The organism is Pseudomonas sp. RW409 (genome assembly GCF_003184125.1).
Taxonomy (GTDB): Bacteria; Pseudomonadota; Gammaproteobacteria; order Pseudomonadales; family Pseudomonadaceae; genus Aquipseudomonas; species Aquipseudomonas chlororaphis_I.
The window spans coordinates 877,849-988,037 of record NZ_QHHP01000004.1; the positions used below are offsets into that span (position 1 = coordinate 877,849).

The following is a 110,189-nucleotide window of genomic DNA, read 5'->3' on the forward strand; positions in this document are numbered from 1 at the left end:
TTGAGAAGGCTATCGCGGGCAAGCCTCGCTCCTGCACAGGAGCAACACGCTCGCTTCTGTAGGAGCGAGGCTTGCCCGCGATGAGGCCCTTACAGGCGCTTCATTACTTCCCCGGATACTCCCGATGCATCTGCTCCAGCAGCGCATCCTTGTTCTGCCACAGCTGGTTGATCCAGCCCTGGAACTCTAGGCGGTACACGCCATCCTGGTCGTAGTTCTTGCCGATGAACTGCGGTGGAATCGGCAGCTCCTCGAAATGCACCACCACTTCATTGACCTTGCCGCACAACAGGTCCCAGTAACCCGGCTGGCCCGCCGGGTAGTGGATGGTGACGTTGACGATGGACTCCAGTTGCTCGCCCATGGCGTCCAGCACGAAGGCAATGCCGCCGGCCTTGGGCTTGAGCAGGTGGCGGAACGGCGAGGCCTGTTGCGCATGCTTGGCCTTGGTGAAGCGTGTGCCTTCGACGAAGTTGAAGATGCCCACCGGGTTGTCGCGGAACTTCGCGCAGGTCTTGCGGGTGGTCTCCAGGTCCTTGCCCTTTTTCTCCGGGTGTTTTTCCAGGTAGGCCTTGGAGTAGCGCTTCATGAACGGGAAGCCCAGGGCCCACCAGGCCAGGCCAATCACCGGGACCCAGATCAGTTCCTGCTTGAGGAAGAACTTCAGCGGGCGGATACGCCGGTTGAGCACGTACTGCAGGACCATGATGTCGACCCAGCTCTGGTGGTTGCTGGTGATCAGGTACGAGTGCCGGTAGTCCAGGCCGTCGAGCCCGCTGAGGTGCCAGCGGGTGTGCCCGAACAGGTTCATCCAGGCCTTGTTGTTGCTGATCCAGGCTTCATGGATGTGGCTCATCAGCCAGTCGGTGAAGCGCTGGGCCGCTGGGAAAGGCAGCAGCAACTTGAAGATCGCCACCACGAACAACGGTGTACAGCAGACGATGGTGTTGAGTGCCAACAACAGCGAGGCGATCACGCCTCGCAGCGGTGCAGGTAGAAAATCCAGCATTTACACATCCAGAGGTCGGTTGGCGGCTTGAATCGCAGTCAGGGCAATGGTGTAGACGATGTCGTCGACCTGGGCGCCACGGGGCAGGTCGTTCACCGGCTTGCGCAGGCCTTGCAGCATCGGCCCGAGGCTGACGCAGTCGGCGCTGCGTTGCACGGCCTTGTGGGTGGTGTTGCCGGTGTTCAGGTCGGGGAACACGAACACCGTGGCCTTGCCGGCGACCTGGCTGTTGGGTGCCAGTTGCTGGGCCACGGCTTCGTTGGCCGCGGCGTCGTATTGCAACGGGCCGTCGATCAGCAGCGAGTTCTGGGCTTCATGGGCCAGCAGGGTGGCTTCGCGGACTTTCTCCACTTCTTCACCGCTGGCCGACTCGCCGCTGGAGTAACTGATCATCGCCACCCGCGGGGTGATGCCGAACGCGGCCGCCGAGTCGGCGCTTTGCAGGGCGATCTCGGCCAGTTCGCTGGCGCTCGGGTGCGGGTTCATCACGCAGTCGCCGTAGACCAGCACCTGCTCGGGGAACAGCATGAAAAACACCGACGACACCAGGGTGCAGCCCGGCGCGGTCTTGATCAGTTGCAGGGCCGGGCGGATGGTATTGGCGGTGGAGTGGATCAGGCCGGAGACCAGGCCATCGACTTCGTCCAGGGCCAGCATCATGGTGCCGATCACCACCGGGTCTTCCAGTTGCTGTTCGGCCATCGGCGCGTTGAGGCTCTTGCTCTTGCGCAGCGCCACCATCGGCTCGACGTAGCGTTCGCGGATCTGGTCCGGGTCGATGACTTCCAGGCCAGGCGGCAACTCGATGCCCTGGGCCCGGGCGACCGCCTCGACATCCGCCGGCTTGGCCAGCAGCACGCAACGGGCGATGCCGCGCGCCTGGCAGATCGCCGCGGCCTGCACGGTCAGCGGCTCGCTGCCTTCGGGCAGGACAATGCGCTTGTTGGCTTCCTGGGCGCGCTGGATCAACTGGTAGCGGAACACCGCCGGCGACAGGCGCATTTCCCGCGGCGTGCCGCAACGCTGGTGCAGCCACTTGGCGTCCAGGTGGCTGGCGACGAAGTCGGTAATGATCTCCGCGCGCTCGCGGTCATCGATGGGGATTTCCTTGTTCAGGCTGTTCAGCTGGTTGGCGGTGTCGTAGGAGCCGGTGCTCACCGACAGCACCGGCAGGCCGGCATTCAGGGCGCCGCGACACAGGTCCATGATCCGCGGGTCGGGCAGGGTGTCGCTGGTCAGCAGTAACCCGGCCAGGGGCACGCCGTTGATCGCCGCCAGGCTCACGGCGAGGATGATGTCGTCGCGATCGCCGGGCGTCACCACCAGCACGCCGGGCTTGAGCAGCTCCACGGTGTTACGCATGGTGCGCGCGCAGATGATGATCTTGGTCATGCGCCGGCTTTCGTAGTCGCCGGCGTTGAGCACCTGGGCGCCCATCAGGTCGGCGACGTCGCGGGTGCGCGGCGCGTTCAGTTCCGGCTGGAAGGGGATGCAGCCGAGCAGGCGGAAGTCGCCGCTGCGCAGCAGGGGCGAATGCTCTTTCAGACGGGCGGAAAAGGCCTCCATGCTTTCGTCGGTATGCACCTTGTTGAGGATCACCCCCAGCACTTTCGGGTCGCGCGGGCCGCCGAACAGTTGCGCTTGCAACTCCACGCGACCGGACAGCTCGGTGAGCACTTCGTTTTCCGGGGCGGACACCAGGATCACCTCGGCATCCAGGCTTTTCGCCAGGTGCAGGTTGACCCGTGCGGCATAGCTGGCGCTACGGGTCGGCACCATGCCTTCGACCACCAGCACGTCCTTGCCGACGGCCGCCTGCTGGTAGAGGGTGATGATTTCTTCCAGCAACTCGTCCAGCTGGCCGTCGCCGAGCATCCGTTCGACATGGGCCAGGCCCAGCGGCTGCGGCGGTTTCAGGCCATGGGTGCGGGCCACCAGCTCGGTCGAGCGCTCAGGGCCGGTATCGCCTGGGTGAGGCTGGGCAATGGGTTTGAAGAAGCCGACCTTGAGGCCGGCCCGTTCCAGGGTACGCACCAGCCCGAGGCTGATGGAGGTCAGACCCACGCCAAAATCGGTGGGTGCGATAAAAAAAGTTTGCATGCGGATTCTCGAAGGGTGCATGGCAACGGTGAGTCGCTTATGTGTACTGCTCTACCGGAAATTCAGGCGCCAAGGTTAGCGCTAACCGAGCCTTGTGCGCACCAACCGCAGGCAAAGGGCTGGCCTATTTTTTCCAGGCGTTTGTGCGGATCCAGGATCCAGGCCCGCGATTGCCAGGGCGGCTGGTGGCGCAGGTGCTGGGTATGGCCACAGGACAGCTCGACGACCCAGTGGCCGTCTTCATCCTGATGAAAGCCGACGATCGTCGAGCCTGGCGCCGCGTTCCGTTTGTCCGGGTTCCGTTCGCTTTCGGACGATTGCTTCGCTAAACTTGGACGTTCTTCATTCTTATGCAAAAGGTCTCGCCCCATGCTGATCGCCGCCAATAAGGCTGTCTCCATCGACTATACCCTCACCAACGACGCTGGTGAGGTCATCGACAGCTCTGCCGGCGGCGCCCCGCTGGTCTACCTGCATGGCGCAGGGAACATCATTCCAGGCCTGGAAAAGGCCCTGGAAGGCAAGAACGTCGGCGACGAGCTGAGCGTTGCCGTTGAGCCGGAAGATGCCTACGGCGAATACGCCGCCGAACTGGTCAGCACCCTGAGCCGCAGCATGTTCGAAGGCGTCGACGAACTGGAAGTGGGCATGCAGTTCCACGCTTCCGCTCCGGACGGCCAGATGCAGATCGTCACCATCCGCGACCTGGACGGCGACGACGTGACCGTCGACGGCAACCATCCGCTGGCCGGCCAGCGCCTGAACTTCAAGGTCAAGGTTGTCGACATCCGTGACGCCAGCCAGGAAGAAATCGCCCATGGTCACGTCCATGGCGAAGGTGGCCATCACCACTGATTTCTGCGCTAAGCTCAAATCTGACTGGAGAGGCGCCCGAGGGCGCCTTTTTAGTCGGCGGCTTTTATCGCCGGGCAACAGGCGGTACTGTCGAGTGGCTGTTTTCTGCAAGAACACGGGAATCTGGAGTTCGTCATGAGTGCTTTTCACGACCTTAAATTGAAAGCCCTGGATGGTCAGGAGCTACCGCTCGCGCCTTTCAAGGGGCACGTCGTGCTGGTGGTCAACGTCGCCTCCAAGTGTGGTCTGACACCACAATACGCGGCGCTGGAGAACCTCTACCAGCAATACAAAGGCCAGGGGTTCAGCGTGCTGGGCCTGCCGTGCAATCAGTTCGCCGGGCAGGAGCCGGGCTCCGAACAGGAGATCCAGGAGTTCTGCAGCCTCAACTACGGGGTGACCTTTCCGTTGAGCAGCAAGCTGGAGGTCAACGGTCCGGAGCGCCATCAGTTGTACCGTCTGCTGGCGGGCGAAGGGGCGGAATTCCCGGGCGACATCACCTGGAACTTCGAGAAGTTCCTGCTGGGCAAGGACGGCCGCGTCCTGGCGCGTTTCTCCCCACGCACCGCACCCGATGATCCGACCGTGGTCCAGGCCATCGAAAAAGCCTTGAGCTGAATCTGCACGCCGGGCCCCGCTGCCCGGCCGGTTTTACCGCGCGTTCGCGCATCCCTCGCTTCTCTGCGCTTTGGCACCTTAATCACCCCGGTCAATAGTGCTGGGCGTTGCTTGGGACACGGAATATTATCGCCATCATAAGGCCGTCGGCGCACTCGCCCGACCTGCCGCTTCCCGCGATTCAGACCCTCAGCCCTGGAGTACAGCATGCCCGTTCAAGCCTTGTTCAAACCCTTTCAGCTGGGTGCCCTGGAGCTGTCGAGCCGTGTGGTGATGGCGCCGATGACTCGTTCGTTTTCCCCGGGTGGCGTGCCGAACTCGAAAGTCATCGAGTACTACCGTCGTCGCGCCGCGGCCGGGGTCGGCCTGATCATCACCGAAGGCACCACGGTCGGGCACAAGGCCTCCAACGGTTATCCGAACGTGCCGCGCTTTTATGGCGAAGCGGCCCTGGCCGGCTGGAAGAAGGTGGTGGACGCGGTGCATGCCGAAGGCGGCAAGATCGTTCCGCAGCTGTGGCATGTGGGCAACGTGCGCCGCCTGGGCACCGAGCCGGATGCCAGCGTGCCGGGTTACGGCCCGTCGGAAAAGCTCAAGGACGGCCAGGTGGTGGTCCATGGCATGACCCAGGACGATATCCGTGAAGTGATCGCCGCCTTCGCCCAGGCCGCCAAGGATGCCCAGAGCATCGGCATGGACGGCGTGGAGATCCATGGCGCCCACGGCTACCTGATCGACCAGTTCTTCTGGGACGGCAGCAACCAGCGTACCGACGAGTACGGTGGCGACCTGGCCCAGCGTTCGCGGTTTGCCATCGAGCTGATCCAGGCCGTGCGCGCCGCGGTGGGCCCTGGCTTCCCGATCATCTTCCGCTTCTCGCAGTGGAAGCAGCAGGACTACAGCGCTCGCCTGGTACAAACCCCCGAGGCCCTGGGTGAGTTTCTCAAGCCGCTGGCGGAGGCCGGTGTGGATATCTTCCACTGCTCCACCCGGCGTTTCTGGGAGCCGGAGTTCGAAGGCTCCGAGCTGAACCTGGCCGGTTGGACCCGCCAGCTCACCGGCAAGCCGACCATCACCGTGGGCAGCGTCGGCCTCGACGGCGAGTTCCTGCAGTTCATGGTCAATACCGACAAGGTGGCGCAGCCGGCGAGCCTGGAAAAACTCCTGGAGCGCTTGAACAATGATGAGTTCGACCTGGTGGCAGTAGGGCGCGCATTGCTGGTGGACCCGGACTGGGCGCAGAAGGTGCGTGACGGTCGCGAGCAGGACATCCTGCCGTTCAGCCGTGAGGCGTTGATGACGCTGGTCTGAGCGCAGCGCCTGGAAAGGCTATCGCGGGCAAGTCGGATCGCCGCCCTCTCGCTCCTGCACGAACGGTGATTCTGTAGGAGCGAGGCTTGCCCGCGATGCTTTTTAATCTAGGGCAAAAGCCGCCCCTCAGGCATCAGCACGGTTTCCGTGCAGGCACCCCGCAGCTGGGTTTCAAATTGCTCGATGATCGCCGCCCAGCCCTGACGGCTGGCATGCTGGCGAGCATTGAGGCGTACCCGACGCAAGGTCTCGCGCTCCTCCAGCAGCCAACTGGCTGCATCGCAGAACGCGCATTCGTCCCCGGGCATCGCCAGCACACCGTTGTAGCCATGGCGAATATGCTGGGCCGCCGCGGCCTGGTCGTAGGCCACCACGGCCAGCCCCGAGGCCAGGGCCTCGAGCACCACGTTGCCGAAGGTTTCGGTCAGGCTCGGGAACAGAAACAGATCCCCCGAGGCATAGTGACTGGCCAGTGCTTCACCGCGCTGCGAGCCGCAAAACACCGCGTCCGGCAACTCCTTCTGCAGCACCGCGCGTTGCGGGCCATCGCCCACCACGATCAACTTCATGGACTGCTGTGGATAAGTCTCCTGCAGCTGGGCGAAGCAGCGCTTGAGCAGGCCCAGGTTCTTCTCCGGCGCCAGGCGGCCGACATGGATCACCGCGATATCGTCGCTGCCCAGGCCCCAGCTTTCGCGCAGCTTGTTGAGGCGTTTGGCTGGGTGGAACAGTTGGCTGTCGACCCCGCGGGACAGCAGTGCCAGGCGTTCGAAGTTACGCCGCTCCAGTTCCAGGCGTTGGCTGGCGCTGGGCACCAGGGTCAGCTTGGAGCGGTTGTGGAACCAGCGCAGGTAGTGGGTCAGCAGGCGCGTCAGCAAACCCAGGCCGTACTGGCTGGAGTACTGCTGGAAGTTGGTGTGGAAACCGCTGACCACGGAAATCCCCAGGCGCCGCGCCGCTCGTAGCGCGGACAGGCCCAGCGGGCCTTCGGTGGCGATGTACAGCACATCCGGGCGATGGCGTTTCCAGCGCCGCAACAACTTGTGCATCGACGACTGGCCCCATTGCAGCCCCGGATAGCCTGGCAGCGGCCAGCCACGGCACAGCAGCAGACCGTCGTCGCTGACCCGGCTCTGATCGCTGCCCTGGCGCGGGCGGATCAGTTCCACCTGGTGGCCACGGGCGCGCAATCCATCGCACAAGCGGCCAAGGGTATTGGCCACGCCATTGATTTCCGGTGGGAAGGTTTCGGTGATCAGAGTGATATGCAGAGCTGTCGTCATGACCTCAGTGTCAGCCGAGGCCATGTCGTCATTGTGACGTTGCGATGATGGATTTATGACCTGCTCAGCGTTGCTGGACCACCAGGTTTTCCGCGCCGCGCTCACGCACCCAGAACAGCGTCGCCCCGGCCACCGCCGCCGGCATCATCAGGATGTTGACCACCGGGATCAGCAGCACCAGGTAGACGATCCCGCCAAAGCTCATGCTCTGCCAGCGCTTTTCCCGCAGCCAGGCGAGCATCTCGTTCCAGCCCAGCTTATGGTTGTCCGCCGGGTAGTCGATGTACTGGATCGCCATCATCCACACGCCGAACAGCAGCCACAGCGGCGCGGCCACCAGGTTCACCATCGGAATGAAGGACAGGATGAACAGGCCGATGGCCCGCGGTAGGAAATAGCCCAGCTTGCGCATTTCCCGGGCCAGGGTGCGCGGGATCATGGCCAGCAGTTCGGCCCAACTGAAGGGCGGGAAATTGTCGGTGCCGCGGACCACCACTTCGACTTTCTCCGCGAGAAAACCGTTGAAGGGCGCGGCGATCACGTTGGCCAGCATGGTGAAGGTGAAAAACACCATCAGCAGCACCAGCACCACGAACAGCGGCCAGAGGATGTAGCTGAGAAAGCTCAGCCAGTCCGGCAAAGAAGGCATCAGGGTGTCGACCCACAGGCTGAACTGGTGGCCGGCGAAATAGATCAATCCGACGAACAGCACCAGGTTGATGGCCAGGGGCAAAAGGACGAACAGACGCAGGCCGGGGCTGAGCACCAGCTTGAGGCCTTCGCGCAGGTATTGCGGGCCGGACAGAACGGGGGCGGGCATAGGGAGCTCCGTGCAAGGGGAAAACGCGCCGACCTTACCGGCTTTGCCCCACCGGCGAAAGCGCGGTCGCAAGGTCGACATCAACTGTAACAAAGGCGCCGGTAAATACACCGATACCGGATAGAGACCTCCTATGAGCTGGATTGTTAAACCGTATTTCCTTAATCTTCGCCCCCTCTATACGCTGCACCCATTATTTTCGGACGGGCGAACCTGAAGCCTTCCCCAAGTGCTTTCGCCGTCCTTTTTTATTCCAGCCGGCAATCCGGCGTTCCGCGCCAGAGATCCGGGCCGGTCGATAGGAGTGAGTCATGTCTGATGTACGTCATTCGCGTGTGATTATTCTCGGTTCCGGCCCTGCCGGTTACAGCGCCGCGGTCTATGCCGCCCGCGCCAACCTGAAGCCGCTGTTGATTACCGGCATGCAGGCCGGCGGTCAGCTGACCACCACCACCGAAGTCGACAACTGGCCGGGCGACGTCCACGGCCTGACCGGCCCGGCGCTGATGGAGCGCATGCGTGAACACGCCGAGCGTTTCGAAACCGAAATCGTCTTCGATCACATCAATGCCGTGGACTTCGCCGCCAAGCCTTACACCCTGACCGGCGACAGCGCGACCTACACCTGCGACGCCCTGATCATCGCCACCGGCGCCAGCGCCCGTTACCTGGGCCTGCCTTCGGAAGAAGCCTTCATGGGCAAAGGCGTGTCGGCCTGCGCGACCTGCGACGGTTTCTTCTATCGCAACAAGCCAGTGGCCGTGGTCGGTGGCGGTAACACCGCTGTCGAAGAAGCCCTGTACCTGGCCAACATCGCCAGCAAGGTCACCCTGATCCACCGTCGCGATACCTTCCGCGCCGAGAAGATCCTGATCGACAAGCTCAATGCCCGGGTTGCCGAAGGCAAGATCGAGCTCAAGCTGAACGCCAACCTGGACGAAGTACTGGGCGACAACATGGGTGTCACCGGTGCGCGCCTGAAGAACAACGACGGCAGCTTCGACGAGATCAAGGTCGACGGCGTGTTCATCGCCATCGGCCACACCCCGAACACTTCGCTGTTCGAAGGCCAGCTGGAACTCAAGGATGGCTACCTGGTGGTGCAGGGCGGCCGTGAAGGCAACGCCACCGCGACCAGCATCGAAGGCATCTTCGCCGCCGGTGACGTGGCCGACCACGTGTACCGCCAGGCCATCACCTCGGCCGGCGCCGGCTGCATGGCTGCGCTGGACACCGAGCGCTACCTGGACGGCCTGCAGAACGCTTCGTTCTGAGACCATTGAAATGAAAAAACCGGCCCAGGCCGGTTTTTTTGTATCTGTTGCTTCTATAGGAGCGAGCGGGCGGCGATCCGACTTGCCCGCGATCCAGACAACGCGGTGCTTCAGATAGACCGCATGGTGATCATCGCGGGCAAGCCTCGCTCCTACAGAGATCAGCGGCGCTTGAGTGGCTGCTGCGCGAACTTCACACCCGCCAGGCCATAGGCGATCAGCGCGCGGATATTGCCGTGGTCGCTGCCTTCAGGGGTGGCCAGCACCGAGCGGTAATGCTCGCCGAACGCCAGCAGCGCTTCTTCGTCGCTCAAGCCTTCCAGCAGGGCCAGGCCCAGGGTCTTGCACGAACCTTCGTTCTGCCCGGCGGCGTTCTCCACGCCGCCGTTGTCGAAGGCCTGTGGCTGGTAGTCGTAGCCGGCGGCGATAAAGGCCAGGGTGTCGGCGAAGACGTGCTCGCCGCTCTTGAGGCTGGCGCGCAGGGTGTTCAGGTCAGTCATGGGGTTTTCCTTTGGCGAACGCCGCTTGCTGCTCGGCGCTGGCTTCTTTCTGGTAGAGAGTCTTCCACTCGGCGTAGGGCATGCCATACACCACTTCACGGGCGTCATCGAGGCTGACCTCGATCTGGCGCTCGTCGGCCTCGGCCTTGTACCACTTGGACAGGCAGTTGCGGCAGAAGCCGGCGAGGTTCATCAGGTCGATGTTCTGCACGTCCTTGCGGCTGTCCAGGTGCGCGACCAGGCGACGGAAGGCGGCGGCTTCGAGTTCCAGGCGTTGTTGCTCGGTCATGTTCGGCTCTGTGCGATCAAATGTGGCGCGGATGATATCAGCGGCTGGCCGCGAGGGTGATCGACACCGACTCGGCGAAACGCAGGGCGTGGGGTTTGTCGACCTCGACCTCGGCGTACAGCACCGATTCGTTGGCCATGATCAGATCGAGGATCTCCTGGGTCAGGCGCTCGAGCAGGGCAAAGCGGTTGCCCTCCACGTGGGCGATGATCGCCTTGGTGATGGTGCGGTAGTTCAGCGCATGGTCGATGTCGTTGTCGCGCACGGCTTCCTGCGCGGCATACAGGATGGTCAGGTTGATCAGCACATCCTGCTTGTTGAGGATCTCGTCCTCGTTGATTCCGATGAAGGTCCGCAGGCACAGGTCCTTGACCCGGATGCGAGCCATTCCTGGCTGAAGTTGTGGCATTGCTACTTGCTCCGTCCGATCAATTGCAGGAATTCCTGGCGCGTGGTGCTCGACTCGCGAAAGACGCCGAGCATCACCGAGGTGTGCATGGTCGAGTTCTGCTTCTCGACGCCGCGCATCATCATGCACATGTGCTGGGCTTCGATGACCACCGCGACGCCGGCGGCCTGGGTCACCCGCTGCACCGCGTCGGCGATTTCCCGCGTGAGGTTTTCCTGGATCTGCAGGCGGCGGGCGAACATGTCGACGATCCGGGCGATCTTCGACAGGCCCAGCACCTTGCCGGTGGGAATATAAGCCACATGGGCCTTGCCGATGAAGGGCAGCAGGTGATGTTCGCACAGCGAATAGAGTTCGATGTCGGCGACGATGACCATTTCATCGTTGTCGGAGGCGAACAGCGCGCCATTGACCACCTCGTCCACCGACTGGTTGTAGCCATGACACAGGTACTGCATGGCCTTGGCCGCGCGTTGCGGGGTGTCGAGCAGGCCTTCGCGCTCGGGGTCTTCGCCGAGATCCTTGAGGATCTCGCGGTAATGCTGGGGCAGGGAAAGCGTCATGTAACGTCCTCGCGGGAAGCCTTACTTGAGGTGCCGCCCGCCGTTGACGGTCAGGGTAGTGCCGGTGACATAAGGGTTGTCGAGCAGATAACGCAGGCTCTGGTAGATCACTTCGCAACCGGGCTCGATGCCCAGGGCGGACTTGGCCAGGGCCTTGGCGCGGTAGGCCGCGTCGTCGTCGGGATTGAACATTAACAGAGCCGGGGCGATGCCGTTGACCTTGATCGTCGGAGCATATTTCGCTGCGAAGGACAGGGTCAGGCTGTCGAGGCCGGCCTTGGTGGCGCAATAGGCGATGTGCTTGCTGCTGCCGCGGCGGGTGACGTCGTCGCCGATGTGCACGATGTCGGCGGGGCTCACGCGTCGCAGCAGGTCGGCGCAATGCAGATTGATCAGGTAGGGCGCGAGCATGTGCACGCTGAACATGTCGACGAAGGCCGCGCTTTCCTGGCCGGGTGTTTCCTCCAGCCATTGCGAGGCGTTGTGCACGATCGCCCGCAGGCTGTCGGTGTGCTCGTGCAATTGGCTGATGAAGGCCTGGATCCCGGCTTCGCTGGAGAAGTCGGCGAACAGGGCCATCGCGCCACGCTCGCGCAAGGCCTGCACGCCCGGGCGCTCGGTGCGGTAGCTGATGATCACCCGATGACCGTCTTCCAGCAGGCGCAACGCGCAATGCAGGCCGACACGCTGGCCGGCGCCGGTGATCAGGATCGGGGCAGGGGAAGTAGTCATGAACGGCTCGCGTCGCAGGTAGAGCAAAACTATACCAGCGCCGGGCGGGGTTCGCCCAAGCCGCTGCAGGAGCGAGCGGACGGCGATTCGACTTGCCCGCGATGATGGCGCCGCGGTCTGTCTGGCAGACCGCGTTATCGCTCATCGCCGGCGAGTCGGCTGCTACAGGTGGCTCTGTGGGGACGGTGCTGTCGGCAGCGGACGGGCCGGCGTGCTGTTCAACCACCGGGACAACAGGCGGGTGGACAGCGGAATGAACCAGTAGACCATCAGCGGCGTCAGGGCCAGGGTGCTGACGAGCACCCGCGGCACCAGGCTGAGTTCACCCAGCAGCGGGTTGAGGATGAAGTTGAAGATCAGCGACACCGGGAAGAAGGCCAGCCAGATGGCCACCGCCTGTTTCCAGCGGGGTGGACGCTGGCCGGCCGCGCCGAACCAGCCGTCTATGCCTCTGACCCGGTGTTCATGGGGGTGGGCGAACAGGTCGCTGCCGCGGGCCAGCCAGGCCATGCGCGAGGCGGAGTGTTCCCAGACGTGCAGGGTCTGCTCGTCGGCGAAGCGGAAGATGATCTGGAATTCGTCATCGTCGGGCGGCGGGGCGAGCACGCCGGAGCCGAGATAACCGGGGAAGTCGGTGGCCAATTGTTCGCCTTCGCGCAGCCAGGCGATCAGGTCCTGGTAACGGCCATCGGCGACACGCCGGGCGACCATCAGGGTGACGGGTGAGGTAGACATTATGTATCTCCGTAAAACCAATGCGTTGCCTGGGTAAGGCAGTACGCCGGACGCAGCTGCGGGGTATTGGGCTGCGTCTTGGAAGCAAGCAAGGATTATTCCTGATTGTGACAAATACACCAGAGGCAGCGGTCGCTTTGCCCTGTGTTGAAGAACTGTCACCGATGGGGAGTAGAATGGCCGTCACTTTATCCATCGGTGTTTTCTGCCCAGATGCCCGTCATTACTGAACTTGCCCGCCCGACACAGCCCCTCGACCAGCCCTCGCAGGACGATCTGTTTCCGATCCGGGAAGTTTCACGGCTCACGGGGATCAACCCGGTGACCCTGCGGGCCTGGGAGCGTCGTTATGGCTTGATCCAGCCGACACGCACCGAAAGTGGGCATCGTCTGTATTCGATGCGCGATGTTGAGACAGTCCGCGAGATCCTCGGCTGGATCGATCGTGGTGTCGCGGTCAGCAAGGTCGGCAAGATCCTCGCCAAGACCCGGGCCGCCCGCGAGGCGCCACAGGCCATGCCGGGCGACAGCGAATCGGGCGATTACCTGCAGTGGCAGGGGCAGCTCAAGCGGGCGGTTGGCGAATTCGACGAGCCGTACCTGGAGCGGCTGTACGGCCAGATTTTCTCCAGCTATTCGCTGTCGGTGGTGTTCCAGGACATTCTCATGCCGTTCTGGCGGCAGCTGGCGCAGCACCAGGAACCTTACGGCCACACCAGCGAATGGCTGTTCTTCGATCAATTCCTGCGTTCGCGGATCTCCCAGCGCCTGCTGTTGCAGCGCGGCAGCCAGCCGCGCCCGGTGCTGCTGGCGGCGCTTGCCGGGCAATGCCGGGAGCTGGAGTTGCTGGTGGCGGCGCTGATGCTTGGCAGTGCTGAAGTGGAAGTGCGGGTGCTGGCGCTGGGGCAGCCGTTCGATGAACTGACCCTGGTCTGCGAGAAGATCAAACCCCAGGCGCTGGTGCTGTTTTCCAATCACGCCCCGGCGCCGGAGCTGCCTCGACGCTTGAACCGCCTGGCGCTGACCCTGGAGTGTCCGCTGATGCTGGCGGGGGATGTCGCCGAGTTGGCGCAGGACAGCCTGAGCGCTTCGCCGGTGGGCTGCCTGGGGAGTGACGGACGTTTGATGATGCAGCGCCTGCGGCAGTTTCTCAGCGGCACGCTCGATACCTGAGTTCATACCCAGGCAGAGAAACGCGCGACTTCAGACGTGCAGGTTGGGGTGTGCCAGGCGGTGCTGTTGCAGGATGAACTGGCGCAGGCGCTCGGTTTCATCCTTGTCGCTCTGGTTCAACCGATAGGCATAGAAGCCTGCCTCGGTCTGGCGTTCGAGGCGGCCGCGCAGGGCGATGCGCTCGTAGCCCGAGGGGCTGAACCACTGGGCGAACTGCTTTGGCGCTTTGGCCCGGTTGCGGATTTCCAGCAACACGCTGTTGAACGACACCTCATGCACCCACAACGCAGTGGGCTGCCCCTTGGCGTTTTCCAGGGCCACCGGCTCCGCCAGCGTCAGGCGCCATGGGCGGACCCTCGGCCCGTCCTCGAAGATGCTCGGCACGCCCAGGCGCAGATGCAGGGCGTGGAATTCGTCCTCCACCAGATGCAGGGGAAAGGTTATCTGCTGGTTTTCAAAGTGCGCCTGGATGGTCACTTGCTCGTTGGCCGCCAGGCGGGTGAGCAAGTCGCGGATCTGTGAGCCCCCGTTGACCAGCAGGCTCGAGTTCGCATCCCGCACGTTGAGTTGCGGGTTGTGCTGCATGGTCTGAATGAAGTCCAGTTCATCCTGGGTGAGGAGAGCGTCACGGCGCATGATGTTGCTCGAAGGAGAAAGTGACAAAATCATTGGTGATTAAGCGTACTGACAACTAATTCGACATCTTGTTAGCGCCATTCGTCGCCTGGTAATCGGCGAGTTTCGCGCGGGTTTCGGCCAGTTCCTTTTCCACCTGCGCCAGCCGTTGCTGGGCCTTGACCTGGACCGTCACATCTTTCTGCACACCGACAAAATAGGTCAGCTGGTCGCTTTCGTTGAACACCGGGGTGATCGACAGCTCGTTCCAGAAGTGACTGCCGTCCTTGCGGTAGTTGCGCAGCACCTGGCGGCAGGGCTGGCCGCTATCCAGGGCCTGGCGAATCAGCGGGATTCCCGGCTGGTCACGGTCGCCCGACTGGAGAAAGCGGCAGTCCTGATACAGCACCTCGTCGGCGCTGTAGCCGGTGAGGCGTTCGAACGCCGGGTTCACGTAGATGATGATGTTGTCTTCGCCTTCCTGTTCGGCAACGACGATCCCGTCGTTGGAGGCGTTGATCACCAGTTGCAGCAGGTGGGCGTTGATCATCGGGAGCTTCCGCAAGCGATCGGCAAGTGGCGGCAATTCTAAGACATGGCGCGAGGCTGTCCACTGGCCATTATGGGTAAATCGCGCTACAAGGCTGGATTTTATCGCGCAGCTGCTAATATCCCAGCCTTTTACTCAGCTTCAGGATCAGATTGATGAAAGTCGCCATCCTTTCCGGCTCGGTGTACGGCACGGCTGAAGAAGTCGCCCGGCACGCCGCCAAACTCCTCAATGCCGCAGGTTTCGAGGCCTGGCACAACCCGCGCGCGACCCTCGCGGACGTCCAGGCGTTCGGCCCCGAGGCCTTCCTGGCCGTGACCTCGACCACCGGCATGGGCGAGCTGCCGGACAACCTGCTGCCGCTGTATTCGGCCATTCGCGATCAACTGCCGGCGGCCTGGCGCGGTTTGCCCGGCGCGGTGATCGGCCTGGGCGATTCGAGCTATGGCGACACCTTCTGCGGCGGTGGCGAGCAGATGCGCGAGTTGTTCGCCGAACTGGGCGTGCGGGAAGTGCTGGAAATGCTGCGCCTGGACGCCAGCGAAAGCGTGACCCCGGAAACCGACGCCGAGCCTTGGCTGGCCGAGCTGATCAGCGCTCTGCGCGGCTGACCGGACGCTCGCGCAGCAGCGCCAGCCAGGCTTGCGCGGCCTTGGACAGATAGGCGCCCTGACGCCAGATGAAGGCGATGTCCCAACGCAGGTAGTCGGGCGCTTTCAGCGTCAGGCGCACCACGCCGGGCCGGACCAGGCCGCGCGCCACCACGCTGGGCAACAGCACCACGCCTTGCCCGGCGGCCACCAGGGCGGCGAGAAAGTCCGCCTGGCCGCTGCGCCCGCCTTCCTTCGGGGTGAACCCCACCTGCTGACAGGCCTGCAACAGCCGGTCGTTGAGCACGAAACTGCGCTGATAAAGCAGGAACGGCGTGTCCGCCAGTTCCTCCAGGCGCACCTGGGCCTTGATCGCCAGCGGATGATCGGCCGGTAGCAAGGCATCCAGCGGTTCGTCGCAGAACGGCTGGTAGGCGAAGGTCGGATCCTTGGGCGTCAGGCTGCCGCCGATCTCCAGTTCGCCGTTGAGCACCGCCTGCTCGATATTCAGGCTGCCGCCTTCCAGCAACTGCACGCTGATGTTCGGGTAGCGTCGGCGGTACTCGGCGAACAGGCCGGCGAACAGTGCGTCGCTGCCCAGCAGGGGCAGGCCCAGGCGCAATTCCCCGCGGGCCAACTGGCTCAGGTCGTCGAGCTCGCTGAGCAGCTCATTGCGCAGGCGCAGCATGCCTTCGGCGCGTTGCAGCACCACGCTGCCGGCGGCGGTGAGGTGAATGTGCGAGCCCTGGCGATCCAGCAATGGCGTGCCCAGGCTCTGCTCCAGCTGGGCGATCTGCTTGCTCACCGCCGACTGGCTGATGTGCAGGGTCTTGGCGGCCTGGGTGAAGCCGCCCTGGTGAATCACTTCGACAAAGCTGCGCAGCTGTTTGAAATCCATGTTTTGGGTCCGTGTTCTGAATTCCATTCTGGAATGGCTTCCAGTCTAACAATTCGCTTCGGTGATGGCAGGCGCTTGCCTAAAATGCAGGCCTGCGAGGACCGAATTCCATGAACGCTTCCACCTTGAAACACCTGGGTCGCCTGTTATCCGAACTGGCGGTGTTGCTGGCTATTTATCTGTTCGGCTGCCAGCTGGCCGGGTGGCTGGCGTGGCCGATTCCTGGCGGGGTGGTCGGGCTGGCCCTGCTGTTGCTGGCGTTCGCCCTGGGCTGGATCAAGCCGGCGGCATTGCAGATGGGCGCGGGCCTGCTGATGGCCGAGATGCTGCTGTTCTTCATTCCGGCGCTGATGAGCCTGCTGGACTACGGCGGCCTGCTGCGCCAGGACGGCTGGCGGATCCTGTTGGTGATTGGCGTCAGTACGCTGATGGTGATGCTGGTCACCGCGTTCACGGTGGAATGGGTGTGCCGCTGGAGAATGCGCCATGACGCTTGAACCCATGCCGATGTTCTGGCTGCTGCTGACACTCGCGGCCTATCTGTTCAGTCGCTGGATCTACCGGCGCACCGGGCGCTACCTGCTGTCGCCGCTGATCCTGGTGCCGGCCCTGTTGCTGGCGATCGCTGTGCCGCTGCACACCGCCTATGCCGAATACTCCGCCAACACCCACTGGCTGATGCTGGTGCTGGGACCGGTCACCGTGGCCTTCGCGGTGCCGATCTGGCAGCAGCGGCAACTGCTGATTCGCCATTGGCCGGCATTGCTGCTGGGCATGCTGGCGGGCAGCGCGGCGTCCATCGCCAGCTCTTTCGGACTGGCGCGGGTGCTGGCCCTGGACAGCTCGGTGACTATGTCCCTGGTGCCGCGTTCGATCACCACGCCCTTCGCCATGCCGCTGGCCCATGACCTGGGCGGCGTACCCGAACTGACGGCGGTGTTCGTGATGTTCACCGGAGTGTTCGGCGCCATGCTCGGCGGTGTCCTGCTCAAGTGGCTGCCGCTGCGCAGCGCCCTGGCTCGCGGTGCGTTGTTTGGGGTCGGCGCCCACGGCGCCGGGGTCAGCCGCGCCCATGAAGTCGGCGGTGAAGAGGGCTCGGTGGCGGGGCTGGTGATGGTTCTCACCGGCCTGCTGAACCTGTTCGCCGCCCCTTTATTGGCGTCGTTGCTTTGACGTTTGACCTGTGCCGATTGGAACTAAAATGACCACTGACTCGCTCGGTCAGTAAGCTGGCTGCAAAGGCAACTACCTGAACCCGAGGGGCTGACTAGACTGACTCCACGTCCGAAAAAATAATAAAAAAACTGCCGTCACTGAGGTCCTTGCCGTGAGCCTATCCTCCGCTCCGTCGACATCGAGTGTGAAAGACCAGGTCAGCGCCGCCGAATGGCAGACCCGCGTCGATCTGGCCGCCTGCTATCGCCTGGTGGCGATGCATGGCTGGGACGATCTGATCTTCACCCACATCTCCGCCAAGGTCCCTGGCACCGAAGATTTCCTGATCAACCCGTTCGGCCTGATGTTCCATGAGATCACCGCCTCCAGCCTGGTGAAGGTCGACCAGGCCGGCAACAAGCTGATGGACAGCCCCTACGAGATCAATCCCGCCGGCTACACCATCCACAGCGCCGTGCACGAAGTGCGGCACGATGTGGCCTGTGTGCTGCACACCCACACCGCGGCCGGGGTCGCGGTGTCCGCGCAGCAGCAGGGGGTGTTGCCCATCAGCCAGCAGTCGCTGTTCGTGCTGTCGAGCCTGGCCTATCACGCCTATGAAGGCGTGGCCCTGAACCACGAGGAAAAGGCCCGGTTGCAGGCCGACCTCGGCGACAGCAATTTCCTCATGCTGCACAACCACGGTCTGCTGACCTGTGGCGGCACCATCGCCGACACCTTCCTGATGATGTTCACCTTCCAGCGCGCCTGCGAGATCCAGGTGCTGGCGCAGAACGGTGCGGCGCAACTGATCGCCATCGAGCCGCAGATTCTGGCCGGGGCCAAGGCGATGATCGCCGGGGTCACCAAAAGCGCTCAAGGCATGGGCGGCGCGCTGGCATGGCCGGCACTGCTGCGCAAACTCGATAAACACGACGCGGGTTATAAACTCTGATGCCTATGGCCGAGATTCCTCTGTGCGTGTGGCGCAAGCGCGGACATAGTTTCGTGTTTCGCGGCCATGCCATTCGCTACTGGACCGCGGGGCAGGGCGAGCCACTGCTGCTGATCCATGGTTTTCCCACCGCTGCCTGGGACTGGCATTACCTGTGGCAACCCCTGGCCCAGCGCTATCGAGTGATCGCTTGCGACATGCTGGGGTTTGGCGACTCGGCCAAGCCGCGGAACCACGAGTACAGCCTGCTGGAGCAGACGGACCTGCAACAGGCCTTGCTCGAGCACCTGGGGGTCGATACCCCCGTGCACCTGCTGGCCCACGATTATGGCGACAGCGTCGCCCAGGAAATGCTCGCCCGGCACTACGAAGAGCGCTGCGACATTGCCAGCTGTGTGTTCCTCAATGGCGGCCTGTTCCCGGAAACCCATCGTCCGGTGCTGACGCAGAAGCTGCTGCTCAGCCCGCTGGGCTGGATGCTCGGCCGCGTCTTCAGCCGTGAGGGCCTGGCCAAGAGCTTCGCCCAGATCTTCGGCCCGCAGACCCGGCCCAGCGAAAGCGTGCTGGATGACTTCTGGAGCCTGGTGGAGGCCAATAACGGCCCGCGGATCCTGCACAAGCTGATCGGCTACATTCCCGAGCGCCGGGTGCAGCGCGACCGCTGGGTGAGTGCGATGCAGCGCGGCGACGTGCCGCTGCGGGTGATCGACGGCGCGGTGGATCCGATTTCCGGGGCGCACATGGTCGAGCGTTACTGCGAACTGATCCCTGCCCCGGATACCGTGCTGCTGGCCGGTATCGGTCACTACCCGCAGACCGAAGCCCCGGTCCAGGTGCTCAAGCACTATCTGGCCTTTCGCGACAGCCTGGAGTTTCCACCGCGCAAACTGGCCTGTTCCTGAGACACCCGCTGTCCGCAGCTATCGCGATGCTGCGAACTTGGCCTGTGCGCGCCAGGCGCTGGTGCATCCCTCCACATCGTTACCCCTCGATCATCCCCCTGCCTTATTGCGCACCATTCAGCTCCAGCCGTGTTTATTGTGACCGCCAGCCGCGTGCCTGAGACTCGAAGTCGTTGTCCGTCTGTTGTCCATCTGGCCTGTGGGAGTTCGGTATGAGTGAGTCTGTACGCTTCGAGAATAAAGTCGTGATCGTCACCGGTGCCGGCGGCGGTCTGGGGCAGGCTCATGCATTGCTGTTCGCCAGGCACGGGGCGAAGGTCCTGGTCAACGACCTGGGCGGCTCGACCCAGGGCGAGGGCGCCAATGCCTCGGCGGCGGACCGGGTGGTGGCGCAGATCCGCGAAGCCGGCGGCATCGCCGAGGCCAACCATGACTCGGTGACCGACGGCGACAAGATCGTGCAGAACGCCCTGGATGCCTTCGGCCGCGTAGATGTGGTGGTGAACAACGCCGGCATCCTGCGCGACAAGACCTTCCACAAGATGGAAGACGCCGATTGGGACCTGGTGTACCGCGTCCACGTCGAAGGCGCCTACAAGGTGACCCGCGCCGCCTGGCCGCACATGCGCGAGCAGGGTTATGGCCGGGTGATCTTCACCGCGTCCACCTCCGGCATCTACGGCAACTTCGGCCAGTCCAACTACGGCATGGCCAAGCTCGGCCTCTACGGCCTGACCCGCACCCTGGCCATCGAAGGCCGCAAGAACAACATCCTGGTCAACGCCATCGCACCGACCGGCGGCACGCGGATGACCGAAGGGCTGATCCCGCCGCAGGTGTTCGAGCAACTCAAGCCGGAGCTGGTCAGCCCGCTGGTGGTGTACCTGGGCAGCGAGAACTGCCAGGAGACGTCCGGCCTGTTCGAGGTCGGCGGTGGCTGGATGGGCAAGGTGCGCTGGGAGCGCAGCCTGGGCCTGGGCTTCGATCCGCGCGAAGGTTTCTCCCCGGAAGATGTCGCCGCACACTGGCAGCAGATCTGCGACTTCGAAGGCGCGGTGCACCCCAAGGACAATATCGAAGCCTTGAGAGAGATGATGCAGAACCTGCAGAAATACACGATCTGAAGCAGCCCTCCGGCCGCCCCGTACAGCCGCGGCCCGCGCGGCTGTACGCCTGATGCGTGGGTCACTATGCTCGTCGAACATCGACCGCATAAGGACACGCAGCCCATGTACGAATCCAAGACCCAGCCGCTGTTATCGCGCCTGTTGTTTCTGCGCCGCTTGTTTCTGCACGTCCTGGCCACCCTGGGCCTGATCGGCGTCTCGCTGTTGCTGGGGATTGCCGGGCATCTGTATTTCGAGCCGGGTGTCAGCGGCTACGACGCCCTGTTCAACGCCGCGATGATGCTCGGCGGTATCGGGCCCGCGGCCATGCCCGCCACGGCGGGGGGCAAGCTGTTCTTCGCCAGCTACGGCCTCTATACCAACCTGGTGTTCGTTGCCGCCTTCGGCCTGATCCTGGCGCCGGTGGCCCATCGTCTGTTGCATCGCTTCCACTGCGAACCCGACGAGCCCAAAGGCTGAAATGCCCCCCCTGTAGGAGCGAGCTTGCTCGCGATAGCCGCAAAGCGGCGCTCCATCAGCCACACCGCATCATCGTTGAGGTTCTTCGCGAGCAAGCTCGCTCCTACAGAAAACTGTGGGCATAAAAAAGGCCGCTGCAAGGCAGCGGCCGAAGGAAGACGTTAGATCAAGGAGCAACAAATCAACGTCAGTGAACACCCGGTGAAGATCTGAATATCGTTGCTTCAAACCTTCTGAATCCTCTTGCCCCAAGGTGGCGTGATCACACCTCTGGGCGACTCTGCGTGGCTGTTTGCCGTGAGAGCGAGGCCAGAATAAGGGCTGGCCGCTCAATGAAAAATAGCGATTGTGGACAAGGACTGTTACAGCCTGGGCAATAGTAGTGCACGCCGTGCGGACATGCCCTGCAAGTGCGCAATCCATCCACCTGATACCCGTCCATCCAGCCCGTCGATGCACCGCGCAAAGGCCCGGCTGGCGGGGGCATTCATCCTTTCGGGCGACAGCGCGAATACCTCCTTGGTGCGCTTATCGCTCCCGTGCCCCGGCAGTAGGGTGAGGCCTTCTGTCACTCACCGGGGAAGACGCATGACAAAAACAACAATGCGCGCCATCTTCACACCGCGGACGCTGGCCGTCGCGGTGGCCTTGGGGGGCTGCGCCCAGGCGCAGGCCGTTTCATTCAACATCGGGGAGATCGAGGGGCAGTTCGATTCTTCGCTGTCCATTGGCGCCAGCTGGGGCATGCGCGATGCCGACAAGGACCTGGTGGGTGTCTCCAACGGCGGTCGCGGGCAGTCCTCCACCGGCGACGACGGGCGCCTGAACTTCAAGAAGGGCGAGACCTTCTCGAAGATCTTCAAGGGCATCCACGACCTTGAATTGAAGTACGGCGACACCGGCGTCTTCGTCCGGGGCAAATACTGGTACGACTTCGAACTCAAGGACGAAGACCGCGAGTTCAAGCCCATCAGCGACCACAACCGCAAGGAGGGCGCCAAGTCGTCCGGCGGGCAGATCCTCGACGCCTTCATCTATCACAACTATTCCATCGCCGACCTGCCGGGCACCGTGCGCGCCGGCAAGCAGGTGGTCAGCTGGGGCGAGAGCACCTTCATCGGCAACTCGATCAACAGCATCAACCCGATCGACGTCTCGGCGTTTCGCCGCCCGGGTGCCGAGATCAAGGAAGGCCTGATCCCGGTGAACATGCTGTTCGCTTCCCAGGGCCTGACCGACCAGTTGACCGTGGAAGGTTTCTATCAGCTGGAGTGGGACCAGACCGTGGTCGACAACTGCGGCACCTTCTTCGGCAACGACGTGGTGGCGGACGGCTGCACCACGGGATACACCGTCGGCAGCCCGGCGATCCGGCCGCTGCAACCGATTGCCGCGGCGTTCGGCCAGGGCTTCACCGTGGCCCCCGAAGGCGTGGTGATCGGCCGCGCCGGCGACCGCGATGCCCGCGACTCCGGGCAGTGGGGCACCGCTTTGCGCTGGCTGGGCGACGACACCGAGTACGGCCTGTACTTCATGAACTACCACGCCCGCACCCCGACGGTCGGCACCATCACCGCCGGGAGCAGCACCCTGGCGAGCATCCCGGGGATCGTCAGCAGCGCCAACAGGATCGCTCCGGGCACCGGTTCGGCCCTGGCCCAGAGCGTGATGCTCGGGCGCGGCCAGTACTACCTCGAATACCCGGAAGACATCCGCCTGTACGGCGCCAGCTTCTCCACCACGCTGCCCACCGGCACCGCCTGGACCGGCGAGATCAGCTACCGGCCCAACGCCCCGGTGCAGGTCAACACCAACGACTTGACCCTGGCCCTGGTCAGCCCGATCGCCGGTGGCCTGGCGTCGCCGGTGCGGACCTCCGCGGGGGCCGACAACACCGGTTACCGGCGCAAGGAAATTACCCAGGTCCAGAGCACCCTGACCCAGTTCTTCGATCAGGTGCTGGGCGCCGACCGCCTGACCCTGGTGGGCGAGGCGGCCATCGTGCATGTCGGTGGCCTGGAGTCGAAAAGCCAGCTGCGCTACGGCCGCGACTCGGTCTACGGCCAGTACGGTTTCGGCGGCGATACCGACGGTTTCGTCACGGCCACGTCCTGGGGTTATCGCGCCCGGGCGATCCTCGACTACAACAACCTGATCGCCGGGATCAACCTCAAGCCCAACCTGTCCTGGTCCCACGACGTCAACGGCTACGGGCCCAACGGCCTGTTCAACGAAGGCGCCAAGGCGGTGAGCCTCGGGGTCGATGCCGACTACCGCAACACCTATACCGCCAGCCTCAGTTACACCGACTTTTTCGGCGGCGACTACAACACCCTCAAAGACCGCGACTTCCTCGCGTTGAGCTTTGGCGTGAACTTCTGACCCGACCCAGGAAGGACAACTTTATGCGCAAGACGATTTTGCAATGCGGTGCCCTGGCCTTGACCCTGCTGGCGGCCAACGTGATGGCGGCGGTCACCCCGCAGGAAGCGGACAAGCTCGGCACCAGCCTGACCCCGCTCGGTGCCCAGAAGGCCGGCAATGCCGACGGCTCGATCCCGGCCTGGACCGGCGGCATCGGCAAGAACGCCGGGGCGGTGGACGCCAAGGGCTTCCTCGCCGACCCGTTCGCCAGCGAAAAGCCGCTGTTCACCATCACCGCGGCCACTGTCGACAAGTACAAGGACAAGCTCTCCGACGGCCAGGTGGCGATGTTCAAGCGCTACCCGGAAACCTACAAGATCCCGGTCTACCCGACCCATCGCACGGTCGGCCTGCCGGCGGACATCTACGAGTCGGCCAAGCGCAGCGCGCTGAATGTCACCTCGATCAACGAAGGCAACGGCCTGGCCAACTTCACCGGCAACCGCTACTACGCCTTCCCGATTCCGAATAACGGCGTGGAAGTGCTGTGGAACCACACCACCCGTTATCGCGGCGGCAACCTGCGCCGGATCATCACCCAGGCCACGCCACAGACCAACGGCAGCTACACGCCGATCCGCTTCGAGGAAGAGGTGGCGGTGCCGCAGCAGATCCCCGACCTGGACCCGGAAAAAGGCGCCAACGTGCTGACCTTCTTCAAGCAGGCGGTGACCGCTCCGGCGCGCCTGGCCGGTAACGTGCTGCTGGTGCACGAAACCCTCGACCAGGTGAAGGAGCCGCGCCTGGCGTGGATCTACAACGCCGGCCAGCGCCGGGTGCGCCGCGCCCCGCAAGTGGCCTACGACGGGCCGGGCACCGCCGCCGACGGCCTGCGCACCTCGGACAACTTCGACATGTTCTCCGGCGCGCCGGACCGCTACGACTGGAAGCTGGTGGGCAAGAAGGAGATGTACATCCCCTACAACAGCTACAAGCTGGATTCGCCGAGCCTCAAGTACGACGACATCATCAAGGCCGGGCATATCAACCAGGACCTGACCCGCTACGAGCTGCACCGGGTCTGGGAGGTGATCGGCACGGTCAAGCCGAGCGAGCGGCATATCTACGCCAAGCGCCACATGTACATCGACGAAGACAGCTGGCAGGTGGCGCTGGTGGATCACTACGACGGTCGCGGCCAGCTGTGGCGGGTGGCCGAAGGGCATGCGCAGTTCTATTACAACGCCCAGGTGCCGGCCTACACCCTCGAAGCGCTGTACGACATCATCGCCGGGCGTTACATCGCCCTGGGGATGAAGAACGAAGAGAAGCACAGCTTCGAGTTCGGCTTCGCCGCCAAGGCCGCCGACTACACCCCGGCCGCCCTGCGCGCAGCCGGCGTGCGGTAAGGCCCGGGATACAAACGATGGCAAAAGGCGACCGACCGGTCGCCTTTTTTATGGGCGCGGATCAGCGCGCTGAATACTTCTCAACAAGCACCGGCGACAAGGCTAGGGTGAGGGCACGCAGGCTAAAACTATAAAAAAGGCACGCCGCAATGACCGCCATGACCCCCTGTCCTGGATTCCTGCCCCGTTTGTCCTCCCATCACCTGTCCCGCAGCCGTCTGAGTGCCCCGCTCCTGGCATCGCCGGCGCGGGTGAAACTGCTCTGTGCGCCGGCCGGCAGCGGCAAGACGGCCTTGCTCGCCGAGTGCCTGTTGCAAGCGCCGGCCGCATGCCGGGTGTGCTGGTTGCCCCAGGCCGGGGCGGCGCAGACACCGCTGCAACTGTGCGGCGAGCTGGCGCGGGCGCTGGGCCTGGCCGCGGCGGACGAGGCTGCGGTGCTGGACCACCTGGCACATGTGCAGACCCCGACCTGGCTGTTCCTCGACGACTACTGCCGGGTCGCCGCGCCGCAGCTGGACCTGCTGCTCGACCGCCTGCTGGCGATCGGCAACCCGGCGCTGACCTGGTGGCTGGGTGGCCGCCGCCGGCCGCAATGCAACTGGCCGCGGCTGCTGCTCGACGACCAGCTCCACGAATGCACGGGGCCCGAGCTGGCATTCACCCAGGAGGACATCGAGCGACTGCTGCAGCAACTGCCGCAACCCTTGTCGATCCATACCGCCAGCCGGATTTTCCAGCGCAGTGCCGGCTGGTGCGCCGGCGTGCGCATCGCCCTGCTCGAAGGCAGCGACCTGGCGGCCGCGCCGTGCCGGCAGGGGCGGCCCAATACCCTGCTGGAATACCTGGAGCACGAACTGTTCAGCGTGTTGCCGGCGGAACTGTCCGAGGTCTGGCATGTGTTGGCGCACCTGCCGCGCTTCAATGCTGCCTTATGCGAGCACCTGTTCGGTGCCGGGGAGGGGGCCCAGTACCTGCGGGCGTTGCAGGAGCTGGGCTGCTTCATCGAACCCTGGGACCCTGCGCCGGAGTGGCTGCAAGTGTTCGCCCCCCTGGCCCGGCTGATGCGCGACGAGCCCTGGCCGGCGGGACGCTCCTGGCATCGTCGCGCCTGCCAGTGGTTCGCTGCGCAGGAGGACTGGCAGGCGGCGTTTGAGCAGGCGTTGCTGGCGCAGGAATACGAAGTGGCGGTCAGCCTGTTGCAGCACTTCAGTTTCGAGCAACTGTTCGAGCAGCAGAACGTGGTGTTGCTGTTGCGTCTGCATGAACAGCAGGGCGACGAGTTGCTGCTTGGCAGCCCGCAGTTGGTGGGGCTATTGACGGCAGCCTTGCTGTTCGCCGGGCGGTTCGACCAAGCGCAATCCTGCGTGGCGCAGATGGCGCGTTTCGCGCCGCAGCCGATGGCCTCAGGGCAGAAGCAACTGGTAGCGCGCTGGCAGGCGCAGCAAGGGTGGCTGTTGCATCTGCAAGGGTTGATGGAACCGGCGCGGATGCATTTTCTCGAGGCGCTGACCGAACTGCCGGCCCATGCCTGGCCGACCCGCCTGCTGTGCCTTTCGGGCCTGACCCAGCAGGCCTTGCTCCGGGGCGAACTGGACGTGGCGCAGATGCTCAACCGCGAGGCGCTGTGCCTGGCCCGGGCCCAGCATTCACTGGTGTTCGAAGCGCTGCTGGAGCTGGACCATGCGCAGTTGCTGGAGCAGCGCGGGGCGCCCCACAGGGCGCAGAGCCTGCTGGACGAGGTGCAGCAATTGTTGAGTCGCCAGGCTTATCGGGTCGGCCCGCTGCTGGGGCGGATCGCCTTGCGTCGCGGGCGCCTGGCCTTGCGTCAGGGCCAGGTGGAACAGGCCGCCGGGCATTTCCAGGACGGGCTCGAGCTCTGTCTGCTCAGCCATGACAAACGCGCCTTGTACGGGTTTCTCGGCCAGGCGTTTCTGGCCGCCAACCAGGGCGACTACGCCCATGCCTTTGTGCGCCTGCGCGATGCCGAGCGGCTGATGCAGCAACGGCAGATTCCCGACACCGTGTACCGCGCCGTGCTGCTGCAGGTCAGCAGCGTGTTCTGGTTGCAGCAGGGCCGGCCGGAACTGGCCCAGGAGGCCTTGAGCCGGGTGCTGCGTCACTACCGCGGGCCGCAGGCGCGCCAGGCGCCACCGGCCAGCCTCGAACTGATTCCGCGTATCGAATACCTGCTGGTGCTGGCCGAGGTGTACCTGCAGCGCGCCGAGGCGCCTGTGGCAAGTTTGCAGTGCCTGCTCGAACAGGCCCGGCAGCGGGGTATGTTGTGCCTGCAGACCGAGTTGCAGCTGGCCCTGGCCGAGGTGGCTTTTTTGCTGGGGGATCGGGCGTTGTCCAGCCATGCCTTGCAGGAGGGGCTGGCGCTCGGTGCGCGCTGCAACCTGCACCAGGCACTGCATGAATTGCGTTTGCGCCAGCCGCGGATGTTTGACGTCCAGCAAGTGGCTGAGCCCGAAGAAGTGCCGCTGCCGACGGCAGGGGAGAGCCCGCTGAGCCAGCGGGAGCTGGAGGTGCTGCAACTGATTGCCCTGGGCAGTTCCAACCAGCAGATCGCCGAGCAGCTGTTCATTTCCCTGCACACGGTGAAAACCCACGCGCGGCGTATTCACAGCAAACTCGGGGTGGAGCGTCGCACTCAGGCAGTGGCCAAGGCCAAGACGTTGGGGTTGATGCTGTAGCCGCTGGCGGAGCCTGCGATCGGTGTGGGCGGTATTCCGATGTAGCCGTCGTAACAGAAGGCTTTGCGAATTATCGGAGGTACCGCGTCGTCAGGGGGGCGACGGCTGCGCCGTCGATCGCAGCCTGCGGCAGCGGCTACAGGGGCTTTAGGGCTGGTAACCCATGCGCCAGCTCACCGCCTGGGACGCCGCCAGCAGGCGCTGCGCCGCCGGGCCGTTTTCGTCGGCGTGGAACAGCGAGGTCGGGCCGACCACCGTCAGCACGGCGGCGACCTTGCCGGTGGCGTCGAACACCGGGGCCGACAAGGCATCCACACCGGGCATCAGCAGGCCATGCACATGGTGCAGGCCGCGCTGGCGAATCTGCTCGCACAGGGCGGCATACACCTGATCGTCCGCCAGCGCGTGAGGCGCGTGGGCCTTGAGTTCCTGCTCGCGCAAATCGACGGTCTCGCGGTTCGGCAGGTAGGCACCGAATACCAGCCCGGTGGACGAGCTGAGCAACGGCAGCACCGAACCCAGTTGCGTCACTACCGTCACCGCACGCACGGCCGGTTCGATATGCACCACGGTCGCGCCCTGGTTGCCCCATACCGCGAGAAAGCAGGTCTCGTTCAACTCATCCCGCAGCTCGGCCAGGGGCAGGGCGGCGACCTTCAATACGTCCATGCTGCCCAGCGCCGCCATGCCGACCCGCAAGGCCTCGCGGCCCAGGCCATAGTGGTTGGTGGCGGTGTTCTGTTCGGCGAAACCGCTGGCGATCAATGCCTGCAGATAACGGTGGACCTTGCTCGCCGGCATCTGCACGTGTTCGGCCAGGCGCGACAGCGAGGTGGCCGGCGACAGCTCGGCCAGCGCCTTGAGGATGTCGGTGCCGACCTCGGCCGAGCGGACTTTCTGTTTACCGTTGCTGTCGCTGGTGCTGCGCGGCTTTTCCATGGAGGCGGTGTGATCCCGGGACGAATGGGCGTCTTTATAGCTTGACGGTCAATACCAATCAAATTACGTTATCCGTAATTGGATTACGATAAAAATAACGCAGGCGTGCCGAGAGCTCTTCCCATGGAGTCGCTGGCCGCTGCCAACTCCACTTCCAGGAGGCTCCATGAACCTCGATTCCACGGCGTCCGGGCTGGCGTACCAGTCGGGCTTCGGCAACCAGTTTTCCAGCGAGGCCCTGCCAGGCGCCTTGCCCGTTGGCCAGAACTCCCCGCAAAAAGCCCCGTACGGCCTCTACACCGAACTCTTCTCCGGCACGGCCTTCACCATGGCCCGCAGCGAAGCGCGGCGCACCTGGATGTACCGCATCCAGCCGTCGGCCAACCACCCGGCCTTCGTCAAGCTGGACCGCCAGCTGGCGGGCGGGCCGCTGGGCGAAATCACCCCCAACCGGCTGCGCTGGAACCCGTTGGATATCCCCAGCGAGCCCACCGATTTCATCGACGGCCTGGTGAACATGGTCGCCAACTCGGCGGCGCAGAAACCGGCCGGGATCAGCATCTACACCTACCGCGCCAACCGCTCCATGGAGCGCGTGTTCTTCAACGCCGACGGCGAGTTGCTGCTGGTGCCCGAACAGGGCCGCCTGCGTATCGCCACCGAGCTTGGGGTACTGGAAGTCGAGCCGCTGGAGATCGCGGTGCTGCCCCGCGGCCTGAAATTCCGCGTCGAACTGCTCGACCCGCAGGCCCGTGGCTATATAGCCGAAAACCACGGCGCGCCCCTGCGCCTGCCCGACCTGGGGCCGATCGGCAGCAACGGCCTGGCCAACCCGCGGGACTTCCTGACCCCGGTCGCCCATTACGAAGACCTCAAGCAGCCGACCACCCTGGTGCAGAAGTTCCTCGGCGAGCTGTGGGGCTGCGAGCTGGATCATTCGCCGCTGAACGTGGTGGCCTGGCACGGCAACAATGTGCCGTACAAATATGACCTGCGCCGTTTCAACACCATCGGCACCGTCAGCTTCGACCACCCGGACCCGTCGATTTTCACCGTGCTGACCTCGCCCACCAGCGTGCACGGCCTGGCCAACCTCGACTTCGTGATCTTCCCGCCGCGCTGGATGGTGGCCGAGAACACCTTCCGGCCGCCGTGGTTCCACCGCAACCTGATGAACGAATACATGGGCCTGATCCAGGGCGCCTACGATGCCAAGGCCGAAGGTTTCGTGCCCGGCGGCGCTTCGCTGCACAGCTGCATGAGCGCCCACGGCCCGGATGGCGAAAGCTGCACCAAGGCCATCAACGCCGAGCTGCAACCGGCGAAGATCGACAACACCATGGCCTTCATGTTCGAGACCAGCCAGGTGCTGCGTCCGAGCCGGTTCGCCCTGGAGTGCCGGCAATTGCAGAACGACTACGATGCTTGCTGGGCCTCGCTGCCCGCCACCTTCAACCCGAATCGGAAATAACCCATGAATCAGCCAACCATCACCCGCAGCTGGGTTGCCTCCGCCAACGACCACGCCGACTTCCCGTTGCAGAACCTGCCGCTGGGGGTGTTCAGCCACAAGGGGTCGGCGCCACGCAGCGGCGTGGCCATCGGCGAGCACATCTTCGACCTGGAAGCGGCGCTCGACGCCGGGCTGTTCGAGGGCCCGGCCAAGGCCGCGGTGGAAGCCACCCGTGGCGGCCAGTTGAATGCCTTTTTCGAACTGGGTCGCCCGGCCCGCGTCGCCCTGCGCGAACGCCTGCTGGAGTTGCTCGGCGAAGGCAGCAGCCTGCGCGGCAAGGTCGAGGCCCTGGGGGCGAAGCTGCTGCCCCTGGCCGCCGATTGCCAGATGCACCTGCCGGCGAAGATCACCGACTACACCGACTTCTATGTCGGCATCGAACATGCGCAGAACGTCGGCAAGCTGTTCCGCCCGGACAACCCGCTGCTGCCGAACTACAAGTACGTGCCGATCGGTTACCACGGTCGCGCGTCCACCATCCGCCCTTCCGGTGCCGATGTGCGCCGGCCGAAAGGCCAGACCCTGCCCGCCGGCCAGAGCGAGCCGACCTTCGGCCCATGCGCGCGGCTGGACTACGAGCTGGAGCTGGGTATCTGGATCGGCCAGGGCAATGAAATAGGCGAGCCGATCGCCATTGGCGACGCCGCCGAGCACATTGCCGGTTTCTGCTTGCTCAACGACTGGTCGGCGCGGGATATCCAGGCCTGGGAATACCAGCCGCTGGGCCCGTTCCTGTCGAAAAGCTTCATCACCAGCATCTCGCCGTGGGTGGTGACGGCCGAAGCCCTGGAGCCGTTCCGCCGTGCCCAGACGCCACGTCCCGAAGGCGACCCGCAGCCGCTGCCGTACCTGCTGGACAAGCGCGACCAGGCCGCCGGTGGTTTCGACATCGAGCTGGAAGTGCTGCTGCTCACCGAAGCGATGCGCGAACAAGGCCTGCCGGCCCACCGCCTGACCCTGAGCAACACCCAGTACATGTACTGGACCGTGGCGCAGATGGTCGCCCACCACAGCGTCAACGGCTGCCAGCTGCAGGCCGGCGACCTGTTCGGTTCGGGCACCTTGTCGGGCCCGCAAAGCAGCCAGTTCGGCAGCCTGCTGGAGATCACCGAAGGCGGCAAGAAGCCGATCGAGCTGGCTTCCGGCGAAGTGCGCAAGTTCCTCGAGGACGGCGACGAAATCATCCTGCGCGGCCGCTGCCGCCGCGAGGGTTTCGCCTCCATCGGTTTCGGCGAATGCCGCGGCAAAATCCTGCCTGCCCGTTAAGAAGAGGTGCGCGTCATGGAGCTCTATACCTACTACCGCTCGACCGCCTCCTACCGGGTGCGCATCGCCCTGGCGCTCAAGGGCCTGGATTACCAGGCGCTGCCGGTCAACCTGCTGGTCCCCGCCGGCGGTGCCAACCGCCAGCCGGAATACCTGCGGATCAACCCGCAAGGCCGCGTGCCGGCCTTGCGCACCGATGACGGCGAGCTGCTGATCCAGTCGCTGGCCATCATCGAGTACCTGGAGGAACGTTATCCACAGGTGCCGCTGCTCTCCCAGGAGCTGGCGGCCCGCGCCCACGAGCGGGCAGTGGCGTTGCTGATCGGCTGCGATATCCATCCGCTGCACAACTCCAGCACCCAGAACCTGTTGCGCCAGTGGGGCTACGACGAGGCCCGGGTGCTGGAGTGGATCGGCCACTGGATCAGCAATGGCCTGGCGGCGGTCGAGCAGTTGATCGGCGAGCAGGGTTATTGCTTCGGCGAGCAACCGGGGCTGGCCGACACCTTCCTGATTCCCCAGCTGTACGCGGCCGAGCGTTTCAAGGTGCCATTGGACGCCTACCCGCGGATTCGCCGGGTCGCCGCCCTGGCCGCCGAACACCCGGCGTTCCAGAAGGCCCATCCGGCCAACCAGCCCGATACGCCTGCCTGACCTCTATTGCCGCTGCCACGGCCTGTGGCAGCCGCAATAGAAGATATGCCCGTAGGTGCAAGCCCGCTCCCGCACCTGAAGACGTACACAAGACCGATCATTGCCGCCCAAGAGCAATGACGGTCTGCCGGCTCCCATAACCATAAAAACCAGCAGGTACCTTGCGATGCACAATCAGATTGCCAGCTTCCGGGAGGCGCTCGACGCCCGTCCCGTGTCGCGTTATCAGTGGTTGCTTCTTCTGCTTCTGGCCCTGTTGCTGGTCACCGATGGCTACGACGCCCAGGTGCTGGGTTATGTGGTGCCGGCCCTGGCCCAGGACTGGGGCCTGGAGAAAGCCGCGTTCGGTCCGGTGTTCAGTGCCAACCTGCTGGGTCTGACCCTGGGCTCGCTGGCGGTGACGCCGCTGGCGGACCGTTTTGGCGTGCGGCGGATCCTGCTGGCCTGCGTGCTGATCTACGCCAGCCTCACGGTGATGATGGTGTTCGCCGATTCGCTGAACAGCCTGATGGTCGCGCGTTTTATCTGCGGCATCGGCATGGGCGGGGCGATGCCCAGCGCCATGGCGTTGATGTCGGAATATTCGCCGCCGCGTCTGCGCACCCTGATGGTGACCCTGGCCGCCTGTGGTTTCTCCTTCGGTGGCGCGGCCGGCGGTTTTGTCGCCGCGGGCTTCATCGACAGCTTCGGCTGGCAGGCGGTGTTCCTCGCCGGCGGTGTCACGCCGTTGCTGCTGTTCCCGTTCCTGGTCTGGTTCCTCCCTGAGTCGCTGCCGCGCCTGCTGCGCGATCAGCCGCCTTATGCCCGCCTGCGCAAGGTCACCGCGCGCATGTTGCCGGACTGGCAGCCACCGGCCGCCTCGGCCGCGCAGAACCAGGCCGAGCAGGGCAGCAAGCTCACGGTGATCGAGTTGTTCCGCCACGGTTATGCGCGCCCGACGCTGCTGATCTGGTCGACCTTTTTCGTCAGCCTGATCCTGCTGTATTTCATGATCAGCTGGTTGCCGTCGCTGCTGCTGGAAAGTGGCCTTGGCTTGAACGAAGCGAACCTGGTGACCTCGATGTTCCTGTTCGCCGGTACCCTGGGGGCGATCTGCATGGCCTGGTTCGCCGACCGCCTGCAACGCAAGGTGCGGCTGCTCTCGGCGGTGCTGGCCGGCGCGGCGCTGTGCACCCTTCTGTTGGGCCTGAACCACGACAACCCGCGCTACCTGGTGGCCTTCGTCTTCGCCGCCGGCTTCTGCATCATTGGCGGCCAACTGACCCTCAACGCCTTCGCCAGCAACTTCTACCCGGCCCATGTCCGCGCCACTGGCACCGGCTGGGCCCTGGGCGTCGGCCGCTTCGGCTCGATCCTCGGCCCGCTGTTCGGCAGCCTGCTGCTGGCGATGCACATCCCGGTGCAGCAGATCTTTTTCTTCTGCGCGATTCCGGCGGTGATTGCGGCGTTGCTGATCATCCAGGTGCGTTCGCCGTCCGAGGCTTCTTCGGCAGGCGCGGGGCCTGCCCCGGAACTGCAGGCGCCGCTCAAACCCTGAACGAGCGCGGGCTCAGCGTGCCAGATGCTTGATCATCGGCACGCAGGCCAGGGTCAGGCCCCGGGGCGACTGGTACTGGGCAATCCGTTCGCCGACGAAGCCGCAGTGGCGATAGAAGTCCGCAGCGTTCAGGGTCGAGTCCAGGGCCAGGTGCGGCAGGCCGGCCTGCCGCGCCAGTTGTTCGAGGTAGTTCATCATCTGCCGGCCGATCCCGCGGCCCATGTACGCCGGATCGACAAACACCGCATCGACCTGCCCCGACTCGAGGTCGAGCATGCCGCTGGCGGTGACCTGGTCGTCGATGACGGCTACGTGCCCGGTCTTCTCCAGGACTTCGACGAAGTAGTCCCCCAGGCTGCCGGCGGTCCAGACCTGCAGGTCCGCGGCGGGGTAATGGCCGCTGCACTGGTGGTTGATGGCTTGGTTGCGAATGACGAAGACGCGTTGCGCGTCGTCGCCATGAGCTTTTCTGATCAGCATGCTGTGCCCATTCCCTGGTGTGAGCCGAGCATCCTGGCAGAGCCCGGACGGGGCTGTCATGCCGCCCTGGCCTGGATCAGCAGCAGCCCCCAGCCGGTCAGCAGCGTGCCGTCCGCCCGGAGCAAGGGTTGTGTGGCCGTGCGCAGTTCGCTCTTCATCAAGGCGCGATTGGCGGGTGTCAGGCGATCCAGGTCGTAGGTTTCTCCCAACGAGTCCCAGAGCTCCTCGAAGGTGGGCGTCCACTCAAGGTCCAGTTCCTCGAATTGCAGTGAGCTGAAGTGGTGGTCCAACAGCGCCCGCCATCCACTCTGTGACTGAGTACGGGGATCCACCAGGGGCAGGGGACGGAGCTGGTCGCGCCGGGCGGCGGCGCGGAAGGCCTGCACGTAGTGCTGGCCCGGCTCGCCCAGCAGAAAGGCCCGGCCGACGATGGCCGAGAGTTGCCCGCCCTTGGCCAGGACCCGATGGATTTCCTCCAGCACCTGTTCGATATCGCTCATCAGCATCAGGGCCAGGTGCGAGACCACGGCATCGACGCTGCCGGTGGCCATCGACAGGCACTGGGCCCGCTCATTGAGCAGCACGCTGCGGTTCGCGAGGCGGGTGTGTGCCGCTTGCAGTTCGGTGGCGCTCATGTCCACGCCGATCAACCGCGCTTCGGGATATTCCCTGGCCAGCAGCTCCAGGAGGAAACCGTCGCCGCAGCCCAGGTCCAGCACCCGTGCGCGAGGCTGAGCGGTGGCGAGCGTGGCTGCCAGCATCTCGTAGGATGAACCGCGCCCTGGCAGGCTCAGTCCGGAAAAGGCCGGCGGTGTGGTGCCGGGACGACGCTGGTGAAAGTCCTGAAGAAAGCGTTCGGCGCTGTTCATGCTGTTCATCCTTGAAGCAAACGGAGAGTCGTTGCCGGGCATTGTGGCATGGAGGCAGAGCGCCCCGTCAGTGCACGATGGTATTGGGCGGCAGATGGCCCAGGCGTTCGGTCAGGCGCAGGCGCTGGATCGGGTCTTCGCTGAGCAGCAGGGCGTGCTCCAGGTCGAAGCGTTCGGCGTTGGGGCAGTCCAGGTGCTGGTAGAGGCTGGCGCGGGCCAGGTAGTCGGAGGCGCTGCCATTGCCCAGTTCCAGGACCCGCTCGGCATCGATCAGCGCATTGAGATGGTCGTCGTGGCTCAGGTGCAACTGGCGCAGGTTGCGCGACAGGCGCTGGAGCATCTGCTGCGGGCTGGCGGTGGCCAGGTGCTCGGCGGCCAGCTTGATGTTCGGCCCGTACTGGCGCTCCAGCAGTTCACGGCAGTCGTTGGGGTACAGGCGGCGCCCGCCGCAGGGATCGAGCAGGTGATCGGCGCCGGGCACGCGCAATAGAAAGTGCCCGGGGAAGTTGACCCCGACCATGGGGATTTCCAGGCGCCGCGCCAGCTCCAGGGCGATCAGCCCCAGCGCCAGCGGTTGCCCGCGCCGGGTGTGCAGCACCTTGTCCAGCAGCGCCGCCTGTGGCCGCAGCGGCAGGAACTCGTCCTGCTGGAAGCCCAGGTCGTTCATGCGCCGCAGCAGCGGCTGGCCCAGTTCGCTGACCGGCAGCAGCGGCAAGCCGGAGCTGACCCGCTGTTGCAGCTCCTTGAAATCCTGCAGCAACTGTTCGGGCGACACCTCTTTGTCGTGCTCGGCGGCAATCCACAGCGCCGCCTCGAAAAGGGCGGGCGGGGACTGTTGCAGGCAGGCAAAAAAAGCTTGACGCGGGTTCATCGAAATCTCCGGCGAATGCCTCGTTTTAGCCCCGTCGCGGGCGTTCGTCCAGTGCCGCACACATGCCGTAGCAGGTTATTTCCTAAAGCCTGAAAAGGTGTCCGGCTTATTCCCGCGCGCTCCAGCAATTTTCATGCACAAGCCTATACTGGCGACTACAAGAAGTGATTCGGGAGCCTGACGATGTTCGCTCTCATGCAAAGCACTCGCCTTGAATCGCTGCACCTGAGCGTTGACCCGGCCACCGGGTTGAAGGCGGTGATTGCCATTCATAGCAGCCGCCTGGGGCCTGCCTTGGGAGGCTGTCGTTACCTGGCCTACCCCGACGACGAAAGTGCCGTGGTCGATGCCGTGCGCCTGGCCCAGGGCATGAGCTACAAGGCCGCCCTGGCCGGCTTGCCCCACGGTGGCGGCAAGGCCGTCATTATCCGTCCGCCACACGTCGAAAGCCGCGCCGCGCTGTTCGAAGCCTTCGGTCGCTGCGTCGAGCAACTCGATGGCCGCTACATCACCGCCATCGACAGCGGCACCTCGGTCGCCGACATGGACTGCATCGCCCAAACCACCCAGCACGTCACCAGCACCACCGCTTCCGGCGACCCGGCACCGCATGCCGCCATGGGCGTGTTCGCCGGCATCCGTGCCACCGCCATGGCCCGCCTGGGCAGCGACAACCTCGAAGGTTTGCGGGTGGCGATCCAGGGCCTGGGCAATGTCGGCTTCGCCCTCGCCGAACAGCTGCATGCCGCGGGTGCCGAGTTGCTGGTCAGCGATATCGATTCCGGCAAGGTGCAACTGGCCATGGAGCAACTGGGCGCCCATCCGATCGCCAACGAAGCCTTGCTCAGCACCCCGTGCGACATCCTCGCGCCCTGCGGGCTGGGCGGCGTGCTCAACAGCCACAGCGTGGCGCAACTGCGCTGCTCGGCGGTGGCCGGTTCGGCCAACAACCAGTTGACCAACCTGCAGGTCGCCGACCAGCTGGAAAACCGCGGCATTCTCTACGCGCCGGATTACGTGATCAATGCCGGCGGGCTGATCTACGTTTCGCTCAAGCATCGCGGTGAAGACCTGGCGACCATCACCGCCCATCTGTCGAAGATCAGCCAGCGGCTCACTGAAGTCTTCGCCCACGCCCAGGCTGAAAAGCGCTCCCCGGCGCGGGTGGCCGACGACTTGGCGGAGCGCGTGCTGTACCGCTAGGGGCGAAGGCCTTACCCGGTCATTGCGCCCTGTAGGCCCCGCGCCACAAGCGCGAGGCGCAACAACTGCACGCTGACCCAGCGTGCCAGGAGCCATGTGATGCCTCACAAGGTTGCACTTCCCTATACCCGCTATTTGTCCCCGGACGGCCAGTTGCTCGGCGACCTGCCGGCCTGGGCCGACGACTTCAATCTGCTGACCCGGCTCTACCGGCAGATGGTCCTGACCCGCCTGTTCGACCAGAAAGCCGTGGCCCTGCAACGCACCGGACGTATCGGCACCTACGCGCCGACCCTCGGCCAGGAAGCCATTGGCGTGGCCATCGGCAGCCTGATGCGGCCCGAAGACGTGCTGGTGCCCTATTACCGCGACACCGCCGTGCAGCTGATGCGCGGAGTGCGCATGGAGGAGATCCTGCTGTACTGGGGCGGCGACGAGCGCGGCAGCGATTTCGTCGACCCGGCGGTGGCCGAGGATTTCCCGATCTGCGTGCCGATCGCCACCCAGGCCCTGCATGCCTGTGGCGTGGCCAGCGCATTCAAGATCCGTGGCGAGCACCGGGTGGTGGTGACCACCTGTGGCGATGGCGCCACCAGCAAGGGCGACTTCCTCGAAGCCCTCAACGTGGCGGGCACCTGGCAGTTGCCGGTGGTGTTCGTGGTCAACAACAACCAGTGGGCAATCTCGGTGCCACGGCGTATCCAGTGCGGCGCACCGACCCTGGCGCAGAAGGCCATCGGTGCCGGCTTTCACGGCGAACAGGTCGATGGCAACGACATGCTCGCGGTCTACGACCGGGTGCAGGTGGCCCTGGAGCGTGCCCGGCACGGCAAGGGACCGGTGCTGCTGGAATGCCTGAGCTATCGCCTGGGCGACCACACCACCGCCGACGATGCCACGCGCTATCGGGCCGCGGATGAGGTCAAGCAGGCCTGGCTGGAAGAACCGATCAAACGCCTGCAACGCTTCATGGTCGGGCAGGGCGTCTGGGAGGGAAACCGCGAGCAGGCGCTGATGGGGGAATGCCAGGCGCTGGTGCAGCGCGCTGTGGATAACTTCGAGGCGGCGGGCACCCAAGCCCCCGAATCGGTACTGGACTACGTCTACGCGCAGTGGCCGGCGGCCCTGGCCGAGCAGCGCGAGATGTTCCTCGAACGGCTGGCGCGGCGGGCGGGAGGTGCGGACCATGAGTAATGGCACATTCAGCCTGCTGGAAGCAGTGAACCTGGCGTTGCACCGGGCCATGGCCGAGGACGAGAACGTGATTGTCCTGGGTGAGGACGTGGGAGTGAACGGCGGGGTGTTCCGCGCCACCCTGGGGCTGCGCGACAGTTTCGGCTTCAAGCGGGTGATCGACTCGCCACTGGCGGAAACCATGCTCGGCGGTCTGGTGATCGGCATGGCCGCTCAGGGCCTGAAGCCGGTGGTGGAAATCCAGTTCATGGGTTTTATCTACGCGACCATGGAGCACCTGGTGTCCCACGCCAGCCGCATGCGCAACCGCACCCGCGGGCGCATCACCTGCCCGATGGTGCTGCGCACGCCCATGGGCGCGGGCATTCGCGCACCGGAGCACCACAGCGAAAGCACCGAGGCGCTGTTCGCCCATATCCCGGGGCTGCGGGTGCTGGTGCCGTCCTCGCCGGCGCGGGCCTACGGGCTGCTGCTGGCGGCCATCGACGATCCGGACCCGGTGCTGTTCCTCGAGCCGACCCGGCTCTACCGCATGAACCCGCAACCGCTGGTGGACGACGGCAAACGGCTGCCGCTGGACAGTTGTTTCACCCTGCGCGAAGGCAGCGACATCACCCTGGTCAGTTGGGGCGCGAGCATCGTCGAGACCTTGCAGGCCGCCAACGCGCTGGCCGAGCAAGGCGTGTCGGCGGAGGTGATCGACGTCGCCAGCATCAAGCCGCTGGACCTCGACACCCTGGAAGCTTCGGTGCGCAAGACCGGGCGCTGCGTGATCGTGCACGAGGCGCCACGCACCTGCGGCGTCGGCGCGGAAATCGCCGCCAGCCTCTACGAGCGGGCGTTGCTGGAATTGCAGGCGCCGATCCTGCGGGTCACCGCGCCGGACATTCCACCGCCGCTGTATCGCCTGGAGTCGCTGTACATCCCCGGCGTCGAAGACATTCTTCACGCCTGCGACAGCACCCTGAACTTCGCCTGAGGAGGCTGCGATGAAATATTTCAAACTGCCCGATCTGGGCGAAGGCCTGCAGGAAGCGGAGATCGTCGAATGGCACGTCAGGGCCGGCGATACGGTCAAGGCCGATCAGTTGCTGGTGTCGGTGGAAACCGCCAAGGCCCTGGTGGACATTCCCGCGCCCTATGACGGGGTGGTGGCGAAAACCTACGGCGCGCCGGGCGACATCCTGCATGTCGGCGAACCCTTGCTCGGCTACGAAGGCGAGGCGGATGCCGGCACCGTGGTCGGGCGCCTCGAAGGTGGCGGGGCCAGTCAGGAGGACCGGTTTTTTGTCGGCGCCGCACCCTCGACCCGCGAGCATATGGCGGCCCGCGCCACGCCAGCGGTGCGCCAACTGGCCCGGCAACTGGGCGTGGATGTGAATGCCTTGAGCGGTTCGGCCAAGGACGGGCTGGTCACCCGCAGCGATGTGGAAAACGCCGCGCAGCAGGAACGCGAGCGGTTCGGCGGCGACCGGCTGCGCGGGGTACGCCGGAGCATGGCGCTGAACATGGCCCGCTCCCATGCCGAGGTGGTGCCGGTGACGATTTACGGCGATGCCGACCTGCACCGCTGGGGGCAGGCCCGCGATCCGCTGATCCGCCTGGCCAAGGCGCTGGCGGCGGCCTGCGCGGTGGAACCGGTGCTCAACAGCGCGTTCGATGGCAAGACCCAGTCGATCAAGCAGCACCAGCACCTCGACCTGGGCATTGCCGTGGACACCCCCGATGGCTTGTTCGTGCCGGTGCTGCGCAATGTCGGCCAGCGCGACGCGGCGGACCTCAAGGCCGGGGTGACGCGCTTGCGCGCCGATGTGCAGGCACGCTCGATCCCGCCCAAGGAGATGATGGGAGCGACCCTGACCCTGTCCAACTTCGGTACCCTGTTCGGCCGTTATGCCAACCCGGTGGTGGTGCCGCCGCAAGTGGCAATCCTCGCCGCCGGGGTGATCCGCGACGAGCCGGTGGCCGTGAACGGCGCGGTGGCGGTGCATCCGCTGCTGCCGCTGTCCCTGACCTTCGATCATCGGGTGGTGACCGGCGGCGAGGCGGCGCGGTTTTTCAAGGCGCTGGTCGAGGCGCTGGAGCAACCCGAGCTTTAGTTTTCCACAGGCATGAAAAAGGCCCTGAGCCAAAGACTCAGGGCCTGTTCAATTCGAGCCTGCTTACTTGGCGGCTTTGCTCGCCTTGGCGGGCTTGGCCGGTGCTGCGGGTTCCGCGGCTTCGGGGGCTGCCACCTGAGCCTCTGGCTCGGCCGCCGCAACCGGCGCGCTGAGCAGTTCGGACAGGGCGTCCGGCTGGCTCTTGAAGGCCTTGGCGAACACATCGCGGTTCTTCGCCATGTAGATCCCGGCTTCTTCCACCTGCTGCTCGCTCAGGGACGGCACAGCTTTTTGCAACACTTGCGCCAGCAATTCAGCCAGTTCGAGCATTTTGTCATGACGGTCAGCTTCGGCTTTATCCATGAACAAGCGCTCCAGATCTCGGCTGCTGCGGTATACCACTTCGACGGCCATTCACCACCTCACATGCCTTCACGATAATGGGTCTTTGCTACTACTGTATTTATATACAGCGCGCAGAATAAGCGAATCCTGCTGCTTTGAATAGTGGCTTTTTAATCTAGCCGGGTTTCAGGGTTTGTCAGCCCTCCCCTGTAGGAGCGAGCTTGCTCGCGATCCGCGCAGCGGCCATTCACCACCTTGTCTGAATAGACGCTATCGCGAGCAAGCTCGCTCCTACAGATTGCCGCCGGCCTGAACGTGCCTTGTCTGCATCAGCCACCATCTCACCCCCAGACGCTGGCCTTTTTTCTGCATGCAGAACAACCGTCACGTCCAACCCGCATCATCCGGTCGAGTCGACCTAAGGAAAAACCATCGTGAAAATCAATTGGGCCGAGAAACTGCGGCAGAACGTCCACCAGCTGGCCGAGTCCCTGGGCAACCTGTTCGTCGAGACCTTTCACTACCTGGCGCTGTTCGCCATCGGCGCGGTGACGGCCTGGGCGGCGGTGATGGAATTTCTCGGGATGCTCGAAGAAGGTCATATCAAGATCGATGACATTCTCTTGCTGTTCATCTACCTCGAACTGGGCGCCATGGTCGGCATCTACTTCAAGACCAACCACATGCCGGTGCGCTTCCTGATCTACGTGGCGATCACCGCGCTGACCCGCCTGCTGATCTCCAACGTGTCGCACCACAACCCGCCGGACCTGGGGATCATCTACCTGTGTGGCGGCATCCTGCTGCTGGCCTTCTCCATCCTGGTGGTGCGCTATGCCTCGTCGCAGTTCCCGTCGGTGAAGATCGAACACCCGCAACGCAAGGTCGGCGCGGGTTCCAGCGAGCATCTGGAAGTCGAGAAGGGCGAGCTTTAAATCGCTACGGTCAGGGGCGGCCGGTTAGCGGGCCGGCCCTTGGCGGCCGGCAGCGGCAGCTTGAAGCTGTCGCTGTTGGTCATGGCTTCGAGGATGGCCATGGCGCTGTGGCCCTGCTCGATGGCGATGCCGAACTGAATGCTTTGCACCAGGCGCTTGAGCCGCTGCGGATCGTTGCGCTGCTCGGCGCTGATCATGCGCTTGGCCACGACCCGGCCGGCCTTGGACAGGGTCAGCATGATGCTGCCGTCCAGGCCCTGGATGCTCAGGTTGACCCGGTATTCCGGGGCGAAGGCATCGGTAATCAGCTGAAAGGGGTTATCCATGTGCGTCACCGCCTGATTGTATCGTGCAGTCATTGACCGGCTGTGGTCGGGATTAGTTCGCATCTCCAGACCACTGGCAGGCCGTTCGCTGAGGTTGGTTAACGTCCGTATTCCTCCGCTCTTGCAAAGCAAAGGGCATGCCGGGAAAACCGCCGGCCAATAAATCCGGGGGCGAAAAAAAACGGACCAAAAGGTCCGTTTTTCTTTGGCTACCCGTTTCAGGGCATGAACGAATAAATGATCGCTGACAGTGCGATCAGGCCGATCAGCACCACGAACAGGTTCGACAGCTGGCCCGAATACTGGCGCAGCGATGGCACCCGCCGGATCGCGTACATCGGCATCAGGAACAGCAGGCAGGCGATCACCGGCCCGCCCAGGGTTTCGATCATGCCGAGGATGCTCGGGTTGAAGGTGGCCACGGCCCAGCAGGTCAGGACCATGAACAGCGCGGTGCAACGCTCCAGCCAGCGCGACGACAGGCTCCGGCCACGGCTGCGCAGGCTTTTCACGATCAGCCCCTGGAAACCTTCGCTGGCGCCGATGTAGTGGCCGAGGAAGGATTTGGTGATCGCCACCAGTGCGATCAGCGGCGCGGCATAGGCGATCACCGGGGTCTGGAAGTGGTTGGCCAGGTACGACAGGATCGAGATGTTCTGCGCCTTGGCCGCGGCCAGGTCGGCCGGCGACAGGGCCAGCACGCAGCTGAAGCAGAAGAACATCACCGTCAGCACCATCATGCCGTGGGCCACGGCGAGGATGCCGCGGCTCTTGCGCTCGGCCTGGGCACCGTAGTGGCGCTTCTGGTCGACGGCGAAGGCGGAGATGATCGGCGAATGGTTGAACGAGAACACCATCACCGGGATCGCCAGCCACAGGGTCTTGAGGAACAGCGGCATGGACATGCCGTCATTGGCCGAGGCGAAGAAGGCGCCGTTCCAGTTCGGGATCAGGCTGAGGGCCAGCAGCAACAGCGCGGCGACAAAGGGATAGACCAGCACGCTCATGGCTCGCACGATCACGCCCTGCCCGCACCGCACGATGGCCATCAGGCCGAGGATCAGCACCAGCGACAGGACTGCCCGCGGCGGTGGCGTCATGTGCAGCTGGTGTTCCATGAAGCTGCCCAGGGTGTTGGTCAGCGCCACGCTGTACACCAGCAGGATCGGGAAGATGGCGAAGAAGTAGAGCAGGGTGATCAGCTTGCCGGCGCCGATGCCGAAGTGTTCTTCCACCACTTCGGTGATGTCGCCGGAGCGGCCGGACAGGACGAAGCGGGTCAGCCCGCGGTGGGCGAAGAAGGTCATCGGGAAGGCCAGCAGCGCCAGCACGATCAGCGGCCAGAAGCCGCCGACCCCGGCGTTGATCGGCAGGAACAGGGTACCGGCGCCGATGGCGGTGCCATACAGGCCAAGCATCCAGGTGGTGTCGTGTTTGCTCCAGCCTTTGCTAGCGGTTGCGGTGTCGCGGGCAGTCTCTACGGCAGGGTTTTCGGCAGCGGGTGTTCGTACATCGGTCATCGGTATCGCCTCGTTATTATTTTTGCTCGGGCTCACGTGGGGCGGACGGTCAGGCCGTTTGAAAACGTAGCGAGCGAAGGCAAGACAAGGCAAAAACAGGCGAGGAACGGCCGGGGTCGCGTTCGACTGTAGGGATCTACATGAGCATTCCGAGCCTGTTTTTAACGCAGTATTGCCGAGCGCAGTAGTTTTCATACGGCCTGGGGGAATGCTCCTCAGCACTCCACCCAACTCACGGCCAGGCCGCCCCGTGAAGTTTCTTTGTATTTGTCGTGCATGTCGGCGCCGGTATCGCGCATGGTGCGGATCACCCGGTCCAGGGAAATGAAGTGTTTGCCGTCGCCGCGCAGGGCCATCTGGGTGGCGTTGATCGCCTTCACCGCGGCGATTGCGTTGCGCTCGATGCAGGGCACCTGCACCAGGCCGCCGACCGGGTCGCAGGTCAGGCCGAGGTTATGTTCCAGGCCGATTTCGGCGGCGTTTTCCAGCTGTTCCGGCGTGGCCCCGAGCACCTCGGCCAGGCCCGCCGCAGCCATCGCGCAGGCCGAGCCCACCTCGCCCTGGCAGCCGACTTCGGCGCCGGAGATCGAGGCGTTTTTCTTGCAGAGGATGCCCACCGCGGCGGCGCCGAGGAAGAAGTCGATCACGTCGTCGTCCGACGCTTCGGGGTTGAACTTCATGTAGTAATGCAGCACTGCCGGGATGATCCCCGCCGCGCCGTTGGTCGGTGCGGTGACCATGCGTCCGCCGGCGGCGTTTTCCTCGTTCACCGCCAGGGCGAACAGGTTGACCCACTCCATGGCCGACAGGGTCGAGCTGATGACGTTGGGCTTGCCGATTTCCAGCAGGTTGCGATGCAGCTTGGCGGCGCGGCGCGGCACATCCAGGCCGCCGGGCAGGGTGCCTTCGTGGCGCAGGCCTTGCTCGACGCATTCGCGCATCACCGCCCAGATGTGCAGCAGGCCGCTGCGGATTTCGGCGTCGCTGCGCCAGGCCCGCTCGTTGGCCATCATCAGTTCCGAGACCCGCAATTGATGCCGTTGGCACAGGGCCAGGAGTTCCACCGCGCTGTTGAAGTCGTAGGGCAGCTCGACGCTGTTGGCCGCCGGAGCGCCTTCGGCCACTTCGGCTTCCTCGACGATAAAACCGCCACCCACCGAGTAGTAGGTCTGCCGCCACAGCAGGCCGTCCGCACCGAAGGCCGACAGCGACATGGCATTGGGGTGGTAGGGCAGGCTTTCGTCGAGCAGCAGCAGGTCGCGGTGCCAGTCGAAGGCGATGGTCGAGCGGCCACCGAGGCTCAGCTCGCCGCTTTCGCGCAGTTGCTGGATGCGCGGGCCGATGCTGCGAGGGTCGATGCTGTCGGGCCATTCGCCCATCAGGCCCATGACGCAGGCGCGGTCGGTGGCATGGCCGACGCCGGTGGCGGACAGCGAGCCGTACAGGCGGATTTCCACCCGCTGCACCTGCGCCTGCAACCCTTGCTCGAACAGCCCCTGGGCGAAGGTCGCGGCGGCGCGCATCGGGCCGACGGTGTGGGAACTGGACGGGCCGATGCCGACTTTGAAGAGATCGAAAACACTGATAGCCATGCTAAAGCCTTACAAGCAATGGAAGAGAAATCGCTGCCATTTTTTGTAGGCCGAGCGTTAGGTCGGCGATACTGCCTAGCTCGGTCAATACTGACCAACGAATTTTCCTAAGACAGCCTTTAGCAGGACTAAACGATGAGTCGTCAATTTCATGCCCAGACCTATGTCTGGCTGCATGTGTTTTCCTGTGCCGCGCGGCACTTGTCGTTCACCCGTTGCGCGGAAGAACTGCACATCACCCCGGGGGCGGTCAGCCAGCAGATCCGCCTGCTGGAAGAGCGGCTCGGTTTTCGCCTGTTTCACCGCCGCGCCCGCGGAGTGGAACTGAGCGCCGAGGGGCAGCGGCTGGCGATCACGGTGAACGAGGCCTACGGCAGCATCGACGCCGAACTGCGCCGGCTGGATGCCGGGATGATCAGCGGCACCTTGCGCCTGCGCTCGATCCCGTCGTTTCTCGGCAAGTGGCTGACCCCGCGCCTGCCCCGGCTGCAGCAGCGTTTTCCGGACATTCAGCTACGGCTGGTGGCCGAGGACAGCAGCGTGGCCTTGCATGAAGGTGATTTCGACCTGGCCATCGACCTCAATGACGGCAGCTATCCGGGACTGTTATCCACAGCCCTGCTGGATGAGCAGATCTTCCCGGTCTGTGCCCCGGGCCTGTTGCGCGGGCGGCCGCCGCTGCACGGTCCGGCAGACCTGGTGCATTTCCCGTTGCTGCACGACATCACCGCCTGGCGCGGCAGCTATGAGTACGCGGAGTGGGAGTTCTATCTCAATGCCATCGGCTTCGAGGGCGCGGATGTGCGGCGCGGGCACACCTTCAACCGCAACCACCTGACCATCGAGGCGGCGATTGCCGGGATGGGGGTGGCGATTGCCCGGCGCACCTTGCTCAACGACGAGCTGGAGCGCGGCACCCTGATCGTGCCGTTCGGCCTCGCGGTGCCCAATCACAAGCGTTATGTGCTGCTGTATGCGCCGGGCGCGCTGAGCCATCCGGGCGTGCGCGCGGTGCACGACTGGCTGGTGGAGGAGGCGGAGATATTTCGCGGTTTGCACCCGCTGGGAGGGGGACACGGGTAAGCAGAAAGGACAGGGGAGTGAGGCGACCCAACTCCCGACATTAACAGCGCTTTTGCGCTTTGTCCGGCTTTATTTGCCAATAGATATTTATCTTTTTTAAGGGGTTGAATTGTTCTGCGCTCTGCCCAACTCTGTAACCAAGAGGCCGCAAAAAGTACGCCCTCAGGGGCACGCGGTTCCTCTCGCGAGCTAGCTGAAATAAGGGAAGAACTATGCAAATCCAGGTCAATAGCGATAACCATATTCAAAGCAGCATCCGACTGGAGGAGTGGGTACGTACTACCATTGAGAGCACGCTCGAACGCTACGAGGAGGACCTGACCCGAGTCGAGGTTCATCTGCGGGACGAGAACGGCGACAAGCCCGGTCCCCACGATTTGCGCTGCCAACTGGAGGCGCGGCCAAAAGGCCATCAACCGATTTCCGTGACCCACAAAGCCGAATCCCTGGAACTGGCCATCGAAGGAGCGGCCACCAAGCTGGAGAACTCCCTGGAACACCTGTTCGGCCGGTTGCGCAACAAGCGCGCCGCGGCAGCGCCAAGCGCCCGCGCCGGTCAGGCCGACGCCTTGCTTGAAGAGGAATTCCTGGAAAACGAACAGGCCGCGCTCAATAGCTGACGGCGCAAGTACCCAACCAAGAAGCACCTAGCCAAAAGGGCCTGCACATGCAGGCCCTTTTTTGTGCGCCGCGTTTCTGTAGGAGCGAGCGGGCGGCGATCCGACTTGCTCGCGATGCAGATGCCGCGGTGTGTCAGGCCGGGCGCCATCGCGAGCAATCGAGCGTCGACCGGCCGCTCCTACAGAAGTACGGGGACGTGCTGTTCTGCAGGAGCACGTTGGATCAGAACGCCACGGAGGTCTGTACGTACAGGGTCCGTGGTTCGCCCACGTATTTGCCTTTGTTGTTGTCGTCGAACGAGCGGGTGAAGTACTGGTGGTTGAAGATGTTCTTCACCCCGACCGCCATGTTGAGGTCCGACAGTTGCGGGCCGAAGTCGTAGGCGGCGCGGCTGCTGAACAGCATGTAGCCGGGAATCCGTCCGGTGCTGCCGTCGGCGCTTTCGGTGGAGGTGTTGGCGTTGTCGGCGAACTGGCTGCTCTGGTAGCTGCTGTCGAAGTTCAGTTTCCACGGGCCTTCGGTGTAACCGATGCCGAGGGTGCCTTTGTGCTTGGACGAGAACGGCACGCGGTTGCCCTTGTTCGGCCCGTCTTCACGAATGGTGGCGTCGACGTAGGCGTAGGTGGCGTACAGATCGAAACCGGCCAGCGCCGGACTCAGGCCGTCCAGTGCGTAATTGACGCTGGTCTCGATGCCCTGGTGGCGGGTTTCGCCACGGGCGATCACCGAGTCGTTGGTCTGGTTGCTGTCGTACTGGTTGTCGAAGTTGATCAGGAATGCGCCGATCTCCGCCCGCAGGCTGCCGTCGTCATAGCGGGTGCCCAGTTCCCAGGTGCGGGCCTTCTCCGGTTTCACTTCGCCGCTGCTCACGCGGTTGGGCATCTGGCTGTACTGCACGCTGCCGAACGAACCTTCGGTGTTGGCGTAGAGGTTCCAGCTGTCGGTCAGGTGGTACATCACGTTCAGCGCCGGCAGCGCGGTGTTGTAGTCGCCCTTGTATTTGACGTTGGTCAGGTTGTTGGTCTGCTGGGACTCGATCATCTCGTAGCGGATGCCCGGGGTGAGCGTCCACTTGCCGATGTCGATGCGGTCGTCGATGAAGAACGCATTGGCCTCGGTGCCGCCGCGGGTATCGCGGTCGTTGCGGCTGCTGGTGCTGGGCAGTTGCTGGTTGGCGCTGATCGGCGTGCGGTAGCGCAACTCGTGCCCGGCCTCGTTGATGTAGCGGTAGCCGATGCCCAGCTCATGGCTGGTCGGCCCGAGGTCGAAGCCCTGGGCGAAGCGGGTTTCGATGCCGCGCACCCAGTATTCGCGCGGCGACAGCGACAGGAAGCTGCCCTGGTCCAGGTAGCCGCTGCGCAGGGTCTTGGTGAAGAAGCTGTTGACGGTGAATTCGCGGCGATCTTCCTGGTAGCGGTAACCGAAGTTGATCAGTGTGCGACGACCCCAGAACTTGTCGTACGGGCGGGTCGACTGATACGGATCGGCCTTGTAGTCGGCAACGTTGAGGCCACCGGGCATATCGGCCTCGCCCTCGTAGTACTGGGCCATGGCATTGAAGCTGTTGGCGTCGTCGAGCTGGTAATGGCCCTTGAGGATCAGGTCGTCGATCTGTGTGCCGCTGTGTTCGCGCCAGTCGCCGCCACGGGTGCCGGAGTACAGCAGGGCGCCGCCCAGGCCGTTGTCGGCGGTGCCGCCGGCCAGCAGGTTGCCGGTGGTCTTGAAACCGTCGTGGCTGGAGGACGGGCTGGTCTCGGTCTGGAAGCCGCCCTTGACCGTGGGCGCATCGGGGATGGCGCGGGTCACGAAGTTGACGATGCCGCCGACGTTCTGCGGCCCGTAACGCACGGCGCCGCCGCCACGCACCACGTCCACCGCGTCCATGTTGCCCATGCTGACCGGGGCGAAGGACAGCTGCGGCTGGCCATAGGGCGCGAAGGGTACCGGAATGCCGTCCATCAGTACCGTGGAGCGCGAGGCCAGGCGTGGGTTGAGCCCGCGAATGCCGAAGTTCAGCGCCATGTCGTGGCTGCCGGTGCCGTTGTTTTCCGGTGCGTTGACCCCGGGGATGCGGTTGAGCACGTCGCGGGCCTGGGTGGCGCCCTGGCGTTCGAATGCTTCGCGGCGGATCACGTCACGGGCCCCCGGGTGTTCGAAGACGTTGGTCTGCTCCGCATCGCCCAGCCAGTCGCCGACCACGCTGGACGTGCCCAGCTCCAGGGCCGCCGGTGCGCCCTCGGCGCTCACCGGTTGCAGGCTGAAGGCATTGCCGCCTTCGGCGCGGGCTTGCAGGCCGGTACCCTTGAGCAAGGCATTCAGACCTTCTTCGGTGGTGTAGCTGCCTTCCAGGCCCTGGCTCTGCACGCCGCTGGCGACCTGGGAACCGAAGGAGATCAGCACCCCGGCCTCACGGCCGAACTGGTTCAGGGCGTTTTCCAGCGATGAGGCGGCGATGTGGTAATCGCGCGACAGGCCATCGGCGGCCATGGCCGGCGGCAGGGCGGCCAAGCTCAGGCTGGCGCCCAGCAGCAACTGGCGCAGGGTGCGGGCAAGGGGCGTGAGGCGAGTGGGTTGCTGGGGCATGGACATCGATCCTGAGAAGGTTGCAGTCAAGGGGGCTTTCCTTCTCTGTCACGCGAGTGCTGGAAAACGGCTCACACAAAATGAAAAAAACGGCACACCGGGAAAAACATTGAATCGACGCCTGTAGCCGCTGCCGCAGGCTGCGATAAGGCCCGAAGGGCCTTCGAGGGCCTCAAGAGCACGTCCCCTTCGGGGCCGATCGCAGCCTGCGGCAGCGGCTACAGGTCACGCGCGGGCTTCGACCGTGACCCAGTAGCGGGTGAAGCGACGGACCTTCACCGGAAGGCTGATTTCCAGCAGGTCGAGGATCCGTTCGCTGTCGTCCAGTGGATAACTGCCGGAGATCAGCAGGTCGGCGACCTGTGGATCGCAGTTGAGCTGGCCGCGACGGTAGCGCCCCAGCTCGTCGAGGAAGTCCGCCAGGCGCATCTGGGCGGCCACCAGCATGCCTTCGCTCCAGGCGCCGCTGCCGGCGTCCAGCGGCCGCGGGTTGTCCCAGGCGCTGCGGGTGAAGCTCAATTGCTGTTCCTTGCTTACCACTAACGGCGCTCCCGAATAATCCGACGGGCTGAGGCTGACGTTGCCTTCGAACACCGCCAGCTGGGTGCGCTGGCTGAACTGGCGCAGGTTCAGCCGTGCGCCTTGCGGACGTAAAACACCCTGGGCGCTCTGTATCAACAGCGGCCGGCGGTCGGCCGCGGCGGTCAGCAGGATCTCCCCGGCCAACAGCCGGATCAGCCGTTGCTGGCCGTCGAAACTTACGTCCACCGCGCTGTCGGTATTGAGCTGCAACTGGCTGCCATCGCTCAATTGCAGTTTGCGCCGCTGGCCCACCGGGCTGCGGTAGTCGGCCATCAGCGGGGTCAGCGGGTTGTGTTCGCGCAAGCCCCAGGCCGCGGCGGAACCGGCGCCGAGGATCAGCAGCAGTTTCAGCGCCTGGCGCCGGCTGGAGGACTTCGGCGCAGCGAGCGCGGCATGGGCCAGGGGCGAAGACAGGCCGCGCAGCCGCGAATTGACCCGCTGGATATGTTCCCAGGCCCGTTGATGTTCGCTGTGGGCGTCGTGCCATTGCTGCCAGGCCCGTTGCTGGCGTGGGCTGAGTGGGCCCGCCTGCATTTCGAGCAGCCAGTGCACGGCCTGTTCGGCGACCTGGGCGCCGATGTCCGGCGGGCGGGGGAGGCCAGTGTTCACAGGGCGAAGTAGCAGCGCAGGGCTGCCTTGTGCAGGTGGCGCTTGACCGTGGCGATGGAGATCCCCAGCTCGCGGGCGATCTCGCCATGTTTCAGGCCATCGACCTGGGCCAGCAGGAACGCGCGTTTCACCAGGCGCGGCAAACCGTCGAGCAACTGGTCCAGCTCCAGCAGGGTCTGCAGGATGATCGCCTTGTCTTCCTCGGACGGCGCCAGCAGTTCCGGCATCTGCGCCAGCGTCTCAAGATAGGCCCGTTCCAGGTCCTGGCGCCGGTAATGGTTGCACAGCACCCGCTTGGCGATGGTGGTGAGGAACGCCCGTGGCTCGACGATCGACGGCGTTTCCCGGGTGCTGAGCACCCGCATGAAGGTGTCCTGGGCCAGGTCGGCGGCGCTGTCGGGGCAGCCGAGCCGACGCCGCAACCAGCCGTTCAGCCAGCTGTGATGGGCGTGATAGAGGACTTCGACGGTAGAGGAGTGAGCCAAGCCGAACGCTCCGGCAGCATGAAAACGCTTAAGAGAACAAGAATTGTTCGCATTGTAGTGGCCTGGCATGGCATTGGGCAATCAACCCGGACCGGCGGAAGATCCCGCTGCGGGTCAGTGAATTTTTGCGCATGAGAATATTTATCATTAATATTGCGCCGACTTGAGTCCGGGTAGGGGAATTCCCTGCGCCGGGCGGTCCTGGTTTCAAGGTCGAAACATGAAAAGCAAAGTTGCCACGATCCCCTCTTCCTACCGTCTGGCGGTGACGTCGCGAGTGCTGGCCGCGGTATTCGGCGGTTACCTGCTGGCGGCGTTGTCCAGCGTCTGCATGACCCTGCTGCTCCCCGTGTCCCGCGCCGATGCGGTGGTCAGCGGCATGATGACCTCCTTCCTGTTCTATCTGGTGGCGGTGCTCTGGTGCTTTGCCTGCCGCACGGCCTGGCAGGCCTGGCTCGGTTTGCTGCTGCCGGCGCTGGGGTTGGCGGCGATTTCTGCGTGGGCGCACGGGATGAATCTTTCATGAAGGAGGGATTTCGCCAGTCCATGGCCTGGCTGCACACCTGGGCCGGGCTGGTATTCGGCTGGCTGCTGCTGGCGATTTTCCTGACCGGCACCCTGGCCTACTTCAAGGACGAAATCAGCCACTGGATGCAGCCCGAAGTGCCGTCGCGCTCGGTCAGCAACGAAACCAGCCTGATCCTCGCCCAGAGTTATCTGCAGCAGCACGCCCAGGGCGCCTCGCGCTGGTTCATCAACCTGCCCGATGCCCGTGAGCCGGGGTTGTCGGTGATGTGGCAGTTCCCGGGCAAGCCCGGCGAGCGCGGCGCCTTCACCCAGAAACTGCTGGACCCGGCCACCGGTGCCGAACTGCAGGTCCGCGATACCCGCGGCGGCGAGTTCTTCTACCGCTTCCATTTCCAGTTGCAGATGCCTCATCCGTGGGGCCGCTGGCTGTCCACCGCGGCGGCCATGCTGATGTTCGTCGCCTTGATCAGCGGCATCATCACCCACAAGAAAATCTTCAAGGACTTCTTCACCTTCCGCCCCAGCAAGGGCCAGCGCTCCTGGCTCGACGGGCACAACGCGGTGGGCGTGCTGGTGCTGCCGTTCCACCTGATGATCACCTACAGCAGCCTGGTGATCTTCATGTCGATGGTCATGCCGGCGAGCATCCTGGCCACCTACGGCAACGACACCCGGGCGTATTTCAACGAAGTGTTCCCCGCCAGCAAAACCGCCCCGGCCGCAGGCAAGCCGGCGCACCTGGTGCAACTCGAACCGCTGCTGGAGCAGGCCCGCGAGCAGTGGCCGGGTGGCCGCGTGGGGCGGATCACGGTGAACAATCCGGGGGACGCCAATGCCTCGGTGAATGTCATGCGTCATGGTGGCGACCAGGTGGTCCGCGACTTTGGCAATGTGGTCACGTTCGACGGGGTCAGCGGCAAGCTGTTGCAGGTGTCGCCGCCGCAGTCGACGGCCCTGGCCATCAACGGCAGTTTTTACGGGCTGCACATGGGCCTCTTCGCCGGGCCGCTGTTGCGCTGGCTGTACTTTATCTGCGGCCTGGCCGCCACCGCGATGATCGGCACCGGGCTGGTGATCTGGCTGGGCAAGCGCCAGCTCAAGCATGCCAAGAGTGGAGTGACGCCCTTCGAACTGCGCCTGGTGGAAGTGCTGAACATCGCCAGCATGTCTGGCCTGGTGCTGGCCGTCGCCGCCTTCTTCTGGGCCAATCGCCTGTTGCCGGTGAGCCTTGCCGGGCGGGCGGACTGGGAAGTGAACAGCTTCTTTATCGTCTGGGGCCTGAGCCTGCTGCACGCCGCGCTGCGTCGCGGGCGCAAGGCCTGGGTCGAGCAATTGGGCCTGGCGGCGCTAATGCTGGCCAGCGTGCCGCTGCTCGATGCGCTGACGATGCCCGATGTGCTGGATGGTTTCCTGGTGCATGGCGACTGGGTCCGCGCCGGCTTCGACCTGACCTGCCTGGCGGCGGGGCTGTTCCTGGCCTGGGGGGCCTGGAAGATGTCGCGTCCTGTCGCCCAGCCTACCGTTGCCGCCCGCTCGCGACGGGCCGCCCTTGAAACCGAGGTGAACTGAATGCTCCTGGCGCTGCTGTTGTGTTACCCAGGCTTTGCCGGGTTGTGCCTGTCGATGGACCGTCATCACGCCGAACTCCTAGGCTACAAACCCACGGCCTGTCGCCGCTCTGGCTTGCGTATTGGCGGCTGGCTGCTGCTGGCCGGCTCGCTGTGGGCGGCGATCGCGGCGGCTGGCTGGGGCCTGGGCCTGGTGCAATGGTGCGCGGCCTTGATGCTCAGCGCCTTGTCGCTGGTGCTGTTGCTGCCGTATCAACCGCGACTGGCGTTGCTGGCGGCGGGGCTGGGATTACTGGTCAGCCCGCTGGCCGCGTTGGCGCAATGAGCGCTCCGCAGCGCCGGGCCTGAGGGGCTGGCTTCGATTGTTCGTTGACACGAACCCCTCGCCAATCGTTATCTGGGCGCCCGTCGCCGCGGCTGCAAGGTTGTCGGCGCGGGTTCGAGGTCATCAAGGAAATACGTTTTTCATGGGTTCAGCACATCGTTTCTACACTCGCGGGCTGGGGTTGTTCCTGGCCCTGTCACTGGCGGCTTGCGCCAGCCATCCCGGCGCCCGCTACGCCGCCAGCCTGGATCAGGTCCTGGCCGACCCGGCGCTGCAGGGCGCCACGGTGTCGCTGACGGTGCGCGATGCCGAGAGCGGCGCGGCCTTGTATCAGCACAACCCCGACAGCCGCCTGATCCCGGCTTCGAGCCTCAAGCTGCTGACCACCGCCGCCGCGCTGGACGTCCTCGGCCCCGACTACCGTTTCGCCACCGAGGTGCTGGGCGACGGCGCGCAGCAGGGCGAGCGCCTGCAGGGCAATCTCTACCTGCGCGGTTCCGGCGACCCGAGCATGCAGGTCGCGGACTATCGGGAGTTGGCAGCGGCGGTGGCGCGCACCGGCATTCGTCAGGTCGCGGGCGACCTGGTGCTCGACGACACCGCCTTCGATGACCAGCGGCTCGGCGTCGATTGGGCCAGCGACGATGAAAGCCTGTATTACGCGGCGCAGATTTCCGCCCTCAATATTTCCCCCAACGACGACTTCGACGCCGGCAGCGTGCTGGTGTCGGTCACCGCGCCGACGATGCCGGGAGCGTCGCTGGCGGTGCGCATCAGCCCGGAAAACCGGCTGATGAGCCTGCGCAATCAGGGCCGGGTCGGAACGACGGACAGCCTGCAGGTCGGCCGTGAGCATGGCAGCAACCTGCTGCTGGTCAGCGGCGCCTTGCCGCCGGGGCAGTCGCGGCGCCATTGGGTCAGCGTGTGGGAGCCGACCCGCCTGGTGGCGGACGTGTTCCAACAAGCGCTGGCCGAGCAAGGCGTGACGGTACAGGGCCAGGTGCGCATCGGCCAGCCCACGGCACCCCCCGCCCGGGTGCTGGCCAGTCACTCGTCGATGCCGCTGGCGGGCTTGATCACGCCGCTGCTCAAGCTGTCGAACAACAACATGTCGGAAGTGCTGCTCAAGGCCATGGGCCGCAAGACCGCCAATGCCGGCACCGCCGCTGCCGGGGTGGCGGCCATCGAGGGCTTCCTGCGGCGCCAGGGCCTGAGCCCGCAAGGGCTGGTGCAGGTGGACGGCTCGGGGCTGTCGCGGCGCAACCAGATTTCCAGCCAGAGCCTCAGCGACCTGTTGCTGGTGGCGCGCAAGCAGCCCTGGTTCGCCACCTGGTACGCGGCGTTGCCGGTGGCTGGCGATGCCCAGCGCATGACCGGCGGCACCCTGCGTTATCGCCTGCAAGGCACAGGGGCTGTGGATAACCTGCATGCCAAGACCGGCTCGATGCAGGGCGTGTCGTCGCTGTCCGGGTATCTGCGCGCGGCCGATGGCCGCCGGCTGGTGCTGGTGATGCTGTCGAACAACTACCGGGCCGACGGCGCGCACATCAAGGCCCTGGAAGATCGGGTGACGCAGGCGCTGTTGCAATAACGCTGGGGATCGGCTTTGCCTGACACATCGCCATCGCGGGCAAGCCTCGCTCCTACGGGGTGTGCGGTGTGAGGGCGGGCGCAGTGCTTCTGTAGGAGCGAACGGGCGGCGATCCGACTTGCTCGCGATAAAGGCGACGCGCTGTAACTGGCGGCTGTACTCAGCCAAGAAACGCCTGGCGATATTCCCCGGGCGTGCCACCCAGGGCCTGGCGAAAGCGATTGGTGAAGTGGCTGGCGCTGGCGAAACCGCAGGCCAGGGCAATCTCGCCCAGGGGCAGGCGGGTGCCGCGCAGCAGGTCGCGGGCATGCTTCAGGCGTCGCGCCAGCAGGTATTGGTGGGGCGGCAGGCCGAAGCTCGCGCGGAACATCCGCGCAAAGTGGTATTCCGACAAGGCGCAGCGCGCGGCCAGTTGCCCGAGGCTGAGCGGTTCGGCCAGCTGGCTGTCGATGTACTCCACCAGTTGCCGACGCTGATGCGCCGCCAGCCCGCCCTTGAGGCGCAGCCCCTGGCGCTGGCCAACCTGGGTCAGCAGGGCGTGGCTGAGCATCTCGTGGGCCAGGCTGCTGGTCAGCAGGCGCTCGCCGGGTTCGTCCCAGTTCAGCTGGATCAGTTGCCGAAAGCGCCTGGCCTGCTGCGGATCGTCGAGGAAGGTGTTTTCCTGCAATTGCAGCTCGCGGGGTTCGCGGTCCAGCAGGGTCACGCAGCCCAGGGCAAATTGTTCCGGGCTGAAATACAGGTGGGCCAGGCGGATCTCGCCGTTGATCACCCAGGCCGAACGATGCTCGGCGGGCAGGATGCACAGCTTGTCCGGGCCGCCCTTGGTCCCCGGCTGGCCACGGCGAAAAGTCCCGGTGCCGCCGGCGATGTAGCACGACAGGGTGTGATGGCTCGGCGCTTCGTAGTCCTGGGCGTCGTGATGGTTGCTCCACAAGGCTGCGGCCAGGCCGTCACCGAGCTCGGCGCTGTGCTCCAGGCGAGCATTGGGCGAGCGGTTCAGGGCTTGAAAGACTTGCAGGGTTTCCAGGGTAGACATGGTTTTGATTCGATAAAGGGTGGCACGTTGTAGCCGCTGCCGCAGGCTGCGATCGGCTCCGCAGGAGACGCGCTTTTGAGATCGCAAGAAGGTCCTGCGGGTCGAGCGCGACCCCGGCCTATCGCAGCCTTCGGCAGCGGCTACAGGAGCGAAGTCAGATGTTTCGCATCCTACTCCGTAGGCAACGCGCTGCCAGCCCGGCAACCGACAAAAGCGCAAGTTTATGCAAGCGCCCGGGCGCGCAATGGCCTGAGACTGGGTTGCCCTGCACAGGAGTCCCGCGCCATGAACCTCTCGCTTTATCTGCTCACCGTCCTGATCTGGGGCACCACCTGGATCGCCCTCAAGCTGCAGCTGGGGGTGGTGGCGATTCCGGTGTCCATCGTCTATCGCTTTGCCCTGGCGGCCCTGGTGCTGTTCGTCATGCTGCTGCTCAGCCGCAAGCTGCAAGTGATGAACCGTCGCGGGCACCTGATTTGCCTGGCCCAGGGGCTGTGCCTGTTCTGTATCAACTTCATGTGTTTCCTGCACGCCAGCCAGTGGATTCCCAGCGGCCTGGTGGCGGTGGTGTTTTCCACGGCGACCCTGTGGAACGCCCTGAATGCCCGGGTGTTCTTCGCCCAGAAGATCGCCCGCAACGTACTGCTGGGCGGGGCGCTGGGGCTGCTGGGGCTGGGCCTGCTGTTCTGGCCGGAGCTGGCCGGCCATAGCGCCAGCCCGCAAACCCTGCTCGGCCTGGGGTTGGCGCTGTTGGGGACCCTGTGTTTCTCGGCGGGCAACATGCTGTCCAGCCTGCAACAGAAAGCCGGCCTCAAGCCGCTGACCACCAACGCCTGGGGCATGGCCTATGGCGCGGCGATGCTGGCGGCTTATTGCCTGGTCAAGGGCATCCCTTTCGATATGGAGTGGAACGCGCGCTACCTCGGTTCCTTGCTGTATCTGGTGATCCCGGGCTCGGTGATCGGCTTCACCGCCTACCTGACCCTGGTCGGCCGCATGGGCCCGGAGCGGGCGGCCTACTGCACCGTGCTGTTCCCGGTGGTGGCGCTGAATGTCTCGGCCTTCGCCGAAGGTTACCAATGGACCGCCCCGGCGCTGGCCGGGCTGGTCCTGGTGATGCTGGGCAACGTGCTGGTGTTCCGCAAGCCCAAGCCGCTGGCCGTCCGCGATCCCCGGCTCGCCTGATGGGTAGCGCGGCTGCTGCAGGGTTTGAGGAGCTTCTGTAGGAGCGAAGCTTGCTCGCGATAGCGGTGTCTCAGGTACACCGCGTCGTGCCTATCGCGGGCAATCGAGCGTCGACCGGCCGCTCCTACAGTGGACCGCGTTGGTTTCAGCCTTTCCACACCTGCGGGTTGACCAGGTCCTGCGGGCGTTCGCCGAGCAGGGCGCTGCGCAGGTTGGCCAGGGCGCGGTTGGCCATGGCGTCGCGGGTTTCATGGGTGGCCGAGCCGATGTGCGGCAGGGTCACGGCGTTTTTCAGCTGGAACAGCGGCGACTCGGCCAGCGGCTCCTTCTCGTAGACGTCCAGGCCGGCACCGCGAATCGTGCCGTTGCGCAGGGCTTCGATCAGCGCTGGTTCATCCACTACCGGACCGCGGGAGATGTTCACCAGGATCGCGCTCGGCTTCATCAGCGCCAGTTCGCGGTGGCTGATCAGGTGCTTGGTCTTCTCGCTCAACGGCACCACCAGGCAGACGAAATCCGCTTCGGCCAGCAACTGCTCGAGGCTGCGCAACTGCGCGCCCAGCTCCTGTTCCAGGGCGGTCTTGCGGCTGTTGCCGCTGTAGATCACCGGCATGTTGAAGCCCAGGCGACCGCGTCGGGCGATGGCCGCGCCGATATTGCCCATGCCGACGATGCCCAGGGTCTTGCCATGCACATCGCAACCGAACAGCGGCGCGCCGACGCTGGCCTGCCACTGCCCGGCCTTGGTCCAGGCGTCCAGTTCGGCGACGCGCCGGGCGCTGCTCATCAGCAGGGCGAAGGCCAGGTCGGCGGTGCTTTCGGTGAGCACGTCCGGGGTGTTGGTGAGCATGATCCCGCGTTCGTTGAAGTAGGCCAGGTCATAGTTGTCGTAGCCCACCGAGACACTGGAGACCACTTCCAGCTGGCTGGCGTTTTCCAGCTGCGCGCGGCCCAGCTTGCGACCGACGCCGATCAGGCCGTGGGCGTGGGGCAGGGCTTCGTTGAATTGCGCGCCGATATCGCCCAGCTTGGGGTTGGGCACTATCACCTCGAAGTCCTGGCGCAGGCGCTCGATCATGTCCGGGGTGATGCGGCTGAAGGCAAGTACGGTCTTTTTCATCGCGGGAAAGCTCGTCAGGCGGAGGAGAATGCCAAGCAAGCTAACATTCCCCACGGGCTTTTTGTAGCGGCTGCACAGGGCTGTGAGGGCAAGAAGGTTCTGCGACTGTAGCCGCTGCCAAAGGCTGCGATCGGCTCCGCAGGAGACGTGCTCTTGAGATCGCAGGAGGTCTTGCGGACCTTTCGCAGCCTGCGGCAGCGGCTACAGGGGGGAAGCATGACAAAGCCCCGAAGGGCTTGGCTCAAGTGGTCAGGCGTACGCCGCTGAGGCCGCCGCTCAGTTCATAGGCCGTCAGCTCCGCCTGATGGGCGGCGAGAATCTCCGGCAGGGTGTTGCGCAGGTACTCGACCCAGGTCTTGATCTTGGCGTCCAGGTACTGGCGCGATGGGTAGATGGCGTACAGGTTCAGCTCCTGGGAGCGGTACTTGGGCATGACCCGCACCAGAGTGCCGTTGCGCAGGCCCTCGATGGCCGCGTACACCGGCAGCACGCCCAGGCCCATGCCGCTGGTGATCGCGGTTTTCAGCGCGTCGGCGGAGTTCACCAGGAACGGCGAGCCGTTGAGCGTGACCCCTTCCTGGCCCTCGGGGCCGTCGAACAGCCATTTGTCCAGGGCGATCACCGGGCTCACCAGGCGCAGGCAGGCATGGTTCGACAGGTCGCTGGGGCTGCTCGGGCAGCCATTGGCTTTCACGTAGGCCGGCGAGGCGCAGACGATGCTGTAGGTGATGCCCAGGCGCTGGGAGACGAAGCCCGAGTCCGGCAGTTCGCTGGCCAGCACGATGGACACGTCGTAGCCCTCGTCCAGCAGGTCCGGCACGCGGTTGGCCAGGGTCAGGTCGAAGGTCACGTCCGGGTGCGACTTGCGGTACCGGGCGATGGCGTCGATCACATAGTGCTGGCCGATGCCGGTCATGGTGTGCACTTTCAGCTGGCCGGACGGGCGCGCGTGGGCGTCGCTGGCCTCGGCCTCGGCTTCTTCGACATAGGCCAGGATCTGCTCGCAGCGCAGCAGGTAGCGCTTGCCGGCCTCCGTGAGCGCGATGCGGCGAGTGGTGCGGTTGAGCAGGCGGGTTTGCAGATGGGCCTCCAGATTGGAGACCGCGCGCGAGACGTTGGCCGTGGTGGTGTCGAGCTGGACGGCGGCGGCGGTGAAGCTGCCGGCTTCGGCGACACAGCTGAAGGCGCGCATGTTTTGCAAAGTGTCCATGGGGTGCTCTCTCGGGAGATGGCAAATTGTGACACGAAGTAACAGATTGTTGGCTATTCCACCAAGGGATTATCGCGCGAACGGTAATAAAGATTCACAGGAATCCCAGCTTATCGCCGCAAAGCCCGCCGCCTAGAATTGCGCCGATCTGTAGGGGCCGGCTGCCGGAGCCCCGTGCAATGCGGTGGGTCAGTGACACCGTCTCGCGAGCAAGCTCGCTCCTACAGGGATCCGCCTTCTCCCTATTTCAGGAATTCGCAGCAGTGCCGCGTCGCATCAGCAGAGAGCTGAAGACTCTCAGTGTTTGGGCTTTATCGTTAGCAATCAGCGGCTGCATCGGAACCGGGGGCATTGCCCCGCAAGGCAAGGCACTACCGGCCAATACACTGGCCACCGACGAGGCGATCCAGAGCGCCGCGCGCGACGCCCGCTGGCCCGCCGCCCAGTGGTGGCAGGCCTATGGCGATGCGCAGTTGAACCAGTGGGTGACCCTGGCGGTGCAGGGCAGCCCGAGCATGGCCATGGCCGCCGCCCGGGTACGCCAGGCGCGTGCCATGGCCGGCATCGCCGAGTCGGCCGAGTCGCTGCAGATCAAGGGCGACGCCACCCTCAAGCGCCACAACTGGCCCACCGACCAGTTCTATGGCCCGGGCGAGCTGGCCAACAGCACCACCTGGGACAACAACGCCGCGCTCGGCTTCAGCTACGCCCTCGACCTCTGGGGCCGGGAAAGCAATGCCAGCGAGCGTGCCGTGGACCTGGCGCACATGAGCGCCGCGGAGGCGCGCCAGGCCCAGCTGGAACTGCAGAACAATGTCGTGCGCGCCTATATCCAGCTGTCGCTGCAATACGCCCAGCGCGACATCGTCCTGGCCACCCTGAAACAGCAGGAACAGATTCTCGAACTGGCGCAAAAGCGCCTGGCCGGCGGCATCGGCACCCACTTCGAGGTCAGCCAGGCGCAGACCCCGCTGCCGGAAACCCATCGCCAGCTGGATGCCCTGGACGAAGAAATCGCCCTGGGTCGCAACCAGATCGCTGCCCTGGCCGGCAAGGGACCGGGGGCGGGCGCGCAGTTGCAACGGCCGAGCCTGTCCCTGGCCGCGCCGCTGAAACTGCCGTCGGCGCTGCCCGCCGAACTGCTCGGCCAACGCCCGGACGTGGTCGCCAGCCGCTGGCAGGTGGCGGCCCAGGCGCGCGGCATCGATGTCGCCCACGCCGGCTTCTACCCCAACGTCGACCTGGTGGGCAGCCTTGGCTACATGGCCACCGGCGGCGGGGCGCTGGAGTTCCTCACCGGCAAGAAGCTCAATTACAACGTCGGCCCGGCCATCAGCCTGCCGATCTTCGACGGCGGCCGCCTGCGCGCTGAACTGGGCGAGGCCGCGGCCGGCTACGACATCGCCGTGGCCCACTACAACCAGACCCTGGTCAACGCCCTGAAGAACATCTCCGACCAGTTGATCCGCCGCGAGTCCATGGACAAGCAGGCCGAGTTCGCCGCCGAGTCGGTGGCGTCGGCGCAGAAGACCTACGACATCGCCATGGTCGCCTTCCAGCGTGGCCTGACCGACTACCTCAATGTGCTCAATGCCCAGGGCATGCTGTTCCGCCAGCAACAGGTCCAGCAGCAGGTCCAGGCCGCGCGCCTGAGCGCCCATGCCGAGCTGGTGACGGCCCTGGGTGGCGGCCTGGAGGCGGGCCGGGATGTGCCCGAGGACAGCAAGACCCAACCGAGCAAGACCCCGGCGGCGCTGGCTGTCTTCGATCATTAAGAGCTGACCATTAAAAGCCGACCCCCAAGTGCTGATCACTGAGTAAGACCCATGACTTCCTTGCCTGCACCCTTGCGCTGGCTGTACTCCCTTGAATGGCGCCGGGGCTTCTTCGACTGGGCACGCAGCGACGGCGTGACCTGGGTCTATATCTTCAAGGTGCTGGCCGCCGCGTTCCTCACCCTGTGGCTGGCCATGCGCCTGGAGCTGCCGCAACCGCGCACGGCGATGATCACCGTGTTCATCGTCATGCAGCCGCAGAGCGGCCAGGTGTTCGCCAAGAGCTTCTATCGCTTTCTCGGCACCCTGGCCGGGTCGGCGGTGATGGTGGCGCTGATCGCCCTGTTCGCCCAGAACACCGAACTGTTCCTCGGTTCGCTGGCGATCTGGGTCGGCATCTGCTCGGCCGGCGCCGCCCGTTATCGCAACTTCCGCGCCTATGGCTTCGTGCTTGCCGGCTACACCGCGGCGATGGTCGGCTTGCCGGCCCTGGCCCATCCGGACGGGGCCTTTATGGCGGCGGTGTGGCGGGTGCTGGAAATCTCCCTGGGGATTCTCTGCTCGACCCTGGTCAGCGCTGCGATCCTGCCGCAGACCGCCAGCGCGGCGATGCGCAACGCCTTGTACCAGCGCTTCGGGGTGTTCGCCCTGTTCGTCACCGACGGTTTGCGCGGCCGCAGCCAGCGCGATGCGTTCGAGAGCGGCAATGTGCGTTTCATCGCCGAAGCGGTAGGCCTGGAAGGCCTGCGCAGCGTCACGGTGTTCGAAGACCCGCACATGCGCCGGCGCAACGGCCGCCTGAGCCGTTTGAACAGCGAGTTCATGGGCATCACCACCCGCTTCAACGCCCTGCATCAGTTGCTCGAGCGCCTGCGCGGCAGCGCCGCCGAGTATGTGCTGGCGGCGACCAAACCCGGGTTGCAGGACCTTGCCGAACTGCTGGACGGCTTCTCCGGCCGCGCCCTGACCAGCCCCGATGCCGCGCGCCTGGCCGAGCAACTGGCAAGCTACAAGGCCGAGCTGCCGGCGCGGGTGCGCAGCATGCGCGCGCTGTTCCAGGAGCACGAACCGAGCGATGCCGAGCAGCTGGATTTCCACACCGCCTATGAGCTGCTCTATCGCTTCGTCGACGAACTGCACAGCTACGCGCAGACCCATGCGTCCCTGGCCGAGCACAGTCATGAGCGCGAGCGCTGGGACGAGCCCTTCACCCCCCAGACCAACTGGCTGGCCTCGGCCGCCTCGGGGATCCGCGCCTCGTTCATCCTGATCGTGCTCGGCAGTTACTGGGTGGCCACCGCCTGGCCCAGCGGCGCCACCATGACCCTGATCGCGGCGGCCACCGTCGGTCTCTCGGCGGCGACGCCGAACCCGAAACGCATGGCCTTCCAGATGGCCTGCGGCACCTTGATCGGGGCCGTGGTCGGCTTCGTCGAGATGTTCTTCGTGTTCCCCTGGATCGACGGTTTTCCGCTGCTGTGCGTGATGCTGGCGCCGGTGATCGTGCTCGGTTCGTTCCTCGCTTCACGCCCGCAGTACGCTGGCGTGGGCCTGGGGTTGCTGATCTTTTTCAGCACCGGTTCGGTGCCGGACAACCTGACCGTCTACAACCCCTACGCCTTCATCAACGACTACATCGCCATGATCATGGGCATGCTGGTCTGTGCCGCCGCCGGGGCGATCATCCTGCCGCCCAACAGCCGCTGGTTGTGGCGCCGCCTGGAGCAGGACCTGCGCGGCCAGGTGGTGTACGCCATCAGCGGCAAGCTCAAGGGCCTGGCGTCGAGCTTCGAAAGCCGCACCCGCGACCTGCTGCACCAGGCCTATGGCCTGGCGGCGGGGCAGCCGCAGGTGCAGCGCGAGCTGCTGCGCTGGATGTTTGTGGTGCTGGAGGTGGGGCACGCCATCATCGAGCTGCGCAAGGAACAGGCGATCCTCCCGGTGCACCCGGCCTACGCCGAATCCCAGCCGTGGCGCCAGGCGATCCGGGTGATGGGCCGCTCGTTGGTGCGGCTGTTCCTGCAACCGGGCCAGAGCAACCTGGAGCGCGCGCTGGTCGCGGTCGATCATGCGATCAGCCGGGTCCAGGCCAGCGACGAACCCTTCGCCCCGCACTTCGATACCTCGGTGTTGCGCCGGGTGAAGAGCTACCTGCACTTCATCCGCAGCTCATTGCTCGACCCGCAATCGCCGCTGGCCGCCTATGCCGCGCCGCCAGCCGTACAGGCCCCGCCCCAAGGACTTGAACATGCCTCGTGAAATCGCCTTCCACGGCGTGTACATGCCGACCATGACCCTGATGTTCTTCATTGCCGCGGCCCTGGCCTGGGCCCTGGACCGCTTCATCTCGGGTTATGACCTGTACCGTTTTTTCTGGCACCCGGCGCTGCTGCGCCTGAGCCTGTTCTGCTGTCTGTTCGGCGCCATGGCGCTCACTGTTTACCGTTGAGAGTCCCACGATGAAAAAGTTTTTCAGCCTGCTCGCGACCCTGCTGGTGCTGGCCCTGGCCCTGTGGATCGGCCGCACCCTGTGGGTGCATTACATGAACACGCCGTGGACCCGCGACGGCCGGGTGCGCGCCGACATCATCAACGTCGCCGCCGACGTCACCGGGGAAGTGGTGGACGTGCCGGTGCGCGACAACCAGCTGGTGAAAAAGGGCGACCTGCTGATGCAGATCGACCCCGAGCACTACCAGATCGCGGTCAAGCAGGCGCAGTCGCTGGTGGCTTCGAGAAAGGCCACCTGGGAGATGCGCAAGGTCAACGCCCACCGCCGCGCCGACCTGGACAACCTGGTGATCTCCAAGGAAAACCGCGACGACGCCAGCAACATCGCCGACTCGGCCCTGGCCGACTACCAGCAGGCCCAGGCCCAGCTGGAGGCCGCGGAACTCAACCTCAAGCGCACCCAGGTGCGCGCCGCGGTGGACGGCTACGTCACCAACCTCAACGTGCACCGCGGCGATTACGCGCGCATCGGCGAGCCGAAGATGGCGGTGGTCGACATGCATTCGTTCTGGGTCTACGGCTTCTTCGAGGAGACCAAGCTGCCCCATGTGCGCGTCGGCGATAAGGCCGATATGCAGCTGATGAGCGGCGAGGTGCTCAAGGGCCATGTGGAGAGTATTTCCCGCGGCATCTACGACCGCGACAACCCGGAAAGCCGCGAGCTGGTCGCCGACGTCAACCCGACCTTCAACTGGGTACGCCTGGCCCAGCGCGTGCCGGTGCGCATCCATATCGATGAAGTGCCGGAAGGCGTGCTGCTGGCTGCGGGGATTACCTGCACCGTGGTGGTGAAGGAGGGCGGGGAGGCGCAGTGATCGGGCCGCTGCCGGGCGTGCCTGCACGGCATCTCTGGCGAGCCGGCTCCCGCGATATCTTGCGGGAGCCGGCGGGCGACCAGACGCTAGCGCGCCGGGGGAACCAGGGTTACTTGTAGCTTTTCTGCATGATCGCCAGGGACTTCTTCGCCGTGGCTTCCAAGCCGTCGTTAACGTGGTTGATGGCGGCCACCAGCTTCGGGTTCTGCAGTACGTCGACGCCGGGGTAACGCTGCTGGGCCAGGCGCGAGACGATGATGTACTGGGTCACCGCGTAATGCAGATCGAACTTGCCGCTGTCCCGGGCCTTGGCGATGGCCGCTTTGACAAAGGCCTGGCGCTCGGCCGTCGTCATGCCCTTGAACAGGTCGGGGATATCGAAATGGATCTCGGCCGAGAAAATGGCCACCTCCTCAGCCCGCGCCTCGTCGTACATCACCTGCTTGCTGGTCACGCTCGCCTTCAGCTCGCTGAAGCGTTGTTCGCCTTCGGCCAGTTGCTCAGGGCTCATCTTGCCTTTCAAGGCATCCAGCTGGCTGGTGTCCTCGGTGTTATCGATAACCTTCAGCCAGGCGTAGGCCTTCACCAGGTCGCCGGACTCTTCGGCGGCGTCGGCCAGGCTCTGCTGCGGTTCCGGGTTGCCATGCAGGGCCGAGCGCTCCAGCCAGCGCACCGCCAGCTGCCGGTCCTGGGGGATGTCCTTGTCGCCGAACCAGTAGGTGGCGTACATGCCGTACTCGGCGCACCAATCGTTCTGCGACGCCGAGTAGGCGATGTAGTTGAAGGACTCGCGGTCGCGCTCGGCCTTGGGTCTGTCCGTTTCCTGATCGGTGCTGGTGGACAGGTAGCAGAAGGCCCGGGTGTAGTTCGGCGCGGCCATGGCGAAGCAGCTCTTGGCGCTCTTGAAGTCCTCGGCCTCGTACAGCTTGTAACCGGCGCCGTACAGCACATCGGCGTCCATGGCCGGGTTGCAGTACTCGTTGGCGCTGACCTTGGGCAAGACGCTTTCCAGCGTCAGCTTGGGCAGGGTGTCATTCAGCTCGGGGATTTTCGGCTCGGTCTTTTCCGGAGCCGTGGTGGCGCAGGCCGCCAGCAAGACAGCCAATGCCAGTGGCAGCACGTTGAACAATTTCAATGGATATTCCCTGATCTGCGATTGAATGAAGAGGCGCATGGAATGACGCAGGGACAGGACGGGAGAGGGGGAGCTTGAGCAGTTCCGTGCTTCAGTGTCGACGCCAGCGATTCCATGCTGCTTGAGCGCGGGCGCTCAAGGCCGGGGATTCTACTGGGTTTGAGAGGGCGTACAACCGAAACCGCAGCATCTGTTTGGCCACGGCAAAGGGCTCTTGGGCCTTGCGCACGCGACACCTCGGCGGCGCTTCAAAAGAAGTAGCGCCAGCCTCTCAAGCTATTGCTTGCGCTTGGCCAGGATGGTTTTGGCCTTGGCCACGGTCTCTTCCACGCTCAGGTCATCATTGACCAGCAAGGCATGCAGTGCCGGGTCCTGCCACAGGTCCACGGCCGGTCCGGTACTTTGCACAAGGCGGGAAATCAAGGCGTAGGCCACCACTTGGCCTCGCGTGTGGAACTTCGGGTAGAGGTCCAGCATGTCCACCAACTGGGCCACGAAAGCATGCCGTTGCACAGGGGACATGCCCTCGAATACCTCCGGGTGGCTGTAGTACAGATCCCCTGAGCTCAGGGCGATGAGGTCCTTGCGCAGCGCCTGCTCAATATCCTTTTCGGGGGTGAGTTGGCTGAGCAGCCGGGTGTAGTGCTGCTCGCCCTCGGCCATTTGCTGAGGGCTCATTTTGCGCTGCACGGCCTCGATTGTTTTTGCCTCATTCAGGACCCTGGCCCAGGCATAGGCCACCGGGAAATGGTCCTGTTCGCTGCTCCAGCGCACCATGTCCTGTTGCGCGTCCTGGTCGCCGTGCCGAGCGGCGCGCTCAAGCCAGCCCATGGCCAATTCCTTGTTCGGTGGCTGGCCCAGCTTGCCAACGCTGTAGATGTCGTACAGGCCTGCTTCCGCGCAGGATTCATTGTGCTTGGCGGCGTAGGCGATGTAGTTGAAGGCTTCGCTTTTGTCATAGTTGTTTTGCCTGGCGCCGACAATCTTGCCCAGGATGCACAAGCTCGTGGTGTAGCGGGGGGCGGCCATGATCAGGCAGCTGCGGGCCATTTTTATTTCCTTGCTCGCCAGCAAGGTACGGCCTGCGCCATACAGTACCTCGTCCTCATCGATCAGTCGGATGCCGAGGCCGAGCAGCAATTCGCTGTCCATCTCCGGTGTGCAGTATGGGTTGGCCTCGACCTTGGGCAGGATCTGCTCGAGGCTCAGGTCCGGCAGGGAGTTATTGAGTTTTTCGTCCGGTGACGAGGCATCGCAGCCCAGCAGCAGAGTGAAGATGGCCAAGGGCAGCAGGCTACGAGATTTCAATGGAGAGTCCCTGAGGTTCAATCGTAAAAGGGAGGACGCCAAGAGGGCATGAGCAGGGGCGGGGTGCAGTCGTTCCGTGCTTGAGGTGCCGCTTCCTTGCGATTGGAGTGCGGGCATTCTACGGGCATCGGCGCGGCATACAACGGTGTCATGCGCGTGATGGCCGGCGTTGAATGCTCAGAGCCTGGCGCTTAATCCGAAACGCTTCATCAGCTGGGTGAACAACCTGACGCCGCCCCCTTGTAGGAGCTGGCACCTACAAGACGCGGCCATGTATAAGGCCCCCGTAGGCGCGGCCGGCGGTGTTCCCGCTGTTACAGGGCGGCCTGGCCGAGGATCACGTCGGCTTTCTTCACCGCCTCACTCACTTGCAGCTCGGTATCGCTGAGCAGCTGCACAATCTGCGGGTTCTGCAGTACATCGACGCCGGCCTGCTTCAACTGGGCCTGCCGCGCGATGATCACATAGGCGTAAAGCTGGCCACGGGTGCTGAACTCGGGACGGGCGCTCACCGTGGCCACGGCCTGCTCCATGAGCGCATGACGCTCGGCCACCGACAGGCCCTTGAAGGTCTCGGGGTATTCCATATGGATGTTCGCCGAGTACACCGCGATGTTCTCCTCGCGGGCCTCTTTGCGCACGGCGTCCTTGCTGGTGACGATCTTGCCCAGTTGCTCGAAGCCTTGTTCGCCTTCGCTGATTTGCTGCGGGTTCATCCGTTGTTTCAGGGCGTCGATCTGTGCCTGGTCATCGAGGATCCTGGCCCAGCGGTAGGCCAGCGGCAGATTGCCCTTGTTACTGTGCAGGCGTACCAGGGTCTGTTGCGCATCCGCATCGCCGTGACGCGCGGAGCGTTCCAGCCAGCGCAGGCCCAGGTCGCTGTCCGGGGTCTGCCCGCGCATGCCGTAGGTGAAGTTCTGGAACATGCCGAACTCGGCGCAGGCGTCATTCTTCACCGCGGAATAGGCCATGTAGCCGAAGGCTTCGCGGTCGCGCTCGGCGCTGTCCTTGCTGCTGTCCTGTTCCGCGATGCTCGCCAGGTAGCACAGGGCCCGGTCGTGGGTGGGCGCGGCCATGATCAGGCAACTGCGGGCTTGCTCGGGTTTGTCGTCGTTGTACAGCTGGTAGCCGATGCCATACAGCAGATCGCTGTCCAGCTTGGGGTTGCAGTACTCGTTGGCGACGGCTTGCGGCAACAGCTCCTTGAGACTGAGCTGGGGCAGGGTGGCGTTCAGCTCCTCGTCTGGCGACGGCGCGCAGCCGATCAATACAGTGGCCAAGGCCAGCGGCAGCAGGTGTTGAGGTTTCAATGGATATTCCCTGATCGACGATTGAATGGCGGCGAGCATGGAAGAAGGGGAGTTTCAGCGGTTCGCCAGCGATCCATGCGGCCTGATCGAGGCCCTGGAGGCCTCGAGTGCGCGCATTCTACTGGGATTGGGAGAGGGCACAACCTTAACCGCAGGGGCTGCGTCGCCGGCGACTAAAAGGAATTTTCTAGAACCTGCGGGAATGGCCGGGCGACGCTCCGCCGCCAGTGATCGGCCGTTACAGCTTTGCGCCCAGGCCAAAACGCTTCATCAGCACCTTGTCCAGCAAGCCTCTGGGCAACAGGCTGGCCATCAAGGGCAATGCGCGGCTGCCATTACCAATCCGAACCAGACGCGCAGGCTTGTCCTGCTGCACCGCCTTGAGCAGCCTGGCGGCAAATTCGTTGGCGGGTGTCGGGTGGTCCTGTGAGGCCCGGGCCCGTGCGCGGATGCCTTCGCGCAGCGGCCACCAGGGCGATTGTTCGGTGAGCAGTTGCTCGGCTTGATGCCCGGCATTCTTGGCGAAGCTCGAGGCGATGGCGCCGGGCTGGACCTCCATCACGCGGATGTCGAACGGCGCCAGCTCCATGCGCAACGCATCGCTCAAGGCATGCACCGCCGCCTTGGAGGCGCAGTAGGCACCGGCAAAAGGCGTGACCAGGACGCCCGACACGCTGCCGATATTCACCACCAGCCCGCGGCTGCGGCGCAGCACTGGAAACATCGCCCGGGTCACGCCGACCAGGGCGAACACATTGGTTTCGAACTGCCGCTGCATGGCCTCGACACCGCCATCCAGCAGCGGGCCCATGGCGCCGTAGCCGGCGTTGTTGATCAGCAGGTCGAGGCCGCCGTGTTGCTGGTTGATGCGCTCGCCCAGGGCGGTGAGCGCCGGCCCATCGTTGACGTCCAGTTGCACCGCGTCGAAACCCGCGGCTTGCAGCATGGCCACGTCTTCGGCCCTGCGGGCGGTGGGCAGGACGGTGAAGCCGGCGGCTTTGAGAGCATCCGCCAGGGCGCGGCCGATGCCGCTGGAACAACCGGTGATCAGCGCAACGGGCATGGCGCGGTCCTTGTGCAAAAAGAGGGAAGGGGGAATCAGTCGGAGAAACTACCCTGCAAGCGCTCGGCGCGAAACTCCAGGGTTTGCGGGCGATAGCCGGGACGCAGCGGTGGCAGGGGCAGGCAGTCTTCCCAATTGGCGCCGGCCTGCAACTCGCCGGGGCCGCGATAACGCGGGGCGCTGTACTGGTTGTCGGCCAGGTTTACCGTGTCGCCCGGCGCATAGGCGGCGACGCGCCAGCGCAGTTCGGTCAGCGGCACATCGTTGCCGTTGTTCATCTTCAACAGCAGCGGGCGATCCGCCGGGCAATGCTCGGGGGCATAGCTGATGCGCAATTCCAGGCGCGCCAGTTGCTGGGCTTCGCGGTTATCCATCCAGACCACCCACACCGCCACCAGGCCCAGGCCGACAGCGGCGGCCATGGACACCGGCAAGGCCTTGGCGGGGTAGCGGACCAGCAGGATCAGCCAGGTGATAACCAGCAGAACGCCGATGAACATGAGGTGAACCTCGGGGGAAATAGTGCAGCCATCCTACCTAAGCGTAGGTGGGATTGACCAACCCTGATCCCGGGACTGAGCCCCCTGGTGACTTATCGGGGGGAGGAGACCGGGATCGCTGTTGTTCGGAAAAACTTTGAAAAGGATTGTTGATTGTATGTTTTTTGAGCATTCGGCAGAGTCGGTTTTCTCGCCAGTTTCGATAGGGAAGTTGAAATGTCTGGGAAACCTGCCGCGCGCGTTGGAGATCCAACCGTCTGTCCTTTGCCTGGCCACGGTACCAATCCGATTACCAGTGGCTCGCCTGATGTCCTCTTTGATCACCTGCCCGTCGCACGGGAAGGTGACCCGACGGCTTGCGGTTCAGCATTGAACGCCAATGTCATTCCCAACGTACTGATCAACGGAAAGCCGGTCGCTGTCCTGGGTTCCCTGGGCAGTCACGGCAATGTGATTGTGGGTGGTTCGGGGACGATCATCATCGGCAACAGTGGCGGCGGTGCGGCGTCTTCCGCAGTAGCCGCATTCCCCTCCGTGCCCGGATTATGTTTGAAGTGCCTGCTGCTGGCCGCTCAGCGCAATCAGACCTTTGTACCGCTGGAAGCCCTGGGGAGCAGCGCATGAGGCGTGTCGGCTCCTTGTTCTGGCGGCTCTCGGAGCCCTCCGGGTCATCGTCCAGACTGCTTGCCCTTATCGATGGTGCCCGCTATCTGACGTTGAACAAACGCCTTGAAGAGGCGGACGACAGCATCCGTTTTCACTGGCTCCTGAGCGCTGGCGCACTGGATGAAATTCGCCATGCCGGCCCGGTACTGGTTGAGTTTCCTGACTCCAGGAGCGGTTTGCGCGGGGCATTCGGCAATTGGCTGGTTACACGAGACCAGCAGGCACCGATGGTTTCCTGGCTTTGGAGTGATCAGCCGTTCGAAACCCTGCGCGACTATCACCAGGACCTGTTGTTCAGCCAAATGCCGGATGGGCGTCGAGCACTGTTTCGTTACTACAGTCCTGAGGTCAGGCGTGCGCTGGACAAGGTGATATCACCCTCCCAGATCCAGCAGCTCATGCGTCATGTCCAGGACTGGCTGGTCTGGCAACCCCTGCAAGGTTGCTATCTCAGCTACGGCGTCGAGCAAGTGGGGGAGCAACATGCTTGAGTTGAGTGCCGAACAGCTTTCACAACTGGATGACATTCGTCAGAACGAAGTATTTGAGCGGCTGTTACTGGAAGTACAGCAAGAGAACCCTGAGTGGTTGTCCAGAAAGGGGCTGATGCCAGCTTTGCAGATGTTGAAAGACCTGCGTGAGCGTGCGTGGGGTTTTGGCATCAGGGAGCCCGAGTCCGTCGAGCATTTTCTGCGGCATGGATTGACCTTTACCAACTTTGACAAGCAGCCGGCCTTTATCGAGTTCATGAACAGGCCTGTAGCGGATAGCCCCGAGCGGCGGTTCGAGGATTACGAGGATATCGTGGTGTTCAGGATGAACATGCAGCACTGGCGGGACATGCAAGCCGTCGGGGAGATTCGACCATGAGTGGATTGGGGATTCTGCCAAGCACAGGGCCCATGGCTCTACGCATGACGCCTCGCTTGGGGCCACGTTTACCATTCGAGATTCCAACCCCGACTCCCAGGCTGCCGATGCCCCCTCCACGGCCAATGCCGATGCCGACGCCCAGGCCCACTCAGCCACTGCCGGCGCCCCGGCCAATCCCGCAGCCCGTCCCTTTGCCGCAGACGCAACCCCAGGCAAAACCCAGGGTGGATGCGCCTCCGACGACCGCTGAACGGACTCGGGAAGCCGAGCGCGACTGCAAGGCCAAGCGGGACAAGGACTGTGTGAAATGCCCCCCCGAGCAGGGGACCATGACGATACCCAATAACGGCAAAGGTCATAGTATGTCCGCCCAGTCCGCGCTCTATCAGGCGTGGGTGACTGCTTTCCCGACGCCCTACGAGTGGTGGTGGAACAACACCTGGTGGGATGGTTTCGACAAACCGCGTTGCACCTTGCTGGAAGCCAAGGCCAATTATGCGTTCATGTTCATTCCGCTTATCGGGCTGCCGCGCCCCTGGGCCAATGTGGAGAAAACCCTGATTACCCCGGCCGAGATACATTCCCTGAAAGCCCGGCCCAGCCCACCGGTTTCGGTGGAATGGCATTTCCTGCAAAGGGTGGTCTATGAGTATTGTGCCGAACAGTACGCAGAGAAGGGGCTTACCAACCTGACCGCCTACTGGAACCCGATGCCGGGCACCAAGGATCATGATGAGTACATCAAGCAACGTGCAAAAGAGCAGAAAGAGTGGGATGAGTACCGCCGTGAAAATCCCGACCGTGTTTTTGAAGCCTGACTGAGGACGAGCGCTTGTTCAGAAAATTTTCATTCGTTCTGCGTTTCGACAAACAGAAGATCTCCGCGGTCCCGCATGAGGAGCAGCTGGAAAGAGCCGAGCGCTTTTTCCAGGGCCTTGGCGAGATTCATCCTCTGTTGCAGGACTGGTATCTGCAGGCCGGTTCCAGGGAGGAGTCGCTGCGCAAGCGGATCAATGACGACTTCGAGTACCTGCGTGAAGAAGCGCGGAGCAACCATAACGACGACTTCCCCACGAAGTTGCAGTTTTCCGTGTGGAATGGCCTGGATGATCCCCTCAAGGGTGGGTTGGCCTTTCATTACAACGCCCACGACCTGGACTCAGTCGCCAGCATGCGCTTCGAAGATGGCGGGGCGCTTGTGGCAGCCATTCCCGATGTGAGACCGATAGTGATCAGGGTGATTCAGTTGGCCGTTGAACTGTGGCCAGAACTTGACTGGTGTGTGCTGGCGCCAAAAGACCACTATTTGCGCACCAAGGTGTTCAAGGACCGGCAGACCGTCGGCTGGGTCGGGTTTTGTCCACACGTGTTGCGGGCCGGGGATTTTCCGAGCGCCGACCAGCTCATCGACATTCCAAAACGCGGCACGCTGATCGTGAGTTGTCCACAGGTGATGGATGAGGGCAAACGGGCTGATGTCCAGCGAGTGGCGGAGATCGATATCAAGCTGGTGGAGCTGGGGTATTTGCCACTGTTCATGAACTAGGTCGGTGGGCCTCGCCAGGGCACAATAGAATCCCCCGTCCAGCCGGCTGCGGATAGGAACCACAGCCAGCTGGAAGGTGCTGTGACAGTGCTACTGCATCCGTACCCGCGCGCCACGTCAGTGCTTAGTCAGTTTCAACAGCGTATACATGATCGAACCCCAGACCAGAAGCACGACATCCATCCAGTTTCTGATGGTCAGCAGGCGCTGGAGATGGGGAGGGAAATTGTCTACGTCTTCCGAGGAAAGAAAGCCTCTGCGAACCGCAGGGCCGGGCCAAAGCATCGATCCTCGAACGGCTGCCAGCATTAGAAAATGCGTGAACCATCCCTCGTGAGGAAGGCTGTCGGTCCAGCGATAAAAGTGCTGGCTTCTCCGTAGGGCTTCCAGCATCTCTTTCAGGTATCGCCGGCTTAGGTAGTAGCTGAAGGAGAGGTTTGTCACGGCCAGCAACAATGGATATAACAAAAGGATGAAGGCGAGCCAGGAATGCCAGAATTGTTGCCCTGTCATGGCGATGTCTGTTCGCAAAGATCTTGTGCATGCATAAAAGCTTTCCATGGATAGTTGGGAAGGTGCACTGGTCAGTGGTTGCAGATGAATGACTAAAGCTTTATCAGCAGGTACACAAATGTGCCCCACACGACAATCACGCCATCGAGCACGTTCTGTGTTTTTAAAAGGCGCTTGTACTGCGGTGGGAAGTTGCGCACATCGTCTGGGGAAATTATCCCCCTGCGTATTCCCGGCCCAGGCCAGAACATCATGCCCCTGAGTTTTGCGAACATCAGATAGCGAGGATGCCATCCCTGATGAGGCAGGTAGGTTGCCCAGCCTGCGAAATAGTTACTCCCCTTTAGCGCACCCAGCATCCCGTCGAGGTAGCGTCGACTCATGTAGTAGCTGAAGAGGAGACTGATGAGGGCAAGTAAAAGCAAGCCTCCAGTCAGAATAAGGGCGATTAGCGGAGGGAGCGTATGCATCGTCAGCCCGTCAACTTCAGCAACGCATACATGATTGCGGACCAGACGAAAAGAATACCGTCCAATCTGTTCTGTATGCTCAGAAGGCGTTTGAGTCGGGGGGGGAAGTTGTGTACATCCTCCGGTGAAAGTAGTCCTTTACGTAGTCCTGGACCGGGGCAGAGCATCATTCCTCTTACGCGGCCAAACATCAGAAAGTGTTCGAACCATCCCAAGTATTGAAGCCTGTCAGTCCATCGATGGAAATAGCGGCTCCGCTGAAAGGCCTCGAGCATTTCCCGCAAGTAGCGCTGGCTGAGGTAGTAGCTGAATGCAAGGCTTGTGGCGGCTAACAGAATCGGACCTAGCAAAAGCGCAAAGGCGAGCCAGGAGTGCCAGAACTGTTCTGTCATCATGGGAGTGTTCTCTCGTAAAGAATTTCACCCATTCTTTCTCCATATGCGCCAAGAGTATCTGACCCAAGCCATGCTCCAGTGCCTATCAGAATGGCACCGCAGATCACTCCTCCTACCCCGCCGAATGCAGCACAGACAAATGTACTCCCTACATATCCGGCGTTCGCCCCTAGGTTTCCTCCGAATGCAGATCCCGCAAACTTCCCCGTCTCAGTAAACATCACCTTCCTGCAACTCTCATCACCCGAACCCGCCTGACAAACCTCCTGAATCCTCAACGCCGACGACACCCCGCCAATCGCAATGCCGATGTACCCACCCGTCTGCATGTACTTCGCCGCGCGGCTGACGGCGTTCACGTGGGTGGCGTATCCCGGGATCTGGCCGGGGGCGCCGGCTTTGTTCCAGTGGTGTACCAGGCTGCGGCTGGAGAGGCCGAGGGCGGTTTTCAGTTTGGGGTGGTCGCCCAGGGGCGTGTAGCCGCGCAGGCGGGTGGAGTTCAGCAGTTGCGCGTCCAGCTGCGCCAACAGGCGCCGGCGGCGGGCGAGGAATTCGGGGGATCTGAGGTGGCCGTGTTGGCGGTAGCTGTCCTGATGCAGGCGTTCCATGTCTTGCAAGGTCTCGCGTAGTTTGTCCAGGTGTTTACCCATCACCGAGGTGCCGATGCCCAGCCAGGTCGAGGCCTGGCTGGTGAAACCGGCGATCTCGGCCTGATGGCGAACCATGAAGTCGGCGGCTTCGGGTGTCAGGGGGGCGAGAGCGATCTTAACCTGCTCGGCGGCGAGCATGAGTTGCGCTTCCTCGTAGGTGCAGGCGTGGTTGGCCGGATCGCTGAGCACGATCAGGCTGCCGGCTTTGACCGTATCGCCAAGGCCTGGATTGAGGGCCAGGTATTTGGCCAGGACGCCGGGTGAGGGGCTGTCGAACAGGTGGCGCTGCAACTCGCTCAGCGGCATGCTCCGGGGCACGATGTAGAAGCCGGGAGCGACCGGTGCCGGGGGCTGGACTTGTGGCGGTTTCACCGGAGTGTCGAGGCCTTGAGGCGTGGTCAGTATCGAGGTGTTCTTTATCCGTGCACCCGGCAGCGGAGGATTCGGGTTGGCAGGGCGCAGCACATGAGGCATCGGGGTCGGTTCGCCACGGGAATCGGTGGTGTATTTGTTGCCGGAGGGTTGCTCAGCCATCGGTCTTTGTCCCGTGGCTGTGGCAGGCACCATGGTCGGTGCAGGCAGCACTTTCGGTTGCCTTTTCTTGCGTGTGTATCCGCTGCCCCATCGCTGTTTTCGCTATGTGTCTTTACCTCCCGAAACCCTAATGAGCTGCATGGATGAAGTCGTTGAGAGCTATCTGAAACGCCCGGCGGCGCTTTCTAAATGTCTCGTAGGAATGGCTGAACGCCTATCCCTGTAGCCGCTGCCGAGCCCTGGCGAGGCTGCGATCGACCGCGCAGCGGGCGCAGGGTCTTGAGATCGCTGGAGGACCTTCGGTCCTATCGCAGCCTCGCCAGGGCTCGGCAGCGGCTACAGGGATGTGAGCATTCGAGAGGCGCGCGGGCATAAAAAAGCCCCCGCCCAACCGCCTGCGGATAGGGGACGCAGTCGGTCGGACGGGGGGCAAGGACTTGCTGACAACGACTCCCTGCTTTTACTTGCAGCTTGCCGCTTGAAACTTGTCGCTGTGGTTACTGGGCGATGGTTTTCACCGCGACGCCACGTTCCACCGGAGTGGAGCGGCCGTAGATGTCTTCGAAGCGTTCGATGTCGTCTTCGCCCAGGTAGCTGCCCGATTGCACTTCGATGATCTCCAGCGGGATCTTGCCCGGGTTGCGCAGGCGGTGCACCGAGGCGATCGGGATGTAGGTGGACTGGTTTTCGGTGAGCAGGAACACGTTTTCGTCGCAGGTGACTTCGGCGGTGCCGCTGACCACGATCCAGTGTTCGGCGCGGTGGTGGTGCATCTGCAGAGACAGGCACGCGCCCGGCTTGACCGAGATGTGCTTGACCTGGAAGCGCCCGCCCATGTCCACCGAGTCGTAGGAGCCCCACGGACGGTAGACCTCGCAGTGGTTCTGGGTTTCGCTGCGGCCCTGTTCGTTGAGGGTGTTGACCATCTGCTTCACGCCTTGGACCTTGTCCTTGTGGGCGATCATCATGGCGTCCTTGGTTTCGACGACCACGATGTTTTCCAGGCCGATCACCGACACCAGTTTGCCGTTGCCGTGGATCATGCAGTTGCGGCTGTCCTGGATCACCACGTCGCCCTTGCTGACGTTGCCGTTGACGTCCTTTTCATGCACATCCCACAGCGACGACCAGCAGCCCACGTCGCTCCAGCCGGCGCTCAGCGGCACCACGCAGGCGCGCTGGGTCTTTTCCATCACCGCGTAGTCGATGGAGTTGTCCGGGCAGCAGGCGAAGGTGGCCGGGTCGACGTCCACGGTGTCGGCGTCCTGGGCACTGCGTTCCAGGGTCAGCAGGCAGGTGTCGTAGATGTCCGGGTCGTGCTTTTTCAGCTCTTCGAGGAAGCGGCTGGCGCGGAACAGGAACATGCCGCTGTTCCAGAAGTAGCCGCCGGCCTCGACGAACTCGGCGGCGCGCTTGACGTCGGGTTTCTCGACGAAGTGCGAGACGCGGCTCACGCCTTCCGGCAGCAGCGCATCGTTGGTCGACTTGATGTAGCCATAACCGGTTTCCGGCTTGGTCGCCGGCACGCCGAACAGCACCATCTCGCCACGCTCGGCGGCCACGGTGGCCAGGGCCAGGGCGCGTTGCAGGGCTTTCTGGTCTTCCAGCACGTGGTCGGCCGGCAGCACCAGCATCAGCTCGTCACGACCTTCGTTGACCAGCATCATCGCGGTCAGGGCCACGGCCGGCGCGGTGTTGCGGCCGAATGGCTCCATCAGGATGCGCTGGGCTTCGAGTTTGCGCGCCGCCAACTGCTCGTTGACGATGAAGCGGTGGTCCTTGTTGCAGACCACGATCGGCGTGTCCATGCCTTCGAACACCAGGCGCTCGAGGGTTTGCTGGAACAGTGTGTGTTCGCCGGTCAGGGCGAGGAACTGTTTAGGGAATTGCTTACGCGAAAGCGGCCAAAGACGTGAGCCACTACCACCTGACAAGATCACCGGAATCATGTTGTTACTCCTTCAAAAATCGTTTGGGTTAGAGCTACTGCGTTCTGTCGTTTCACTCTCTTGTTTTTGTCCGGGGGAGCAGCTGCAAGCAGCAAGTTTCAAGCGGCAAGAAAAAGCACTTCTCTTGCCGCTTGAGGCTCGAGGCTTGCAGCTGCTGTTAACGTGTCGAGACCGGGCGCTTGACCCAGACTGGCGACAGGCTGCTGCCATTGCCGGTGACGTAGAGCACCGCGGCTTCGCCGCGCTCCAGGGCGACCGGCTTGAGGTCGCTGACTTTTTTCTCGCCTTCGTACAGCGCGAAGCTGACTTTCACCGGGTTGATTTCACGTTCGCCACGGCCCTTGGCGGCCACCGACTGGACCACGTCGGTCTTGCCGTCGGCGGTCTTCAGGGTCAGGGCCTTGTCGCTCAGGTTCTGCACCCGGACCAGGGACTTCTGCTTGTTCTTGAACGGCGGTTCTTCGATCAGCTGCGGCTGGCCGCTGGCGTTGTTGACCAGGGTGTAATAGTGGTCGGCGGCGAGTTTCACCGGCAGGCTCTGGCTGCCGACCTTGGCGGTGTAGTCGCCGCCGGGCATGAAGCTGAAGTCACTGCTGGCCAGCGGCGCGACGTCGCTGACATTGGTGCTGCCGACGGTGGCGCTGACTTCCTGGTTGCTGGCGTTGTAGATGCGCACGAAGGACGAGCCCTTGGGCGCGGTCGGGCCGTACAGCGCGGCGTCGCCACCGGCGAAGGCGGGCAGGGACAGGACGCTCATGCCGGCAGCCAGTGTGATTGCCTTGGCGAGACGACGCGGAGTGATAGTGAAAGTCATGGTGTACCTCTCTTTCAGTTTTGCGCCCGATCGGGCGTCTCGGATTTGTTGAGTGCAGCTACGTTCTGTTGGCGGGCGCCGGCTTGTTTGAGCTCTGCGACCCACTGCGGGTCGGCGTCGCCGATATCGTTATTGACCGGCAGATATCGTTCGGGGAACTCCCAGATCAGCACCTGGGGCGGGCTGTTCTTGAAGGCATCGCTTTTCAGGTAGCTGAGCATCGGCAACACCGGGCCGTGGCCGTCTTCGGCGTAGCTGACCACGTCGCTGTGCAGGGCCTGCTTGAGCGCGCCGACGAAGTTCCAGTTCGGGTTGGCGCTGTAGCTGGTGCCCACCAGGGCCACCGGCACTTCGTTGTCGGCGAACAGTGCGTCGTCGGCGGCCGGCTGATCGTCGGCGGCGCGGGTCACGCGTTTCTGCAGCGGCTCCTTGGCCGGCATCAGGTTTTCGAACAGCGGGTCCAGGGGCAGGAACAGGCGCAGGTCGCCCTTGTGCACCACGGTCTGCTCGGCTTCGGTGACGAAGCGTTGCGGCTGGCCCATCAGTGGTGCCTTGTCGGCAATCGCCTTGGCCAACTGGTTGGCGGCGACTTCGGCGCCGGCCGGGGTCCAATGGGTGTCGGTGCGCAGGAACACTTGCTGGCCGTTCTGCTTGGCCTGTTGCAACGGGCCCAGCAGGTCGGGGGCGAGGATCTTGTCGGCCGCCACCCGGGCGTGGAAGTCCTGGTAGAGGTTGGCGTGGATGCTGGCCGGCTGGACGTCGCCCAGGTGTTCCGGGTACAGGCGCACCTTGGCCGGCACGATCGCCATCACCAGTTTCACGCCTTTCTCTTTCAGGGCCTGGCGCACGCCTTCGACCAGCGCGTAGTTGCCTTGCAGGTTGAGTTCTTCGTTGACGATCGGGTGGAACTCTTCATCGCTGTACAGCCACTGGTCGCGGCCGAGCACCACGCCCGGACGACCTTCGTTGAACAGCTTGAAGTCCAGGGCCGCCCACAGGTTGGTGCCCAGGCGCTTGATCGGGAACTCGTCGTCGTAGTGGGTTTCCACGGCCTTGGCCCAGCGACCGTTGAGCACAGTGGCGTCGTTGTTGGTGCTGAAGCCGAAGAAGCTGCGCACCGACCACAGGCCCAGGACCATCAGGGTCACCAGGAACAGGGCAATGTAGAAGACGCGTAATGAGCGGGTCATGGTCAGATCCCTCAGAACTGGAAGTAAAGGAACGGCGAGAAGCTTTGCGCCGAGAGTTTGAGAATCGAGGCGATGAACAGCAGCAGCACCAGGGCGCGCATCACATAACGCGGCCAGTCGGCGACCCAGTAGGCCGGCTGTACCTGGGCTTCGACGCCCACGCTGTAGCCCGGCTGGTGGATGCTGCCCGGCTTGTCCCCCGGTACGGCCTTGATCAGGCCAGGCTGGGCGGTGGCCGGACCGTCGGCCACGGTGTTGATTTCAGGCTTGCTCTTGACCGGTGTCGGGTTGCGATACAGGTCACGCAGGCCGAAGAACGCCAGGGTGGCGTAGGCCACGACCAGGGTCGCCACTTGCAGGCCGGTGAGGCTGGCGCGGTTGAGTTCCGACAGCGACCAGTCGCCGAAGCTGAACATGGCGCCGTACATGCGACCGGCGACGTGCAGGTTCTCGGCGCGGAAGATCACCCAGCCCATCACCACCAGCAGGAAGGTCAGCGCCCAGCGGATCGGATTCAGCGTGCGTGGCGTGGTGTTGATGCCCAGCGCCTTCTCGATCGCCAGCCACATGCCGTGCCAGGCGCCCCAGACCACGTAGGTGATGTTCGCGCCGTGCCACAGGCCACCGAGCAGCATGGTCAGGAACAGGTTGCGATAGGTCATCAGCGTGCCTTTGCGGTTGCCGCCCAGGGTGATGTACAGGTAGTCGCGCAGCCAGGTGGACAGGCTGATGTGCCAGCGCCGCCAGAACTCGGTGATCGACTGGCTGATGTAGGGCTGCTTGAAGTTTTCCATGAAGCGGAAACCCATCATCAGACCCAGGCCGATGGCCATGTCGCTGTAGCCGGAGAAGTCGAAGTACAGCTGCGCGGTGTAGGCCAGGGCGCCCAGCCAGGCGTCGCCCGTGGTCGGGTTCTGCAGGGCGAAGCAATGGTCGGCGACCACCGCCAGGGTGTCGGCGATGAACACTTTTTTGATGAAGCCCTGCATGAAGCGCGTGCAGCCTTCGGAGAACTTGTCCAGGGTGTGGGTGCGGTTGTTGAACTGGTCGGCCAGGTCGCGAAAACGCAGCACGGGGCCGGCGATCAGGTGCGGGAAGATCGCCACGAACGCCGCGAAGTCGATCAGGTTGCGGGTCGCCGGGGTGTCGCCGCGATAGACGTCGATGATGTAGCTGATGGACTCGAAGATGTAGAACGAGATACCGATCGGCAACAGCACGTGGGTCAGGATGAACGGCTCCAGACCCATGGAGGTCATGATCGCGTTAATGCTGTCCACGCCGAAGTTGGCGTACTTGAAGTAGCCGAGGATGCACAGGTCCACCGCCACGCCGAGCAGCAGCCAGCGTTGGGCCGGCTTGGTCCTGACTCCGGCGGCGCCGACTTTCAGGCCGATCCAGTAGTTCCACAGGGTGACGCCGGCGAACAGCGCCAGGAAGTCCACCCGCCACCAGGCATAGAACACGTAGCTGGCGATCAGCAGCAGCAGGTTGCGATAGCGTTGCCCGCTCAGGTAGTACAAGCCGAGAAAGATCGGCAAGAACAGGAACAGGAACACATTGGATGAGAAAACCATCCCGATCTCTCCATGTTTGACCAACAGTAAAGGGCCGGAGCCCCCCCAAACCCCCCCGTGAAAAACCGGGGAGGCGTATTGCATTCACCACATGCCTTGGCTGCGGCTATGAGTCTTGCGTGTCCTGTAGGAGCGAGCTTGCTCGCGAAAAAACTCAACGATGACGCGGTGTCGGTTGAATCGCCGCTTTGCGGCTATCGCGAGCAAGCTCGCTCCTACAGGGTTTTGCGTGTTTCTTACGAACCCTTGTTGCCCTTCTCATGCGAGGGGTCGTAGACCTTGGTCAGGTCGCCGCCCAGGCGGAAGGTCTTGAACGGTTGCATCTTGTGCTTGCGTTCGAGCACATCCGGGGCGCAGGTGTAGAGACTGCAGAAGGGTTCGAGCCAGGCGAATTTCGAGTCGACCTTGAGGTCGGTCATGTCCTGTTCCTTGCCGTTCTTCTCTTCGAATTCGTCCGGATCCTTCACCCCGGCCAGCACCCGCTCGCCCAGGCGTTTCAGCGCGCCGTTGTTTTCCTGGCGCAGGTCGACACCGTTGACCTGGGCGAAGCTGGCGATCATCGCCAGCGGCGGCAGGGCGTAGTTGTGATAGGCCAGGGCGCGTTGCTGGCGCTTGAGTTCGTTGGGCAGGAAACCGTCGGCATCGACCTGGTTGGCGCCGACCTTGTATTCCTTCACGGCCCAGTCGAACAGGTCGCGGCGGTTGGTCGCCACGGCGGTGGCCATCACCGACCAGGCGGCCCAGTACGAGTGGTTGTTGGTCTTGTCCAGCGGCAGGTTGTCCCAGTCGCTGACCACCTGGTCGGCCATCTTGCTGAACCAGGCCTCGATCTGTTGCGCTTGCTGCTGGTGGGTAGCCAGCGGATGGGAGTCGGAGAACTTCAGGCGCAGGTAGGCCGAGGCCATGCTGCCCAGGGCCCATTTGCGCATGGACTTGCCGGTGTGGTTGAAGTCCTTGGACATCAACGCATCGGCCTGGGCCCAGGCGCTCAGCCAGCTGAGGGTGCAGTCCAGTTGTTCCGGACGACCGTCGCGCATGAACTGCATGACCCGCTTGCTGGTGCCGCGCTCGATCTTGGTGATGTCGGCGGTGCTGTCGCGAAAGGCCTTTTCCGATTGTTCGTTGAGGGTCGCGCGGGCCTTGTCCGAACCTTCGTACTTGCTGCGAAATTGCAGCGAGCCGGTGTAAGGCGCGGGCATGGTGTCGCAGCCTTCGCTGTGGTCGCCGCTCTTGAATTTATCCACCGGCGCGTAATACCCCTGGGGCGGACGCAGTGGGGCCGCGGCCTGGGTGGCGCCGGCGAACAGCGCCAGGCTCAACAGGCTCGGGGCCAAGAACTGTTTCAGCGTTTTGCTTTGCATAGGAGCCTCATTGCCCGATTTGCGCGGTGCGTTGACCGGCGTCCGGGAATACGTTGCGTTTGCAAATTTTCGCTTCGACTTTCTGCGCCGCGGCGCCCGCTTCCGGACCCTGGACTTCGACCGCCAGCAGGTTCTGCGAGGCCCAGTCTTCGTCGGTGCGCAGTTCAAAGGCGAAACGCCCGTCGGTGTCGGATGTTTCCGGTTTTTCGATCTTGATGTCCTCGTGGCGCCCGTTCATGTACCAGAGGGTGGCTTGCAGGGTTTTCACCGAGGTGTCGGCGAAGCGGATATCGACCTGGTGGCTGCTGTTGCGCAGGTCCATGTTCTTGCTGTTGACCATCAGCTCGTTCTTGCCGGGCTTGAGGGTGGCGCTGGCGCTCATTTGCGCCGGCTTGCCTTCGCAGCCGTTGTCCAGCAGGGCCATCATCTGCCGGTAGATGGTTTCCTGGTCCAGGCGGTACAGCGGCGAGAATTCCCAGATCAGGATCTTCGGTGGCTTGGTCTGGAATTCCTCGCTGCCCAGGTACTGCAGCATGGAGCCTTCGAAGCCACCGCCGGGGAAGGCGACGTTGAGAATGTCGGCGCCGATTTCTTCCTGCAGGAAGCCGGCGAAGTTGTAGTTCTTGCCGCTGTGGCTGGTGCCCACCAGGGTGATTTCCGGGTTGCCGGAATCGCCGAACAGGTCGCCGTCGCCGGCTTCACCCTTGGGTTCGGTGGTGAACTGGTCCATGTACTGGATCGCGTAGCTGGTGCCGCAGAGCTGGCCGGCCATGTTGTGCAGGGTGCCGGTCTTGCCCATGCGTCCGGACTTGTGGGTCTCGAACTCACGCTTGGGAATGTCGGCGAAGGCCGGCAGCTGCTTGACCTTCTGCGCCACGATCTTCGCCGTGCGCTGGGCGCCGTACGGGGTCCAGTGCTGGTCGCCGCGGAAGTAGAAATCGTGGGCCGGCAGGGTTTCCGGCAGTTGCTCGTTGGTCAGCGGCGACAGGTCCGGCACCACGTAGCCCATCTGGGCGAAACGGCCGAGCATGCCCTGGTAGTTTTTCAGCGCCTTGTCGTAGTCGAAGCTGGCCTTCTCCTGCGGGTTGAGCTTGTTGCGGTTCACCAGGCCACGGGTCGGCTGGTAGACCAGCACCAGCTCCACGCCCTTGCTCTTGAAGGCGTCGTGCAGCTGTTGCAGGCGGCGATAACCTTCCGGCGTGGTGTTGAACTCGGTGCGCAGGTCTTCCTGGGTGCGGAACAGCCAGTCGCCCTGGGCTTGCACCAGGGTGGTGAAGTTCTGCTGGTAGCGGGTGGTGTAGTTCTTCGCGTCGTGGGCTGCCGGGCACAGGTTGCAGCACGGCTCGGCGGTGAACTTCGGTGCCTGGGTTTCGTCGGCGCGGGCGCTGTTGCCGGCGGCGAGAATGCCCGCGGTCAATGCCGAGAGGCTCAAGAGTTTGATCAGGTGTGGGCGCATGACAGTCATCCTCAATCGCGCATTTCGGTCTGGCGTTCGACAGGGTCGATCAGCACGGCTTTCTGCTGGCGCACCAGCAGGTCAAGAATTTCGTCCTGGCGCTCGCCGAGGATCCCCGAGAAGCTGATGCCGCTGCTCTTGGTCGGGGCGAGCATGGACACGCGGTACAGCTCGACGCTCAACGGCGAGTCGATGGACATCGGGCCGCTGCCGTTGGCCGCCAGCTCGCCACCGACCACGATCAGCGACACCTGGGCGTCGAACGGGTCGAGCTTGATGTCGCGGTCGGTGTCGGAGAGGTCCTTGATGTGGCCGTAGACGCCGGTCAGGCCGTTGGCCATGGCGACGTTTTCGTACAGGCGGATGTTCACGCTGTTGCGAATGCGGATGCCGTGGCGCCGGTTGCTGATCACCTTGTTGCCCCACAGCAGGTTGTCGGCACTCTCGTAGAGGGTGATGCCGTCGGTGTGGTTGCGGTAGATCTCGTTGTCGGCGATCAGGTTGTTCACGCTGTTACGGTCGATCACCAGGCCCGAGAGCTTGTTGTCGTAGCTGCGGTTGTTGAAGATGAAGCTGTCGTTCACTTCCCGGGAAATGATGATCCCGTGCTTCTTCTTGGTCCCGTAGACGGTGTTGTCGGCGATGATCAGCCGGTGCGAACGGTCGTGGGGGTCGATGCCGTAGACGATGTTGTCCTTGTAGGTATTGCCCTTGACCACGAAGTCGCGGGTCTCGTAGCAGTAGAAGCCGTACCACATGTCCGAGAACGCAGAATCGATGATCCAGCCGGTGGGTTCGGGGCGCTTGAGCACCTTGGCCATGTTCGGCGTGTACTGGGAAATACTCACGCCGTAGGACTTACTGTTGGCGTAGCCGAAGCTGGCCATCTTGCTGTTGACGATGTAGGTCTCGGTGCCGCCCCAGGCCAGCAGGAACGGACGGAATTCCTTGGGCGACTTGAAGGTCGCCGGGCCGTTGTCCTTCTCACGCCAGCCGGTGACCTTGGTGTCGCGCACGAACAGCTGGCCGTCGTTGACCAGGAACGAACCGCCTTCCTGGGACAGGCGCAGCTCCTGGGTCTGCTTGTCGATTTCCAGGATGCCGTTGCGCCCGACCACGATCGGCAGCCGCGCCAGGTACACGCCCGGCGAGGTTTCGCTGATGTACTGCTTGGGCAGCTTCTTCGCCAACTCCTTGAGGTTGACGTAACCGTCGTCGATGAAGATTGCCTGGGGGATGCCGTGCTGGCGCACCACCCATTCGGCCATCTTGTTGTCACCGCCGATAAAGTCCTTCAGCGCGTCTTCCTGCATCATGCGACGCACGCTGATCTTGCCGGGCTTGCTGCGCACGATCTTCGCCGCTGCCGCTTCGGCGGTGTAGCCGGAGAGGTCGGGCAAGGTCGGCTTGGCCAGGTTCAGCGGCGCGGTGGGCGCGCTGCTGACGGTGTAGGTCTTGGCCTGTTGCAGCTCCTTGGCCACGGTCGGCTGCTTGCCAGGCGTGGCGGCCGGGGCCGGTTCGACGTTGGCGAAGGCGGCGCTGCTGGCCAGCAGCATGGCGCCGGCCAACAGGCTGATCGAGCCTCGCACCGCTGGGCTGTTCATCGGGCTGTTCATCTCAGGCACTCCCTTGGCGACTCGCATCAGAAGCGCCAGATCACGTCGACAAAGGCGCGGTGCATGTACGAGTCGACGTTCTTGCCATAGGCATCGCCCGGCTTGAACACGCCGCCACGAAAGCGCACCAGCGCCGAAGGCTCGTCGATCGACTGGCTGAGCGCGGCCGGCAGCAGGCCTTGCTTGAAGTACTTGGTGACCACCAGGTCCACTTCCTGGCCGAGGTCTTTCTCGCCATCGCGCAGCGGCAGGGACGAGCTGGAGAGCAGGGCGCCGGTGGCGTCGTCGTAGTTGTTTTCCACGGCGTTGATACCGTTGCTGCCCACCGGCTTGTTGCCGTCCACGCGCCAGAACTTGTGGTAGATCAGGCTGGCGTCATATTCGTCGGCGAGCATCCAGGAACCGAACAGGGTGGCGGTCTGCATGTTGTTCATTTCGCCGCGGAAGGCTTCGCCGAAACGGTGCACCCGCGAGCGGGTCCCGGTGTAGTTCGAGCGGTTGCTTTCCAGGCCGTTCTGTTCGTAGTCGCCGCTGGCGCGGGCGTAGGCCGCGCCGACCTGCCATTTCGGGTCCAGGCGCAGGCGCACGCCGAGGTCGGTGGCCCAGCCGTCGAGGTTCTCGCCGCTCTTGGCCTGGGCCGGGCGGGTGCCGTCGGCGTTCAGCGCGTTGACCTTGTCGCGGTCACCGCTCATGCCGGTGATGCTCGCCCAGTAGTTGACGGTGTTGGTGTTGCGCCAGTTGTAGGCGTCGCTGTTGGCTTCCAGGCCGAGCCAGGTCAGGTCGCCGTTCTGGCGCTTGTCCAGGGAGTCAGTGGCTTCGCCCGGTACCGGGTAGTCGAGCTTGCCGTCGTCATGGCTGTGGTGGGCGCGGACGCCGGCCCAATGTCCCGGGGTCCACTGGTAGGCCACATCGCCGTAGACGTGCAGGCGATCCTTGTCTTCCGGCGCCAGCTCCTTGAGGTCGGTACGGTACTCGCTGAAACGTTCGGCGATGCCGACGTTGGCGCGCAGCAGGGTGGTGTCGAAGGTCCAGTTCAGGGCTTCGATGTTGGTGTCGCGCCATTGGCCGTCGTCGTTGCGCAGGCGCTGGCGACCGAACTTCAACTGCTCGCCCGGGTAGGGGGTGAGGCCGCTGTAGCCGATCCAGAACTCGCGCATCGCCAGGTAGTTCTTCTTGCTCTTGCGGTCGCTGTTGTTGCTGCTTTCGGTGCTGGCGCCGTCGGACTGCTGCAGGGTGTCGGTCTCGATGATGTCGGTGGAGGTCACCGCCTGGCCCATGGCGTAGGCGCTCCAGTTGCCGCTTTCGCCGTAGACCCAGGGGCGCAGGTCGAGGCCGACGCCGTTGACGTCGCCGCCGCCCAGGGTGCCGAGGTCACGGTCGTCTTCGGACTGGCCGGTGATCTTCACTTCCAGGCCGAAGTTCTTGCTCTCGGTGATGGCCGCGAGCGTCGGGTTGGACCAGACCAGGGCAAAACCCAGGGCCACACCCAGCTTCGACAGGCTGAACAGTTTTCCCGTAGCCGCTGCCGCAGGCTGCGATCGGCTGCGCAGCAACGGATCTCGGTCGCCTGGTTGGCGAGCGCTGCGCGCTCGATCGCAGCCTGCGGCAGCGGCTACAGGATTGGCGTGGCTGGATGGAGTGAACTTCATAGGGATTCCTCACCGTCTTCTTCCTGCAGCGCGTGCAGTTCCAACGTGTTCTGGCTCAAGGCGCCACGTACGGCCTGCTCCTGTTGCAGCAGGCGTTGGGCCTCGGCGCGTTGGCCTGGCGGCAGTTGGGCTTCGAGTTGTTGCGCAAGCTCGTTGGCTTGCGGGGTGTCCTGGGTCTTGGCCAGCTGGCTGAAGACATAGGCGTTGAGCGGGTCGGGCTTGGTGCCCTTGCCCTGGGAGAACAGTTGGGCGATGGCGAAATCGGCGCTGTTCTGGCCGTTGCGCGCGGCGGTCAGCAGGTGGTCCAGGGCCTTCTGCGGATAGACCTGGCCCAGATAGCCACGGCGGTAGATCTGGCCGAGGTAGTAGTCGGCGGCGACTTCCTTGCCCTGGGCCTTCTTGAAGTGTTCTTCGGCGACCTTGGCGTCGGCCGGGACCATCTTGCCTTCGTAGTAGAGCTTGCCCAGCAGCAGTTCGGCGCGGGGCTGGTCGGCGGCGCGACCGTTGTCCAGGTACTGCATCATCTTGTCGACGTCGCCCAGTTCGGGGAAGTCGTAGAGCAGTTGCGCCAGGGTGACCCAGGAGGCCGGGTAGCCGGGAGCGATCGGCTCCAGCAGTGCCTGCGCGGTTTTCTCGTCGGTCTTGCCCAGGCTGGCATCGCCCAGCACACGGGCCACGCTGTCAACCCGTTGCGCGCTGATGACGCCGCGGGCGTGCCCGGCCTGCAGCTGTTTCAGCAGCTCGGCCTGTTGTTCCGGCTGGCCGCGTTTCTGGTAGACGGTGGCCAGTTCGACGTAGCAGATATCGGTGACGTTCAGCGCCGCCTTGCAGATGGTTTCCACCTCGGCCAGGTGCTGGTCGTAGGTGCCCTGGGTGCGGTACAGCAGCACCTGGGCCAGGCCGGCTTCCGGGTAGCCGGCGCTGCGCCATTGGCTGATCTGCTGCTGGGCGTTGACCTTGGGGAAGCTCTGCGGATATTGCAGGTAGAGCATCGCCAGCGGGATCAGGGTGTTGCCTTCACCGTTGGCGAAGGCCTTTTTCAGCAGGCCTTCGGCTTCGTGATGCTCGGCCTCGGTGGAGCCGGGCTTGGCCACCAGCAGGCGGCCCAGGCGTGCCTGGGCCCGCGGCGAGGTGTCGGCCGCGGCGCGGTAGGTCGCCTCGGCTTGCTTGATCTTCGCCGGGTCGCGGGTTTCCATCTGGATATCGGCCAGGCCGACCTGGGCATCGCTGTAGCCCAGGTCCGCCAGTTGCCGGTAGTTCTGCTCCGCGAGCACGGTGTCGCCGCGCTTCAGGGCTTCGTTGGCCAGGCGCTGGTCGGGCAGGCCGGCGCAACCGGCCAGGCTCACGGCCAGGGCCAGCGAGCACAGGGCCAGCGCGCGACGACCCTGGGATTTATCGCGAGCAAGCTCGCTCCTACAGGTGGCTGCAGCGCTCGTGTAGGAGCAAGCTTGCTCGCGAAGGATCTCGCGGCCGGCACCGATTCGAATGGAAAGGCTAGTCACAGGCATGTCCTCCGCTTAGAGACCGGCAGCCATGGCTTTGTCGATCAGCCAGTTCACGGATGGGCCGCGGTCGCTGCTGACTTCCACCGGACGGCCGGCGAAGGCGCTGCTCAGCGGGGCATCGGGCTTGATCTGCACGCGAATGTCCGAGGACAGGTCGCTGCTGTTGAGGCTGGTGCTGCTGACGATGGTGCCGGTGCGCACGTCGTCTTCGCCGGCGATCTGGAAGCTGACCTTGGTCCCCGGACGCACGTCGGCGAACTGGCGGTAGGAGAAACGCGCCTCGATGTTGGCCTGGCTGCCCCGCGGGACCAGCTGGAAGATCACGTCGCCCTTGCTGGCGTACTGGCCGTCGGCAACCATCTGCTGGGCCACGGTGCAGTCGCAGGGCGAGGTCAGGGTGCCGGTCATCTGCTTGCCGAACAGTTCCTCGACCTTGGCCGGTTGCAGCTGGTCTTCGTTCAGGTGGCCCTTGAGCACGTCGAGCATGCTGGTGCTGAAGGTCGCCAGCGGGGCGCCCTTGGCCGCCACGCCGTCGGCCTGGATCAGGCTCTGCACGGTGCCGTCACGCGGCATGGTGACGTTCATCCCCGGCGCGCTGACCAGGCCGGCCTGGGCATGGCTGACGAAGTACATGCCGTACACCGACTTGAGGATGAAGCCGAAGGCCGCCAGGCCAACGACGAAGATCCCGGCGCTGAAGGTCACCGCGCGCAGGCGGCCCAGGGCGCTCATGCCGTGGCCGGCGTCCTTGGTCTTGCGCGCCTTGGTGAAGTTGTCGCGCTGCAGGGTGGCGAGCACGTCGCCCATGGTCACGATGTCGCCGGCCAGGTGCGAGGTGATCAGCTGGCGCAGGGTCGAGATGTCCTGGGGCTCGAGGTTCTGGAACTGGCAACCGACACGACCGCTCTGGCGATCCACGGAGCGCACCTGCAACTCCACGTCCATGGCCAGCCCGAGGTTGTCGATGACGAACTGCAGGCGACCCTTGTGCACGTCGCCGACCTTGATCGGCAGCTGCCCGCAGTTGAAGCTCAAGCCGCCGGCGGAGAGGTCGATGACCCGCGCTTCGACCGGGGTCCGGTCGGGGCCGAAGAAGCGCAGCTTGGCCGGGATTTTGACCCGGGCGTGTTGGCGTTGGGCTTCGGATTCATGCACTACGTTGACGTTCACGGCGGTGTTCATAAGGGCGATTTCCTAGTTAATTCAGGCAAGGCGGGTCAGACCATCAGCAGCAGCGCGGCGACGAAAATGCTGCCGGCGGAGAAGGTCATGGTCCGAGACGACCAGGTGTTGAACCAACGTTGAAAGCTGGCGAGGTCACGGGACAGAGCAGTCGGTTGGCGGGTCCAGGACTGTTGGTCGAGGCGGAAGAACACGTAGATCTTCACCAGGGCCCCGACGATCTGGTTGTAATAGAGGATCAAAGGGTAGGCCGGGCCGATCCTGTGCCCCGAACAGGACAGCAGCAGGGTCAGCAGCAGGCGGGTGATACCGATCCACAGCAGGTACACCAGGATGAAGGCGGTGCCGTACTTGAAGCTGGCGATCAGGGCCACGGTCAGGCCCAGCAAGGAGGTCCACATCGACACGCGCTGGTCGAACAGCACCACGCTGGTGAACAGCCCCAGGCGCTTGAGACCCAGGCCCAGGGCCCGGGAGTTCTGCCGCAGGTTGTTGCCGTACCAGCGGAACATCAGCTTGCGGCTGGCCTTGATGAAACTCTTCTCCGGCGGGTGCTCCACGGTGTTGATCGCCGCATCGGGCACGTAGAAGGTGTCGTAGCCCAGGCGCATCAGGCTGAACCAGCTGGACTTGTCGTCGCCGGTGAGGAACTTGAAGCGGCCCAGGCGCCAGTGTTGCAGCGAGTCGCTTTCCACGTCGGCGATGAAGTCCGGGTTGGTGACCACGCTGGCGCGGAACACCGACATGCGTCCGGTCATGGTCAGCACGCGCTTGGACAGGGCCATGGAGCACATGTTGATGTGGCGCTGGGCGAAGCGCAGCTTGTGCCACTCGCTCATGATGTAGCCGCCGCGCACTTCGCAGAACTCGTTGGTGGTCAGGCCACCGACGTTGCCGAACAGCTGGAACCAGGGCACGGTCTTGCGCACCACGCCTTCGCCGAGCACGGTGTCGCCGTCGATCACCGCGACCACGGCACGGTCGTCCGGCAGGTGGCGGGAGATGGCGCGGAAACCGAAGGCCAGGCCGTCGCGCTTGCCGGTGCCGGGGATGCGCACGAAGTCGAGCTTGACGTGGGCCGGCGGGTTCATGCGGGCCCAGAGGCTTTTCACCAGCAGCTCGTCGGACATTTCCACGATCGAGCAGACCACGGTGGTAGGGAAGCCACAGTCGATGGCTTCACGGATCACCGAGCCATAGACCTGGGCGGTGGTCAGGGCGTCGATCCGGAAACTGGTGACCATCAGGTACACGTGGGACGGATCGGCGGCCTTGCCCAGCTTGCGGACCTTGCGGCGCAGGTGCGGGTAGACCACGTAGAGAAACAGCATGCCGCGCACGAAATGCGTGGCACCCATCGAGTAGCGCCAGATACCCACGGCGCCAATCAGGAAGATGAAGTCCTTCGATTCGGAGTCGAATGTGGACGCGGGCAACGCCAGGGCGAGACCCATCAGTAAACTCAAGAAAAACAGCCAACCTGCGGCCTGGAGTAGGCCGTGCTTTAGCCTGTGCATAATCTGCATCCGTCTCGATCTCGGGCGAGCCTGTGGGGTGGCCCGATGGGGTTAAGGCAGGCAAAAAAGCCAAAGGGACACATTCCTGTAGCCGTTGCCGGAGGCTGCGATAAACCTCCGGCAGTTGCAGGTGCGTCGCGACCCCTTCGGGCTCGATCGCACCTGCGACAGCGGCTACAGGAACGGGGAACTGCCCCCGATACCGCTGTTACCAGCAGATACCTTCGGTCCGGCCACTCGCGCTGGTGGCCTTGGACATGAACCCGACCAGGTCGATGACCTGCTTGCCGTGCGGCACGTCTTCGGCCAGGGCGCGGAACTTCTCGTCGCGGTTGCCGAGGATGATCACGTCGGAGTTGTCGATCACCGAGTCGAAGTCCGCGTTGAGCAGGGACGAGACGTGGGGGATCTTGGACTCGATGTAGTCCTTGTTGGCACCGTGGACACGGGCGTACTCGACGTTACTGTCGTAGATGCTCAGGTCGAAGCCTTTGCCGATCAGCATTTCCGCCAGTTCCACCAGCGGGCTTTCGCGCAGGTCGTCGGTACCGGCCTTGAAGCTCAGGCCGAGCAGGGCGACTTTGCGTTTGTCGTGGCTGGAGACGATGTCGAAGGCGTTCTGCACCTGGGACTCGTTGCTGCGCATCAGCGAATTGAGCAGCGGCGCTTCGATGTCCAGGGAGCCGGCGCGGAAGGTCAGGGCGCGCACGTCCTTGGGCAGGCAGGAACCGCCGAAGGCGAAGCCTGGGCGCATGTAGTACTGGGACAGGTTGAGGGTCTTGTCCTGGCAGACCACGTCCATCACTTCACGACCGTCGACGCCGACGGCCTTGGCGATGTTGCCGATCTCGTTGGCGAAGGTCACCTTGGTGGCGTGCCACACGTTGCAGGTGTACTTGATCATCTCGGCGACGGCGATGTCCTTGCGGATGATCGGTGCGTCGAGTTCTTCGTACAGCGATTGCAGGACGTCGCCCGAAGCCTTGTCGAACTCGCCGATCACGGTCATCGGTGGGAAGTCGTAGTCCTTGATCGCGGTGCTTTCACGCAGGAACTCAGGGTTGACCGCGACGCCGAAGTCGACGCCGGCTTTCTTGCCGGAGCAGTCTTCGAGAATCGGGATCACCACGTTGGCCACGGTGCCCGGCAGTACGGTACTGCGCACCACGATGGTGTGGCGGGAGGTCTTGTCACGCAGGACAAAACCGATCTCGCGGCATACCGCCTCGATGTAGTTGAGTTCCAGGTCGCCGTTCTTCTTGCTTGGCGTGCCGACACAGATCATCGACAAGTCGGTGTCGCGAATCGCCTCGGCGAAGTTGGTGGTTCCGCGCAGACGACCGGTTTGAATACCTTGCGCCAGAAGTTCACCCAGACCCGGTTCAACGATCGGCGAACGGCCTGCGTTGATCATGTCGATCTTGTCCTTGGCAACATCGACGCCAACGACCTCATGGCCCCGTGCAGACAGGCAACCGGCACATACTGCACCGACGTAACCCAAACCAAATATGCTGATGCGCATCGCATTTACCTCTGTGTTATTCACGCCATTAGATGGCCGGAGTTAATGTTTGCCAGCTTTAATTGCGCACTCGGAAGTTCAACGAACAAGCGTTGATATATCCAGTGCAGGCAGACTAAGTTCCGAGTGTCTAAATAAGTGCACTCAAGTTGTGCGCAACTTGGCCTTGTTGTAGGGGCTGCCCTTAAATGTCGCCGTCCTTCCTGCTGGAAGGCAGCTCCGAGGTTGGCGATAATCCTGTTTATAGGCGCAGGCCCATGATAATCAGGTAGTTACACGCTCCCGGAAGCGTTTTAAGGCGGGCTATGCCATGGCCTTGTAGGGGATAGTAATGGTGCATTATCTCCTGTGTATTGACCCTGAGTTCGAGTCCTTGAGCAGTAGGTCAGGACAATATGACAACTTCGCTACTGTCGTTGGATCCCATGTAAGTCATCTCCTACAAACTCGTCGAGAATCGTTACCGGTGGTATGAGCGGTGGTTCAGGACATAGTTCCAGACCGCTGATCCTGTTTTCTGAAATTTCTTGAAATATTGCAAAAGATGGCACTGCTTTCATATTGATAGCACTTACCATTTCAGCCTTTAGTTATGGGGAGTTAAAGCGCGGGGATATTTTTATGCCACTACCGATAAAAAAATTGCGTGCCACTACTGAAAAAAATGACCTCTGTCGAGTGAAACAAAAGTTATAAATTCAGAAGAAAATATTTTGGCGCCAATTGTTTGGCGTTTTGGCGGGGGTCAAAGAGGAAAGTGACCGCTCGTCGACGCACTCGTTTGCGCGAAACCAGTGCGTCGACCGGGTGCGTTATTCCGGTGCGTGATCGCGCAGGAAAACCAGGTTGTCGGGTTTCGACTGTTCGGCGCTATAGCGGTAACCCTGGACATCGAACTGCTTGAGTGCCGCCGGGTCGTTGATGCGTTCTTCTATGACGAAGCGGCTCATCATGCCCCGGGCTTTCTTGGCGTAGAAGCTGATGATCTTGTACTGGCCGTTCTTCAGGTCCTTGAACTCGGTATTGATGATCCGGGCGTTCAGGGCCGTGCGCTTGACCGCCGAGAAGTACTCGTTGGACGCCAGGTTGAGCAGCAGGTCGTCGCCCTGTTCGGCCAGGGCCTCATTGAGCCATTCGCTGATGCGCGTGCCCCAGAAGGCGTACAGGTCCTTGCCGCGGGCGTTGGCCAGCTTGGTGCCCATTTCCAGGCGGTAAGGCTGCATCAGGTCCAGCGGGCGCAGCAGGCCGTACAGGCCGGAGAGCATGCGCAGATGCTGCTGGGCATAGTCGAAGTCGGCTTCGCTCAGGGTCTCGGCGTTCAGGCCGGTGTACACGTCGCCCTTGAACGCCAGCAGCGCCTGCTTGGCGTTGGCCGGGGTGAAGGCCGGGGTCCAGCTGCCGAAACGCGCGGCGTTGAGGCCGCCGATCTTGTCGGAGACGTGCATCAGTTCGCTGATTTGCGCCGGGCTCAGTTCGCGCAATTGCAGGATCAGTTCCTGGGAGTGATCGAGGTATTGCGGCTGGGTGAAGCGTTGAGTGACGGGCGGGGTCTCGAAATCGAGGGTCTTGGCGGGTGAAATCACCATCAGCATGAAGTCGTCTCCTGTAAGCGTCGGGGGATTCTAGGGGCTTGGGCGATTTGACTCCACCTATGAAGGCAATAGGGGAGGCCGCCGGTCCGCTGTCTGCTGCTTTCTGTAGGAGCGAGCTTGCTCGCGATGAACCTGAGAGCAGCGCAAGGTATCAGGCGATATGCGTCATCGTTGACGAGCATCGCGAGCAAGCTCGCTCCTACAGAGGGGATGGGGATTCGAATAGGGTTGGGGTTGTGGCATCGGCTATAGTGCCGCGCGGGTTTTGTTATGGAGACATCCCTTTGCGCAGCGCGTTTTTTCTTTCGATCTGGCTGTTGAGCTTCGGCGCCCTGGCGGCCCCGAGCGAGGTGGCGACCCTGGATCGCAGCACCTGGCCGGAACAGCTCAGCAACCCGACCCTGTTCGACGTGGCGTCGCGGGCGGAAATCCTCACCTTTGCCCGCGCCCTGCTGGTCAGCGAGGCCTGGGATGAAGGCTCGTTGAAGCAGCGCCTGGGCCTGCGGATCATCAACATGGCGTCGATCGATGCCGTTCGCCAGCGGCTCTGGCAGCAATTGCTGGCCAACTACAACTTCGCCCAGCAGAGCTGCGACCAGGACGCCTCCTTCTGTTTCCTGGTGGAAGACCTGGACACCCTGCGCGAGCAGGCCGGCAAGTTCCAGTTGGGCGATGACTCTTATTACGCTCGCTGGGCCGAGCCGAGCCGGGCCTTCCATGAGCAGTACCTGGACGAATTGCTGCGCAAGGCCGCGCTGTTTCCCCAGACCGCCAGCGAGATTGAGCGTTTTGGCGACTACGAGCGCAACGGCGACGAACTCAATGACCGACTGTTTTTGCTGACCTTCGACAGCGCCGCCAATCTCGCCCCGGACAACACCCCCTGGCTGGCTGAATACCTGCGCAAGTCGAACATGAACGGCACCTTCTTCGTACTCGGCAGCGAGCTGCAGAGCCGCCTGGAACAACGTTCGGTGGCCAGCCTGCAGGCCCTGTATGCGCAGCAGTGCGTGGGCGTCCAGGGCTGGGAGTATCGTTCCCACAGCCATTGGCAGGACTGGCAGGACTCGATCGAGCGCAGCGTCGAGCTGGTCAAGGGCAAGCTGCCGGAAAACTATGTGCCGCTGTTCCGCCCGCCCTACGGTCAGCGCCGAGCCGACGCGCAGGCCTTCTTTAATGCCCAGGGTTTGCAGGTGGCGCTGTGGGACATCGATCCGCAGGACGGCGCCGGCAAGCTCAAGGGCGAGCAGAGCGGCCAGCGGGTACTGACCCTGATGCTGTTGTGGCGGCACGGGGTGATCAATTTCAACGCCCGGCAGGACGCGGTGAAGACGGCATTGCCCTGGTTGCTGACGCAGACGGCGCAGAGCGGAATCGGTTGGGAGGATTGTCAGGACGCGTTTCGCTAGAAACGACGAAAGGCCTGTATTTGCGGGGCGAAGGGGAAAGGTTGCCGATTTTGGCGAGGATTTCGATACAAGCGGACTTCCGACTTTAACGGTGCTTGGGCAGCGCGCCAAGGGCTATTCGTCACTCTGCAAAATAAACTTAAAAAAAGCGTCAAAGTGCTTTTTCCTGTCACAGGTTTTGGAGTATTACGAAGTCAGACCGCCGAAACCTGCAACACAGGTGGCGTCTCCCAAGACTCCTTTTGTGTGCACTTCACTCGAACCTTCGCGGGTGAATTCGACGGTCGATTCGAGGCGCAGCACCGCCATGGTATTGCGTCGACTGGCCCCCACATAAGGTGACCGAGTATGGATGACCACGGACGTAGCCCTTCCTCCAACCAGCCAATCCTTTATGTACTCGATACCAATGTATTGATTCACGATCCAAACGCCCTGCTGAACTTCGAAGAACACCATGTGGCGATTCCGATGATCGTCCTGGAGGAACTCGACAAGCTCAAGAGCGGCCATCACAGCGTTGCAGCGGAATGCCGCCAGGCCATTCGCCTGATCGACAAGACCCTGGGTGAGGCCTCGCCGGAAGACGTCGAGCTGGGTGTGCCGATCCAGCGTGGCAAGAGCGGCCCCAAAGGCCTGCTGTCGATCCTCATGAGCAAACGCTCGGAGCCCAACAGCCTGCTGCCGGAAAACCTCAACGACAACATCATCATCAACCAGTTGATCGACCTGCACGCGCGCAACAAGGAGCTGCGCGTGGTGCTGGTGACCAAAGACATCAACATGCGCCTCAAGGCGCGCGCCTGCGGGATCGCCGCCGAGGACTACAGCACCGACCAGCTGGTCGACGACGTGGCCTTGCTGCCCAACGGCTTCCACAACATGACCGGCTCCTTCTGGGACCGCGTGAGCAAGGTGGAAACCCGCCAGGACCACGGCCGCACCTGGCACCAGGTGCAACTCACCGACAACCTGCCGGCGGTGCACATCAACGAGTTCATCATCGACGAACAGGGTTTCGTCGGCTGGATCAAGGAGATTCGCGCCGATGTGCTGCTGATTCTCGACCTGCATCAGGAACCCCTGTTGCACCAGGAAGCCTGGGGCCTGAAACCGCGCGACATCTATCAAGGCCTGGCGCTGTTCGCCCTGCTCGATCCGGATATCCATCTGGTCAACCTGTCCGGGGCCGCAGGTTCGGGCAAGACCATCCTGGCCCTGGCCGCGGCCATCGAACAGACCATGGTCAGCAAGCGTTATCGGCGCATCATCGCCACCCGCAGCGTGCAGGGGCTGGACCAGGAGATCGGCTTCCTGCCGGGCACCGAAGCGGAAAAAATGGAGCCCTGGCTCGGCGCCATCACCGACAACCTCGAAGCCCTGCACATGGATGACGAAAACACCCATGGCAGCGTCGACTACATCCTCAGCAAGGTGCCGCTGCAGTTCAAATCCCTCAACTACATTCGTGGCCGCAGCTTCCAGCAGAGCCTGATCCTGATCGACGAATGCCAGAACCTCACCCCGCACCAGATGAAAACCATCATCACCCGTGCCGGCGCCGGTTCCAAAGTGGTGTGCCTGGGCAACCTGGCGCAGATCGATACCCCTTACCTGTCCGCGACCAGCTCCGGGCTGACCTACCTGACTGAACGCTTCAAGGACTTCCCCAACGGGGTGCACATCACCCTGCAAGGGGTTCCCCGCTCGATCCTGGCCGAATACGCCGAATCCCATCTGTAACCTTCACCCAACGGGCGGCCGCAAGGCCGCCCGTTTTTTTGTGCCCGAACAAAACCTGTCTTCCGTAGGAGCGAGGCTTGCCCGCGATCCAGGCAACGCGGTGCAACAGGATCAGCGCGGTGATGCCATCGCGGGCAAGCCTCGCTCCTACGGGATCGGGGGCACGCGGATAATCAGGCGTGCGGAAAATTGACCCTCGGGTTTACAATCGCCTTTCCTGATCAGGAGTAAGGCTGTGCTGACTCATCTCGATTCCCAAGGTCGCGCCAATATGGTCGACGTCACCGACAAAGCCGTGACGTCCCGCGAAGCCACGGCCGAAGCCCGGGTGCGCATGCTCCCGCAAACCCTGCAAATGATCGTCAGCGGCGGTCACCCCAAGGGTGATGTGTTCGCCGTGGCGCGCATCGCCGGCATCCAGGCGGCGAAAAAGACCAGCGATCTGATCCCCCTGTGCCATCCGCTGATGCTCACCAGCGTCAAGGTCGAGCTCAGCGCCGAAGGCGAGGACAGCGTGCGCATCGTTGCCCGCTGCAAGCTGGCCGGGCAGACCGGGGTGGAAATGGAAGCCCTGACCGCCGCCAGTGTCGCCGCCCTGACCATCTACGACATGTGCAAGGCCGTGGACCGCGGCATGACCATCGAAGGCGTGCGCCTGCTGGAGAAACTGGGCGGCAAGAGCGGCCATTACCAGGCGGACGAGCAATGAACCTGACCGTGAAGTTTTTCGCCCGCTACCGCGAGGCGCTGGGCGTGGATTCGCTGCGGGTCGCCGGCGATTTCGCCACGGTCGACGATGTGCGCGCGCTGCTGGCGCAGCGCGAGGGCGCCGAGGTGCTCAGCGAGCAGAACCTGATGTGCGCCCGCAACGAAGACCTCTGCCAGCTCGACGAGCCGGTGAGCGACGGCGACGAAGTGGCGTTTTTTCCTACCGTGACCGGGGGCTGACATGGCGATTCGCGTGCAATCGGGCGCCTTCGATCCGGGGGCGGAAGTCAACGCAATGCATGCGGCGAATGTCGGCGTTGGCGCGGTGGTGAGTTTTGTCGGTTACGTGCGGGATTTCAACGATGGTCTGGACGTGGCGGGGATGTTTCTCGAGCATTACCCGGGCATGACCGAAAAGGCCCTGGGCAAGATCGCCGCCGAGGCCGAACAGCGCTGGCCGCTGCTCAAGCTGGAAGTGCTGCATCGCATCGGTGCGCTGGAGCCGGGCGAGCCGATCGTCTTCGTCGGCGCCGCCAGCGCCCACCGCCAGGCGGCATTCGACGCCTGTGCCTTTGTCATGGACTACCTGAAGACTCGCGCGCCGTTCTGGAAGAAGGAAACCACCGCCGACGGCCCGCGCTGGGTGGAAGGGCGCGAAAGCGATCATGCGGCGGCGGATCGCTGGAAAGAGTGACGGCCTGATCCCTCTGTATTGACCGCAAGTCCGCCATCGCGGGCAAGCCTCGCTCCTACGATCAACACCGTCTGTAGGAGCGAGGCTTGCCCGCGATAGGCCCTCAGTTACACCCTCGACTTCCCTGTTTCTCTCTCGATTTGGTATCTCGACCAAAGGCGGGACGAAGCGCGTCCGCTCCGTTGACGAAATATACGTAAAAGTCCAGTATGGATTTACAAGTACAAAACAAGGCTTCAGCGTTTCACTCCTTTCTTCTGTCTTGCCAAACCAACAACAACCCGCGAGAGAACGAATATGAAGAAACTCCCCCTCATCAGTGGCCTGGTCCTGAGCCTGTTGGCGTGCAGCAGCCTGTTCGCCGCCGAGAAAACCCTGCGCATTGGCATCGAGGCGGCTTATCCGCCGTTCGCCTCGAAAACCGACAAAGGTGAGATCGTCGGTTTCGACTACGACATCGGCAATGCCTTGTGCGCGCAGATGCAGGTCAAGTGCCTATGGGTCGAGGGTGAATTCGATGGCCTGATTCCTTCGTTGAAAGTGAAGAAAATCGACATGGCGCTGTCGTCGATGACCATCAATGAAGACCGCAAGAAGTCGGTCGATTTCACCCACAAGTACTACTTCACTTCCTCGCGGCTGGTGATGAAGGAAGGCGCGACGGTCGATGACCAGTACGCCAGCCTCAAGGGCAAGAATGTCGGTGTGCAACGGGCGACCACCACCGACCGCTACGCCACCGAGGTGTTCGAGCCCAAGGGCATCAACGTCAAGCGCTACAGCAACAACGAAGAGATCTACATGGACCTGGCGGCCGGGCGTCTCGATGCGATTTTCGCTGACACCATTCCGCTGAATGACTTTCTGTCGATGCCGCGCGGCAAGGGCTATGCGTTTGTCGGGCCGGAGCTGAAGGACCCGAAATACGTGGGTGAGGGCGCGGGGATCGCGGTGCGCAAGGGCAATGCCGAGCTGGTCAGCCAGTTGAATGCCGCCATCGATGGCATTCGCGCCAGTGGCGAGTATCAGAAGATTTCCGAGAAGTACTTCAAGTCCGACATCTACGGCGACTGATGGTGTGTGGCGTTCGTGAGGACGCCATCGCGGGCAAGCCTCGCTCCTACCGTTTTGTAGGAGCGAGCGGGCGGCGATCCGACTTGCCCGCGATGCTTTTCAGAGGGCGGTCAGCCCTTCAATTCCTTCAGGTGCTTGTACACCGTCGCCCGCCCCATGTTCAGCACGTTGGCCACATAGTTGGCGGCGCTTTTGCCCTTGAACGCGCCTTCGGCGTGCAACGCCAGTACCAGTTCGCGCTTGTGTTCGCGGGTCAGCAGGTTGAGGCCCAGCTGCCGTTCGCGCAGCCAGTTGTGCAGGAAGGTGTTGATGCGTTCCTGCCAGTCGTCGCGAAACAGCGAGTCCGGTTGCGGGATCAGTTTGCTCGGCGAGAGGAACAGGTCCAGCGCCGCCTTGGCATTCTCGAACAGCGAAATATTCAGGTTGATGCACAGCACCGCCAGCGGCTGGCCGTTGCTGTCGCGCAGCACGCTGCTGAGGCTGCGAATCTTCTGGCCGTCCCAGTTGAGCTTTTCATAGGGGCCGATATTCCGCTCGTTGCTGTCCTCGCCGAGCATGTCGTCCAGGGCCGCATCGTCGCCCACTTCGCGCTTGGAGATGTTGTTGGCGATGTAGTCGATCTTCTGCGTGCGCAGGTCGTGGAGCACCACCTCGGCATGGGGGAAGAACAGCGTGGCGATGGCGTCGGCGATCGTCCGGAAGTTGTCCAGGGCAGGGTCCTGCGCGGGTGAGGTCATGGGCGGTTCTCCAGGCGGTGTCAGCGCCCCGCGAGGCGGGGCGCTGCGAGTGTGCCGCAATCGTTGGGGCGCGTCACCTGAACGGGCTCAGCCGAGGCGGGCGGGGGAGAGCATGGCGGCGTCCAGGCCAAAGCGCGCCAGTTGCTCGGGCAAGGCTTCGCCACGCACCAGGGCGGCGCTGGCCTGGCCCATGGCCGGCGAGGTCTGGATACCGTAGCCGCCTTGCGCGGCGACCCAGAACAGGCCCGGGACCTGGGTGTCGAAGCCGGCCAGCAGGTCGCCGTCGCTGACGAAGCTGCGCAGGCCGGCCCAGGTGCGGGTCGGGCGGCGAATGGTCAGGGTGGTGGCTTCTTCGATCTGGTAGATGCCCATGGCGATGTCCAGCTCTTCCGGCTGTACGTCGTGGGGTTCCACCGGGTCGGCGTTGGCTGGCGAGCCGAGGAACATGCCGGCGTCGGGCTTCATGTAGAAGGATTCGTCCAGGCTCACCAGCATCGGCCAGTGATGGATGTCGACACCTTCGGGCCCGGCGAAGATAAAGGCCGCGCGGCGTTTCGGCTGCAGGCCCAGGGGCCGGGCGCCGGCCATGACGCCGACCTGGTCGGCCCAGGCACCGGCGGCGTTGATCAGGATGGGCGCGCTGAAGGTCTGGCCGGCGGTCTGGACCTGCCACTGGCCCTGTTGGTCGCGGCTCAGCCCCAGCACTTCACAGTCGGTGCGCACCTCGCCCTGGTTGCGCCGGATGCCGCGCAGGTAACCCTGGTGCAGGGCGTCGGTGTCGATGTCGCTGGCGCTCGGGTCGTAGAGCGCGCCGTGGACCTTCTCGCGGCGCAGGATCGGCAGGCGCGCGCAGGCTTCGTCGGCGCTCAGCAGTTGCATCTCCGGCACCGTGGCCTTGGCGCTCAGGTACTGGTTGTTCAGCTCGGTGGGGTCGCCGGTGAAGTCCACGGTCATTTCGCCGCGCGGGCTCAGCAGCGGGTGTTCGCAGAAACCTGGCGGCGGGGCATCGAAAAAATCCCGGCTGGCCAGGGTCAGCGCGCGCACCTGGGGCGTGCCGTAGGCCGCGGTATAGAGCGCCGCGGAGCGCCCGGTGGAGTGGTAGGCCGGGTGCGATTCGCGTTCCAGCACCAGCACCCGGCCATGGCGTGACAGCCAGTAGCCGGTGGATGCCCCGGCGATGCCGCCGCCAATGATGATGAAGTCTGCCTGGGTCATTCGAGCCTCCGTAAAAATGGATAACGCGCGTCTGTAGGAGCGAGGCTTGCCCGCGATCGATCTTGAGCCTGTCACGGTGGTTCGCTCGAGGCCGTCAATCGCGAGCAAGCTTCGCTCCTACAGATATGCCATTGGTATTTAGTGAGTGCGTTGCAAGCGGTACAGCGCACTGGCCAGGGCAATGTCTTCCAGGCCCAGGCCGATGGAGCGGAAGAACACGTGGCGCCCCGGCTCCGGTCGTTGGGCCAGGTCGCTGAGCAGTTCGGGCAGGTCGCCGAGAATCGCAGCCTTGTCCCAGCCATGCTGTTCGCCGGCGATCAGCATCTCGCCGGCCGAGCCGGGGGTGGTCTGACGATAGTCGCAATACACCTGCATGTCCTTCAGCGCGGCGGGCGGCACTTCATGGGCCCGCGGTGCGTTGGTGCTGATGGAGGTGATCAGCGCCGGCTTGTGCAAGGTTCGCGGGTCGATCACCGGGCTGGCGGAGGAGGTGCAGAGCATGATCACGTCGGCGTCCTGCAAGGCGTCATCGAGCTGGCTGACGATCTGCAGGCGTGGGTCGAGGGCCTTCAGGCGCGTGATGTCCTCGGCGGATTTGCCGGCCAGGCCAGGGGAGTACAGGCGGATGGATTGCCACTCGCGCAGGGCTTTTACGTAATGCAGGTGCGCCTGGGCCACGGGGCCGCTGCCGATGATCGCCAGGTGCCGGGCATCGGTTGTTGCCAGGGCATCGACGGCCACGGCGGTGGTGGCCGCGGTACGCGCGGTGGTCAGTTCGTCAGCGTCGCAGAGCAGCAGCGGCTGGCCGCTGTCCATCGACATCAGCAGGGTCCAGGCGGTGACCAGCGGACCTTCGGCGCGGACGATATAGGGCGAGGTCTTGACCCCGTAGACCCGCTCTTCGGCCAGCACGCCCAGGTAGTTGATGAAGTCCCCGGCGCCCTGGGGAAACTCCACCAGTTGCTGCGCCGGCTGCACGGCAAGCCCGGCGGCCAGGTCGTGGAACAGCTTGCGCAGGATCTGCGGGACGTCGACCTGCGCCAGCAACTGGCGGGCTTGAGGCTGGGTAATCACGCAAGGCGTGCTGGACATGCGGGTGCTCCCAAGAAATAAACTAATTTGTCCATTATGGACTTTTAGTTTTATCGGGCAATATCCAGGCGAAAAAAAACGCAGCCTGTGGTCGGGCTGCGTTTTTTTGCGGGCAGGCTTGTATCTGTAGGAGCGAGGCTTACCCGCGAGGCGTCATTGCTGACACTGCGCGTTATCGTTCATCGCGAGCAAGCTTCGCTCCTACAACGATGCTGCTCAGGCTTTTGGGCGTTTGCGCTCCACGGGGCGCAGCAGCTCGGTCGGCGGCATTTCGCAGCTGATCTTGCGGCCCAGCAGCGCCTCGATCGACGGCAGCTGATAGGAGTCGTCCTCGCCGGCGAAGCTGATGGACACGCCGTCGGCGCCAGCCCGGCCGGTACGGCCGATACGGTGCACGTAGTCGTCCGGCACTTCCGGCAGGGTGAAGTTGATCACGTGGCTGATGCCGTCGATGTGGATGCCGCGACCGGCGACATCGGTGGCCACCAGCACGCGGATCTTGCCTTCGCGGAAGCCTTCCAGGGTCTTGATGCGCTTGTGCTGCGGCACGTCGCCGGACAGCTGGGCGGCGTTCACGCCGTCGCGTACCAGGCGTTCTTCGATGCGCCGCACTTCATCCTTGCGGTTGGCGAAGACCATGACCCGTTCCCAGCCGTTGTCGTTGACCAGGTTGTACAGCAGCTTGTACTTGTCGGCGCCGGCCACCGCGTAGATGTGCTGTTCGACGTTGGCGTTGGCCACGTTCTCGGCTTCGATCTCGACGATCGCCGGGTCGGTGGTCCACTGCTTGGCCAGGTTCATCACATCGTCGGTGAAGGTGGCGGAGAACAGCAGGGTCTGGCGTTCGCTTTTCGGCGGGGTCTGGCGAATGATCTGGCGTACCTGGGGGATGAAGCCCATGTCGAGCATGCGGTCGGCTTCGTCCAGCACCATCACTTCGACCATGTCCAGGTGCACGTCGCCGCGCTGGTTGAAGTCCAGCAGGCGGCCCGGGGTGGCGACCAGGATGTCGCAATGGCGGGCTTCGAGGTGCTTGAGCTGTTTGTCGAAGTCCATGCCGCCGACAAAGGTCATCACGTTGAGGCCGGTGTATTTGGTCAGGCTGGCCGCATCCTTGGCGATCTGCACCACCAGCTCGCGGGTCGGCGCGATGATCAGCGCCCTTGGCTCGCCCATGTAGCGTTCTTTCGGCGGTGGGGTCTGCAGCAGCTGGGTGATGATCGAGATCAGGAACGCGGCGGTCTTGCCGGTACCGGTCTGGGCGCGGCCGATGGCGTCTTTGCCGGCCAGGGTGAACCCCAGGACCTGCGCCTGGATCGGCGTGCAGTAGGGGAAACCCAGGTCGTGGATCGCGTGCATCAGTTCCGGCGCGAGTTTGAAGTCGTGGAAGCGGGTCTTGCCTTCCTGCGGTTCGACGACGAAGTCTTCCAGTTTCCAGGTGCTCACCGGTGGCTTCGGGGCGCGTGGGCGGCGCGGCTGCTCGGCCTTTGGCTTGTCGCTGCGCGCGGTCTGGGCCGTCGGGGCGGCTGCGGTCACCGGCTCTGGCTTGGCCACGGGGGCAGGCGCGGTCCGTTCCGGCTGATGGCCGTCGGTGCGGCTGCTGGGGCTGGAGGAAGATGGGCTGGAGCCTGGCGCGAGCTGCTCAGCCTCGCTTTTACCGAAGATTTTCTTGAGTGCTTTGAGCACGGTCATCTCATCAATTGGTTAAGGAATGTACGCCGGGCAGTGTAATGCAAGAATCGGGCGCGGCGTAGTGGATTGCTCAACGGGCTACCTAACTTATCGATTCAGCGCAAACGCTCGCCGAGCCAGGCGCCGATATCGCGAATTTCTTCGGGTAACACTTCGTGCCCCATTGGGTATTCCTGCCAGGTCACGGTGACACCATGGTGTTTCAGGTACTCGTAGGCGGTACGGCCCATGGCGTTCTGCACCACCTCGTCGTACTGGCCGTGCAGGCACAGGGTCGGAATCCGTTGCTGGCTGGCCGACAGTTCGAGTTCGTCGCTGAAGGTCGGGGCATAGGTGGAGAGGGCAAGCACGCCACCCAGCGGACCCTGCCATTTAAGGAAGGCGGTGTGCAGGACGACCGCGCCACCCTGGGAAAAACCGGCGAGGAAAATCCGCGAAGGGTCTATTCCGCTGGCGCGCTGTTCTTCGATCAGGTCGCTCAGGCGTTTTGCCGACTCCTCCAGCTGTTCGCGGTTGATCGCCCGCGCCGGGCTCATGGCCAGGATGTCGTACCAGCTGGGCATGGCATAACCGCCATTGATGGTCACGGCGCGGGTCGGTGCCTGGGGCAAGACGAAGCGGGTGGTCAGCAGGCTTTCCTGCAGCGCTTCGGCCACCGGCAGGAAGTCGTAGCGGTCGGCGCCCAGGCCATGAAGCCAGATCACACAGGCATCGACGGGCTTGCTGGGCTGAAGAATCAAGGGCTCGGTCATGGTTGCTCCAAATATGTGCGCACGCGCCCAAGCGGTGCGTGATCGAGGTGCGCGGTCGGTTGATCAGTGAAGAAGATGTCGCAAGGCTGCAAGTTTTGCTCTTGACCCCTGCCGGAACCGCTTTAGCCGGCACTCTGGTACGGGCTTTGCTATAGCCGTTGCGTGAAGTGATTGCGTTCACCCTGCCGGTAACACTATCAGGCTACTGGCGGGTGTGGGATAGCAAAGATCCGATGATGGACGTTCGCCAATGGCCGCTACGGGCTTCGCGAACATGCAAGGGCTACAGCCCGTTCGGTCGCTTGGTGAGTATGGGTTTTCTCTTAAATGGATTTTCTCCTACTAGACTCATAGCTAAAGTCCTACGCCGCTTGACCCCATAAAAAGCCAACAAGGGTCAACAGCGCCTCATAAGGGTGCGGCAGGACTCAAGCTCCGACACAACAAGAGCAAAACTGGAGGTTTGAATGAAGATGTTGAAATCCACCCTGGCTGTGGTCACGGCCGCCGCGGTACTGGGCATGAGCGGCTTCGCACAGGCGGGTGCGACCCTGGATGCCGTGCAGAAGAAAGGCTTCGTGCAGTGCGGTGTGAGCGACGGTCTGCCGGGCTTCTCGGTACCGGACGCCACCGGCAAGATCCTCGGCATCGACGCCGACGTCTGCCGCGCCGTAGCCGCCGCGGTATTCGGCGATGCGACCAAAGTGAAATTCAGCCAGTTGAATGCCAAGGAGCGTTTCACCGCGCTGCAATCGGGCGAGATCGACGTACTGTCGCGCAACACCACCTGGACCAGTTCCCGCGATTCGGGCATGGGCCTGGTGTTCGCCGGCGTGACCTACTACGACGGCATCGGTTTCCTGGTGAACAACAAGCTGGGCGTGAAGAGCGCCAAGGAACTGGACGGCGCGACCATCTGCATCCAGGCCGGTACCACCACCGAGCTGAACGTCTCCGACTACTTCCGTGGCAACGGCCTGAAATACACCCCGATCACCTTCGACACCTCCGATGAAAGCGCCAAGTCGCTGGAATCCGGCCGCTGCGACGTGCTGACCTCCGACAAGTCCCAGCTCTACGCACAGCGCAGCAAGCTGGCGACCCCGACCGACTACGTCGTGCTGCCGGAAACCATCTCCAAGGAGCCGCTGGGCCCGGTGGTGCGTAAAGGCGACGAAGAGTGGTTCAGCATCGTCAAGTGGACCCTGTTCGCCATGCTCAATGCCGAAGAGGCCGGCATCACCTCGAAGAATGTCGAGGCCGAAGCCAAGTCCACCAAGAACCCGGACGTCGCTCGTCTGCTGGGCGCCGACGGTGAATACGGCAAGGACCTGAAGCTGCGCAAGGACTGGGTAGTACAGATCGTCAAGCAAGTCGGCAACTACGGTGAAGTGTTCGAGAAGAACCTCGGCAAGAGCACTCCACTGGCCATCGACCGCGGCCTGAACGCGCTGTGGAACAACGGCGGCATTCAATACGCACCACCTGTGCGCTGATGGTTCTATCACCCGGTGGGCCAACCACCGGGTGATGTTCTGTTCCATTATTCCTGGGGCACTTCATGCAAAATTCAATCGGCGCACCAAAGCAGAGGCTCAGTCTCAGCGATCCACGAGTGCGTGCGTGGTTATTCCAGATCGTCACGATTGTCGCGGTGATCTCGCTGGGCTGGTTCCTGTTCAACAACACTCAAACCAACCTCGCGCACCGGGGGATCACTTCCGGTTTCGACTTCCTCGAGCGCAGCGCCGGCTTCGGCATCGCTCAGCACCTGATCTCCTACACCGAAGCGGACAGCTATGCCCGGGTGTTCGTGATCGGCCTGCTCAACACCCTGCTGGTCACCTTCATCGGCGTGATCCTGGCGACCATCCTCGGTTTCATCATCGGTGTGGCGCGCCTGTCGCAGAACTGGATCATCAGCAAACTGGCGACCGTGTATGTGGAAGTGTTCCGCAACATTCCGCCGCTGCTGCAAATCCTGTTCTGGTATTTCGCGGTGTTCCTGACCATGCCGGGGCCGCGCAACAGCCACAACTTCGGTGACACCTTCTTCGTCAGCAGTCGCGGCCTGAACATGCCGGCGGCCCTGGTGGCCGACGGCTTCTGGGCGTTCGTGTTCAGCCTGGTGGTGGCGATTGTCGCCATCGTGCTGATGTGCCGCTGGGCCAACAAGCGCTTCGAAGACACCGGCGTGCCGTTCCACAAGTTCTGGGTCGGCCTGGCGCTGTTCCTGGTGATCCCGGCGCTGTGCACGCTGATTTTCGGCGCGCCGGTGCATTGGGAAATGCCGGAGCTCAAGGGCTTCAACTTCGTCGGTGGCTGGGTGCTGATCCCGGAACTGCTGGCCCTGACCCTGGCCCTGACCGTCTACACCGCGGCGTTCATCGCCGAGATCGTGCGTTCGGGGATCAAGTCGGTGAGCCATGGCCAGACCGAGGCGGCCCGTTCCCTCGGCCTGCGCAACGGTCCGACCCTGCGCAAGGTGATCATCCCGCAGGCCCTGCGGGTGATCATTCCGCCGCTGACCAGCCAATACCTGAACCTGGCGAAGAACTCGTCCCTGGCGGCCGGTATCGGTTACCCGGAAATGGTTTCGCTGTTCGCCGGTACCGTGCTCAACCAGACCGGCCAGGCCATCGAAGTCATTGCCATCACCATGAGCGTGTACCTGGCGATCAGCATCAGCATTTCCCTTCTGATGAACTGGTACAACAAGCGCATTGCGCTGATCGAGCGGTGAGGAAACGCGCATGAGCACTCATACTTTCAAACCCGACATGCCACCTCCGAGCAGCAGCATCGGGATCGTGGCGTGGATGCGGGCACACATGTTCTCCAGCTGGATCAACACCCTGCTGACCCTGTTTGCCTTCTACCTGATCTACCTGGTGGTGCCGCCGATCCTCAGCTGGGCGATCTTCGACGCCAACTGGGTGGGCACCACCCGCGCCGACTGCACCCAGTCAGGCGCCTGCTGGGTGTTCATCCAGCAGCGCTTCGGCCAGTTCATGTACGGCTACTACCCGGTGGACCTGCGCTGGCGCGTGGACCTGACCGTGTGGCTGGCGGTGATCGGCGTGGCGCCCTTGTTCATCGCCCGGGTTCCGCACAAGGCCATCTATGGCCTGAGCTTCCTGGTGCTGTACCCGATCATTGCCTACAGCCTGCTGCACGGTGGCTATCTCGGCCTGAGCAACGTGGCGACCAGTCAATGGGGCGGCCTGATGCTGACCCTGGTGATCGCCACTGTCGGCATCGTCGGCGCCTTGCCGCTGGGCATTGTGCTGGCATTGGGACGACGCTCGAACATGCCGGCGATTCGGGTGGTCTGCGTGACCTTCATCGAGTTCTGGCGCGGCGTGCCGCTGATCACCGTGCTGTTCATGTCCTCGGTGATGCTGCCGTTGTTCCTGCCCGAAGGCATGAACTTCGACAAGCTGCTGCGGGCGCTGATCGGGGTGATCCTGTTCCAGTCGGCCTACATCGCCGAAGTGGTGCGCGGCGGGCTGCAGGCGATTCCCAAGGGGCAGTACGAAGCGGCCGCGGCCATGGGCCTGGGCTACTGGCGCAGCATGGGCCTGGTGATCCTGCCGCAAGCCCTGAAGCTGGTGATCCCCGGCATCGTCAACACCTTCATCGCCCTGTTCAAGGACACTAGCCTGGTGATCATCATCGGCCTGTTCGACCTGCTCAACAGCGTGAAACAAGCCGCCGCCGACCCGAAATGGCTGGGTATGGCCACCGAAGGCTATGTCTTCGCGGCCCTGGTGTTCTGGATTTTCTGTTTTGGTATGTCCCGCTACTCCATGCATCTGGAGCGTAAGTTGGACACAGGCCACAAGCGTTAGGAGTATCTCCATGAGTGAAGCGATCAAAAAGCCTGTGGGCCCTGAAGGCATTATTCAGATGCAGGGCGTGAACAAGTGGTACGGCCAGTTCCACGTGCTCAAGGACATCAACCTCAACGTCAAGCAGGGCGAGCGCATCGTCCTGTGCGGGCCTTCAGGCTCGGGCAAGTCCACCACCATCCGCTGCCTGAACCGCCTGGAAGAACACCAGCAGGGCCGCATCGTGGTCGATGGCGTGGAGCTGACGAACGACCTCAAGCAGATCGAAGCGATCCGCCGGGAAGTCGGCATGGTGTTCCAGCACTTCAACCTGTTCCCGCACCTGACCATCCTGCAGAACTGCACCCTGGCGCCGATGTGGGTACGCAAGATGCCCAAGCGCAAGGCCGAGGAAATCGCCATGCATTACCTGGAGCGCGTGCGCATTCCGGAGCAGGCGAACAAATACCCGGGCCAGCTCTCCGGCGGTCAGCAGCAGCGTGTGGCGATTGCCCGGGCGCTGTGCATGAAGCCGAAGATCATGCTGTTCGACGAACCGACGTCGGCCCTCGACCCGGAGATGGTGAAAGAGGTGCTGGACACCATGATCGGCCTGGCCGAAGACGGCATGACCATGCTCTGCGTGACCCACGAAATGGGCTTCGCCCGTACCGTGGCCAACCGGGTGATCTTCATGGACAAGGGTGAAATCGTCGAACAGGCCGCGCCTAACGACTTCTTCGACAACCCGCAGAACGAGCGGACCAAGCTGTTCCTGAGCCAGATCCTGCACTGATCCAGGCACAGCCTTGAAAATGAACCCGGCCTGGCGCCGGGTTTATTTTTGGTTCTTCACGGAATACCGGGAAAGACGCTCTTGATCTTCATGAAAAAGAATTCGCTATCCCGGTAACCGTACGCCATTCGTTTGATGACCTTTATGCGATTGTTTATTCCTTCCAGCTGACCGGTGTGCATCGGCCAGCGAA

Annotated in this window: 105 protein-coding genes and 1 pseudogene; 50 read left to right on the plus strand and 56 right to left on the minus strand. The window is 63.6% G+C overall.

Annotated elements, in window-relative coordinates:
* Positions 1 to 103: 103 nt before the first annotated feature.
* The 3 genes from DK261_RS06525 to DK261_RS06535 form a co-directional block, all read right to left on the minus strand.
* Positions 104 to 1,009, minus strand: a complete 906-nt coding sequence (locus DK261_RS06525) for an acyltransferase (RefSeq protein WP_016701711.1) — start codon at positions 1,007 to 1,009, stop codon at positions 104 to 106.
* The gene (gene pta / locus DK261_RS06530) at positions 1,010 to 3,109 is read right to left on the minus strand and encodes a phosphate acetyltransferase (RefSeq protein ID WP_028681669.1); all 2,100 of its coding nucleotides are present in this window, start codon (positions 3,107 to 3,109) and stop codon (positions 1,010 to 1,012) included.
* A 62-nt stretch (positions 3,110 to 3,171) separates the two neighbouring features.
* Positions 3,172 to 3,510: a DUF3565 domain-containing protein gene (locus tag DK261_RS06535; RefSeq protein ID WP_080684157.1), complete on the minus strand. Its 339-nt coding sequence runs from the start codon at positions 3,508 to 3,510 to the stop codon at positions 3,172 to 3,174.
* Between DK261_RS06535 and DK261_RS06540 the strand changes: the two genes are divergently transcribed.
* The 3 genes from DK261_RS06540 (at position 3,479) to DK261_RS06550 (ending at position 5,893) form a co-directional block, all read left to right on the plus strand.
* Entirely contained in the window at positions 3,479 to 3,964 is a 486-nt protein-coding gene (locus tag DK261_RS06540; RefSeq protein WP_007929845.1) for a peptidylprolyl isomerase, read from the plus strand. The two genes, DK261_RS06535 and DK261_RS06540, sit on opposite strands and share 32 nt — an antisense overlap.
* A gap of 135 nt (positions 3,965 to 4,099) precedes the next feature.
* Positions 4,100 to 4,582, plus strand: coding sequence for a glutathione peroxidase (locus tag DK261_RS06545; RefSeq protein WP_009047015.1), 483 nt, complete (start codon positions 4,100 to 4,102; stop codon positions 4,580 to 4,582).
* Between the two features lie 207 nt (positions 4,583 to 4,789).
* Complete coding sequence (locus tag DK261_RS06550; RefSeq protein WP_038630618.1) at positions 4,790 to 5,893, plus strand: NADH:flavin oxidoreductase; 1,104 nt, start codon at positions 4,790 to 4,792, stop codon at positions 5,891 to 5,893.
* A gap of 107 nt (positions 5,894 to 6,000) precedes the next feature.
* Here DK261_RS06550 and DK261_RS06555 read toward each other — a convergent pair whose 3' ends face one another.
* Together DK261_RS06555 and cysZ are read right to left on the minus strand one after the other, a co-directional pair.
* Positions 6,001 to 7,200: a glycosyltransferase family 1 protein gene (locus DK261_RS06555; RefSeq protein WP_009047017.1), complete on the minus strand. Its 1,200-nt coding sequence runs from the start codon at positions 7,198 to 7,200 to the stop codon at positions 6,001 to 6,003.
* Positions 7,201 to 7,240: 40 nt separating this feature from the next.
* Positions 7,241 to 7,996, minus strand: a complete 756-nt coding sequence (cysZ, locus tag DK261_RS06560; protein ID WP_110175433.1) for a sulfate transporter CysZ — start codon at positions 7,994 to 7,996, stop codon at positions 7,241 to 7,243.
* 311 nt (positions 7,997 to 8,307) lie between these two features.
* On the opposite strand from cysZ, the gene trxB reads away from it, so the two are divergent.
* Entirely contained in the window at positions 8,308 to 9,270 is a 963-nt protein-coding gene (gene trxB, locus DK261_RS06570) for a thioredoxin-disulfide reductase (protein ID WP_009047019.1), read from the plus strand.
* 161 nt (positions 9,271 to 9,431) lie between these two features.
* On the opposite strand, the gene DK261_RS06575 is transcribed toward trxB, so the two are convergent.
* The 6 genes from DK261_RS06575 to DK261_RS06600 all read right to left on the minus strand — a co-directional run bounded on the left by DK261_RS06575 (position 9,432) and on the right by DK261_RS06600 (position 12,498).
* Complete coding sequence (locus DK261_RS06575) at positions 9,432 to 9,770, minus strand: HopJ type III effector protein (RefSeq protein WP_110175434.1); 339 nt, start codon at positions 9,768 to 9,770, stop codon at positions 9,432 to 9,434.
* Positions 9,763 to 10,059 (minus strand): DUF1244 domain-containing protein, encoded by a 297-nt coding sequence (locus tag DK261_RS06580; RefSeq protein WP_009047021.1) that lies wholly within the window; start codon positions 10,057 to 10,059, stop codon positions 9,763 to 9,765. The genes DK261_RS06575 and DK261_RS06580 overlap by 8 nt, the downstream gene beginning before the upstream one ends.
* Before the next feature lie 37 nt (positions 10,060 to 10,096).
* A complete protein-coding gene (gene folX, locus DK261_RS06585) occupies positions 10,097 to 10,468 on the minus strand; it encodes a dihydroneopterin triphosphate 2'-epimerase (protein ID WP_007929829.1) in 372 nt (123 codons plus the stop codon).
* 2 nt (positions 10,469 to 10,470) lie between these two features.
* Positions 10,471 to 11,031: a GTP cyclohydrolase I FolE gene (gene folE / locus DK261_RS06590; protein ID WP_110175435.1), complete on the minus strand. Its 561-nt coding sequence runs from the start codon at positions 11,029 to 11,031 to the stop codon at positions 10,471 to 10,473.
* Between the two features lie 21 nt (positions 11,032 to 11,052).
* Complete coding sequence (folM, locus tag DK261_RS06595) at positions 11,053 to 11,763, minus strand: dihydromonapterin reductase (RefSeq protein ID WP_009047023.1); 711 nt, start codon at positions 11,761 to 11,763, stop codon at positions 11,053 to 11,055.
* A gap of 162 nt (positions 11,764 to 11,925) precedes the next feature.
* A complete protein-coding gene (locus DK261_RS06600; protein WP_041985916.1) occupies positions 11,926 to 12,498 on the minus strand; it encodes an antibiotic biosynthesis monooxygenase in 573 nt (190 codons plus the stop codon).
* Between the two features lie 213 nt (positions 12,499 to 12,711).
* On the opposite strand from DK261_RS06600, the gene DK261_RS06605 reads away from it, so the two are divergent.
* On the plus strand, positions 12,712 to 13,671 hold the full coding sequence (locus DK261_RS06605) for a MerR family transcriptional regulator (protein WP_041985913.1): 960 nt from the start codon (positions 12,712 to 12,714) through the stop codon (positions 13,669 to 13,671).
* A 30-nt stretch (positions 13,672 to 13,701) separates the two neighbouring features.
* Here DK261_RS06605 and DK261_RS06610 read toward each other — a convergent pair whose 3' ends face one another.
* The gene (locus tag DK261_RS06610) at positions 13,702 to 14,307 is read right to left on the minus strand and encodes a hypothetical protein (RefSeq protein WP_028681672.1); all 606 of its coding nucleotides are present in this window, start codon (positions 14,305 to 14,307) and stop codon (positions 13,702 to 13,704) included.
* A 55-nt stretch (positions 14,308 to 14,362) separates the two neighbouring features.
* On the minus strand, positions 14,363 to 14,836 hold the full coding sequence (locus DK261_RS06615; protein ID WP_009047027.1) for a PAS domain-containing protein: 474 nt from the start codon (positions 14,834 to 14,836) through the stop codon (positions 14,363 to 14,365).
* Between the two features lie 155 nt (positions 14,837 to 14,991).
* On the opposite strand from DK261_RS06615, the gene DK261_RS06620 reads away from it, so the two are divergent.
* Positions 14,992 to 15,447 carry a flavodoxin gene (locus DK261_RS06620; RefSeq protein ID WP_016701722.1) on the plus strand — a complete coding sequence of 152 codons (456 nt, stop codon included), beginning with the start codon at positions 14,992 to 14,994 and terminating at the stop codon, positions 15,445 to 15,447.
* Here the strand turns inward: DK261_RS06620 and DK261_RS06625 are convergent.
* Positions 15,428 to 16,324 carry a LysR family transcriptional regulator gene (locus DK261_RS06625; protein WP_009047029.1) on the minus strand — a complete coding sequence of 299 codons (897 nt, stop codon included), beginning with the start codon at positions 16,322 to 16,324 and terminating at the stop codon, positions 15,428 to 15,430. The two genes, DK261_RS06620 and DK261_RS06625, sit on opposite strands and share 20 nt — an antisense overlap.
* Before the next feature lie 110 nt (positions 16,325 to 16,434).
* Here DK261_RS06625 and DK261_RS06630 point away from each other — a divergent pair, with 110 nt between their 5' ends.
* The 9 genes from DK261_RS06630 (at position 16,435) to DK261_RS06670 (ending at position 27,388) form a co-directional block, all read left to right on the plus strand.
* The gene (locus tag DK261_RS06630; RefSeq protein WP_016701724.1) at positions 16,435 to 16,821 is read left to right on the plus strand and encodes a CidA/LrgA family protein; all 387 of its coding nucleotides are present in this window, start codon (positions 16,435 to 16,437) and stop codon (positions 16,819 to 16,821) included.
* The gene (locus tag DK261_RS06635; RefSeq protein ID WP_016701725.1) at positions 16,811 to 17,497 is read left to right on the plus strand and encodes an LrgB family protein; all 687 of its coding nucleotides are present in this window, start codon (positions 16,811 to 16,813) and stop codon (positions 17,495 to 17,497) included. The genes DK261_RS06630 and DK261_RS06635 overlap by 11 nt, the downstream gene beginning before the upstream one ends.
* Before the next feature lie 154 nt (positions 17,498 to 17,651).
* Positions 17,652 to 18,434, plus strand: coding sequence for a class II aldolase/adducin family protein (locus DK261_RS06640; RefSeq protein ID WP_110175436.1), 783 nt, complete (start codon positions 17,652 to 17,654; stop codon positions 18,432 to 18,434).
* A complete protein-coding gene (locus DK261_RS06645) occupies positions 18,434 to 19,336 on the plus strand; it encodes an alpha/beta fold hydrolase (RefSeq protein WP_110175437.1) in 903 nt (300 codons plus the stop codon). The genes DK261_RS06640 and DK261_RS06645 overlap by 1 nt, the downstream gene beginning before the upstream one ends.
* Before the next feature lie 212 nt (positions 19,337 to 19,548).
* Positions 19,549 to 20,460 (plus strand): SDR family oxidoreductase, encoded by a 912-nt coding sequence (locus DK261_RS06650; RefSeq protein ID WP_016701727.1) that lies wholly within the window; start codon positions 19,549 to 19,551, stop codon positions 20,458 to 20,460.
* Positions 20,461 to 20,565: 105 nt separating this feature from the next.
* Positions 20,566 to 20,922 carry a hypothetical protein gene (locus DK261_RS06655; protein WP_009047035.1) on the plus strand — a complete coding sequence of 119 codons (357 nt, stop codon included), beginning with the start codon at positions 20,566 to 20,568 and terminating at the stop codon, positions 20,920 to 20,922.
* A 588-nt stretch (positions 20,923 to 21,510) separates the two neighbouring features.
* Entirely contained in the window at positions 21,511 to 23,304 is a 1,794-nt protein-coding gene (locus tag DK261_RS06660) for a DUF1302 domain-containing protein (protein ID WP_110175438.1), read from the plus strand.
* A 23-nt stretch (positions 23,305 to 23,327) separates the two neighbouring features.
* Entirely contained in the window at positions 23,328 to 24,695 is a 1,368-nt protein-coding gene (locus DK261_RS06665) for a DUF1329 domain-containing protein (RefSeq protein WP_110175439.1), read from the plus strand.
* 149 nt (positions 24,696 to 24,844) lie between these two features.
* Positions 24,845 to 27,388: a LuxR C-terminal-related transcriptional regulator gene (locus DK261_RS06670; protein WP_110175440.1), complete on the plus strand. Its 2,544-nt coding sequence runs from the start codon at positions 24,845 to 24,847 to the stop codon at positions 27,386 to 27,388.
* 147 nt (positions 27,389 to 27,535) lie between these two features.
* On the opposite strand, the gene DK261_RS06675 is transcribed toward DK261_RS06670, so the two are convergent.
* Positions 27,536 to 28,327 (minus strand): IclR family transcriptional regulator, encoded by a 792-nt coding sequence (locus DK261_RS06675; protein WP_009047039.1) that lies wholly within the window; start codon positions 28,325 to 28,327, stop codon positions 27,536 to 27,538.
* Between the two features lie 166 nt (positions 28,328 to 28,493).
* Here DK261_RS06675 and hmgA point away from each other — a divergent pair, with 166 nt between their 5' ends.
* The 4 genes from hmgA to DK261_RS06695 all read left to right on the plus strand — a co-directional run bounded on the left by hmgA (position 28,494) and on the right by DK261_RS06695 (position 33,297).
* On the plus strand, positions 28,494 to 29,798 hold the full coding sequence (hmgA, locus tag DK261_RS06680) for a homogentisate 1,2-dioxygenase (protein WP_009047040.1): 1,305 nt from the start codon (positions 28,494 to 28,496) through the stop codon (positions 29,796 to 29,798).
* Positions 29,799 to 29,801: 3 nt separating this feature from the next.
* Positions 29,802 to 31,106, plus strand: a complete 1,305-nt coding sequence (gene fahA / locus DK261_RS06685; RefSeq protein WP_053268234.1) for a fumarylacetoacetase — start codon at positions 29,802 to 29,804, stop codon at positions 31,104 to 31,106.
* Positions 31,107 to 31,121: 15 nt separating this feature from the next.
* Complete coding sequence (maiA, locus tag DK261_RS06690) at positions 31,122 to 31,760, plus strand: maleylacetoacetate isomerase (RefSeq protein ID WP_016701733.1); 639 nt, start codon at positions 31,122 to 31,124, stop codon at positions 31,758 to 31,760.
* Between the two features lie 166 nt (positions 31,761 to 31,926).
* A complete protein-coding gene (locus DK261_RS06695; protein WP_009047043.1) occupies positions 31,927 to 33,297 on the plus strand; it encodes an aromatic acid/H+ symport family MFS transporter in 1,371 nt (456 codons plus the stop codon).
* A gap of 12 nt (positions 33,298 to 33,309) precedes the next feature.
* Here DK261_RS06695 and DK261_RS06700 read toward each other — a convergent pair whose 3' ends face one another.
* From DK261_RS06700 to DK261_RS06710, 3 genes are all read right to left on the minus strand, one after another.
* A complete protein-coding gene (locus DK261_RS06700) occupies positions 33,310 to 33,777 on the minus strand; it encodes a GNAT family N-acetyltransferase (protein ID WP_009047044.1) in 468 nt (155 codons plus the stop codon).
* 56 nt (positions 33,778 to 33,833) lie between these two features.
* Positions 33,834 to 34,646: a class I SAM-dependent methyltransferase gene (locus DK261_RS06705; protein ID WP_028681680.1), complete on the minus strand. Its 813-nt coding sequence runs from the start codon at positions 34,644 to 34,646 to the stop codon at positions 33,834 to 33,836.
* A 67-nt stretch (positions 34,647 to 34,713) separates the two neighbouring features.
* Positions 34,714 to 35,517: a SirB1 family protein gene (locus DK261_RS06710; RefSeq protein ID WP_009047046.1), complete on the minus strand. Its 804-nt coding sequence runs from the start codon at positions 35,515 to 35,517 to the stop codon at positions 34,714 to 34,716.
* 183 nt (positions 35,518 to 35,700) lie between these two features.
* Between DK261_RS06710 and DK261_RS06715 the strand changes: the two genes are divergently transcribed.
* The 4 genes from DK261_RS06715 (at position 35,701) to DK261_RS06730 (ending at position 40,013) form a co-directional block, all read left to right on the plus strand.
* The gene (locus tag DK261_RS06715; RefSeq protein WP_007932382.1) at positions 35,701 to 36,720 is read left to right on the plus strand and encodes a Glu/Leu/Phe/Val dehydrogenase dimerization domain-containing protein; all 1,020 of its coding nucleotides are present in this window, start codon (positions 35,701 to 35,703) and stop codon (positions 36,718 to 36,720) included.
* A 99-nt stretch (positions 36,721 to 36,819) separates the two neighbouring features.
* Positions 36,820 to 37,914, plus strand: coding sequence for a pyruvate dehydrogenase (acetyl-transferring) E1 component subunit alpha (gene pdhA / locus DK261_RS06720; protein WP_009047047.1), 1,095 nt, complete (start codon positions 36,820 to 36,822; stop codon positions 37,912 to 37,914).
* Complete coding sequence (locus DK261_RS06725; RefSeq protein ID WP_009047048.1) at positions 37,907 to 38,893, plus strand: alpha-ketoacid dehydrogenase subunit beta; 987 nt, start codon at positions 37,907 to 37,909, stop codon at positions 38,891 to 38,893. The genes pdhA and DK261_RS06725 overlap by 8 nt, the downstream gene beginning before the upstream one ends.
* A 10-nt stretch (positions 38,894 to 38,903) precedes the next feature.
* On the plus strand, positions 38,904 to 40,013 hold the full coding sequence (locus DK261_RS06730; protein ID WP_110175441.1) for a dihydrolipoamide acetyltransferase family protein: 1,110 nt from the start codon (positions 38,904 to 38,906) through the stop codon (positions 40,011 to 40,013).
* 156 nt (positions 40,014 to 40,169) lie between these two features.
* On the opposite strand, the pseudogene DK261_RS06735 reads toward DK261_RS06730, so the two are convergent.
* A pseudogene (locus tag DK261_RS06735) lies at positions 40,170 to 40,427 on the minus strand (YebG family protein); the annotation flags it as partial.
* 365 nt (positions 40,428 to 40,792) lie between these two features.
* Here DK261_RS06735 and DK261_RS06740 point away from each other — a divergent pair.
* Positions 40,793 to 41,293: a phosphate-starvation-inducible protein PsiE gene (locus DK261_RS06740; protein WP_110175442.1), complete on the plus strand. Its 501-nt coding sequence runs from the start codon at positions 40,793 to 40,795 to the stop codon at positions 41,291 to 41,293.
* Here the strand turns inward: DK261_RS06740 and DK261_RS06745 are convergent.
* From DK261_RS06745 to DK261_RS06755, 3 genes are all read right to left on the minus strand, one after another.
* On the minus strand, positions 41,290 to 41,619 hold the full coding sequence (locus DK261_RS06745; RefSeq protein WP_009047051.1) for a DUF3509 domain-containing protein: 330 nt from the start codon (positions 41,617 to 41,619) through the stop codon (positions 41,290 to 41,292). The genes DK261_RS06740 and DK261_RS06745 overlap by 4 nt on opposite strands.
* Positions 41,620 to 41,837: 218 nt before the next feature.
* Positions 41,838 to 43,139 (minus strand): serine/threonine transporter, encoded by a 1,302-nt coding sequence (locus DK261_RS06750; RefSeq protein ID WP_041985884.1) that lies wholly within the window; start codon positions 43,137 to 43,139, stop codon positions 41,838 to 41,840.
* Positions 43,140 to 43,354: 215 nt separating this feature from the next.
* Entirely contained in the window at positions 43,355 to 44,731 is a 1,377-nt protein-coding gene (locus tag DK261_RS06755) for an L-serine ammonia-lyase (RefSeq protein WP_009047053.1), read from the minus strand.
* A 135-nt stretch (positions 44,732 to 44,866) separates the two neighbouring features.
* On the opposite strand from DK261_RS06755, the gene DK261_RS06760 reads away from it, so the two are divergent.
* Together DK261_RS06760 and DK261_RS06765 are read left to right on the plus strand one after the other, a co-directional pair.
* A complete protein-coding gene (locus DK261_RS06760; protein WP_110175443.1) occupies positions 44,867 to 45,814 on the plus strand; it encodes a LysR substrate-binding domain-containing protein in 948 nt (315 codons plus the stop codon).
* Positions 45,815 to 46,026: 212 nt separating this feature from the next.
* Entirely contained in the window at positions 46,027 to 46,434 is a 408-nt protein-coding gene (locus DK261_RS06765) for an HPF/RaiA family ribosome-associated protein (protein ID WP_009047054.1), read from the plus strand.
* 223 nt (positions 46,435 to 46,657) lie between these two features.
* Here DK261_RS06765 and fecA read toward each other — a convergent pair whose 3' ends face one another.
* From fecA to DK261_RS06780, 3 genes are all read right to left on the minus strand, one after another.
* Entirely contained in the window at positions 46,658 to 49,018 is a 2,361-nt protein-coding gene (gene fecA / locus DK261_RS06770) for a TonB-dependent Fe(3+) dicitrate receptor FecA (RefSeq protein ID WP_110175488.1), read from the minus strand.
* A gap of 225 nt (positions 49,019 to 49,243) precedes the next feature.
* Positions 49,244 to 50,209 carry a FecR domain-containing protein gene (locus DK261_RS06775; RefSeq protein WP_110175444.1) on the minus strand — a complete coding sequence of 322 codons (966 nt, stop codon included), beginning with the start codon at positions 50,207 to 50,209 and terminating at the stop codon, positions 49,244 to 49,246.
* The gene (locus DK261_RS06780) at positions 50,206 to 50,694 is read right to left on the minus strand and encodes a sigma-70 family RNA polymerase sigma factor (RefSeq protein ID WP_016703295.1); all 489 of its coding nucleotides are present in this window, start codon (positions 50,692 to 50,694) and stop codon (positions 50,206 to 50,208) included. The genes DK261_RS06775 and DK261_RS06780 overlap by 4 nt, the downstream gene beginning before the upstream one ends.
* A 220-nt stretch (positions 50,695 to 50,914) precedes the next feature.
* Here DK261_RS06780 and DK261_RS06785 point away from each other — a divergent pair, with 220 nt between their 5' ends.
* From DK261_RS06785 to dacB, 4 genes are all read left to right on the plus strand, one after another.
* Positions 50,915 to 51,220 (plus strand): DUF3649 domain-containing protein, encoded by a 306-nt coding sequence (locus DK261_RS06785; protein ID WP_009047058.1) that lies wholly within the window; start codon positions 50,915 to 50,917, stop codon positions 51,218 to 51,220.
* Positions 51,217 to 52,791 carry a PepSY domain-containing protein gene (locus DK261_RS06790; RefSeq protein WP_110175445.1) on the plus strand — a complete coding sequence of 525 codons (1,575 nt, stop codon included), beginning with the start codon at positions 51,217 to 51,219 and terminating at the stop codon, positions 52,789 to 52,791. The genes DK261_RS06785 and DK261_RS06790 overlap by 4 nt, the downstream gene beginning before the upstream one ends.
* A complete protein-coding gene (locus tag DK261_RS06795; protein ID WP_016703293.1) occupies positions 52,792 to 53,115 on the plus strand; it encodes a DUF3325 domain-containing protein in 324 nt (107 codons plus the stop codon).
* Positions 53,116 to 53,257: 142 nt separating this feature from the next.
* Positions 53,258 to 54,706: a D-alanyl-D-alanine carboxypeptidase/D-alanyl-D-alanine-endopeptidase gene (dacB, locus tag DK261_RS06800; protein WP_110175446.1), complete on the plus strand. Its 1,449-nt coding sequence runs from the start codon at positions 53,258 to 53,260 to the stop codon at positions 54,704 to 54,706.
* Positions 54,707 to 54,866: 160 nt separating this feature from the next.
* Here the strand turns inward: dacB and DK261_RS06805 are convergent, their stop codons facing one another.
* On the minus strand, positions 54,867 to 55,742 hold the full coding sequence (locus DK261_RS06805; protein ID WP_009047062.1) for a helix-turn-helix domain-containing protein: 876 nt from the start codon (positions 55,740 to 55,742) through the stop codon (positions 54,867 to 54,869).
* A gap of 285 nt (positions 55,743 to 56,027) precedes the next feature.
* Between DK261_RS06805 and DK261_RS06810 the strand changes: the two genes are divergently transcribed.
* Positions 56,028 to 56,927, plus strand: a complete 900-nt coding sequence (locus DK261_RS06810; RefSeq protein ID WP_016703291.1) for a DMT family transporter — start codon at positions 56,028 to 56,030, stop codon at positions 56,925 to 56,927.
* A 145-nt stretch (positions 56,928 to 57,072) separates the two neighbouring features.
* Here DK261_RS06810 and DK261_RS06815 read toward each other — a convergent pair whose 3' ends face one another.
* Complete coding sequence (locus DK261_RS06815) at positions 57,073 to 58,047, minus strand: D-glycerate dehydrogenase (RefSeq protein ID WP_028681692.1); 975 nt, start codon at positions 58,045 to 58,047, stop codon at positions 57,073 to 57,075.
* A 241-nt stretch (positions 58,048 to 58,288) separates the two neighbouring features.
* Positions 58,289 to 59,257 carry a LysR family transcriptional regulator gene (locus DK261_RS06820; protein ID WP_016703289.1) on the minus strand — a complete coding sequence of 323 codons (969 nt, stop codon included), beginning with the start codon at positions 59,255 to 59,257 and terminating at the stop codon, positions 58,289 to 58,291.
* Positions 59,258 to 59,520: 263 nt separating this feature from the next.
* Here DK261_RS06820 and DK261_RS06825 point away from each other — a divergent pair, with 263 nt between their 5' ends.
* From DK261_RS06825 to DK261_RS06840, 4 genes are read left to right on the plus strand one after another with little or no spacing between them, the layout of a single operon-like run.
* The gene (locus tag DK261_RS06825; protein WP_041985872.1) at positions 59,521 to 61,032 is read left to right on the plus strand and encodes an efflux transporter outer membrane subunit; all 1,512 of its coding nucleotides are present in this window, start codon (positions 59,521 to 59,523) and stop codon (positions 61,030 to 61,032) included.
* A gap of 51 nt (positions 61,033 to 61,083) precedes the next feature.
* Positions 61,084 to 63,291, plus strand: coding sequence for an FUSC family protein (locus DK261_RS06830; protein WP_009047067.1), 2,208 nt, complete (start codon positions 61,084 to 61,086; stop codon positions 63,289 to 63,291).
* Positions 63,281 to 63,481 carry a DUF1656 domain-containing protein gene (locus tag DK261_RS06835; protein ID WP_007930063.1) on the plus strand — a complete coding sequence of 67 codons (201 nt, stop codon included), beginning with the start codon at positions 63,281 to 63,283 and terminating at the stop codon, positions 63,479 to 63,481. The genes DK261_RS06830 and DK261_RS06835 overlap by 11 nt, the downstream gene beginning before the upstream one ends.
* Before the next feature lie 10 nt (positions 63,482 to 63,491).
* Positions 63,492 to 64,358 carry an HlyD family secretion protein gene (locus DK261_RS06840; protein ID WP_009047068.1) on the plus strand — a complete coding sequence of 289 codons (867 nt, stop codon included), beginning with the start codon at positions 63,492 to 63,494 and terminating at the stop codon, positions 64,356 to 64,358.
* A gap of 109 nt (positions 64,359 to 64,467) precedes the next feature.
* Here the strand turns inward: DK261_RS06840 and DK261_RS06845 are convergent, their stop codons facing one another.
* The 5 genes from DK261_RS06845 to DK261_RS06865 form a co-directional block, all read right to left on the minus strand.
* The gene (locus DK261_RS06845; protein WP_256597553.1) at positions 64,468 to 65,493 is read right to left on the minus strand and encodes a sel1 repeat family protein; all 1,026 of its coding nucleotides are present in this window, start codon (positions 65,491 to 65,493) and stop codon (positions 64,468 to 64,470) included.
* Between the two features lie 276 nt (positions 65,494 to 65,769).
* On the minus strand, positions 65,770 to 66,801 hold the full coding sequence (locus tag DK261_RS06850; protein ID WP_110175448.1) for a sel1 repeat family protein: 1,032 nt from the start codon (positions 66,799 to 66,801) through the stop codon (positions 65,770 to 65,772).
* A 314-nt stretch (positions 66,802 to 67,115) separates the two neighbouring features.
* Complete coding sequence (locus DK261_RS06855) at positions 67,116 to 68,111, minus strand: hypothetical protein (RefSeq protein WP_232788604.1); 996 nt, start codon at positions 68,109 to 68,111, stop codon at positions 67,116 to 67,118.
* A gap of 238 nt (positions 68,112 to 68,349) precedes the next feature.
* The gene (locus DK261_RS06860) at positions 68,350 to 69,174 is read right to left on the minus strand and encodes an SDR family oxidoreductase (RefSeq protein WP_110175449.1); all 825 of its coding nucleotides are present in this window, start codon (positions 69,172 to 69,174) and stop codon (positions 68,350 to 68,352) included.
* A 35-nt stretch (positions 69,175 to 69,209) separates the two neighbouring features.
* Positions 69,210 to 69,674: a hypothetical protein gene (locus DK261_RS06865; RefSeq protein ID WP_009047073.1), complete on the minus strand. Its 465-nt coding sequence runs from the start codon at positions 69,672 to 69,674 to the stop codon at positions 69,210 to 69,212.
* A gap of 216 nt (positions 69,675 to 69,890) precedes the next feature.
* Between DK261_RS06865 and DK261_RS06870 the strand changes: the two genes are divergently transcribed.
* The 5 genes from DK261_RS06870 to DK261_RS06890 all read left to right on the plus strand — a co-directional run bounded on the left by DK261_RS06870 (position 69,891) and on the right by DK261_RS06890 (position 72,759).
* A complete protein-coding gene (locus DK261_RS06870) occupies positions 69,891 to 70,298 on the plus strand; it encodes a PAAR domain-containing protein (protein WP_029526655.1) in 408 nt (135 codons plus the stop codon).
* Positions 70,295 to 70,831 (plus strand): DUF4123 domain-containing protein, encoded by a 537-nt coding sequence (locus DK261_RS06875; RefSeq protein ID WP_101281846.1) that lies wholly within the window; start codon positions 70,295 to 70,297, stop codon positions 70,829 to 70,831. Before DK261_RS06870 ends, DK261_RS06875 begins: the two co-directional genes overlap by 4 nt.
* Positions 70,824 to 71,210, plus strand: a complete 387-nt coding sequence (locus tag DK261_RS06880; protein WP_110175450.1) for a hypothetical protein — start codon at positions 70,824 to 70,826, stop codon at positions 71,208 to 71,210. The genes DK261_RS06875 and DK261_RS06880 overlap by 8 nt, the downstream gene beginning before the upstream one ends.
* 332 nt (positions 71,211 to 71,542) lie before the next feature.
* Entirely contained in the window at positions 71,543 to 72,031 is a 489-nt protein-coding gene (locus DK261_RS33755; RefSeq protein ID WP_274319277.1) for a Tox-REase-5 domain-containing protein, read from the plus strand.
* 14 nt (positions 72,032 to 72,045) lie between these two features.
* Positions 72,046 to 72,759: an Imm52 family immunity protein gene (locus DK261_RS06890; RefSeq protein WP_028681700.1), complete on the plus strand. Its 714-nt coding sequence runs from the start codon at positions 72,046 to 72,048 to the stop codon at positions 72,757 to 72,759.
* Between the two features lie 117 nt (positions 72,760 to 72,876).
* On the opposite strand, the gene DK261_RS06895 is transcribed toward DK261_RS06890, so the two are convergent.
* From DK261_RS06895 to yaaA, 17 genes are all read right to left on the minus strand, one after another.
* Positions 72,877 to 73,272: a hypothetical protein gene (locus DK261_RS06895; RefSeq protein ID WP_110175489.1), complete on the minus strand. Its 396-nt coding sequence runs from the start codon at positions 73,270 to 73,272 to the stop codon at positions 72,877 to 72,879.
* A 92-nt stretch (positions 73,273 to 73,364) separates the two neighbouring features.
* Positions 73,365 to 73,655 carry a hypothetical protein gene (locus tag DK261_RS06900; RefSeq protein ID WP_371923057.1) on the minus strand — a complete coding sequence of 97 codons (291 nt, stop codon included), beginning with the start codon at positions 73,653 to 73,655 and terminating at the stop codon, positions 73,365 to 73,367.
* A gap of 89 nt (positions 73,656 to 73,744) precedes the next feature.
* Complete coding sequence (locus tag DK261_RS06905; RefSeq protein WP_016703275.1) at positions 73,745 to 74,137, minus strand: hypothetical protein; 393 nt, start codon at positions 74,135 to 74,137, stop codon at positions 73,745 to 73,747.
* Entirely contained in the window at positions 74,134 to 75,093 is a 960-nt protein-coding gene (locus DK261_RS06910) for a hypothetical protein (RefSeq protein WP_110175451.1), read from the minus strand. The genes DK261_RS06905 and DK261_RS06910 overlap by 4 nt, the downstream gene beginning before the upstream one ends.
* Positions 75,094 to 75,818: 725 nt before the next feature.
* On the minus strand, positions 75,819 to 77,270 hold the full coding sequence (locus DK261_RS06915) for a mannose-1-phosphate guanylyltransferase/mannose-6-phosphate isomerase (protein ID WP_009047083.1): 1,452 nt from the start codon (positions 77,268 to 77,270) through the stop codon (positions 75,819 to 75,821).
* A 157-nt stretch (positions 77,271 to 77,427) separates the two neighbouring features.
* Positions 77,428 to 78,084: an alginate O-acetyltransferase AlgF gene (locus DK261_RS06920; protein WP_009047084.1), complete on the minus strand. Its 657-nt coding sequence runs from the start codon at positions 78,082 to 78,084 to the stop codon at positions 77,428 to 77,430.
* A 14-nt stretch (positions 78,085 to 78,098) separates the two neighbouring features.
* Positions 78,099 to 79,274: an alginate O-acetyltransferase gene (locus tag DK261_RS06925; RefSeq protein ID WP_009047085.1), complete on the minus strand. Its 1,176-nt coding sequence runs from the start codon at positions 79,272 to 79,274 to the stop codon at positions 78,099 to 78,101.
* 11 nt (positions 79,275 to 79,285) lie between these two features.
* Complete coding sequence (locus tag DK261_RS06930) at positions 79,286 to 80,851, minus strand: MBOAT family protein (RefSeq protein WP_110175452.1); 1,566 nt, start codon at positions 80,849 to 80,851, stop codon at positions 79,286 to 79,288.
* A gap of 236 nt (positions 80,852 to 81,087) precedes the next feature.
* Positions 81,088 to 82,212 (minus strand): mannuronate-specific alginate lyase, encoded by a 1,125-nt coding sequence (locus tag DK261_RS06935; protein WP_103330522.1) that lies wholly within the window; start codon positions 82,210 to 82,212, stop codon positions 81,088 to 81,090.
* A gap of 7 nt (positions 82,213 to 82,219) precedes the next feature.
* Positions 82,220 to 83,668: an alginate O-acetyltransferase gene (locus DK261_RS06940; RefSeq protein WP_009047088.1), complete on the minus strand. Its 1,449-nt coding sequence runs from the start codon at positions 83,666 to 83,668 to the stop codon at positions 82,220 to 82,222.
* A gap of 11 nt (positions 83,669 to 83,679) precedes the next feature.
* Positions 83,680 to 85,284: a mannuronan 5-epimerase AlgG gene (algG, locus tag DK261_RS06945; protein ID WP_110175453.1), complete on the minus strand. Its 1,605-nt coding sequence runs from the start codon at positions 85,282 to 85,284 to the stop codon at positions 83,680 to 83,682.
* 26 nt (positions 85,285 to 85,310) lie between these two features.
* Positions 85,311 to 86,933 (minus strand): alginate export family protein, encoded by a 1,623-nt coding sequence (locus tag DK261_RS06950; protein WP_016702708.1) that lies wholly within the window; start codon positions 86,931 to 86,933, stop codon positions 85,311 to 85,313.
* Entirely contained in the window at positions 86,930 to 88,441 is a 1,512-nt protein-coding gene (gene algK, locus DK261_RS06955) for an alginate biosynthesis TPR repeat lipoprotein AlgK (protein ID WP_110175454.1), read from the minus strand. Before algK ends, DK261_RS06950 begins: the two co-directional genes overlap by 4 nt.
* Before the next feature lie 9 nt (positions 88,442 to 88,450).
* Positions 88,451 to 89,620 (minus strand): alginate biosynthesis protein Alg44, encoded by a 1,170-nt coding sequence (locus DK261_RS06960; protein ID WP_009047092.1) that lies wholly within the window; start codon positions 89,618 to 89,620, stop codon positions 88,451 to 88,453.
* A 35-nt stretch (positions 89,621 to 89,655) separates the two neighbouring features.
* Entirely contained in the window at positions 89,656 to 91,137 is a 1,482-nt protein-coding gene (gene alg8, locus DK261_RS06965) for a mannuronan synthase (RefSeq protein WP_009042274.1), read from the minus strand.
* A gap of 208 nt (positions 91,138 to 91,345) precedes the next feature.
* A complete protein-coding gene (locus DK261_RS06970; RefSeq protein WP_096373130.1) occupies positions 91,346 to 92,662 on the minus strand; it encodes a nucleotide sugar dehydrogenase in 1,317 nt (438 codons plus the stop codon).
* An 812-nt stretch (positions 92,663 to 93,474) separates the two neighbouring features.
* A complete protein-coding gene (yaaA, locus tag DK261_RS06975) occupies positions 93,475 to 94,254 on the minus strand; it encodes a peroxide stress protein YaaA (protein ID WP_009047094.1) in 780 nt (259 codons plus the stop codon).
* Positions 94,255 to 94,538: 284 nt separating this feature from the next.
* Between yaaA and DK261_RS06985 the strand changes: the two genes are divergently transcribed.
* The 6 genes from DK261_RS06985 (at position 94,539) to DK261_RS07010 (ending at position 99,882) form a co-directional block, all read left to right on the plus strand.
* A complete protein-coding gene (locus DK261_RS06985) occupies positions 94,539 to 95,663 on the plus strand; it encodes a polysaccharide deacetylase family protein (RefSeq protein WP_103330515.1) in 1,125 nt (374 codons plus the stop codon).
* A 348-nt stretch (positions 95,664 to 96,011) separates the two neighbouring features.
* Positions 96,012 to 97,406, plus strand: coding sequence for a PhoH family protein (locus DK261_RS06990; protein ID WP_009047096.1), 1,395 nt, complete (start codon positions 96,012 to 96,014; stop codon positions 97,404 to 97,406).
* Between the two features lie 235 nt (positions 97,407 to 97,641).
* The gene (gene moaC / locus DK261_RS06995) at positions 97,642 to 98,115 is read left to right on the plus strand and encodes a cyclic pyranopterin monophosphate synthase MoaC (RefSeq protein WP_009047097.1); all 474 of its coding nucleotides are present in this window, start codon (positions 97,642 to 97,644) and stop codon (positions 98,113 to 98,115) included.
* On the plus strand, positions 98,112 to 98,354 hold the full coding sequence (gene moaD, locus DK261_RS07000; RefSeq protein WP_007932097.1) for a molybdopterin converting factor subunit 1: 243 nt from the start codon (positions 98,112 to 98,114) through the stop codon (positions 98,352 to 98,354). Before moaC ends, moaD begins: the two co-directional genes overlap by 4 nt.
* 1 nt (position 98,355) lies before the next feature.
* Positions 98,356 to 98,808 carry a molybdopterin synthase catalytic subunit MoaE gene (moaE, locus tag DK261_RS07005; RefSeq protein ID WP_110175455.1) on the plus strand — a complete coding sequence of 151 codons (453 nt, stop codon included), beginning with the start codon at positions 98,356 to 98,358 and terminating at the stop codon, positions 98,806 to 98,808.
* A gap of 297 nt (positions 98,809 to 99,105) precedes the next feature.
* Positions 99,106 to 99,882 (plus strand): ABC transporter substrate-binding protein, encoded by a 777-nt coding sequence (locus DK261_RS07010; RefSeq protein WP_028681710.1) that lies wholly within the window; start codon positions 99,106 to 99,108, stop codon positions 99,880 to 99,882.
* A 110-nt stretch (positions 99,883 to 99,992) separates the two neighbouring features.
* Here DK261_RS07010 and DK261_RS07015 read toward each other — a convergent pair whose 3' ends face one another.
* The 5 genes from DK261_RS07015 to DK261_RS07035 all read right to left on the minus strand — a co-directional run bounded on the left by DK261_RS07015 (position 99,993) and on the right by DK261_RS07035 (position 105,370).
* Positions 99,993 to 100,619: a transcriptional regulator gene (locus DK261_RS07015; protein ID WP_009047099.1), complete on the minus strand. Its 627-nt coding sequence runs from the start codon at positions 100,617 to 100,619 to the stop codon at positions 99,993 to 99,995.
* Positions 100,620 to 100,706: 87 nt separating this feature from the next.
* A complete protein-coding gene (locus DK261_RS07020; protein WP_053268254.1) occupies positions 100,707 to 101,834 on the minus strand; it encodes an FAD-binding oxidoreductase in 1,128 nt (375 codons plus the stop codon).
* 138 nt (positions 101,835 to 101,972) lie between these two features.
* Positions 101,973 to 102,926, minus strand: coding sequence for an ornithine cyclodeaminase family protein (locus DK261_RS07025; RefSeq protein WP_110175456.1), 954 nt, complete (start codon positions 102,924 to 102,926; stop codon positions 101,973 to 101,975).
* A 216-nt stretch (positions 102,927 to 103,142) separates the two neighbouring features.
* Positions 103,143 to 104,618 (minus strand): ATP-dependent RNA helicase RhlB, encoded by a 1,476-nt coding sequence (gene rhlB / locus DK261_RS07030; protein ID WP_009047102.1) that lies wholly within the window; start codon positions 104,616 to 104,618, stop codon positions 103,143 to 103,145.
* 95 nt (positions 104,619 to 104,713) lie between these two features.
* The gene (locus DK261_RS07035; protein ID WP_009047103.1) at positions 104,714 to 105,370 is read right to left on the minus strand and encodes an alpha/beta hydrolase; all 657 of its coding nucleotides are present in this window, start codon (positions 105,368 to 105,370) and stop codon (positions 104,714 to 104,716) included.
* A gap of 467 nt (positions 105,371 to 105,837) precedes the next feature.
* Here DK261_RS07035 and DK261_RS07040 point away from each other — a divergent pair, with 467 nt between their 5' ends.
* From DK261_RS07040 to DK261_RS07055, 4 genes are all read left to right on the plus strand, one after another.
* Positions 105,838 to 106,866, plus strand: coding sequence for an amino acid ABC transporter substrate-binding protein (locus tag DK261_RS07040; RefSeq protein ID WP_025806519.1), 1,029 nt, complete (start codon positions 105,838 to 105,840; stop codon positions 106,864 to 106,866).
* Positions 106,867 to 106,931: 65 nt separating this feature from the next.
* Entirely contained in the window at positions 106,932 to 108,113 is a 1,182-nt protein-coding gene (locus tag DK261_RS07045) for an amino acid ABC transporter permease (RefSeq protein WP_110175457.1), read from the plus strand.
* 10 nt (positions 108,114 to 108,123) lie between these two features.
* Positions 108,124 to 109,221, plus strand: a complete 1,098-nt coding sequence (locus DK261_RS07050) for an amino acid ABC transporter permease (RefSeq protein WP_009047106.1) — start codon at positions 108,124 to 108,126, stop codon at positions 109,219 to 109,221.
* Between the two features lie 10 nt (positions 109,222 to 109,231).
* Positions 109,232 to 109,996: an amino acid ABC transporter ATP-binding protein gene (locus tag DK261_RS07055; protein ID WP_009047107.1), complete on the plus strand. Its 765-nt coding sequence runs from the start codon at positions 109,232 to 109,234 to the stop codon at positions 109,994 to 109,996.
* 56 nt (positions 109,997 to 110,052) lie between these two features.
* Here the strand turns inward: DK261_RS07055 and DK261_RS07060 are convergent.
* The coding region (locus DK261_RS07060) for a transposase (protein WP_146218516.1) at positions 110,053 to 110,189 on the minus strand (137 nt) is incomplete at its 5' end.

Coding starts and splice junctions, on each gene's coding strand:
- DK261_RS06860 (WP_110175449.1), bottom strand. CDS start 69,174: ATGCCCGTTGCGCTGATCACCGGTTGTTCCAGCGGCATCGGCCGCGCC.
- DK261_RS07025 (WP_110175456.1), bottom strand. CDS start 102,926: ATGTCCAGCACGCCTTGCGTGATTACCCAGCCTCAAGCCCGCCAGTTG.
- folX (WP_007929829.1), bottom strand. CDS start 10,468: ATGCCACAACTTCAGCCAGGAATGGCTCGCATCCGGGTCAAGGACCTG.
- DK261_RS06635 (WP_016701725.1), top strand. CDS start 16,811: ATGACGCTTGAACCCATGCCGATGTTCTGGCTGCTGCTGACACTCGCG.
- DK261_RS06805 (WP_009047062.1), bottom strand. CDS start 55,742: ATGTCTACCCTGGAAACCCTGCAAGTCTTTCAAGCCCTGAACCGCTCG.
- DK261_RS06610 (WP_028681672.1), bottom strand. CDS start 14,307: ATGCGCCGTGACGCTCTCCTCACCCAGGATGAACTGGACTTCATTCAG.
- DK261_RS07050 (WP_009047106.1), top strand. CDS start 108,124: ATGAGCACTCATACTTTCAAACCCGACATGCCACCTCCGAGCAGCAGC.
- folM (WP_009047023.1), bottom strand. CDS start 11,763: ATGACTACTTCCCCTGCCCCGATCCTGATCACCGGCGCCGGCCAGCGT.
- DK261_RS06970 (WP_096373130.1), bottom strand. CDS start 92,662: ATGCGCATCAGCATATTTGGTTTGGGTTACGTCGGTGCAGTATGTGCC.
- pta (WP_028681669.1), bottom strand. CDS start 3,109: ATGCAAACTTTTTTTATCGCACCCACCGATTTTGGCGTGGGTCTGACC.
- DK261_RS06645 (WP_110175437.1), top strand. CDS start 18,434: ATGCCTATGGCCGAGATTCCTCTGTGCGTGTGGCGCAAGCGCGGACAT.
- DK261_RS06915 (WP_009047083.1), bottom strand. CDS start 77,270: ATGATTCCGGTGATCTTGTCAGGTGGTAGTGGCTCACGTCTTTGGCCG.
- DK261_RS06765 (WP_009047054.1), top strand. CDS start 46,027: ATGCAAATCCAGGTCAATAGCGATAACCATATTCAAAGCAGCATCCGA.
- DK261_RS07015 (WP_009047099.1), bottom strand. CDS start 100,619: ATGACCTCACCCGCGCAGGACCCTGCCCTGGACAACTTCCGGACGATC.
- DK261_RS07040 (WP_025806519.1), top strand. CDS start 105,838: ATGAAGATGTTGAAATCCACCCTGGCTGTGGTCACGGCCGCCGCGGTA.
- DK261_RS07010 (WP_028681710.1), top strand. CDS start 99,106: ATGAAGAAACTCCCCCTCATCAGTGGCCTGGTCCTGAGCCTGTTGGCG.
- DK261_RS06750 (WP_041985884.1), bottom strand. CDS start 43,139: ATGACCGATGTACGAACACCCGCTGCCGAAAACCCTGCCGTAGAGACT.
- DK261_RS07045 (WP_110175457.1), top strand. CDS start 106,932: ATGCAAAATTCAATCGGCGCACCAAAGCAGAGGCTCAGTCTCAGCGAT.
- DK261_RS06895 (WP_110175489.1), bottom strand. CDS start 73,272: ATGACAGGGCAACAATTCTGGCATTCCTGGCTCGCCTTCATCCTTTTG.
- DK261_RS06940 (WP_009047088.1), bottom strand. CDS start 83,668: ATGCGCCCACACCTGATCAAACTCTTGAGCCTCTCGGCATTGACCGCG.
- DK261_RS06935 (WP_103330522.1), bottom strand. CDS start 82,212: ATGCAAAGCAAAACGCTGAAACAGTTCTTGGCCCCGAGCCTGTTGAGC.
- pdhA (WP_009047047.1), top strand. CDS start 36,820: ATGCCTCACAAGGTTGCACTTCCCTATACCCGCTATTTGTCCCCGGAC.
- DK261_RS06820 (WP_016703289.1), bottom strand. CDS start 59,257: ATGGACACTTTGCAAAACATGCGCGCCTTCAGCTGTGTCGCCGAAGCC.
- DK261_RS06790 (WP_110175445.1), top strand. CDS start 51,217: ATGAAGGAGGGATTTCGCCAGTCCATGGCCTGGCTGCACACCTGGGCC.
- DK261_RS07020 (WP_053268254.1), bottom strand. CDS start 101,834: ATGACCCAGGCAGACTTCATCATCATTGGCGGCGGCATCGCCGGGGCA.
- DK261_RS06875 (WP_101281846.1), top strand. CDS start 70,295: ATGAGGCGTGTCGGCTCCTTGTTCTGGCGGCTCTCGGAGCCCTCCGGG.
- yaaA (WP_009047094.1), bottom strand. CDS start 94,254: ATGCTGATGGTGATTTCACCCGCCAAGACCCTCGATTTCGAGACCCCG.
- DK261_RS06725 (WP_009047048.1), top strand. CDS start 37,907: ATGAGTAATGGCACATTCAGCCTGCTGGAAGCAGTGAACCTGGCGTTG.
- DK261_RS06695 (WP_009047043.1), top strand. CDS start 31,927: ATGCACAATCAGATTGCCAGCTTCCGGGAGGCGCTCGACGCCCGTCCC.
- DK261_RS06730 (WP_110175441.1), top strand. CDS start 38,904: ATGAAATATTTCAAACTGCCCGATCTGGGCGAAGGCCTGCAGGAAGCG.
- DK261_RS06715 (WP_007932382.1), top strand. CDS start 35,701: ATGTTCGCTCTCATGCAAAGCACTCGCCTTGAATCGCTGCACCTGAGC.
- algK (WP_110175454.1), bottom strand. CDS start 88,441: ATGCCTGTGACTAGCCTTTCCATTCGAATCGGTGCCGGCCGCGAGATC.
- DK261_RS06840 (WP_009047068.1), top strand. CDS start 63,492: ATGAAAAAGTTTTTCAGCCTGCTCGCGACCCTGCTGGTGCTGGCCCTG.
- DK261_RS06705 (WP_028681680.1), bottom strand. CDS start 34,646: ATGAACAGCGCCGAACGCTTTCTTCAGGACTTTCACCAGCGTCGTCCC.
- DK261_RS06835 (WP_007930063.1), top strand. CDS start 63,281: ATGCCTCGTGAAATCGCCTTCCACGGCGTGTACATGCCGACCATGACC.
- DK261_RS06930 (WP_110175452.1), bottom strand. CDS start 80,851: ATGGTTTTCTCATCCAATGTGTTCCTGTTCCTGTTCTTGCCGATCTTT.
- DK261_RS06925 (WP_009047085.1), bottom strand. CDS start 79,274: ATGACCCGCTCATTACGCGTCTTCTACATTGCCCTGTTCCTGGTGACC.
- DK261_RS06795 (WP_016703293.1), top strand. CDS start 52,792: ATGCTCCTGGCGCTGCTGTTGTGTTACCCAGGCTTTGCCGGGTTGTGC.
- moaE (WP_110175455.1), top strand. CDS start 98,356: ATGGCGATTCGCGTGCAATCGGGCGCCTTCGATCCGGGGGCGGAAGTC.
- DK261_RS06550 (WP_038630618.1), top strand. CDS start 4,790: ATGCCCGTTCAAGCCTTGTTCAAACCCTTTCAGCTGGGTGCCCTGGAG.
- DK261_RS06755 (WP_009047053.1), bottom strand. CDS start 44,731: ATGGCTATCAGTGTTTTCGATCTCTTCAAAGTCGGCATCGGCCCGTCC.
- rhlB (WP_009047102.1), bottom strand. CDS start 104,618: ATGACCGTGCTCAAAGCACTCAAGAAAATCTTCGGTAAAAGCGAGGCT.
- dacB (WP_110175446.1), top strand. CDS start 53,258: ATGGGTTCAGCACATCGTTTCTACACTCGCGGGCTGGGGTTGTTCCTG.
- DK261_RS06615 (WP_009047027.1), bottom strand. CDS start 14,836: ATGATCAACGCCCACCTGCTGCAACTGGTGATCAACGCCTCCAACGAC.
- DK261_RS06905 (WP_016703275.1), bottom strand. CDS start 74,137: ATGATGACAGAACAGTTCTGGCACTCCTGGCTCGCCTTTGCGCTTTTG.
- DK261_RS06950 (WP_016702708.1), bottom strand. CDS start 86,933: ATGAAGTTCACTCCATCCAGCCACGCCAATCCTGTAGCCGCTGCCGCA.
- DK261_RS06600 (WP_041985916.1), bottom strand. CDS start 12,498: ATGTCTACCTCACCCGTCACCCTGATGGTCGCCCGGCGTGTCGCCGAT.
- DK261_RS06760 (WP_110175443.1), top strand. CDS start 44,867: ATGAGTCGTCAATTTCATGCCCAGACCTATGTCTGGCTGCATGTGTTT.
- DK261_RS06605 (WP_041985913.1), top strand. CDS start 12,712: ATGCCCGTCATTACTGAACTTGCCCGCCCGACACAGCCCCTCGACCAG.
- trxB (WP_009047019.1), top strand. CDS start 8,308: ATGTCTGATGTACGTCATTCGCGTGTGATTATTCTCGGTTCCGGCCCT.
- folE (WP_110175435.1), bottom strand. CDS start 11,031: ATGACGCTTTCCCTGCCCCAGCATTACCGCGAGATCCTCAAGGATCTC.
- cysZ (WP_110175433.1), bottom strand. CDS start 7,996: ATGCCCGCCCCCGTTCTGTCCGGCCCGCAATACCTGCGCGAAGGCCTC.
- alg8 (WP_009042274.1), bottom strand. CDS start 91,137: ATGCACAGGCTAAAGCACGGCCTACTCCAGGCCGCAGGTTGGCTGTTT.
- DK261_RS06660 (WP_110175438.1), top strand. CDS start 21,511: ATGACAAAAACAACAATGCGCGCCATCTTCACACCGCGGACGCTGGCC.
- DK261_RS06675 (WP_009047039.1), bottom strand. CDS start 28,327: ATGGAAAAGCCGCGCAGCACCAGCGACAGCAACGGTAAACAGAAAGTC.
- DK261_RS06630 (WP_016701724.1), top strand. CDS start 16,435: ATGAACGCTTCCACCTTGAAACACCTGGGTCGCCTGTTATCCGAACTG.
- DK261_RS06580 (WP_009047021.1), bottom strand. CDS start 10,059: ATGACCGAGCAACAACGCCTGGAACTCGAAGCCGCCGCCTTCCGTCGC.
- DK261_RS06655 (WP_009047035.1), top strand. CDS start 20,566: ATGTACGAATCCAAGACCCAGCCGCTGTTATCGCGCCTGTTGTTTCTG.
- DK261_RS06575 (WP_110175434.1), bottom strand. CDS start 9,770: ATGACTGACCTGAACACCCTGCGCGCCAGCCTCAAGAGCGGCGAGCAC.
- DK261_RS06555 (WP_009047017.1), bottom strand. CDS start 7,200: ATGGCCTCGGCTGACACTGAGGTCATGACGACAGCTCTGCATATCACT.
- DK261_RS33755 (WP_274319277.1), top strand. CDS start 71,543: ATGACGATACCCAATAACGGCAAAGGTCATAGTATGTCCGCCCAGTCC.
- DK261_RS06650 (WP_016701727.1), top strand. CDS start 19,549: ATGAGTGAGTCTGTACGCTTCGAGAATAAAGTCGTGATCGTCACCGGT.
- DK261_RS06880 (WP_110175450.1), top strand. CDS start 70,824: ATGCTTGAGTTGAGTGCCGAACAGCTTTCACAACTGGATGACATTCGT.
- DK261_RS06990 (WP_009047096.1), top strand. CDS start 96,012: ATGGATGACCACGGACGTAGCCCTTCCTCCAACCAGCCAATCCTTTAT.
- DK261_RS06670 (WP_110175440.1), top strand. CDS start 24,845: ATGACCGCCATGACCCCCTGTCCTGGATTCCTGCCCCGTTTGTCCTCC.
- fahA (WP_053268234.1), top strand. CDS start 29,802: ATGAATCAGCCAACCATCACCCGCAGCTGGGTTGCCTCCGCCAACGAC.
- DK261_RS06525 (WP_016701711.1), bottom strand. CDS start 1,009: ATGCTGGATTTTCTACCTGCACCGCTGCGAGGCGTGATCGCCTCGCTG.
- DK261_RS06960 (WP_009047092.1), bottom strand. CDS start 89,620: ATGAACACCGCCGTGAACGTCAACGTAGTGCATGAATCCGAAGCCCAA.
- DK261_RS07035 (WP_009047103.1), bottom strand. CDS start 105,370: ATGACCGAGCCCTTGATTCTTCAGCCCAGCAAGCCCGTCGATGCCTGT.
- DK261_RS06745 (WP_009047051.1), bottom strand. CDS start 41,619: ATGGATAACCCCTTTCAGCTGATTACCGATGCCTTCGCCCCGGAATAC.
- DK261_RS06545 (WP_009047015.1), top strand. CDS start 4,100: ATGAGTGCTTTTCACGACCTTAAATTGAAAGCCCTGGATGGTCAGGAG.
- algG (WP_110175453.1), bottom strand. CDS start 85,284: ATGAACAGCCCGATGAACAGCCCAGCGGTGCGAGGCTCGATCAGCCTG.
- DK261_RS06665 (WP_110175439.1), top strand. CDS start 23,328: ATGCGCAAGACGATTTTGCAATGCGGTGCCCTGGCCTTGACCCTGCTG.
- hmgA (WP_009047040.1), top strand. CDS start 28,494: ATGAACCTCGATTCCACGGCGTCCGGGCTGGCGTACCAGTCGGGCTTC.
- DK261_RS06620 (WP_016701722.1), top strand. CDS start 14,992: ATGAAAGTCGCCATCCTTTCCGGCTCGGTGTACGGCACGGCTGAAGAA.
- DK261_RS06710 (WP_009047046.1), bottom strand. CDS start 35,517: ATGAACCCGCGTCAAGCTTTTTTTGCCTGCCTGCAACAGTCCCCGCCC.
- DK261_RS06910 (WP_110175451.1), bottom strand. CDS start 75,093: ATGCCGCTGAGCGAGTTGCAGCGCCACCTGTTCGACAGCCCCTCACCC.
- maiA (WP_016701733.1), top strand. CDS start 31,122: ATGGAGCTCTATACCTACTACCGCTCGACCGCCTCCTACCGGGTGCGC.
- DK261_RS06815 (WP_028681692.1), bottom strand. CDS start 58,047: ATGAAAAAGACCGTACTTGCCTTCAGCCGCATCACCCCGGACATGATC.
- DK261_RS06625 (WP_009047029.1), bottom strand. CDS start 16,324: ATGGATTTCAAACAGCTGCGCAGCTTTGTCGAAGTGATTCACCAGGGC.
- DK261_RS07055 (WP_009047107.1), top strand. CDS start 109,232: ATGAGTGAAGCGATCAAAAAGCCTGTGGGCCCTGAAGGCATTATTCAG.
- DK261_RS06785 (WP_009047058.1), top strand. CDS start 50,915: ATGAAAAGCAAAGTTGCCACGATCCCCTCTTCCTACCGTCTGGCGGTG.
- DK261_RS06900 (WP_371923057.1), bottom strand. CDS start 73,655: ATGAGTCGACGCTACCTCGACGGGATGCTGGGTGCGCTAAAGGGGAGT.
- fecA (WP_110175488.1), bottom strand. CDS start 49,018: ATGCCCCAGCAACCCACTCGCCTCACGCCCCTTGCCCGCACCCTGCGC.
- DK261_RS06535 (WP_080684157.1), bottom strand. CDS start 3,510: ATGGAGACAGCCTTATTGGCGGCGATCAGCATGGGGCGAGACCTTTTG.
- DK261_RS06810 (WP_016703291.1), top strand. CDS start 56,028: ATGAACCTCTCGCTTTATCTGCTCACCGTCCTGATCTGGGGCACCACC.
- moaD (WP_007932097.1), top strand. CDS start 98,112: ATGAACCTGACCGTGAAGTTTTTCGCCCGCTACCGCGAGGCGCTGGGC.
- DK261_RS06920 (WP_009047084.1), bottom strand. CDS start 78,084: ATGACTTTCACTATCACTCCGCGTCGTCTCGCCAAGGCAATCACACTG.
- DK261_RS06865 (WP_009047073.1), bottom strand. CDS start 69,674: ATGTTCATCGGCGTTCTGCTGGTTATCACCTGGCTGATCCTGCTGGTC.
- DK261_RS06700 (WP_009047044.1), bottom strand. CDS start 33,777: ATGCTGATCAGAAAAGCTCATGGCGACGACGCGCAACGCGTCTTCGTC.
- DK261_RS06540 (WP_007929845.1), top strand. CDS start 3,479: ATGCTGATCGCCGCCAATAAGGCTGTCTCCATCGACTATACCCTCACC.
- DK261_RS06830 (WP_009047067.1), top strand. CDS start 61,084: ATGACTTCCTTGCCTGCACCCTTGCGCTGGCTGTACTCCCTTGAATGG.
- DK261_RS06870 (WP_029526655.1), top strand. CDS start 69,891: ATGTCTGGGAAACCTGCCGCGCGCGTTGGAGATCCAACCGTCTGTCCT.